The organism is Bacillus salipaludis, from assembly GCF_030938565.1.
GTDB classification, from domain to species: domain Bacteria; phylum Bacillota; class Bacilli; order Bacillales; family Cytobacillaceae; genus Neobacillus; species Neobacillus salipaludis_A.
The window spans coordinates 5532501-5647843 of the sequence record NZ_JAVGVR010000001.1 but is presented as its reverse complement, the minus strand read 5'-3'; the positions used below and the strand labels follow the sequence as shown (position 1 = coordinate 5647843).

The 115343-nt window shown below is 37.8% G+C and carries 98 protein-coding genes, 1 tRNA gene, 2 pseudogenes, 1 riboswitch and 1 other annotated feature (2 of these 103 cut by a window edge); of the genes and pseudogenes, 66 read left to right on the top strand and 35 right to left on the bottom strand.

Translation table 11 applies throughout. The features are described from left to right. On the bottom strand, positions 1–281 hold the start of the coding sequence (locus RCG21_RS28115) for a nuclease-related domain-containing protein (RefSeq protein ID WP_165976236.1). Its footprint begins 694 nt before the window's first position; only the first 281 of its 975 coding nucleotides appear in the window; its start codon is at positions 279–281; the stop codon falls past the left edge of the window. Between the two features lie 273 nt (positions 282–554). Here RCG21_RS28115 and RCG21_RS28110 point away from each other — a divergent pair, with 273 nt between their 5' ends. Then, positions 555–1385: a pirin family protein gene (locus RCG21_RS28110; RefSeq protein WP_308913987.1), complete on the top strand. Its 831-nt coding sequence runs from the start codon at positions 555–557 to the stop codon at positions 1383–1385. Between the two features lie 56 nt (positions 1386–1441). On the opposite strand, the gene RCG21_RS28105 is transcribed toward RCG21_RS28110, so the two are convergent. Together RCG21_RS28105 and RCG21_RS28100 are read right to left on the bottom strand one after the other, a co-directional pair. Further along, positions 1442–1684, bottom strand: a complete 243-nt coding sequence (locus tag RCG21_RS28105) for a hypothetical protein (RefSeq protein ID WP_133334114.1) — start codon at positions 1682–1684, stop codon at positions 1442–1444. A gap of 129 nt (positions 1685–1813) precedes the next feature. Then, a complete protein-coding gene (locus tag RCG21_RS28100) occupies positions 1814–3334 on the bottom strand; it encodes an MDR family MFS transporter (RefSeq protein WP_308913986.1) in 1521 nt (506 codons plus the stop codon). 142 nt (positions 3335–3476) lie between these two features. Here RCG21_RS28100 and RCG21_RS28095 point away from each other — a divergent pair. Further along, positions 3477–3964 (top strand): annotated as a pseudogene (locus RCG21_RS28095) (MarR family winged helix-turn-helix transcriptional regulator). A gap of 18 nt (positions 3965–3982) precedes the next feature. Here RCG21_RS28095 and RCG21_RS28090 read toward each other — a convergent pair. From RCG21_RS28090 to RCG21_RS28050, 9 genes are all read right to left on the bottom strand, one after another. Further along, entirely contained in the window at positions 3983–4366 is a 384-nt protein-coding gene (locus RCG21_RS28090) for a VOC family protein (RefSeq protein WP_133334116.1), read from the bottom strand. Positions 4367–4385: 19 nt separating this feature from the next. Further along, a complete protein-coding gene (locus RCG21_RS28085) occupies positions 4386–4949 on the bottom strand; it encodes an FAD-dependent oxidoreductase (RefSeq protein ID WP_133334117.1) in 564 nt (187 codons plus the stop codon). Positions 4950–5042: 93 nt separating this feature from the next. Continuing rightward, positions 5043–5264, bottom strand: a complete 222-nt coding sequence (gene brfA / locus RCG21_RS28080; RefSeq protein WP_133334118.1) for a ribosome rescue factor BrfA — start codon at positions 5262–5264, stop codon at positions 5043–5045. Positions 5265–5328: 64 nt separating this feature from the next. Then, the gene (locus tag RCG21_RS28075; protein WP_133334119.1) at positions 5329–6528 is read right to left on the bottom strand and encodes an MFS transporter; all 1200 of its coding nucleotides are present in this window, start codon (positions 6526–6528) and stop codon (positions 5329–5331) included. Positions 6529–6535: 7 nt separating this feature from the next. Beyond that, positions 6536–6955, bottom strand: a complete 420-nt coding sequence (locus RCG21_RS28070; RefSeq protein ID WP_133334120.1) for a MarR family winged helix-turn-helix transcriptional regulator — start codon at positions 6953–6955, stop codon at positions 6536–6538. Between the two features lie 160 nt (positions 6956–7115). Then, a complete protein-coding gene (gene metH, locus RCG21_RS28065; protein WP_133334121.1) occupies positions 7116–10568 on the bottom strand; it encodes a methionine synthase in 3453 nt (1150 codons plus the stop codon). Next, positions 10546–12411, bottom strand: coding sequence for a bifunctional homocysteine S-methyltransferase/methylenetetrahydrofolate reductase (locus tag RCG21_RS28060; RefSeq protein WP_133334122.1), 1866 nt, complete (start codon positions 12409–12411; stop codon positions 10546–10548). The genes metH and RCG21_RS28060 overlap by 23 nt, the downstream gene beginning before the upstream one ends. A gap of 2 nt (positions 12412–12413) precedes the next feature. Then, complete coding sequence (metC, locus tag RCG21_RS28055; protein WP_133334123.1) at positions 12414–13601, bottom strand: cystathionine beta-lyase; 1188 nt, start codon at positions 13599–13601, stop codon at positions 12414–12416. Then, a complete protein-coding gene (locus tag RCG21_RS28050) occupies positions 13591–14712 on the bottom strand; it encodes a methionine biosynthesis PLP-dependent protein (protein ID WP_308913985.1) in 1122 nt (373 codons plus the stop codon). The genes metC and RCG21_RS28050 overlap by 11 nt, the downstream gene beginning before the upstream one ends. Positions 14713–14940: 228 nt before the next feature. Then, positions 14941–15059: riboswitch (SAM riboswitch) on the bottom strand. 189 nt (positions 15060–15248) lie between these two features. Here RCG21_RS28050 and RCG21_RS28045 point away from each other — a divergent pair. The 19 genes from RCG21_RS28045 to RCG21_RS27955 all read left to right on the top strand — a co-directional run bounded on the left by RCG21_RS28045 (position 15249) and on the right by RCG21_RS27955 (position 34727). After that, complete coding sequence (locus tag RCG21_RS28045) at positions 15249–15407, top strand: YwzD family small protein (RefSeq protein ID WP_308913984.1); 159 nt, start codon at positions 15249–15251, stop codon at positions 15405–15407. Positions 15408–15552: 145 nt separating this feature from the next. Further along, positions 15553–15906 (top strand): helix-turn-helix domain-containing protein, encoded by a 354-nt coding sequence (locus RCG21_RS28040; RefSeq protein WP_133334125.1) that lies wholly within the window; start codon positions 15553–15555, stop codon positions 15904–15906. Positions 15907–16074: 168 nt separating this feature from the next. Next, positions 16075–17070 (top strand): pectate lyase family protein, encoded by a 996-nt coding sequence (locus RCG21_RS28035; RefSeq protein WP_133334126.1) that lies wholly within the window; start codon positions 16075–16077, stop codon positions 17068–17070. An 84-nt stretch (positions 17071–17154) separates the two neighbouring features. Then, positions 17155–17910 carry a YveK family protein gene (locus RCG21_RS28030; protein WP_308913983.1) on the top strand — a complete coding sequence of 252 codons (756 nt, stop codon included), beginning with the start codon at positions 17155–17157 and terminating at the stop codon, positions 17908–17910. Further along, positions 17897–18535 (top strand): CpsD/CapB family tyrosine-protein kinase, encoded by a 639-nt coding sequence (locus RCG21_RS28025; protein WP_235824783.1) that lies wholly within the window; start codon positions 17897–17899, stop codon positions 18533–18535. The genes RCG21_RS28030 and RCG21_RS28025 overlap by 14 nt, the downstream gene beginning before the upstream one ends. Before the next feature lie 45 nt (positions 18536–18580). After that, positions 18581–20038 (top strand): oligosaccharide flippase family protein, encoded by a 1458-nt coding sequence (locus tag RCG21_RS28020; RefSeq protein ID WP_133334129.1) that lies wholly within the window; start codon positions 18581–18583, stop codon positions 20036–20038. Between the two features lies 1 nt (position 20039). Then, positions 20040–21356: an O-antigen ligase family protein gene (locus RCG21_RS28015; protein WP_308913982.1), complete on the top strand. Its 1317-nt coding sequence runs from the start codon at positions 20040–20042 to the stop codon at positions 21354–21356. After that, positions 21331–22383, top strand: coding sequence for a glycosyltransferase family 4 protein (locus tag RCG21_RS28010; protein WP_133334130.1), 1053 nt, complete (start codon positions 21331–21333; stop codon positions 22381–22383). The genes RCG21_RS28015 and RCG21_RS28010 overlap by 26 nt, the downstream gene beginning before the upstream one ends. Before the next feature lie 143 nt (positions 22384–22526). Continuing rightward, positions 22527–23927, top strand: a complete 1401-nt coding sequence (locus RCG21_RS28005; RefSeq protein ID WP_133334131.1) for a sugar transferase — start codon at positions 22527–22529, stop codon at positions 23925–23927. A gap of 76 nt (positions 23928–24003) precedes the next feature. Continuing rightward, positions 24004–24774: a glycosyltransferase family 2 protein gene (locus RCG21_RS28000; protein ID WP_308913981.1), complete on the top strand. Its 771-nt coding sequence runs from the start codon at positions 24004–24006 to the stop codon at positions 24772–24774. A 15-nt stretch (positions 24775–24789) separates the two neighbouring features. After that, positions 24790–25875 carry an acyltransferase family protein gene (locus RCG21_RS27995; RefSeq protein WP_308913980.1) on the top strand — a complete coding sequence of 362 codons (1086 nt, stop codon included), beginning with the start codon at positions 24790–24792 and terminating at the stop codon, positions 25873–25875. Positions 25876–25946: 71 nt separating this feature from the next. Further along, positions 25947–26567: a sugar transferase gene (locus RCG21_RS27990; protein WP_133334134.1), complete on the top strand. Its 621-nt coding sequence runs from the start codon at positions 25947–25949 to the stop codon at positions 26565–26567. Between the two features lie 8 nt (positions 26568–26575). Then, positions 26576–27340, top strand: coding sequence for a GNAT family N-acetyltransferase (locus RCG21_RS27985; protein ID WP_133334135.1), 765 nt, complete (start codon positions 26576–26578; stop codon positions 27338–27340). A 78-nt stretch (positions 27341–27418) separates the two neighbouring features. Further along, positions 27419–28507, top strand: coding sequence for a GNAT family N-acetyltransferase (locus tag RCG21_RS27980; protein WP_133334136.1), 1089 nt, complete (start codon positions 27419–27421; stop codon positions 28505–28507). 49 nt (positions 28508–28556) lie between these two features. Beyond that, positions 28557–29738, top strand: a complete 1182-nt coding sequence (locus RCG21_RS27975; RefSeq protein WP_133334137.1) for an aminotransferase class I/II-fold pyridoxal phosphate-dependent enzyme — start codon at positions 28557–28559, stop codon at positions 29736–29738. 85 nt (positions 29739–29823) lie between these two features. Then, positions 29824–31641, top strand: coding sequence for a polysaccharide biosynthesis protein (locus tag RCG21_RS27970; protein WP_308913979.1), 1818 nt, complete (start codon positions 29824–29826; stop codon positions 31639–31641). 39 nt (positions 31642–31680) lie between these two features. Next, on the top strand, positions 31681–32910 hold the full coding sequence (locus tag RCG21_RS27965; RefSeq protein ID WP_308913978.1) for a glycosyltransferase family 4 protein: 1230 nt from the start codon (positions 31681–31683) through the stop codon (positions 32908–32910). Between the two features lie 15 nt (positions 32911–32925). Beyond that, positions 32926–33570: a YdcF family protein gene (locus tag RCG21_RS27960; RefSeq protein ID WP_308913977.1), complete on the top strand. Its 645-nt coding sequence runs from the start codon at positions 32926–32928 to the stop codon at positions 33568–33570. 35 nt (positions 33571–33605) lie between these two features. Continuing rightward, positions 33606–34727 (top strand): acyltransferase family protein, encoded by a 1122-nt coding sequence (locus RCG21_RS27955; protein ID WP_133334141.1) that lies wholly within the window; start codon positions 33606–33608, stop codon positions 34725–34727. A gap of 120 nt (positions 34728–34847) precedes the next feature. On the opposite strand, the gene RCG21_RS27950 is transcribed toward RCG21_RS27955, so the two are convergent. Both RCG21_RS27950 and RCG21_RS27945 read right to left on the bottom strand, forming a co-directional pair. After that, entirely contained in the window at positions 34848–35711 is an 864-nt protein-coding gene (locus RCG21_RS27950) for a hypothetical protein (protein ID WP_235824775.1), read from the bottom strand. 190 nt (positions 35712–35901) lie between these two features. Next, positions 35902–36606: a DUF421 domain-containing protein gene (locus RCG21_RS27945; RefSeq protein WP_208025347.1), complete on the bottom strand. Its 705-nt coding sequence runs from the start codon at positions 36604–36606 to the stop codon at positions 35902–35904. Positions 36607–36896: 290 nt separating this feature from the next. Here RCG21_RS27945 and RCG21_RS27940 point away from each other — a divergent pair, with 290 nt between their 5' ends. Continuing rightward, positions 36897–37016: an anti-repressor SinI family protein gene (locus RCG21_RS27940; RefSeq protein ID WP_133334142.1), complete on the top strand. Its 120-nt coding sequence runs from the start codon at positions 36897–36899 to the stop codon at positions 37014–37016. A 66-nt stretch (positions 37017–37082) separates the two neighbouring features. On the opposite strand, the gene RCG21_RS27935 is transcribed toward RCG21_RS27940, so the two are convergent. Next, positions 37083–38144, bottom strand: a complete 1062-nt coding sequence (locus tag RCG21_RS27935; RefSeq protein WP_133334143.1) for a lactonase family protein — start codon at positions 38142–38144, stop codon at positions 37083–37085. A gap of 101 nt (positions 38145–38245) precedes the next feature. Continuing rightward, positions 38246–38569, bottom strand: coding sequence for a winged helix-turn-helix transcriptional regulator (locus tag RCG21_RS27930; protein WP_133334144.1), 324 nt, complete (start codon positions 38567–38569; stop codon positions 38246–38248). A 124-nt stretch (positions 38570–38693) separates the two neighbouring features. Between RCG21_RS27930 and RCG21_RS27925 the strand changes: the two genes are divergently transcribed. The 7 genes from RCG21_RS27925 to RCG21_RS27895 all read left to right on the top strand — a co-directional run bounded on the left by RCG21_RS27925 (position 38694) and on the right by RCG21_RS27895 (position 46026). Then, on the top strand, positions 38694–39461 hold the full coding sequence (locus tag RCG21_RS27925; protein WP_133334145.1) for a DODA-type extradiol aromatic ring-opening family dioxygenase: 768 nt from the start codon (positions 38694–38696) through the stop codon (positions 39459–39461). A 369-nt stretch (positions 39462–39830) separates the two neighbouring features. Beyond that, positions 39831–40541 (top strand): DsbA family protein, encoded by a 711-nt coding sequence (locus RCG21_RS27920; protein WP_308913976.1) that lies wholly within the window; start codon positions 39831–39833, stop codon positions 40539–40541. Positions 40542–40545: 4 nt separating this feature from the next. Beyond that, entirely contained in the window at positions 40546–40962 is a 417-nt protein-coding gene (locus tag RCG21_RS27915) for a disulfide oxidoreductase (protein WP_133334147.1), read from the top strand. Positions 40963–41374: 412 nt separating this feature from the next. Then, on the top strand, positions 41375–42541 hold the full coding sequence (locus RCG21_RS27910) for an ankyrin repeat domain-containing protein (protein ID WP_133334149.1): 1167 nt from the start codon (positions 41375–41377) through the stop codon (positions 42539–42541). A gap of 246 nt (positions 42542–42787) precedes the next feature. After that, positions 42788–43753 (top strand): DUF4822 domain-containing protein, encoded by a 966-nt coding sequence (locus tag RCG21_RS27905; protein WP_308913975.1) that lies wholly within the window; start codon positions 42788–42790, stop codon positions 43751–43753. 112 nt (positions 43754–43865) lie between these two features. Next, the gene (locus tag RCG21_RS27900) at positions 43866–45323 is read left to right on the top strand and encodes a sensor histidine kinase (RefSeq protein ID WP_133334151.1); all 1458 of its coding nucleotides are present in this window, start codon (positions 43866–43868) and stop codon (positions 45321–45323) included. A gap of 4 nt (positions 45324–45327) precedes the next feature. After that, on the top strand, positions 45328–46026 hold the full coding sequence (locus RCG21_RS27895) for a response regulator transcription factor (protein ID WP_133334222.1): 699 nt from the start codon (positions 45328–45330) through the stop codon (positions 46024–46026). Positions 46027–46087: 61 nt separating this feature from the next. Here RCG21_RS27895 and RCG21_RS27890 read toward each other — a convergent pair whose 3' ends face one another. Next, a complete protein-coding gene (locus RCG21_RS27890; protein ID WP_133334152.1) occupies positions 46088–46807 on the bottom strand; it encodes a response regulator transcription factor in 720 nt (239 codons plus the stop codon). Positions 46808–47322: 515 nt separating this feature from the next. On the opposite strand from RCG21_RS27890, the gene RCG21_RS27885 reads away from it, so the two are divergent. The 5 genes from RCG21_RS27885 (at position 47323) to RCG21_RS27865 (ending at position 54288) form a co-directional block, all read left to right on the top strand. Next, positions 47323–48798, top strand: coding sequence for an amidohydrolase family protein (locus RCG21_RS27885; protein ID WP_308914307.1), 1476 nt, complete (start codon positions 47323–47325; stop codon positions 48796–48798). Then, positions 48795–50264 carry an amidohydrolase family protein gene (locus tag RCG21_RS27880; RefSeq protein WP_308913974.1) on the top strand — a complete coding sequence of 490 codons (1470 nt, stop codon included), beginning with the start codon at positions 48795–48797 and terminating at the stop codon, positions 50262–50264. Before RCG21_RS27885 ends, RCG21_RS27880 begins: the two co-directional genes overlap by 4 nt. Before the next feature lie 117 nt (positions 50265–50381). After that, positions 50382–51947, top strand: coding sequence for a glutathione ABC transporter substrate-binding protein (locus RCG21_RS27875; RefSeq protein ID WP_308913973.1), 1566 nt, complete (start codon positions 50382–50384; stop codon positions 51945–51947). A gap of 72 nt (positions 51948–52019) precedes the next feature. Continuing rightward, on the top strand, positions 52020–53243 hold the full coding sequence (locus RCG21_RS27870) for an amidohydrolase (RefSeq protein ID WP_308913972.1): 1224 nt from the start codon (positions 52020–52022) through the stop codon (positions 53241–53243). 97 nt (positions 53244–53340) lie between these two features. Beyond that, a complete protein-coding gene (locus tag RCG21_RS27865) occupies positions 53341–54288 on the top strand; it encodes a DMT family transporter (protein WP_235824776.1) in 948 nt (315 codons plus the stop codon). Positions 54289–54312: 24 nt separating this feature from the next. Here the strand turns inward: RCG21_RS27865 and RCG21_RS27860 are convergent, their stop codons facing one another. The 7 genes from RCG21_RS27860 to RCG21_RS27830 all read right to left on the bottom strand — a co-directional run bounded on the left by RCG21_RS27860 (position 54313) and on the right by RCG21_RS27830 (position 61080). Next, positions 54313–55626 (bottom strand): SLC5/6 family protein, encoded by a 1314-nt coding sequence (locus RCG21_RS27860; protein WP_133334157.1) that lies wholly within the window; start codon positions 55624–55626, stop codon positions 54313–54315. Positions 55627–55629: 3 nt separating this feature from the next. Continuing rightward, entirely contained in the window at positions 55630–56316 is a 687-nt protein-coding gene (locus RCG21_RS27855) for a response regulator transcription factor (protein WP_308913971.1), read from the bottom strand. Positions 56317–56334: 18 nt separating this feature from the next. Continuing rightward, complete coding sequence (locus RCG21_RS27850; protein ID WP_133334159.1) at positions 56335–57087, bottom strand: sensor histidine kinase; 753 nt, start codon at positions 57085–57087, stop codon at positions 56335–56337. Between the two features lie 108 nt (positions 57088–57195). Beyond that, positions 57196–58191 (bottom strand): ABC transporter ATP-binding protein, encoded by a 996-nt coding sequence (locus tag RCG21_RS27845; RefSeq protein ID WP_133334160.1) that lies wholly within the window; start codon positions 58189–58191, stop codon positions 57196–57198. Positions 58192–58193: 2 nt separating this feature from the next. Continuing rightward, a complete protein-coding gene (locus RCG21_RS27840; RefSeq protein ID WP_308913970.1) occupies positions 58194–59216 on the bottom strand; it encodes an ABC transporter ATP-binding protein in 1023 nt (340 codons plus the stop codon). 10 nt (positions 59217–59226) lie between these two features. Continuing rightward, positions 59227–60147 carry an ABC transporter permease gene (locus RCG21_RS27835; protein ID WP_133334162.1) on the bottom strand — a complete coding sequence of 307 codons (921 nt, stop codon included), beginning with the start codon at positions 60145–60147 and terminating at the stop codon, positions 59227–59229. 30 nt (positions 60148–60177) lie between these two features. Beyond that, complete coding sequence (locus RCG21_RS27830) at positions 60178–61080, bottom strand: ABC transporter permease (RefSeq protein WP_133334163.1); 903 nt, start codon at positions 61078–61080, stop codon at positions 60178–60180. Positions 61081–61451: 371 nt separating this feature from the next. On the opposite strand from RCG21_RS27830, the gene RCG21_RS27825 reads away from it, so the two are divergent. The 3 genes from RCG21_RS27825 (at position 61452) to RCG21_RS27815 (ending at position 65593) form a co-directional block, all read left to right on the top strand. Continuing rightward, positions 61452–63029 (top strand): glutathione ABC transporter substrate-binding protein, encoded by a 1578-nt coding sequence (locus tag RCG21_RS27825; protein WP_372512728.1) that lies wholly within the window; start codon positions 61452–61454, stop codon positions 63027–63029. An 82-nt stretch (positions 63030–63111) separates the two neighbouring features. Next, positions 63112–64350, top strand: a complete 1239-nt coding sequence (locus RCG21_RS27820) for an amidohydrolase family protein (protein WP_308913969.1) — start codon at positions 63112–63114, stop codon at positions 64348–64350. 22 nt (positions 64351–64372) lie between these two features. Further along, on the top strand, positions 64373–65593 hold the full coding sequence (locus tag RCG21_RS27815) for an amidohydrolase (RefSeq protein WP_133334166.1): 1221 nt from the start codon (positions 64373–64375) through the stop codon (positions 65591–65593). A 53-nt stretch (positions 65594–65646) separates the two neighbouring features. On the opposite strand, the pseudogene RCG21_RS27810 reads toward RCG21_RS27815, so the two are convergent. Next, a pseudogene (locus tag RCG21_RS27810) lies at positions 65647–66495 on the bottom strand (DUF2935 domain-containing protein). Positions 66496–66656: 161 nt separating this feature from the next. Between RCG21_RS27810 and RCG21_RS27805 the strand changes: the two are divergent. After that, positions 66657–68252 carry an acetolactate synthase large subunit gene (locus RCG21_RS27805; RefSeq protein WP_133334167.1) on the top strand — a complete coding sequence of 532 codons (1596 nt, stop codon included), beginning with the start codon at positions 66657–66659 and terminating at the stop codon, positions 68250–68252. A gap of 83 nt (positions 68253–68335) precedes the next feature. Here RCG21_RS27805 and RCG21_RS27800 read toward each other — a convergent pair whose 3' ends face one another. The 3 genes from RCG21_RS27800 to RCG21_RS27790 all read right to left on the bottom strand — a co-directional run bounded on the left by RCG21_RS27800 (position 68336) and on the right by RCG21_RS27790 (position 70477). Then, positions 68336–68425, bottom strand: a complete 90-nt coding sequence (locus tag RCG21_RS27800) for a YjcZ family sporulation protein (RefSeq protein ID WP_133334168.1) — start codon at positions 68423–68425, stop codon at positions 68336–68338. 181 nt (positions 68426–68606) lie between these two features. Beyond that, positions 68607–69884, bottom strand: a complete 1278-nt coding sequence (locus RCG21_RS27795) for an FAD-dependent oxidoreductase (protein WP_308913968.1) — start codon at positions 69882–69884, stop codon at positions 68607–68609. 146 nt (positions 69885–70030) lie between these two features. Further along, positions 70031–70477 carry a Dps family protein gene (locus tag RCG21_RS27790; protein WP_133334170.1) on the bottom strand — a complete coding sequence of 149 codons (447 nt, stop codon included), beginning with the start codon at positions 70475–70477 and terminating at the stop codon, positions 70031–70033. Positions 70478–70821: 344 nt separating this feature from the next. Between RCG21_RS27790 and RCG21_RS27785 the strand changes: the two genes are divergently transcribed. From RCG21_RS27785 to RCG21_RS27730, 12 genes are all read left to right on the top strand, one after another. Next, entirely contained in the window at positions 70822–71427 is a 606-nt protein-coding gene (locus tag RCG21_RS27785; RefSeq protein ID WP_208025348.1) for a cell wall hydrolase, read from the top strand. A 404-nt stretch (positions 71428–71831) separates the two neighbouring features. Beyond that, the gene (locus RCG21_RS27780) at positions 71832–73172 is read left to right on the top strand and encodes an APC family permease (protein ID WP_208025349.1); all 1341 of its coding nucleotides are present in this window, start codon (positions 71832–71834) and stop codon (positions 73170–73172) included. A 216-nt stretch (positions 73173–73388) separates the two neighbouring features. Then, positions 73389–74672: a Glu/Leu/Phe/Val family dehydrogenase gene (locus RCG21_RS27775; protein WP_133334171.1), complete on the top strand. Its 1284-nt coding sequence runs from the start codon at positions 73389–73391 to the stop codon at positions 74670–74672. Positions 74673–74939: 267 nt separating this feature from the next. Continuing rightward, positions 74940–75236, top strand: coding sequence for an SAV0927 family protein (locus RCG21_RS27770; protein WP_026576834.1), 297 nt, complete (start codon positions 74940–74942; stop codon positions 75234–75236). A gap of 13 nt (positions 75237–75249) precedes the next feature. Next, a complete protein-coding gene (locus RCG21_RS27765; protein ID WP_133334172.1) occupies positions 75250–75498 on the top strand; it encodes a biotin/lipoyl attachment domain-containing protein in 249 nt (82 codons plus the stop codon). Positions 75499–75615: 117 nt separating this feature from the next. Further along, the gene (locus tag RCG21_RS27760; protein ID WP_308913967.1) at positions 75616–77751 is read left to right on the top strand and encodes a sigma 54-interacting transcriptional regulator; all 2136 of its coding nucleotides are present in this window, start codon (positions 75616–75618) and stop codon (positions 77749–77751) included. A gap of 275 nt (positions 77752–78026) precedes the next feature. After that, on the top strand, positions 78027–79520 hold the full coding sequence (locus tag RCG21_RS27755; protein WP_308913966.1) for an aldehyde dehydrogenase family protein: 1494 nt from the start codon (positions 78027–78029) through the stop codon (positions 79518–79520). A 94-nt stretch (positions 79521–79614) separates the two neighbouring features. Next, on the top strand, positions 79615–80985 hold the full coding sequence (locus RCG21_RS27750) for a putrescine aminotransferase (RefSeq protein WP_133334175.1): 1371 nt from the start codon (positions 79615–79617) through the stop codon (positions 80983–80985). Between the two features lie 48 nt (positions 80986–81033). Then, a complete protein-coding gene (gene gabT, locus RCG21_RS27745; protein WP_133334176.1) occupies positions 81034–82389 on the top strand; it encodes a 4-aminobutyrate--2-oxoglutarate transaminase in 1356 nt (451 codons plus the stop codon). Between the two features lie 52 nt (positions 82390–82441). Continuing rightward, the gene (locus RCG21_RS27740) at positions 82442–83860 is read left to right on the top strand and encodes an NAD-dependent succinate-semialdehyde dehydrogenase (protein WP_133334227.1); all 1419 of its coding nucleotides are present in this window, start codon (positions 82442–82444) and stop codon (positions 83858–83860) included. A 202-nt stretch (positions 83861–84062) separates the two neighbouring features. Continuing rightward, complete coding sequence (locus RCG21_RS27735; RefSeq protein WP_308913965.1) at positions 84063–84392, top strand: DUF3870 domain-containing protein; 330 nt, start codon at positions 84063–84065, stop codon at positions 84390–84392. 111 nt (positions 84393–84503) lie between these two features. Continuing rightward, positions 84504–85631 (top strand): HAD family hydrolase, encoded by a 1128-nt coding sequence (locus RCG21_RS27730; protein ID WP_308913964.1) that lies wholly within the window; start codon positions 84504–84506, stop codon positions 85629–85631. A gap of 37 nt (positions 85632–85668) precedes the next feature. On the opposite strand, the gene serA is transcribed toward RCG21_RS27730, so the two are convergent. Continuing rightward, a complete protein-coding gene (gene serA, locus RCG21_RS27725) occupies positions 85669–87312 on the bottom strand; it encodes a phosphoglycerate dehydrogenase (RefSeq protein ID WP_308914305.1) in 1644 nt (547 codons plus the stop codon). Positions 87313–87374: 62 nt separating this feature from the next. Then, positions 87375–87586, bottom strand: a binding site (T-box leader). A gap of 266 nt (positions 87587–87852) precedes the next feature. Between serA and RCG21_RS27720 the strand changes: the two genes are divergently transcribed. Next, a complete protein-coding gene (locus tag RCG21_RS27720; protein WP_308913963.1) occupies positions 87853–89142 on the top strand; it encodes a homoserine dehydrogenase in 1290 nt (429 codons plus the stop codon). A 22-nt stretch (positions 89143–89164) separates the two neighbouring features. Continuing rightward, a complete protein-coding gene (thrB, locus tag RCG21_RS27715; RefSeq protein ID WP_308913962.1) occupies positions 89165–90079 on the top strand; it encodes a homoserine kinase in 915 nt (304 codons plus the stop codon). A gap of 24 nt (positions 90080–90103) precedes the next feature. Here the strand turns inward: thrB and RCG21_RS27710 are convergent, their stop codons facing one another. Together RCG21_RS27710 and RCG21_RS27705 are read right to left on the bottom strand one after the other, a co-directional pair. After that, positions 90104–92629: a bifunctional diguanylate cyclase/phosphodiesterase gene (locus RCG21_RS27710; protein ID WP_308913961.1), complete on the bottom strand. Its 2526-nt coding sequence runs from the start codon at positions 92627–92629 to the stop codon at positions 90104–90106. 202 nt (positions 92630–92831) lie between these two features. Then, positions 92832–92975, bottom strand: coding sequence for a hypothetical protein (locus tag RCG21_RS27705; RefSeq protein ID WP_165976240.1), 144 nt, complete (start codon positions 92973–92975; stop codon positions 92832–92834). A 172-nt stretch (positions 92976–93147) separates the two neighbouring features. Here RCG21_RS27705 and RCG21_RS27700 point away from each other — a divergent pair, with 172 nt between their 5' ends. From RCG21_RS27700 to RCG21_RS27635, 14 genes are all read left to right on the top strand, one after another. Continuing rightward, positions 93148–94863 carry a sensor histidine kinase gene (locus tag RCG21_RS27700; protein ID WP_235824778.1) on the top strand — a complete coding sequence of 572 codons (1716 nt, stop codon included), beginning with the start codon at positions 93148–93150 and terminating at the stop codon, positions 94861–94863. Further along, positions 94860–96005: a response regulator gene (locus tag RCG21_RS27695; RefSeq protein WP_308913960.1), complete on the top strand. Its 1146-nt coding sequence runs from the start codon at positions 94860–94862 to the stop codon at positions 96003–96005. The genes RCG21_RS27700 and RCG21_RS27695 overlap by 4 nt, the downstream gene beginning before the upstream one ends. 146 nt (positions 96006–96151) lie before the next feature. Next, positions 96152–97417, top strand: a complete 1266-nt coding sequence (locus RCG21_RS27690; RefSeq protein WP_308913959.1) for a sugar ABC transporter substrate-binding protein — start codon at positions 96152–96154, stop codon at positions 97415–97417. A gap of 54 nt (positions 97418–97471) precedes the next feature. Continuing rightward, entirely contained in the window at positions 97472–98380 is a 909-nt protein-coding gene (locus tag RCG21_RS27685) for a carbohydrate ABC transporter permease (RefSeq protein WP_308914304.1), read from the top strand. 29 nt (positions 98381–98409) lie between these two features. Continuing rightward, a complete protein-coding gene (locus RCG21_RS27680) occupies positions 98410–99240 on the top strand; it encodes a carbohydrate ABC transporter permease (RefSeq protein WP_133334185.1) in 831 nt (276 codons plus the stop codon). A gap of 36 nt (positions 99241–99276) precedes the next feature. After that, positions 99277–100962 (top strand): amylo-alpha-1,6-glucosidase, encoded by a 1686-nt coding sequence (locus RCG21_RS27675; protein ID WP_308913958.1) that lies wholly within the window; start codon positions 99277–99279, stop codon positions 100960–100962. A 26-nt stretch (positions 100963–100988) separates the two neighbouring features. After that, on the top strand, positions 100989–101768 hold the full coding sequence (locus RCG21_RS27670) for an SDR family NAD(P)-dependent oxidoreductase (RefSeq protein WP_133334187.1): 780 nt from the start codon (positions 100989–100991) through the stop codon (positions 101766–101768). A 53-nt stretch (positions 101769–101821) separates the two neighbouring features. Continuing rightward, on the top strand, positions 101822–103210 hold the full coding sequence (gcvPA, locus tag RCG21_RS27665; protein ID WP_308913957.1) for an aminomethyl-transferring glycine dehydrogenase subunit GcvPA: 1389 nt from the start codon (positions 101822–101824) through the stop codon (positions 103208–103210). Positions 103211–103229: 19 nt separating this feature from the next. Further along, positions 103230–104804, top strand: a complete 1575-nt coding sequence (gene gcvPB / locus RCG21_RS27660; RefSeq protein ID WP_308913956.1) for an aminomethyl-transferring glycine dehydrogenase subunit GcvPB — start codon at positions 103230–103232, stop codon at positions 104802–104804. 46 nt (positions 104805–104850) lie between these two features. Next, the gene (locus tag RCG21_RS27655) at positions 104851–106140 is read left to right on the top strand and encodes an ABC transporter substrate-binding protein (protein WP_235824779.1); all 1290 of its coding nucleotides are present in this window, start codon (positions 104851–104853) and stop codon (positions 106138–106140) included. Between the two features lie 73 nt (positions 106141–106213). Then, entirely contained in the window at positions 106214–107128 is a 915-nt protein-coding gene (locus tag RCG21_RS27650) for a carbohydrate ABC transporter permease (RefSeq protein WP_208025350.1), read from the top strand. A gap of 5 nt (positions 107129–107133) precedes the next feature. Continuing rightward, a complete protein-coding gene (locus tag RCG21_RS27645) occupies positions 107134–107964 on the top strand; it encodes a carbohydrate ABC transporter permease (protein WP_208025351.1) in 831 nt (276 codons plus the stop codon). 23 nt (positions 107965–107987) lie between these two features. Continuing rightward, a complete protein-coding gene (gene ebgA, locus RCG21_RS27640) occupies positions 107988–111044 on the top strand; it encodes a beta-galactosidase subunit alpha (RefSeq protein ID WP_308913955.1) in 3057 nt (1018 codons plus the stop codon). A 140-nt stretch (positions 111045–111184) separates the two neighbouring features. Next, entirely contained in the window at positions 111185–112492 is a 1308-nt protein-coding gene (locus tag RCG21_RS27635) for a DEAD/DEAH box helicase (protein ID WP_308913954.1), read from the top strand. Between the two features lie 52 nt (positions 112493–112544). Here RCG21_RS27635 and RCG21_RS27630 read toward each other — a convergent pair whose 3' ends face one another. The 4 genes from RCG21_RS27630 to RCG21_RS27615 form a co-directional block, all read right to left on the bottom strand. Then, a complete protein-coding gene (locus RCG21_RS27630) occupies positions 112545–114083 on the bottom strand; it encodes a solute symporter family protein (protein WP_133334193.1) in 1539 nt (512 codons plus the stop codon). Then, a complete protein-coding gene (locus RCG21_RS27625) occupies positions 114080–114409 on the bottom strand; it encodes a DUF485 domain-containing protein (RefSeq protein ID WP_133334194.1) in 330 nt (109 codons plus the stop codon). Before RCG21_RS27625 ends, RCG21_RS27630 begins: the two co-directional genes overlap by 4 nt. A gap of 268 nt (positions 114410–114677) precedes the next feature. Continuing rightward, positions 114678–114750, bottom strand: a tRNA-Ala gene (locus RCG21_RS27620). A gap of 85 nt (positions 114751–114835) precedes the next feature. Next, on the bottom strand, positions 114836–115343 hold the 3' portion of the coding sequence (locus tag RCG21_RS27615; RefSeq protein ID WP_133334195.1) for an MgtC/SapB family protein. The gene runs 188 nt beyond the window's last position; only the last 508 of its 696 coding nucleotides appear in the window; its start codon lies beyond the right edge, outside the window; the stop codon is at positions 114836–114838.

The following is a 115343-nucleotide window of genomic DNA, read 5'->3' as shown; positions in this document are numbered from 1 at the left end:
TTCACATCAATTATTAGGATAAATTCAGGTGTTAAGAGAAGAGTATCAATTTGGCAGTTGTAGTCACCATCTGGAAGGTTTAGATCGTGGAAAATCAGGTATTTCAGTTTGGGGAGTTCACGATAATAAAAATCTAGAGATTGTTCGCCCTCATATCCAGCTTGTCTTCTGCCTAATTCATCTGAAATTTGCTGGTATCTAGCATGACTCAAGGGAATACGCCGTAAAATAGCGGATAAAATGAGAATTTTTAATGGGATTGTTCTTTCTTTTACTAACAAAATGATCACTCCTTTTATTTTTTCTTCTTAAAATTAGCATATAAGTTCTCCAGAAAACTAAATGATTTGTAAAATCTTTATGAACAAATACCTTATCAGCGAATCACGAAGATTTATTAGCGAATCTGATACATTTACCAGCGGATTAAACCAATTTATCAGCGAATCCAAATCCCCAGAAGAATCCACCAGCATATTAATTGAAAAACCACCTATACAACGTTATAATTACCTCGAATTCAAAATAAATTCTCCACGAACGGAGGTAAGGAAATGTTACAAAGAGAAATACAACGAACCTGGACCGTGCAACATCATCAGCAAAGCCCAATCCATGCGGCAGGAATGGTGCTCGATCCGACTAACATGCATGAATTTGATCCATTTCTTTTCCTGGCCGAAGATTTTTTCAAAAAAGGTACCTTCGATTTTCATCCCCATCGCGGGATTGAGACTGTAACCTATGTCATCGAAGGAAAACTTGAACATAATGACAATAAAGCGGGCAAAGGAGAGCTAGGACCTGGCGATGTTCAATGGATGACGGCAGGAAGAGGCGTCATTCACATTGAAGACCCAGCAGAAGGCGACACCGTTCATTCCTTACAGCTATGGGTTAACCTTCCTCGTGAACACAAAATGACCGAGCCGTGCTATCAAAACCTTCGAGGTCAAGACATGCCAGTCCGCGAAGAACAGGGTGTGCTGGTTCGTATTTTTTCCGGGTCATCGGGCGGAATAAAGTCCTCGACGAAAAACTATGTTCCAGTGACATTTGTTGAAATCAATCTCGAAGCCGGAGCAACCATCTCCCAGGACTTACCTGGAGATTACAGCGGTTTTATGTATGTTCTTGATGGAAGCGGACTTTTCGGGAAAAATAAGGTAGAAGCCGAAAAAGGCCAGGCATTGCAATTAGGCAAGGGTGTAGAAGGGGACGCGAGCGAAGTGACCATTCAGGCGAAAGAAAAACTGCAAGTATTGCTCTATGCGGGAAAACCTCTAAACGAACCAATCGTTGCCCGGGGGCCATTCGTAATGAATACAGAGGAAGAAATTCGCCAAGCTTACAGCGATTATATGGACGGAAAGTTTGGAGAGTAACTAATATTAAGGATGGGAAAAAAGGTTTGGCAGATTACCAAACCTTTTACTAAATTTTAAAAACGATTCATCATTTCTTTAGAATTTGTCTCGCTCATCATACCACCGTTTCCATGACAGGTCTTGTACATGTTTTTCAACTCTTCTTTAGATGAATTAGGATGCATTTTTTCCATAAAAGGCAACATTTTTTCGAAGTTTAGACCATTACCAGAGTTGCCGTTTCCTGCTGCAAAAACTGCTGTACCTGCGCCAAGAATTAGTGCTGCACTAAAAATACTCATTGCAATTTTTTTCATTATAAACAACTCCTTTCATATCTTACCTTCATCATAAAGCAAGAATTTGCAGAAAAGATGGATAGGGAATGACGAATTCGTGAAGTTTTAAAAAAGCACTGGTTCTCTAAGAGACCAGTGCTAAGCCAGTTATCCTTTTTTCACCACGACAACCCTTGCTTTCCCCATGAAAAAGATGGTTACAGCTGCGATTGCAATTGGAATTAATGTAAGTAAAAACGTATGTGTAATGGAATCAGACATAGCGTGAACAATTTTATCCAAGATAAAACTAGGAATTTTCGCGCGTTCACTGGCTTCGAAGATTTGACGCGGGTCCATGTTAGACATAGAAGGAGCTCCGCCTTGGCCGCCTGCTCCCTGCATCCCCTTAAAAGCTTCTTTCAAGTTATCAGTAAATTCATTCGTTTGAATCGAGCCGAAAATCGTTACTCCAAGCGTCATTCCGAATGAGCGAAGGAAGGAGTTGGTGGAATTGGCCGTTCCCCGGTTTTGCGGCTCCAAGTTGTGAATCGATGCAGTTGGTAAAAGGGAAAAAGAAAACCCAACGCCAAATCCGACAAGAATCATATAAAGAGTTAACATCCAGCGTGCGGTATCCGTTGTCAGATTTCCAAGCAAAATCATCCCGGCTAAATAGGAAATGATGGAGATCACCATTAAATTACGATATGAAGTTTTGGTTAAGAAAATACCACCGACAGAACTTCCTGCAACTGACCCTAACATCATAGGAGTCAAAATTAACCCTGCATTCTTAGCTGAGCCGCCATAAACAGCCTGAACAAAAATCGGAATAAACACCGTTAATATTATAAATGTACCGCCATATAAAAACGCAAGAATTTGCGAGGTGGCAAATAATCGTCTTTTAAAGAGCCAAAGTGGCAATATCGGCTCTGCTGCTTTAAATTCAGCAATAAAAAAGGCCACGAAGAAGACGAAGAAGCTAGCAAACAAGCCAATAATTTGAGCTGAATCCCAGTCATATTCCTTGCCGCCAAGCTCAAGAGCAAACATTAAACTAACGACCGAAATAACAAGTGTGATGGCACCGACCCAGTCAATTTTTTGCTTAGAGTGCTGAAGGGATTCATGGTAGAAACGAACAATTAAGAAAAGCGAAACGATTCCAATTGGGACATTGACATAAAAAACCCAATGCCAGCTAATATAGTCGGTAATATAAGCCCCTAATAATGGACCCAATACACTCGAAGCGCCAAAAACGGCACCAAGTAATCCAGTCATTTTTCCACGGTTTTCCGGTGGGAAAATATCAAAAACGATGGTAAAAGCAATCGGCATTAATGCTCCACCGCCAATCCCCTGGATGGCACGGTAAATGCTTAACTGAATAATACTTTGGGCAATTCCGCAAAGGGCAGAACCAGCTAAAAAGATGACTAAACCAAAAATAAAGAAGCGTTTGCGCCCGTACATATCAGATAGTTTGCCGAAAATCGGCATTCCGGCCATAACCGCTACCATATAGGCAGAAGTCACCCAAATAAATTTGTCGAAGCCTCCAAGATCTGAAACAATGGTAGCCATCGCCGTTGCGACAATTGTATTATCCATGGCAGCCATTAAAATAGCTAATAAAATTCCAGCCACAACAAATTTAAGATTATTATCTTTTTTAATCATGAAATGTCTCCTTCTTTTGTATGGTCTTCCTAGATCTTCTTTCATAGGGTAAAAAAGTTTGATAAGATGAAATATACTAAGGAAACCTATTATCTTGATTATCAAGATAAAGTAATTTTAAAAGGAAGGATGAAACATGTCAATGGATTTATTTAATCATCCTGATACAATAAAGAATCTAATAAAAAATTTGCGGAAACTGAGCACAAGAATGGTTCTTTTTCAACAAACTGCAGCCCATTCAATCGGCTTGGTTCATACTGATTTTAAAACAGCGGACATTCTCAATGAAGCAGGCCCGCTTACGGCAGGGGAATTAAGTAAGGTAACCGGTCTGAGTACGGGGTCTGTTACTGCTCTTATTGATCGACTCGAGCATGCGGGGTATGCAGGAGGGAGAAAGATCCGAACGACCGCCGACGGGTCATTATTGTACCAGTAAAAGAAAATCAATGCTCCATTAAAGAGCATTTCTTACCTTTAAACAAATCGATGACTGAGCTCTGTTCTCATTATAATGAAGAGCAGCTGGCATTAATCAGCGGCTTTTTAGAAAAAACAATTGCCATCCATGAAAAAGAAATTCAGGCGGCAAGCCGATACGAAGTTAAAAAAGAGGAGCTCCAATAAAGAGCCCCTCTTAATAAATCATCTTTGAAAAAACTCAACCCATTCACCATCATGTCCGTGAAAAAAGAAATAGCGGTACCCGTTTGGAAGTGTTGTGATTTCTTCATCGATCAATTTCACATCTAATCCTTTTATAAGATTGAATTCTGCTTCAATATCATCGACCAACACAGCAAAATGATGCACTTTGCCTTCTTGAGGGAGATTATCATTATAGCCTTGAATTAACTCTAGTTCGGTTTCATCGGAGCCATTGAAACCGAGAAAGGCCAAGGTCATCGACTCATCAGAATGAATGAATTTATCCTTCAGCTCCATTCCCACAATTTCTTGATAGAATTTGATAGATGCATCGATGTCTTTTACCATAATCCCCACATGGTCAATTTTCTTTCCAGGCATTTTCGGTTTCTCCCTTAGATTATGATTTTAAGACATCATGGTCAACGTAGCGTTCGCCGTTTAATTCGCTAATTACATTGATGGCAACCTTTGCTCCGTCACCAGCAGTTATGATCGTATGTACACTCACACCAGCAACTGTTCCAGCTGCCCAAATTCCATCTAGATTTGTTTTTCCTTCAGCAGTTACATCTAGAACCGTTTTAATTCTTGGCTCTGTACCTGGCTTGGTTTTTAAGCCAACTGTTTCAGCAAGAGTAACTAACGCGCCAGTAGCAATGATAACATGCTTGGTTTCATAACTTTCACCATCAGTTTCCACTTTATAGCCATTATCTGTTTTAACGATATTGTTTACTGTACCCTGAACTAGTTCAGCGCCAAATTTACTTGCTTGCTTTTTACCAATTTCAATTAAATCTGGACCTGTGATTTCTGCTACACCATAATGATTTTCAATCCAAGCACGTTTTGTCATGCTTTTGTCATTGTCAACAACCAATGTTTTCTTTCCAGCTTTTGCGGTAAATAAAGCAGCACTTGCTCCAGCTGCACCTGCGCCAACGATCACTACATCAAACATACACATACCTCCAATTTTAATTATAATAATTCTTATTTAGATTAACTTAAATCCAAAATATTGTAAAATAAACTGCTCTATATTCGAAATCTTTCAATAGCAGTATGTCCATTTCCGAATAAAATAAAAAGAACCATCTTTTCCTTCTGTGGAATAATGGTTCTTGTACTTGTTTTTGTATAAACAATCTTTTTTCGTTTTGGTTGTTCGTGTTCTCATATCTGCGAAAACAAAGACGCTCCGTTTTAGATCAGGCTTCAGCTTTCCTTCGCGTTCCATTTTTTCGCGCAGCTTTTTGGCTTTTGATTTTGCCATTTTCATCACCTCATATATAAAGAGTAATACCATTATATAATACTCCTATATAGAGGTGAATAGATTATTGTTCCTGACTTTTTAATTTCGATGAAGTTTCGCGTTTCTTTGCATGATGAAAGAAGTAATAGAGTACAGCACCAATTAAAACATAGAATGCACATAAGAAATATAGAGAGCTATAAGACATTTTTGCAGCAACTAATCCGATGAAAAATGAACCAAGAGCAATACCGGTATCGTAGATTGATAGAAAGGTAGCCGTAGCCAATCCACGTTTATTCGGAGCAGCATCTTGAATCGCAATTGTTTGGAAGGTTGGAAATAATGTTCCCCATCCTAACCCGATTAAAGCGGCTGAAAGGAGAAAGGTAAACGCTCCATCAGCTTTACTTAATACCAAAAGCCCGATCGCAAAAAGGATAATACATGGATAGAAAAGAACGTTTGATCCATATTGATCCAACCATTTTCCGGTAAAAGGTCTTGAAAGCAAAAGGAAAGCAGCGTAGACCACAAAGAATAGACTTGCTACATTTGCCAAGTGTATTTCGCTCGCATAAACGGATACAAAGGAAAGAAGCGCCGAATAGACGATGGCTAAGAAGCCGCCAACAATCGAGATGGGTACCGCAGATGCTTCGAATAAATTCCGTACAGAAAAGGAAGATTGTACTGTCGGCTCAACTTTCTGTTCTTTTTTCGGAAGTTTAATACTAAGACCGGTAAGAAGGGCAGCAATTGCAACTACTAGTGTTAAAGTAAACAACCAACTAGAGCCCCATTGCTGAACGGCGAGCAATCCTAGAAACGGCCCTAATACCATCGCCATGTTGATTGACATCACAAAGTAGCCCATTCCTTCGCCCCTGCGCGAGGAAGGTATTAGATCAGCCACAATCGTCCCAGCTGCTGTTGTTGCTATGCCGAAGCCAACTCCATGTAATAACCGAATGATGAGAAAGCCGGTGATTGATTTTGGAAAAAAGTAAAAGAGGGAGGCACCTGCAAAAATGATTAAAGCAGTTAACAATACCTTTCTACTCCCTGCCCGTTCTAGCCATTGCCCTGCCAGCGGACGCGAAATGATGGCGGAGAGCAAAAATACAGTGGTCATTAAACCTGCTTGTGAAGCACTGCTGTGGAATTCCTTTAACGCAAATATAGGAAGAGTCACTAGCAAAATATAAAAAGTTAAAAACAGAAAAAAGTTACTTAGGGATATACTAATAAAATCCTTTGTCCACAATTTCGGTTTCGACATGTGGAAATCACTCCTTTAAAAGTTTATGTAGCCAGTCAATTTGAATCGTGCATAGTTCTTTCTGGGATGTTTCAGGAAGATGCTTTAATAACAATTTGTTTTGTTCCGTTACGGCCCGTTCCCAGTTTGGATATTCATTTAAAGCTGCATCCGTTAATTGGATATGTTTTTCGCGTTTGTCTTTACCCGGAACCTGTCTTACATACCCTTGCTTGACAAGCCTTTGGATCGTGCGAGTCATTGGAGGGGCTTCAACGAATAAATAATCACATAGTTCTTTCTGGGTTAAGGAGCCCTTCGTTTTTAAAGCAAATATAACGGCCCACTGTGATCCATATAAACCCATTGGTTTCAAGACTTCATTCAATTTATTAGTAAGATGTCTGGATAGCTGGTGAAGAGTATGGAAGAGTTCGTGGTTATACATTTAGATATGTCACTCCAGATCAAAATCGCAAATTAGTTACCTAGGTAACTATATGCCTGTTTAAAGGAAATGTCAAGGAATGTTCACAGATTGGCTACTATGAATGAATAACAAAAATCCCGTGGAATCATATTGAATTCCACGGGATTTTTAAAAAATTCTATTTCAACACATTAAAATACCTTGCTTCCGGATGGGCAAATACCATCGCCGATACTGAAGCCTCCGGTTCCATCATACAGCCATCCGTAAGCTGAATGCCGATATCCTCCGGCTGAATTAATCTAAATAATTTCTTTTGATCCTCTAAATCCGGACAGGCAGGGTAGCCAAAAGAAAAACGCTGTCCCGGATATTTGGCTGCAAAACGATCCTGCATTGTAAAATCAAGCGGGTCAGGGAATCCCCAGCGATCGCGCATTTGCCTGTGGATTAACTCCGCAAAGCCCTCAGCAGACTCTAAAGCAAGCGCCTGAAGAGCATGGCTTTCTAAAAAGCGTCCTTCGGCTTTAAATTGGTCTGCCTTCTCGCGAATACCTCTGCCAGCAGTTACAGTAAAGAAGCCTACATAATCCTTTTCTCCGCTTTCTACTGATTTCACAAAATCAGCTAAACATAGATGCGGCTCAGAATCCTGACGAGGAAAATCAAACGTTTCAATCACTTGCTCTGGATTTTCTGGATCATAAATATAAATTTTATTCCCCTCTGATTGAGCAGGGAAAAATTGATAAACTGCTGCAGGAGTAATCCAGCCTTCTGAACTTGCACCTTGAAGCAATTGATCGACAATCTCTTTGATCTTCAAAGCTTTCTCATCTTTTTCTGCAAGTAATTTTGAAAGCTTGCCTTTTAGACCAAGATGGTGTCCAATCAACATTTGCATATTGATATACGGTTCAATATGTGAAAGCGAATAAGAACGTAACAAATGGCGTTTTGTATCCTTAGGAACAAAAACAGGAACATTCGTTGAAATGGCTGGTCTCACCTTTACTGCTACAGCACTTGCTGTACGGAGATGGCTGAAATCATGAACAACCTCCGCAGCGGCCAATTTTTCCTGTCTTTCTTCCAATAACTTTTCGCGTTCCTCAGGAGTTTGTACTTGATTAGCAAGTGCTAAACCAGTCATTGCATCTTTTGCGTAAAGAACCAGACCATCGTATTCTTTGGAAATCTTTGTATCAGTAAATTTCCTAGAAAGAGCGGCACCGCCAACCAAAATCGGTAAAGAAATGCCCGCTTCTTTTAAATCCTGTGCGGTTAAGACCATTTGCTGGGCAGACTTAACTAATAAGCCGGATAATCCAACGATGTCCGGTTTTTCTTTACGAATAGCTTGAATCAAGTCTGCTGGGGTAACCTTGATTCCTAAATCCACGACTTGGTAGCCATTATTGCCGAGAATAATATCGACAAGGTTCTTCCCAATATCATGAACATCGCCTTTGACCGTTGCTAAAATTACTTTTCCTTTAGAGGCAGAGGTATCGCCTTTTTCCATATGCGGCTCTAAATGGGTCACGGCAGCCTTCATGACTTCAGCGCTCTGAAGAACCTCAGCAACAATCAATTGGTTGTCATTGAAAAGACGGCCAACCTCGCTCATTCCTTCCATTAAAGGACCATTAATAATATCAAGGGGAGCAGGATATTTAGCAAGCGCTAAATCTAAGTCCGGCAGCAAGCCTTCCTTTGTTCCTTCGACAACATAGTAGGCGAGTCGCTCTTCTAAGGTCATATCAGGAAGGGTAGATTTAGCTTCTTTCTTTTTCCCACGGTACATTTCAGTAAAGGTGGCTAATGATTCATCTGTAGTGTCAAATAACAGCTTTTCAGCTGCTTCGACTTCTTCCTTAGGAATGGAAGCAAACCGCTCAAGCTTCTCTGTATTGACAATTGCATAATCTAATCCTGCTTGTGTGCAATGATAAAGGAATACGGAGTTTAAAACTTCTCTTCCAACTGGAGGAAGTCCAAATGAAACATTACTGATTCCAAGAATGGTTTGAACTCCAGGAAGGTTTTCTTTAATTAACCGAATTCCTTCCACTGTCGCTTTTGCGGACCCAATATATTGTTCATCACCCGTTCCAACCGGGAATACAAGCGGATCAAAAATAATGTCCTCCGATTTTAAACCATATTTATGAACGAGTATGTCATGGGATCGTTTCGCAATTTCGAGCTTGCGTTCTGCAGTTACACCCATGCCTTTTTCATCAATGGTTCCCACAACAGCAGCAGCACCATATTTGTGAATCAATGGTACAACTGCTTCAAAGCGCTCTTCTCCATCTTCAAGGTTAATCGAATTGATGATTGCTTTTCCTTGTGAATATTTAAGCGCTCTTTCAATGACTTTTTCATCGGTTGAATCGATTACAAGTGGAACTTTTACTTTTTTAACGACTTCTTTAATGAACTTTTCCATGTCGATGATTTCGTCACGGTCAGGGTCGGCAAGACAAATATCGATAACATGTGCGCCGCCTTTTACTTGTGCGCGGGCAATCTCTGAAGCTTCTTCAAATTTGCCTTCGGTTATTAACCGTTTGAATTTGCGGGATCCGATTACATTCGTCCGTTCTCCTACCATGATCGGTCTTAAGGTCGGGTCATCATATATAAACGGATCAATCCCCGATACCATATGGACAGAGGAGGACTGCAGTTCACGCGGTTGATAATTCTTCATTGCTTCAGCAATTGCCTGAATATGCTCAGGTGTTGTTCCGCAGCAGCCGCCGACAATATTCAGCCAGCCATGTGCTGCAAAGTCAGAAAGTTTTTTTGCCAAGGTATCAGGTGTTTCATGGTAATGACCTTCTTCATCAGGAAGCCCTGCATTTGGGTAACAGCTGATCGCAGTAGTTGCTAGACCCGAAAGAGAACGAATATGGTCCTGCATAAATTCTGGACCGGTTGCACAGTTTAAGCCAACCGCAACTGGTTTCATATGTTCGACCGAAATATAGAACGATTCAATCGTTTGACCGGCAAGTGTGGTTCCCATTGGCTCAATGGTTCCTGAGAGCATTAATGGCAACGTTCTGCCTGTTTTTTCAAAAGCCCGGGAGATTCCGATGAAGCCTGCTTTCACATTCAGCATATCCTGACTTGTTTCAAGGAGCAAAAGGTCGACTCCACCATCAATTAAGCCGACTGCCTGCTCTTCGTAAGAGGCAGCAAGCTCATCGAAGGTGGTTCCGCCGGTCACACTTAATGTTTTCGTTGTTGGTCCCATTGAACCAGCAACATAGCGCGGCCAATCCGGAGTGGATATTTCATCAACCGCCTTTTTGGCAATTTGTGCGGCAACCTTATTCAATTCATAGGCTTTGTAGCCCAAATCGTATTCATCTAAAACAATGCTGGTTGCTCCGAACGTATTTGTTTCGATAATGTCTGCCCCGGCCTCAAGGTATTCGCGGTGGATACTTTCAATCACTGCGGGTGCAGTTAAATTCAGGTTTTCATTACAGCCCTCATATTCTTCCCCGCCAAAATCTTCAGCACTTAGGTCTGCGCGTTGAAGCATGGTTCCCATTGCGCCGTCCATGACAAGAATTCGTTTTTGTAATTGTTCACTGAATGGTGCTTTCGACATAGAAGTTCCCCCTAATTTCGTTCGCGCGCTGGTTCGTATAGGCTGCCAGCTCAGCTGTTATCTCATATCGTAAAAATGGTGTGATTAAATAAATCCCATTGAATAAATCTAATGCTGTATCAATTAATGATTTCGTTATCTCAATTCCTTCTCGAACTGCCTGCTGCGGTTGATCATTCAACCTTGCCATTCTGTCACGAATCGAATCGGCAATTTTGATTCCAGGGACTTCATTATGAAGGAACTCAGCATTTTTACTACTTGTAAGTGGCATTAAGCCGATATAGATTGGTGCACTTAGATGTTTCGTATTTTCATAGACTTCGATTAATTTTTCCTCTGAAAAAACAGGTTGGGTGATAAAGTAATCTGCTCCATATTCGACTTTTTTCTCCAAACGTTTTACCGCTTTTTCAAGGGTTCTGACATTTGGGTTAAAGGCGGCAGCAATACTGAAATCAGTTTTTTGTCCAAGGTCTTTTCCTGAAAAGGATAAGCCTTCATTTAGCTGCTTAATCATTTGAATCAATTCAAAAGAAGACACATCGTAAACAGAAGAAGCTCCAGGGAAATCGCCCACTCTAGCAGGATCTCCGGTTATCGCCAAAACATCATTCATCCCAAGAGTATGAAGTCCCATTAGATGTGATTGCAAGCCGATGATATTTCGGTCCCTGCATGCAAGATGAATCAGCGGCCGCATTCCTAATTCCGCTTTTACTCGATATCCTAATGCTTCATTAGCAATTCTTACTGTGGCAAGGGAATTGTCTGCAAGTGTAATCGCGTCAATCCCAGCTTTCTTTAATGCCTTTGCGCCTTCAAAGAACTTAGTAATCGAATCTAGTTTCCTGGGTGGATCTAATTCTACGATAACTGATGGCCGTTCCTTTACAACCTTTTCAAGAGGAGGATATTCTCTCTCTGGAGTTCGATCATCAATCGTTATTTTCTTTGGTTTTAATTTTACAACTTTTTCGACAATTGGAACAGCATTCTTTAATTCCGAAGCAAAAGCTCGAATATGTTCCGGCGTTGTTCCGCAGCATCCGCCAAGGAGGCGTACTCCTTCGTTCCGGAAGGCCTGGGCTGATTTTCGAAAATAATCGGCATCTCCTTCATAATGAAACTTTCCATCCGTATAAGCAGGAAGGCTTGCATTCGGATAAGCAGATAAAAAGGCATGTTCCGGGAGTTCAATCTGCTCCAAAGCGAGAAGCATATGGTGCGGGCCAAGCCGACAGTTCAGTCCAATTACATCCGCCCCGAGTCCTTCCAATCTTCTTAACGCATCATTGACAGGGGTTCGGTCCTGAAGAATCCCAGGCTCTTGCAGCGAAATTTGAGCAATGATGGGAAGTTTTGTTTCCTTCCTTGCAATGGTTAGGACCGTTTCTAGTTCTTCCAAATCGTAAAACGTTTCGAGCAGCAATCCATCTACCCCTTCGAGTAGAAGGCAATAAAGCTGTTCACGAAAGCTCCGTTTTAATTCTTCAATCGTTATCGAATCCGGTTTAATTCCACGATTTCCGCCAATTGTCCCCAGCACATAAGCATCCTGCCCGGCTGCCAACTTTGCGTTACGGACAGCGGCACTGTTAATTTCTTTTACCGAGTCTTCTAGTCCGTATCGCACAAGTTTTAAGTAGTTTGCTGCATAGGTATTTGTTTGAATGACGTCCGCCCCAGCCTCAATATACGCCTTATGAATTTTTTGAATTTGCTCGGAGTGGGAGAGATTCAGTTCCTCAAAACAAGAATCCTTTCCAAAGGAATAGAGCAGCGTTCCCATCGCACCGTCAGCGATCAAAATTTGATTTTTTAATTTGTCTAAAAAGCTCATTGTCATTCTCCTTGCTGCAGCACTAATTGTTCATGGCGAATTTGCGCAAAGCCTTGCGAAAAATCTTTAATTAAATCATCTGGGTTTTCGAGTCCTACTGAGAGACGGAGCAGGCTGTTCGTGATCCCGCGCTTTTCTCTTTCGTCCTGTGGCATTGCTGCATGTGACATTTTCGCTGGATAGGATAAAATCGATTCAACCGCTCCAAGACTGACGGCAAATACAGGTAATTTAACGTTTGAAACGAAAGTTCTTAGTTCTGCTTCATCATTTAACTCAAATGATAATACAGCTCCAGGCCCTTCTGCTTGAGACGCTTGAAGTTCATGCTCAGGATGTTCCTTAAGACCCGGATAATAGACTGATTTAACGAGCGGATGCGAATTTAAATATTCCGCTAGTTTAATAGCTGAATTTTGCGATTGCTGAAGCCGTACATGGAGTGTTTTAAGCCCTCTTAAAACAAGCCATGCATCTTGGACGCCAAGGATTGCTCCAAAGGAATTTTGTAAAAATCCTAGTTTTTGAGCAAGGTCTGCATCCTTAACTACGGCAAGACCTGCAACAACGTCACTGTGTCCTGATAAAAACTTAGTAGCACTGTGCAATACAACATCGGCACCAAGTTCCAATGGTTTTTGCAATGCTGGTGTTAAAAATGTATTATCAACAAATGTTAACGCTCCAATTTCCTTTGACAATTCACTAACTGCTTTAATATCTGTAACCTTTAATGTTGGATTCGAAGGAGTTTCCACATAAAAAGCTTTTGTATTCGGCTGGATTGCTGCCTTTACCTCATCTAGGTTCGTCATATCAACGAAGGTATGTTCAATTCTGTAACGTGTAAGGACTTGTGTCACCATCCGAAATGTTCCACCGTATACGTCCTCTGTGATGACAATATGGTCTCCGGCAGAAAGGAGAAGAAAGGCTGTGGAAATCGCAGCCATACCGGAGGAGAAAGCAAATCCTTTCACTCCGCCTTCTAATTCAGCAATAACATCTTCAAGTGCTTCACGAGTTGGATTTAAACTGCGGCTGTAGTCATACTTTCCAAATTGGTCAATATCATATTGGTGAAAGGTAGAAGCATGCTGAATAGGCACACTTACCGCACCAGTAGCAGGATCGAGTTTATGGCGGTTATGCAAAAGCAAAGTTTCGAAACAAATATCCTTATTTTGCATTGATAGTCACTCCTTCATGAATATTGGCAAAAGCTTTCTCTATATCAATAATCAAATCTTCCGCATCTTCCGTTCCTACAGAAAAGCGAAGTAAACAGTTATCAACACCTGCGGCAAAACGAACTTCCTCAGGAATATCTGCATGTGTTTGTGTTGCTGGATAAGTAATGAAGCTTTCCGTACCGCCAAGACTTTCTGCGAAGGTAATCAAAGATAGGCCTTGCAAAAATGGATTCACCCATGATTCTTCCTTTACTCGGAAAGAAAGCATTCCACCTTTTCCAGGGTAAAGGACATCCTTGACATCTTCGTGGTTGGAGAGATATTCCACAAGTTGCTTCGCATTTTTCTCGTGTTGCTTCATTCTGAGCGATAATGTTTTCATTCCGCGCATTAACAGCCAAGAATCGAATGGACTCAACACGGCACCTGCACCATTGTGATGGAAGGCAAGGGCTTCACATAATTCTTGTCCTTTTGCAACAACGAGACCTGCGAGCACATCGTTATGACCGCCAAGATATTTGGTCGCACTGTGAATCACAATATCTGCCCCAAGCAGGATTGGCTGCTGTAAGAGAGGGGTGTAAAATGTATTATCAACAATCAGCAAAATCTTGTGTTTCTTGGCAATTTCAGAAACAGCGGCGATATCTGATTGCTGCATAAGAGGGTTTGTCGGAGTTTCAAGGAAGATGGCCTTTGTTTTAGGGGTAATCTTACTTTCAATTTCACTCGGACAACAGGTATTTACATATTGAGCGGTTAAGCCCCATTTTTTATAACCTTGTTCCAATATGCGATAGGTCCCGCCATAAAGGTCTTCGCTGACTATCCATTCGTCACCGGATTGGAATAAGGAAAGAATTGTTAAGATGGCAGCCATTCCGGAGCTGCAGGCATAGCCTTGATCGCCGCCTTCTAAATCGGCAATTGTTTTTTCAAGCAGCTGGCGTGTTGGGTTTCCGGTACGGATATAGTCAAATCCGGTCGATTGGCCGATTCCTTCGTGACGGAAGGCAGTAGAGAAATAAACCGGTGGATTGACGGTTCCTGTTACGGTTTCACTGCGGTTTCCAATTTGAGCAAGTTTCGTTTCAATTTTGTACATGATGATCACTCCATTTTAAAAAGTATAAATTATCGACTTTGAGAATTATCCAGCTCCAGGCGCCATCGGCTCGAGGTTCACAAGCGGGTCCATCCAAAAGGTTAAAAAGCAACCTTTCGGCCGGCTCGTCTTGTGCTAGTCGCCGATAAGCAGGCGCCTTCCGCTCTCAAAACAAAAAAGGTCTTCTTTAAGAAGAAGACCTTTGTCAGACGCTCACATATGTCATTCTTCTTATCTCGCAAATTATTAATGGTAATTTGCAGGACTTAGCACCTTTTCAATGAACGAAGCCATTGAAGGTTGCTGAGGTGTCTTCGGGCCATTCCCTCTACCTCTCTTGATAAGAAATTAAATTATTTGGATTATTTATAAAATTTACTACAAATTATTGGTGATGTCAATTTGTTTTTAAAATCAACAAAAATAATCAATTAAATATAGTTGACTATCATAAATTATGGTAATAATCTATAACTATATTTCTTAATAAAGAACGATAAAGTAAAATTAAAGCAATATATCGAGAGGATAGCTAAATGATTATTTCACAAAAATTGACCCAACAAAAATTACTTGAAATTTTAGTTGCCGCATATGAAATGGGACAAGAAGTAGAGAGTGTGGATTTGAAAGAATTTGTTGAAGAAATCAAGGATAAAGTTTTAATGGTCATCTATCCCTCGAAGAATAAGTAGGAATTGAACATGAATTCCATGCAAAGCTAATCCAGTTATTGAAGTTAAAATTTAAGTAGATTCGACATTATATGTTCTTTACTAAGAACTTATTATTCATTATAATGGAACGAAAGGAGAGTGAATTTTATTATAGGGGGTAATTATGTTAGGTTCACAAATTCAAAAATTAAGGCAGGAAAAAAAACTTACTTTATCTCAACTAGCAGAGAAAACGGATATTTCAAAATCCTATTTAAGCCATATCGAAAGAAATATTCAGACCAATCCAACTATTGAAGTATTGGTGAAAATTGCTGCTGCTTTGGATGTCGATCTTCATACACTTTTATATCCTAATAAAGACATTTCTGAATCAACGAATACTAAAAAGGTACATGTAACAAATTGGAGTGAAATTATTAAAGCTGCTCTTGAAGCGGGATTGATTAATAAAGCTGATTTAAAGGAAATAAGTGAGGCCATCGAAAATGAGAAACAAGGCAGTAGAAAAAATTAATTTCACACGAGGTGAAGCATAAGAGTTCTAATAACAGGTGGTTATGGCCTCTTCCACTGCTGTTCACGGTCTAAATTATTTTCCATGGGCAAATTCCAATTTTAATGTTCTTAGTAAAGAATTTAAATGATTTACATCGGTAGTTATTAATTTTTGTAGGAGAAAATTATGATTCGAAGGAATAAAATTATATATTTTTCAGCAATTCTCTTAGTAATCTGTTTACTTCTATATAACAATCATGTAGAGAAAAATCAAGGGGTGAGCAAGGCAGGAAATGTTCAACCCGAATATGTTAATGTGGATGAATTTGGCGCAAATGGTGAGGATTCAAAGGATGATTCTGAATCCATACAGAGAGCAATTAACTATAGCCAAAAATCAAAGATAGGAAAAGTAAAGTTACTTGGGAATAGAAATTATATTTTAAGGAACGGATTAGTTCTAGCAGAGGGGGTTGAATTAGAATTTGGACAAAATACAAGACTAATAATTAAAGGAAACTTTCGGGTAATTACCGTGAAAAAAAATGCATCCATTTCAAATGGAATTCTAGAAGTTGTAGATGACCACTTTAATTCAGATGTTATTTATTTAGACGGAAGTCAAAAATTTTGGTCATGGGACCGGACACAAATAAAGAATGTAACAATATTAAACACGAGTGGTTCATATAAGGGTACAGGTCTTCATCTTTATGCTGGAGGCTCGGACCAGTATATTTGTTTTGTGAAATTTACGGATATGAACATAGCAGGCTTTCATACAGGGGTTAAATTGGAAGCTAAAAAGCCGCAAGATTCTAAATATAGTTTTATCAACGGTAATCGATTTAGTAATCTAACACTTGATGATTGTATAAACGGTATTGATATGAATAGTTCTGTAACCGTTCCAAATGAAAGTTCTGGTAATGAATTTAATGGGCTTCAAATCCAAGTAACTAAAAATACTAAAAAAGCTATAAAAGTTAGTGGGTCTGATAATAAATTCGAAGGTATTATATGGGACATTCATATATTGGGAGACCTTGAACCAATCATAGATTTTTCAAAGGATTCTACAAGGAGCAGCTTATTTATGAATGTGAGTTCAAACAATATTAGGGATTATGGTGAATATAATTATTATTCTTCACCCGAGGAAGAAGCAATGAAAAGATAAAGATAATTATTCATCACTATGACTCTTAATAAAAAGCATACTATAATCTTTTTGTTCGTTATATTGGATATTCAGGAGGTTATCATGAACGGAGAAATAAACTTAAAAAAGTTTTTAAGCATCATGCGAAAAAGGATATTCACGATTATTGTTACAGTGCTATGTGCTTTTTTATTAACAACCATATTATCTATTTATTTTATAAAACCAACCTATGAAGCAACTGAAAATATTCTAATTGGAAAATTAGTACGGGATAAAGGTGCGTATACTGATTCACAAGAGATTAGTATGTTACTTGCCTCGACAATGGATTTTATAAAAAGTCCCATTGTGTTAGATTCTGTTCGGGAAAAATTGAATATAAAGGACCAAGAATTAGAGAAGAAAATCGTTGTTCAAAATAATCGGAATTCCCAAATTGTGAATGTTGTCGTAAGGGATCACGATATAGAAACCGCGAAGGAACTGGCTAATACTGTGGCGATTACATCGGTTAATAAAATGAAGGAATTATTTGGTGTGCAAGACATTAAACTTTTAAGTGATGTAAATGGAAAGCCTGCGGCAAAGCAGGTAGGAAGTATGACTTTAAATATTGCTATTGGTGTTGTAGTAGGATTTTTCCTTGGAATAGGTCTGTCCATGCTTAGAGAGTATTGGGACGATTCGATTAAGGATGAGAGTGAAATTGAAGAATTGATTGGCCTACCTGTTCTTGGAGAAATTAATTTGAGAAATAAACTTAATAAATCTCGAAACAAAAGACAAATGAAGCAGCAGGCTCAAATTTTAAATGGAAAAAATGGGGGGCAAATAAGTGTATATGAAAAGGGATGAAACGAAAAAAATAATGCAAAGGCTAAAGTTGAATGAGGAGTCAGTTAGTACGGAACAAATTCGAATGATTCGAACGAAGATTGATCAAGCTTCAGATCGGAAATCGACTTTATTTATGCTGACATCCCCCCAATATGAAGCAGAAAAATCAATCATTTCCACTAAATTAGCAAAATCATATGCCGAACAAGGGAAAAAAGTGTTGTTAGTTGATGCTAATATTCGAAATCCTTCCCTACACCATTGGTTTCAGATTTCAAACGATAGTGGTTTATCAAATGTGATTTTGAATAATGAAGAGATTCACCTTTATTATAAAGAAACATTGGTACCAGGCTTAGTTGTTTTACCCGCAGGTCCAAGTCCATTAAATCTATCAGACGTGTGGGTAACGAGCAAAATAAAAGACATGGTTAGCAAATGTGAAGCAGAATTTGAGGTTGTTATTTTTGAGGCACCAGCTTTTTTAACAGCCTCGGATTCTCAAATTCTAGCAAACCATTGTGATGGCGTTATTTTAGTCGTAAAAGCTAATAAAACAAAAAAAGAAGATACGCTTAAGACGAAAGAGTACTTAGAAAGAACAAATAATCAAATAGTCGGGGTCATTTATCAAACAGGATGATGTGGATCGGGAAATCGTTAACATGTGTAATAAGGTGGCTAATTTATGGTGAATCCAAAGAAAAATTCAATTACGAAGAATATCATACATCTATTTTATAGTACAGCATTATCAAGTGTTTTAAATGCTGTGGCATTAATTATTTTAGCTTCCTATTTACACTCTTATTATTATGGAATGTTTAGCGTCGTTTTAGCATTTGCCATGATTATGGGCTATTTCACAGATGCCGGTCTTAGTACAATAGTTTTAAGAGAAGGGTCAAAAAAAGAGGTGGATACATCCATTCTAATCTCCTCCTATGTAAAAGTGAGATTGGTGCTGCTTGCTGCTACTTTTTTATGTGGTTTTCTAATTATTCACCTATCGCATTCTGGGAACCCAGAACTGATTCGAACAGCCTATTTTTTAATTATACCGATGGTTATTGGAATTGCTTTACAAAGCATTGGGACTACCTATTTTCAACTAATGGAGAAAATGCAATATTACGGATTAATTCGAATTGTCTCTGCGGTTGGTTTAGTTCTAACCCTCTCAGCAGGGATGATATTTCGTATTAATCCACTTATGATTTGCACATTATATGGTATTTCTTATTTTGTAGCAGGTATTTTTGGATTATACCTTGTTCATAAAAATGTGCAGATCTGTTTAAGTGGTCCATTTCATAAAGGATTATTACAAAATTTAGGCTCATTTACATTAGGGGGGCTGCTTTTTGTGCTGCTGCCTCAATTAGGACCGTTAGTGTTGGAAAAAACTATGAGTCTTAAAGATGTAGGGGTATTTGCCGTAGCCTACCGAATCCCGCAAGCGTTGCAGCAAATCTCATTTATTGTTGCTGGAGCATATTATCCAGTGATGTTTAGGTCCTTTAATAATAATTTTTTGGATGATCATTTAAGGCACAACTTAGCACTGATAAAAATCATTTCTTTAGTTGGAATGGCATTGACAATTCCATTTTATTATATGTCAGGTTATGTTATTCATTTGTTGTTTGGTGAAAAGTGGATTGACGCTGCATTTCCACTGAAAATTTTATCAGTAATTCTTACTTTCCAAGCGATAAATATTGCATTAGCCGATGGCTTAACAACAAGAGGATTACAATTAAACCGAACAATTGTTCAATTCATCTCTGCTTTTTCAGGTGTCTTTGTTTATATGTCAATGAGTCAATCTTTTGGTGTTTCTGGTGCGGCTTTTGCTGGAGTAATGATTGAAGTAATTGCCTTGCTGGGATATTGGATATGTATTCCTAATCGTTGGATCATGGCAAAAAAGGTAATTATCCCTTACCTATCTTTTTTTGCCATTTGTTTGGGCAGCATAGACTATTTTCTGGATTCCCTCCCACTTTTAGCAACAGGATTGAATTTTATTTTATTGGTTTTTGTAGTTCTTATCGATAAAGAAAGCATGGAAAAGATTAATAGGTATTTAAAAACAGCAGGTTTCAATCATTATTGGAAGTCGAAGAAAACTGAGGGGGGTTAAGGTGAATAACAAAATAACTTCAAAATCCGATAAATATAGCTTTACAATCTTCTCTCTTTTTTTGTTAGTGATGCTTACAAATTATTATATTTATGTAGGGTTTGCAATTAAACCATATATGATTTTTTTACTCTTGTATTTAATGATTCATATAGGTTCATTTAGCTTTCAAAGGCTTCATTTGTTTGAAATTGCAATGTTGTTCTTTTTCCTGATGTATAGCTTCTCCGGGGCCTTTTCATTATATCCTGCCTCGAGTATTAGAGCAATTTGTGGAATAATTCTGTTTCTATTTTGTTATTTTATTATGAAGTCAGTTATTCAAAAGGCAAATGATTCTATGACTGAAAGAGCTATTTCAGATGTTGGAATATTTTTCAATATGGTTAGTTTAATTCTATATTTTGTAGGCCTAAAAAGCTTTGGGTTTGTGTTCGATGGAGATAGGGTCTATCAATTTGGCGTGATGTTGGATAGAGATTACCCACGTTTAATCGGATTATTAGAAGATCCTAATTTCTTTGTTTTTTATAATACGATCTTTTTTTCTTATTATCTATGTAATGCTAATTCCATGAAAAATAAGCTGGGATTGTTTTTATGCATCATTACAAACATCTTAACCTTTTCAAGAGGCGGCTTATTAGTTATGGCATTCCTTTTGGTTATTTATATCCTTATAAAAAACCCAATTAAACAATTAAAATTACTGGTCGGTATTATCGCTTTATTATTTGTTTCAGTTTATATCGCAATTGTTTATATGAAATTTGATATTTACGGAATCATACAATCGAGAGTTGAGGACCTTTCTCAGGATGGTGGAAGTGGAAGGATAGAATTATGGGGTAGAGCGTGGGATTACTTTACTTCACATATGGTTATGGGGATAGGTGCTTTTAATTTTTCAGAGTACAACTTATTTCAATATGGAGATAGTTTGGAGGTACACAATACATTTATAGCCATTTTGTCAGAGTCTGGATTAGTTGGAATAACATGCTACGGTCTATTTATTATTTTAGTGTTTGTACAATTATTCAAAAGCAATGTGATTAAAAAGAAGCTTTACCTACTTTTAACTTTTGTTGGAATGATTCTTCAAATGGCGTTTCTTTCGTTAATTATTAATGACATGTTTTTTATGTATTTAGCGATTTTATCAACGTACTTTCATACTCCAGAGAACGCGTTTAAAAATGAAAAGAAAAAAATTGTTTTATTCTCGTCTTTATTTTCCCATAAACAAAAAATAAAATTGAATGTTCATTATAAAGGAAGTGATGTAATCCATGAATATTCTAATCATAACAGATAAGTTAATATTTGGTGGAGCAGAAATGTATTTTTGTAAATTAGAAAATCAATTGCAACATCCTGACATTACCTTTCACTATGCGGCAGGCTCAGGAGAGTTATATGAAAAACTAAAGCATAAATATAATTTTAGTGAAATGAGTAGAACGAAGCATTATCAAAATATAAAAAAGCTTAGAGATTTGATTACTTTTAAACAAATAGACGTTATCCATGCCAATAGTTTGAGGATGGTTCTTTACTGTATAATTACCCAGAAATTAACAAAAAGGAAATTCAAGATTGTCTACACAAAACATAATGTTACTGTTCTGGAAGAAAAGAGTCCATTTATTTTCGCACATTTATTAAATAAATATGTTGCGAGAATCATCACGGTTAGTGAATTCGAAAAGAGGAATCTTGTTAAAGCAGGGATAGATCCCACTAAAATCACGACCGTATATAACGGCGTAGATTTAAATCAGTTCGTTTTTCACCGTAAAGTACAGGGGGAGTCCTTTAATGTTGGAATATTAGCAAGATTATCAGAAGAAAAGAATCATGAGTTATTTATTAACATTGCTAAACAGCTTCGCAACAATCCTAATATCATGTTTTACATTGCAGGAGACGGACCAGAGAAAGAAAATATAAAGAATATGATTAAATCACATAGTCTTCATCACAAAATAAAAATGGTAGGAGCTGTTCACAAACCAGAGGAGTTTATAAAGGAAATGGATCTCTTAGTACTAACATCCTATCGGGAAGTCTTCCCTATGGTTGTCTTAGAAGCTATGGCAGTTGGGACACCAATTATTTCTATTGATAGAGGCGGGGTTGGTGAAGCGATAATCGGAAATAAGACCGGTTTTCTTATAAATGACCATTCAACAGAAGATTTTTGTAATAAAATCTTGGCTATTGAGTCAGATAGGGAGATTAGAGAGCATATTATTGAAAATGCCAGAAGAAAAGTCCAAACTGAATTTTCATTAGAGCAAATGGTAAGTAATACTTTAAAAGAGTACTTAAACTGCAGCTGATGGTACAGCATTTTAAACGATACATCCTATATTTTTTTGTTTTCCTATTCTTTATTGGGAATGGATTATTCGTCTAAAAGAACATTTTTTTCTGTATTACTCTAATTTGTAGACTTAAGAGTATTAAAGAAAGGAGAAATGAAATGAATGAAGATTTTGGGAGAAGAAGGTATGTAAAAATGTTCCTAGCAGTAGTAGATATCACAATAGTGTTTACAGGTTTCATTTTGGCAAATGGCATATTGCAACAATTTTCAATCATGAACATGGAACTTATTGTCGATTATTCTTGGTTAATAGTAGTTTCGGCTGCGTCGGTTGTACCTTTGTATCTATATGACCTTTATACAGATTGGCGAAGGAAAGGCATTCATCATTTGGTCTATTCAATTGTATTATCGATGATTATCTTCTCAGGTTTGGAATCAATAATTTCATTATTGACTCCTTATTTACCTTTCCAGCCAAGCTACATTTTAGCAGCATTTCTTATTCAAACGACTCTATTAACCTGTTTCCATGTATGTGTTTGGTATATAAATAAGAAATTATTCGGTAAGAAAAAAGTCTATATTATTGGTGAAGCATCCAATGCCGGCCTTTATTTGGCCGGAAAATTACTAAATCATCATAATGGGTGGTTTGAAATTGAGGGATTTATCCCTTTAGAAAAAAAAAGGAACCTTCATGAATACGTCAAAAAATGTGATCTATTTCTGCTTAGTCCTGCTATAAATAGAAAGGATTGTGAGGAAATAGCGAGAGTATGCATCAGATACGGAAAAGAAATATTGATGGTTCCACAATTATTTGAGTTGTCCTTTATTGGGGCAAATACACAACAAATAGATGATATGCTGGTTGTTTCGATAAAACCTCCCCTTTTAAATGTATCACAAAAGATTTCTAAACGGATCTTTGATGTGATGGTATCAGCAGTGTTATTAGTTATAGCCAGCCCATTCTTCATGATTTTATTCTTTTTAATCCCGCTAACCTCAAAGGGACCAGCTTTTTTTAAACAGGAGCGTATTGGACTAGATGGGAAACCTTATTGGATTTATAAGTTTAGGAGCATGATTCAAGATGCAGAAAAAAGAACAGGTCCAGTATTAGCAACAGATAAAGATCCAAGAATTACTTTAGTTGGAAGGATTATTCGAGCAGTTCGTTTAGATGAGCTACCGCAATTAATAAATGTCTTAAAGGGTGAAATGAGCTTAGTTGGACCAAGACCTGAGCGGGAATATTTCATCAATCAATTTAAACAAACTCTCCCTGATTATCCCTATCGGTTAACTGTAAAGCCGGGAATAACAGGATTAGCCCAGGTATTAGCAAACTATACCACCCCTGTCGAAGATAAATTGCGTTTCGACCTACTGTATGTTCGAAATTATTCTTTTACGCTAGATATAAAAATTCTATTTCAAACCATCAGGGTTGTTCTTCAACGTGAGCAGGCCCAGGGGGTGAAGGAAGGGAGTATTTATAATCAAAAATTACTAAAAAGGCTTGAAAAAAACAAGGTTATGAATCATTAAAATTAAATGCTTTATAAGTTAACAGCGTATATTCAACATACAAAAGTCTAATTGACATGGAGGGACTGTGAATTAAATGAGATTCGCTACACAAACAGTTGTTTCAATTATCACTCCAACCTATAACGCTGCAAGATTTATTACTGAAACCATTCAATCTGTTAAGGAACAAACTTTTTCAAGTTGGGAAATGATTATCGTGGATGATTGCTCTTTAGATAACACGGTGGATATTGTAAAGATAGAAATTGAGAAAGATTCAAGAATCAGGTTAATTGAACTAAAGAATAATAGTGGCCCGGCGAATGCGAGAAATAGGGCTATTACTTCTGCAAAGGGAAACTTTCTAGCCTTTTTGGATAGTGATGATCTCTGGCAACCTCAAAAGTTAGAGCGGCAGCTAATGTTTATGGAAAAAAATAATCTTGCTTTTTCATATACGGATTACAGAATTATGACCGAAGTTGGTGAAAAAACAGATATTGTGTTTCAAGTACCAGAGAAAATGGATTATAAGGACCTTTTAAAGAATACAATAATTGGAACATTAACCGTGATGCTTGATAAAAGAAAAATAGGAAAAGTACAGATGCCATTATATCGCGATTGCTCAGAAGATTACGGACTTTGGCTTTCAATATTATCGAAAGGGATCCAAGCGTATGGTCTGAATGAGGAGCTGGCAATCTATAGAAAATGTGAAAACTCCCTTTCTAGTAACAAACTAAAATCTGCACGAAAAACATGGAACACATATAGGAAGGTTGAAAAAATCAATATCCCATATTCTTTATGGTGCTTTGTAAATTATTCATTAAATGCTTTAAAAAAACATTCTAGGGCATAGCACGTGAGGAAGAGGATGATTTTAAGAAAAGGAGAGAAAAGTATAGAAAGCGGAAGAAGAAAATTATTATATATACAGGTATCAAGGGCAATAGCCATCTTATTTGTACTTTTAGGGCATGTAAATATTTTGTTTTATACAGAGTTTAAGTACAATTGGTTTCATTTAGGGGAATGGGAAAGAACTGGCGGTGTAGATTTCTTTTTTACTGTAACTGGTTTTATGATTTATTATATTTATCATGGTAAAGCGGGTAATTCAGGAAAGGCAACTGAATTTTTCTTGAAACGTGTGATTCGAATTTACCCGTTATATTGGTTGTTTACTTTATTAACGATTGCGGCATCTATTATTTTTCCTTTTATTGATGAACCATACTCTTTTGATCTTATCATTAAATCAATGCTTACCTTACCTACAGATCCTATTCTTGCATCAACTTGGTCACTTAGTTATGTAATGTTTTTTTATATCATATTTACTGCGTTTATATTCAAACCAAAAATTTTTAAACCAATTATTTTTTTATGGATTATAATTTCAATTTTACTAGAGCTTAAAGTCATTCCAAAACAAGGAAATTCATTTTTTACCAGCTTTAGTAATTTAGAAATTTTATTTGGATGCTTAGTAGCGCATCTAACCCTCAATTACAGATTTAGATATTCTTCCTTATTGATAATACTAGGCATGGCCGGTTTTCTGGCTGTTTGGATCAATAATATTTACCACCTAATTGAACTACAGACACCGATATTCTATTCGCTATCTTCAATGATTCTAATGCTTGGTATTTCGGAAAAAGACAAAAAGAATCGAAAGGTTCCAAAAGCGCTTTCTTTCCTAGGCGACGCCTCTTATTCAATATACATTGCACATGGGCCTTTTTTACAATTTTATATCTTGATTTTTAAGAAATTAAATTTAATGGGGTCAATTGGCTACTTCTTTTCCATGTCAATGGTAATTTTATTAGCGGTGGTTTCTTCCTGTTTAGTCTATATCTTACTTGAAAAGCCTATGTCTAATTATTTAAGGGGGGTTGTTTTCAATGGGAAAAAAATTACATCTTTAAAAACGGCTGTAAAAGTTGCAAAATAAACCATTTTTGACTATTTGTTCTTATTTAAGAACAATGAGTAATTTTATAATGAAAACATGTAGGAGGCACTATGAAAAGACTTTTTGATATTTTTGTGAGTTTACTACTGTTGTGCCTCTTTAGTCCCATCATTCTGGGGGTTGCAATCGTGGTCAGGTTGAAACTTGGTTCACCAATTCTATTTAAACAAAAACGAGTCGGGTATCAGGAGCGGATTTTTACACTATTTAAATTTAGAACAATGACAAATGAAAAGGATGAAGCGGGAAACGATTTACCGGATTCTATTCGCTTAACAAAAGTAGGGCTTTTAATCAGACGATTAAGTATGGATGAGTTGCCACAATTACTCAATGTGCTAAAAGGCGATATGAGCCTGGTTGGACCCCGGCCGCTATTAGTTCGATATTTGCCCTACTACTCTCAAGAAGAAAGAAAAAGGCATACTGTTCGGCCTGGAATTACCGGGTATGCACAAGTAGAGGGGAGGAACGAACTGGACTGGAACACGAGACTGGCATTAGATGTAAATTATATTGAAAACCATTCTTTCCTCTTAGATTTAAAAATTATTTTAAAAACAATTAGCAAAACATTAAAACGCGAAGGGATTGCCAATGTCCCTGATCAACAAATGTTGGATTTTGACGTAGAACGACAGATAAAAGCAAAGTCTTTAAAAGGTGGATAAAAAAACCAATGGAAATACGAATCGAAGCCTTAAAAAATAAAGATGTTCATCAAATACCCAAGCTAATTGAATCTGGAATGGATAAAGATATTTTTCCACTTACCATTTTTAGTTCAATTGGCTATGAGGCATACTTAAAAAAATTGCTTACCATACCTGAGGAATTTCGAAGAGTGAAGCTTTACGGAGCATTTATTGAAGACCAATTAGCAGGATATACGGAATGGCGTATTTTAAAGAATCATCTTTTTTTAAATAATATTTATGTATTGCCTGAATATCAGGGATTGGGCATTGGAAGATCCCTTCTGGTAAAACACGGGTATAAGTTGTTGGATGAAAATAGGAAATCGAACCTATCCCTCGATGTTTTTAATAATAATACTAAGGCAATGAATTGGTATGAGAAAATTGGCTTTGTTAAAAAGGATTCGACCTACTGGTATGTTGGTGAGCAGCCTTTTGTAACGGCGTCGAATTGTTTTAATGAATGTTATATAGAGAACTATCCGAATGCTGAGGTTGAGCAAAAGGCATTTGGTTTTTCAATGCTAACATGTACAACTAGAAATGGAGTTTATCAAATAGGTAGAATAAATCATCAATTATATCGGCTAACAAATGCTAAATCTTTTCATGATGATGATTTACTACATTTTCTTAATAAGTTGGACTCAAAACGAAAACTTCTTTTAATGGCAAGTGAAATTCTCTCAAGTCAATTCCCGGCCAGATTGGCTTGTCAAAGTAACAGGATGGATCTAAAGATTTAAAAAGAGTAATTTACTAGCTCGGTTATAAAAAAATAAATCGAATTTAAACATTCTATATAGGTTTTAGGGGGAAAAATAGTGGTTTATAAAGTATTTGATTTATCTCAAAAAGAGAGTTGGTATGAATTTTTAGGAAAAACTGTAAGTCAGGATATATACTTTACACCTGAATACTTTGAAATTTATGAGAGAAATGGGGAAGGGGAGGCAAGGCTTTATATTTATGATAATGGCCAGGATTTTGTCTATTACCCGTTCTTAATGAGAAGGCTTAAAACCTTGCCCAGTTCAAAGGATATTTCAAAAAAATATGGGGAATTGTATGATATTACAACTCCTTATGGTTATGGAGGTCCAATTACCAACACGAAAGACGAATCTAATAAAAAGCAGCTATTCAGAGAATTTGAGGATTCATTTCATTCTTATTGTTTTCAAAATAATATTATTACTGAGTTTGTTCGATTTCATCCATTAATTCGGAATGATCAAGATTATAAAGATATAGAATCTACCTTAAACCGTCATACTATTTACATTGATTTGTCATTGGATTTAGAAGAGATCTGGGCCAATTATGATAATAAAAATAGAAATAGGCTACGAAAAGCAAAAGCAAATGAATACTTTAGAATGGTCCATCGAAATCCAAGAGAATTGGATAACTTTATTAATCTATATTATAAAACGATGGATAAGAAAAATGCATATGAATATTACTATTTTCAGAGGTCCTTTTTTGAAAATAGTGTTGAACTTTTGAAGGATCACCTGGAATTAATAGAAGTCGTGATGGACGATAAAGTGATCATGTCATGTTTTTTTATGCACTATGGTGATTTCATTCATTACCATTTGTTAGGTTCAGACGAAGAATATTTAAATTTCTCACCTAATAATTCATTAATTCATTACGTAGTGGAATGGGCAAAGACTAAAGGGAAAAAAGCTTTACATTTAGGTGGAGGATACACCGGGGATAGTGATACCTTATATCGGTTTAAAAAGCGTTTTAATAAATATGGAGATGTACCTTTTTACATTGGGAAAAGAATCCGTAATGAGAAGATTTATTATGAGTTAGTTAAAGACCTGCCAGTTTCCGAAAATTATTTTCCCCTGTACAGGCACCCGGATTTGACCTTTCAAAAGCAGCTTAGTAAATAATAATTTTTTATGTTTATATTTCAGAATTTTTAGAGAATGGGGTGGGTTCATGGAAAGTAATAAGAAGAGAATTTATCTATCATCACCACATATGACCGGAAATGAACAGAAATACATTGATCTGTCTTTTAAAACAAATTGGATTGCTCCATTAGGTCCAAATGTTGATAGGTTTGAGGAGGATATTTGTCAATATGTTGGAGTAAACGATGCATTGGCAGTCAGTTCAGGAACAGCGGCTCTCCACCTGGCATTAAGATTGCTTGATGTAAAAGCTGGGGATAAAGTTTTTTGCTCCACACTTACATTTATTGCTAGTGTAAATCCAATTCTGTATCAACAAGCTGAACCAGTTTTCATTGATTCAGAGTTTGATACATGGAATATGTCGCCAGATGCTTTAAAAAGAGCATTCATGGATGCTGAAAAAGAAGGGAATTTACCTAAAGCGGTAATTGTAGTTCATCTTTATGGACAGAATGCCAAAATGGACGAAATAGTAGAAATCTGTAATTTTTACCAGGTACCTATAATTGAAGACGCAGCTGAATCACTTGGTTCCACCTATAAAGGGAGAAAAAGTGGCACGATAGGTAAATTTGGTGTGTTTTCCTTTAATGGAAACAAAATTATTACCACATCTGGTGGAGGAATGTTAGTTTCAGATGATAAAACAGCAATTGCTAGGGGGAGGTTTCTTGCTGCACAAGCAAGAGACAATAAGCCTTATTATCAACACAGTGAATTAGGTTACAATTATCGGATGAGTAACATCTTAGCAGGAATTGGGATTGCCCAACTATCTGTAATTGAAGAAAGAGTAAAACAAAAACAGGCTATTTATCAGCGGTATATTAGAGGATTAAGCGATATTAAAGAGATTGTTTTGATGCCTGAATACAAAGGAACACGACACAATCGTTGGTTAACTACTTTTTATATAGATTCAGAACAACCATTGTTTACGCCATTTGAGTTAATTCAAGAATTAGAAAGAGAAAATATCGAAGCAAGACAAGTATGGAAACCAATGCATTTACAACCCTTACTTAATGAATACAGATTTTATTCTCATTCAGAACATTTGAATGTCGCAGAAACTTTATTTGAAAGAGGGATCTGTTTGCCGTCGGGGACCAACATGACCGAAGATGAACAATCACGGGTAATACAAATTATTCAATCCTTTGTAAGTCGAAGAAGGGAACAACACTTTATTGCTAATTTTTAAAAATTAGTAAACCATTTTATGTCCGGGTGTTCTTTAAAAAGAACAAAATGGTTTCTTTAAATAGAAAAGAAAGGAGTGTCCACCCATGAGTTTTCAGAAACGGCTACTTTCTTTAGTAGTAGTTGATTCCTTAATCGTGTTTGCATCCGTATATATCTGCAGCTTTCTACTTTTCTCTGGCTGTGTTGTTCCTAAAGTACCGTTAACACTTGTATCAACAACCCTTCTTGTAAGTCATCATTTATTTGCCTCTAGATATAGGCTGTATAAGAGGGCTTGGGAGTATGCAAGTGCAGATGAAATGGTAACCGTTCTTAAAGCTGTAACCTTTTCCGTCATTACCGCAGCGATTATACAATGGATTATTGGACAGCAAATTTATTTTCGAATTTTAACCACAACGTGGATGATGCATTTATTTTTAATTGGGGGTTCCCGGTTTTCATGGCGCATCTATAAAGAAAAACACTTTTCCGGAAATAAAAAGGTTAAAAAGCGGACGCTTATTATTGGTGCGGGGTCTGCGGGTATGCTGGCAACAAGACAATTAAAGAATAGTAAGGATTGTGATCTAATTCCTGTTGCCTTTATTGATGACGATAAACAAAAGCAAAATCTTGAAATTTTAGGTCTTCCCGTAATTGGTGGTTTGAGCAGGCTTAAAGATATAGTTAGGGATCTAAAAATTGAAAATATTATCATTGCAATACCCTCTCTAACAAAAAAAGAACTACACAGTATTTATTTGGATTGCATCAAAACAAAGATTAATACACAGATGATGCCGATGTTCGAGGATTTAGTAACAGGTAAGGTCTCTGTTAATGAAATTCGCAATGTCGAACCGGGTGATCTATTGGGCAGGGAGCCTGTTGAATTGGACACAAACTCGATTTCAAAATACATTACTGACAGTGTTGTACTGGTAACAGGTGCGGGTGGATCCATTGGTTCAGAAATTTGCAGGCAAATTTCTCTGTTTTTACCGTCAAAACTTATACTCCTTGGTCATGGCGAAAATAGTATCTATACCATTGAGATGGAATTGAAGTCCTCCTTAAATCATCATTTTGAAATTGTTACTGAAATTGCTGATATTACAGACCGGGATAAAATTTTTACGATTATGAATCAATATAAACCAAGGGTTGTATTTCATGCTGCAGCTCATAAACATGTTCCATTAATGGAGAGAAATCCAGAGGAAGCTATTAAGAATAATGTAATCGGGACAAAAAATGTTGCAGAGGCGGCAGGAGAAAATGGTGTGGAAACATTTGTCATGATTTCAACGGATAAAGCAGTAAACCCAACGAGTGTTATGGGTGCTACGAAGAGAATAGCCGAGATGATTGTTCAGGAACTAAATCATAAAAGCAATACTAGGTTTGTAGCAGTCCGTTTTGGAAATGTATTAGGAAGCAGGGGGAGTGTCATTCCATTATTTAAGGAACAAATTTCAAAGGGCGGTCCCATAACAGTAACACATCCTGAAATGACAAGATATTTTATGACCATTCCTGAGGCGTCCAGGCTCGTTTTACAAGCTGGAGCAAATGCACAAGGTGGAGAAATATTTGTCCTAGATATGGGAGAACCAGTAAAAATTGTAGATCTTGCTAAAAATTTAATTCGATTATCAGGTTATTCTGAGAATGATATAGAGATAACCTTCTCCGGAATAAGAGCAGGAGAAAAACTATTTGAAGAAATTCTTAGTAAGACTGAAGTACAGGATTTTCAGATCCATCCTAAAATTTTCGTAGGTAAGTCGGTGAATGTAGAAGTAACAAAAATAACAAAATTACTTGAGGTTTATAACCATCTAGATAGAGATGAGCTAAAGGAAGTACTTTTATATATGACGAATCAACCGAAAGAAATTATGCAAGTGGTTATCTAGCAGTTTAAGAAAACCTGAAATTGGATGGAGAGTGTTCGGATGTTAACAAATAGTAGAGAGATTCTTTTAGTTGCTCCCTTTACAATTCTTCCAGGAGAAAAGGGGTTTAATAGATTCACGTATATTGCTGACAAATTAAGTTCTAAAGGGCATAGGGTTACCTTACTTACAAGTAATTTTAAGCACAGCGATAAAAAATTTAGGGATAATGCGAAAATTGAAATGATCAGTAAGAGCCTAAAATATAAAATCGTTATGTTAGAGGAACTGGGATACCAAAAAAATATTGGGATTGATCGTATTCAAAGCCATAGACAATTTTCTAAACAATTGGCGTTTTATTTAAAAAATATAAAACATAACCCGGATGTGATTTACTGCGCTTACCCTATGATGGACGCTGCTTTTATTGTTGGGAAATATGCCAAGAAATTTGAAATCCCATTTGTTATGGATATCCAGGATGTCTGGCCAGAGGCAGTCAAGAATGCCATTCCGCTTCCAGAGATATTAGTGGATGCCCTATTATACCCTCTTACCATCTATGCCAATAAAATTTATAGTTTAGCAGATTATGTTGTGGGCGTATCTAAAAGTTATGTGCAGCGTGTAAAAAAAGTTAATCTGGATGCCAGAAGTTACTTGCCTATTTTTATTGGAACAGACCTGGGTGTTTTTGATCGGTATAAAGATAATCCAGTTAACAAAGAGCCTAATGAATTTTGGATTACCTATATAGGAACTATTAGCTATAGTTATGACCTGGAAACAGTCATTCGCGCAGTTTCAATTCTAAAAGATAAAGGGTTCACTAATATCGTTTTTAAAGTATTTGGGTCAGGCCCATTACAAGCGAAATTTGAGAATTTGGCCAATCAATTAGGAGCCCCCGTGGATTTTATGGGTCACTTTACATATGAAGAGATGATTCCATATTTAGTGAAATCTGATATTGCAGCAAATGCAATTAGTAAAGGTGCTCAACAAAGTATTACCAACAAAATTGGAGATTTTCTATCCGCTGGATTACCTATATTAAATAGCAGCCTTAATAAGGAATTTATGGACATGGTAACAAGCGAAAATATTGGTCTTAACTATAATCCTGGTGATGCGGTTAAATTAGCCGCATTAATTGAACAGCTTTATACAAATAAAGGTTTGCGCGCAGCATATGGGGAAAACGCTAGGAGATTGGCAGAAGAAAAATTTGATCGAAGACATTCGTATAAAGAAATTTATAGTCTTATTGAACGTGCAACGGTTTAAAGAGGCCATTACACTATGTTTTCAATAATCAGACGACAAGGAACATTGTCCATTAAGAAACGAAAAAAAATAAGAAAAAGAATTTTTTTTATAATCGTTTTATTATTCACTTTTTTCCTATTGTTTGCAGGCAGATTTCTTGTGGTGGATGAAGCACCAAAAGCAGCGGACGTAATTGTCGTATTAAGTGGAGGAGAAGGACGTCTTGAAAAAGCATATGAACTTTATCAATCGGGATATGCAAGAAAAATGATTGTATCCAATGGACTGGCAGACAATCTATGGGAAAGCACTATAAGACTTTTGCCAAGGAAATCCGTAATATTGGAGAGAAAGGCAGATAGCACATATGAAAGTGCAGTCTATGTAAAAAAAATTATGAAAAAGCATAAATATCATTCTGCACTGATCGTCTCATCTGACTACCATATGAGAAGGGTGAAATATAATTTCAGTAGAGTCTATAAGGATAGTGATACGAAACTAATTTATGTTGCCAGTAATACAACCTATGACCCAAAGGCATGGTGGTTAAGTAAACACAATGTTGGCATCACTATTAGTGAATATATAAAAATAATTGGCAATACCTTTGGAATTTACGGAAATGATGCAAAAAGGAAATTATATCAATATATAGAAGTGTTTTTTTATGAATAAGGAAAAAATAATAATTATACAAAGGAGAGATAATTTTGCCTAAAAAATTAATAAATGAAATCTTCTTAATGAGAAGTATTTCATGTCTAAGTATATTACTTCTTCATTCATTGGCGAGGGCCTATGCTGACGAAAATAATACTGTCAATTTAGTCAGGGTTTTATTAACTTTCGGTACGCCAGCCTTTATTTTTATTTCTGAATTTATCTTATCACGTTCGTATCCGCAAGAACTTCCATCTAATTTTTGGTCGAAAAGGTTAAAGTTTATTATGGTGCCATATGTTTTGTTTGGCACATTTTATGCTTTCTTAAAAGCATTCGAACAATCGATAAGCTCTGGCAGTGATTTAATGGGGTCCTTTATAAATTTTTTATGGAGGCATCTTTTGTTAGGGGATTATCATGGTTATTTCATACTAGTTATCTTTCAATTTTACCTGCTTCATTATTTCTTTGATAAATTTTTAAAAAAGTGGAATCCAGCCTCGGTCATGGGAAGTGCACTTTTAATAAATTTAATTTATTTAGGATTTTTCAATTTTGTTAAACCATATCCATCTGAAATCGGTGCATACATTTGGGATAAATTCTATTGGATTCCCTTTTTTGGCTGGTTGTTTTATTTTACACTTGCCTATTACTGTGGTAGAAACTTTTCATCATTCATTAATTTTTTAAATAAATATTCCAAGTGGGTGATTGTAAGTCCACTACTATGCGGAGGAATGTGTTTATTTTTATATGATTCACATCTAATCTCTAGTATTTCATCCAAAAGGGTCGATATGGTGTTTTTTACTACTAGTATGATTTTGCTGATTTATTATATTGCTACGAAACTTCCTAAGGTTCCTAAAATTTTCGTTTGGATTAGCCAATATTCGTTTGGAATTTATTTAATCCATCCTGTTTTCTTAGCTTTAATGTACGTATTTTTCAACCGACTTTCTCTTGATATGAATCCATTATTCCAAACCATATTCTATTTCATCGGCAGTCTGCTCTTATCAATCGTAGTTACCTTCGTCTTGAATAAAATTCCATATGGATATTATTTTGTTGGGAAAATAGGGATAGGATTGAACAGCAAGAAAAGTAGAAATCTAAAAGATTCTGATCTAAAAACAGTGCATGGCAGATCTAAATATATATAAGTTCAAACAAAAAAGAACCATTAATGATCCTTGTAATAGTGGTTTTAGCGTCTAGAAGGGCATTCCGTGATAACAGTTTGTTAGTCATGGAATGCCCTGTGTTTCCTTAGAGAAATAGTTTTAAAAAGTTTCAAATCTATTTTTTGTTTTCCCGCTATTAAGAATACGATTCGCTGGTATTGATTTCATATCCAATTCATTATAGTTACTTTCTGGCTTAAATATAAAAATAGGATTCGAATTTTGAATGAGTTGCAAGTCCCAACACATACCATCTATCTTGTTATATTGGCCTTGAATAGACATGATGAGTTTCGTATTCGATGAAGGTTGGATTTGTAAATTTGTAAAAGAATTCCCGCTGCATTCATTGGGGATGGTTTCACTGCCTTCTAAAACAATATTTTCAATACAATCTTCCAATGAGATTTTATCAAAACGATTAGCATTAACATATGCAAATCCACTAGCGGGTTTAACCGCCTTTAAATAAATACCTTTTTCAAAAGATACAATTTTGATATCTGTGAAGTTTACATATGAAATCTCATGGCCGCTCCCACCTGAGTATAGCCGGATCCCAATACCTGAAACTGTCCCTGTCCAATTCACCAAGACAAGATTTTTGAGTGCAGTATTATTCCACGTATTGTAGTATTGGTATTTTCCATCCAAGTAAATAGCTTCTTTGCTATAACCTTTATAATCAATCATAATACTAGCATTACACAATGAAGAATCCTTTTGTAGTTCAAACCCCCGGACATTTGCGCCCATAATAAACCTTGTCGCGTAACTTCCTTGTAATTTTACCCCTTGTTTAATAATAATTGTACCGGTTAAATAATAATCTTTATCGGATGCAATGACTGTTTTTTTAGAGTTTTGCGAGGCGAAATCAATCGCTGCTTGAATTTTGGCTTGGGGTGTATTACCTGTAAAATCCTCAACATAAACATTTGGATTTTCAGCTATTCGAATCACTCCCTTAAAAATTGGTAGAATCTATTAGATTCTTACTCTATTCTATGATTAACGAAAGATAATGGAATAATAAAAAAGCACATTTATTTCCTAAAAACTCAGATGTACTTAAATCTCCATTAGGAAAAGTGATAAATATTTTAATTTAAATGGAAAAATCCATCTCTTTTTAATGATGGATCTTTTAATCTTATTTATATAGAAGAATATTTAATTGACTTTTTCTGTCAATTGTTGCTAGTAATACATTTGATACATCAGTTTGATGGAAATTTCTCAGGTGATTATATAACCATTTTTCATCTCTTTTGATTTGCTGAAGTACATGGAAATTTATTTTCCCCTCCGAAATAATGGTCTTTGGTAAATCAAAAGGTTCAGTTTTCATTTGGTAGTTCGATGGTGTAAGCGGCTCAAACTGAGGATCCAAAAAAATAGACATTTGACCGTCTGCTTCCCATAGTGCCAAAGCTACTTTTTTTACATCCTCCACTTTCTCTTTTCTTAATTCAGCCAATAAGTAATCTACTGAAATTCTTGCTTTTAATAATCCTTTATTTAGAATCTCTCCATCCTTAATGAGCGGGATAGGATCAGAATCCATAAACTTGCGAAAGCGAGGCCATTTTAAGGATATAGAAATACAAATCATATATAAGACAATGATAATCATCGTTGAGATAATCGAACCTTTCATCCCAATGCTATGGTCTGATAGTGGATGTGCAATGATATTCCCTAACATTAAAGCCATAATGAAATCCAACAATCTTAATTGAGAAATGGCACGGCTGCCCATAATCTTTGCAGAAAAAAGCATAAAGAAAAAAGTAATGATCGCTCTTAAACACCATTCCATTATTGTTAATGATTCTTGCCCATGGAAAAAATGCACTATTCACACCTCAAATAAATAAAACTATTTTTATTTAATATGGCTTTTATATAAAAAATAAAAACCGAATGAGTTGGATATTTCTTGAATTAAAATTTTGTCGGAATTTTTGGGACTGTTCTTGTTCGATATAGTGAATTTTCGTGGTAATATTTTCTTAACGAAATAAGGATTTATAAGATAAAGGGCACACGTTTTAAAAGAGTGGGAGTAAAGCTTGAGTGCAAAAGTAAAATATATTGACCACTGAGCTACCTAAAATACCTATATTTTAGGAGGGAAATTTAAACATGGGAATCCATCAAATTGGCGAAAAAGAACTAGATAAAGAATGGTTATACTTGATTATTCAGGCACGTAATTTAGGAATTACGATTGCAGAGATCAAAAAGTTTCTAAAAATCCCCTAGGGAAAGGACCTGCTTCAAAGCGAGCAGGTCATATTTGGAGGGGGAGTTTGGGTCATTCAATTTTTATCAATAATGCAAAAACTTCACACATACTGGAAAAGGAACCTCGATATTTCTTTCAATCAAAGTAAGTTTTCCTGTCTCAACATCTCGGCGATAAAGGACAAGATTGCCTGATTCCTGGTTAGATCCGACCATATATCTGCCGGTTGGGTCAATCGAAAAATCTCTTGGCCAATCTCCTTCAGAGGAAACTCGATAGACAAAGCTTAACTCACCAGTAGTCTCATCCACACTAAACACAGCAATGCTATTATGCCCGCGATTCCCGGCATAAACAAAGCGGCCGTCAGCAGAAATATGGATGGCACTGCCTTGATTGTTTTCCTTAAAATCGTCAGGAAGTGTAGAAATAAATTGGTTCGCTATAAAATGACCATCTTCAGCGTGATAAGTAAGGAAAATGACCTCTGAGCTAAACTCCGTCATCACATAAGCAAATTTTCCGTTTGGATGGAAAGTAATATGTCTTGGACCGTTTCCTGCAGGGGTGGATAAACGGCTAACCTCCGTTAATTCTCCATCAATGTTTACTTCATATGTAAGAAGTAAGTCGGTGCCTAATTCAACCACTACGATATATTTTTCATCAGGAGTGATTCCCGCAAAATGGGTATGGGCCTTTTCTTGTCTTGGATCTGGACCAGAACCTTCATGTTGTATAACGGAAGCAGGCTGCTGAATGAAACCTGTTTCAGAGTCAAGCAGATAAGATTCAACGGTTCCTTTATGATAGTTTGCACTAAATAAATATTGATTTTTGCTGTCCATGCTAACATGGCAAGGAGACGAACCGGGAGCTAACTGGGTATTCATTGGGGTAAGTTCACCGGATTCGCTATCAAGCGAAAAAGAAGCCACTCCGCCTTCTTCACCTTTTTTTATAACGGCATATAAATATCGATTATCCTGACTGATGTTAAGGTAAGTAGGGTTGTCCAATTCAGCAACTGCTTTAATATCGGTTATTTTTTCATTTTCAGTATCTAATTTAAATGTGTAAATTCCTTTGCTGTCACCTTTTGTATAAGTGCCGATGTATCCGGTGTATTCGCTTTTTGAAATCATTTTCGCCTCTCCTTGTGTATGATTTTCCGTTTTATTTTACCATAGTAGGGAAAGTTTATTTATTTTCACTTCTCAGAACACAAATAAAAAAGCATGGAAACTCATGCTTCTTCATCGGTCTTAACCCATTCCCCCGACCACTTCTCTATTTCCCTTATGATGGACTCCATCGCCATTCCTTTTTCCGTTAAAGAATACTCAATTCGTACCGGTGTTTCAGGAAAAACTTCTCTTTTTACAATCCCTTCATGCTCTAGGTCCTTTAATCGTTCTGATAAAAGACGTCCACTGATGGGAAGAGAGGATTCGATTGTACAAAACCTCTGTGGGCCAGATAAAAGTTGATAAATAATAAAACCAGTCCAACGCTGGCTGAGTAATTTCATAGCCTGCTCAAATTTAGGGCACAATGTTGATGGATTCATACTTATTCACCTCTATGATCTTTATTATACATATGGTGATTGTAAACAATCAATTTAATTACTTGACGTAAATATATTACGTTATTATAGTTAGTTACATAAAGTAAGTAAAGGAGTGAAAGATATGCTTCCATCTTTATTTTTAGCGCATGGTTCACCGATGTTAGCAATTGAAGATAACAATTATACAAGATTTTTAGAAAAACTTGGCCAGCAATATCATCCAAAAGCGATTGTCATTTTTACTGCTCACTGGGAAGCTGAAACATTAACCATTTCTTCTTTAGATGAATCGTATGAAACCATCTATGATTTCTACGGATTTCCACCGGAGCTTTATGAAATTAAGTATCCCGCAAAAGGTTCCACTAAACTCGCATCATATTTAAAAGACCGATTAGCACAAGCAGGAATTCCCTCTAATCTGGATACGAAGAGAGGGTTAGATCATGGTTCTTGGACGATGTTATCAAAAATGTATCCAAATGCCGATATTCCTGTTATTCAAGTTTCTGTTCATCCCTTCCTGCCTCCAGAAATGCAATACAAAATCGGTGAGGCATTAAAAGGCATTGGGCAAGAAGAGATTCTTGTTATTGGAAGTGGGGTAACGGTCCACAATTTGCGAATCGTTCATTGGGGACAGAAAGAACCGGAACCTTGGGCTGTCGCCTTCGATGGCTGGCTTTTAGAAAAAATTGAAAAGCAAGATTTAGCTAGCCTTTTCGAATATGAAAAACAAGCACCGAATGCCAAGACTGCTGTACCAAGGCCGGAACACTTTGTTCCATTTTTCATTGCGATGGGCAGCGGAAACGGTTTGGACCAGGTACAACCAATCTATCGCGATTATGAATTCGGAACACTGAGCTATCTGTGTATGAAATTCTAAGGCAGTTTTTCAAAGATTGTTGTTTTTAAATAGGTTATTTTGAGAAGTTGATTGGAGCGGAAGGTGCGAGACTCCAGCGGGAGCACCGGGACAGGTGAGACCCAACAGTCGCTAAAGCGCCGAGGAGGCTCAACGCCCGCCCCGCGGAAAGCGAGCATCCTGGAGCGGAAATCAACCACACTTTTTTTAGTAAAGAGCTACAAAGTTTACGAAAAAATGCAAATCTAAAATAGTGAAGTGCCATTTTTCGATGGCATTTTTTGGTGTAATATTAACATTTTGTGAAGGTGTTTCCTTTTGTTTCACATTAGAGGACAGGTTTAGTACAATTAAACCTATCTTAGAGAATAAATGAGGAGTTTAAATTTTATGGCAAATAACAAAAAAAATACGAAACAACAGGGGAGTTCATCTAAGTTCACCTTTTGGATGATCGGCTTAATAGCGGTATGTATTCTTGGCTTTATTTTTCTAGGAAATCACAATAAAAAAGTTGAAAAACCAGCGTCTAAGTCGGAAGTCGCAATTGATTATTCTGGCCAGCCATTCCTTGGAAAAAGTTCAGCACCAGTCTCCATTATTGAATTTGGCGATTATAAATGCCCAAATTGTAAAAACTTTGCTGAGGGTGTGATTCCAGTAATTCAAAAAGAGTTAGTTGATACTGGAAAAGCAAAACTATATTTTTTTAACGATTCTTTTATTAATGTAGACTCAGAGCGAGCTGCAAAATTTGCTGAAGCAGTATACCACGAGCTTGGAAACGATACTTTTTGGAAATTCCATGACCTGCTTTATAAAAAGCAGCCGGAAGATCCTAAATATGAAAAAATGGATGTTTATGACAAGAAATTTTTGACGAATACACTAAAAGAAGTAGCGAAAGAGGATGAGGTCAACAAAGTCGTTGCTTATTTTGATGCCAACAAGGCAAATGCTGCTTGGCAAACGGATATGGATTATGTTACAAAACTTGGTGTAACAGGAACTCCAACTATCTTTGTGGACGGAAAGATGTTCCAAGGGAAATCACTTGATGATTTGAAGGATATGGTTGATAAAGCAGCAAAGGGGAAATAGGTAAATGAATAAATCCTTATTACTTGCTTGGGTTGCTGCAATTATCGCCACACTTGGGAGCTTGTACTTTAGTGAAGTCCGTCATTTTATCCCATGCACACTTTGCTGGTATCAAAGAATTTTCATGTACCCATTAGTGATTATTCTTGGAATCGCTGGCTATCGAAATGATTTAGCCATCTATCGATATGTTTTACCATTATCCATCATTGGGATGCTTATTTCTGGATATCATATGGTGCTGCAAAAAATACCGTACCTGCAACAGTTTGAAATGTGCACTACAGGTGTTCCTTGTTCAAAGGATTATCTGAATTGGCTTGGTTTCATAACCATTCCGATGCTGGCGTTTGTTGCGTTTACCATTATTACGATAAGCCTCATTTTTCTTGCTAGAGAAAGCAAAAAAGAGACAATTTAGTCTCTTTTTTTATTGGCACTGTTAAACTGGGTTGTTGATTTCCGCTCCAGGCACTTCGCTTTCCGTGGGCGGTCTGGGGAGCCTCCTCGTCGCTTTGCTCCTGTGGGGTCTCCCCTACCCCGTACTCCCACAGGAGTCTTCGTGCCTTCCGCTCCAATCAACTTTGTTTAAAAATCAATTTTGTTCTTTAACATAGCCTTTTTATTAAAGATTTACGGTAAAAATTTTCAAAAACTCGAAATGTTGATTTGCGGTTCTAGTAAAGATAATTTAAATATAGGTAAATATTTTTAAATTAAATTATCGTAATATTTTGTATAATCCTGGATACAATGATTGCGCAAAGTGGAGTAGAAGAAACTATTTTTGAATAATGGGTAGTTTGGATTTAAGAATGTAAAGGAGAATATTAATGGAAAATCAATCCTTAAGCCAAAATCTTATTCATGCTAGTGAACGGGGAGAATATGATCTTGTCGAACAGCTTTTAAAAGACGGTGCAAGTGTAGATTATAAAGATGCGGATGGCAGAACTGCTTTAATGGCGGCAACACAAAAAAATCAGGAAGATGTTGCAAAGCTATTAATTGGGGCCGGAAGTGATGTTAACGCAAGAGATATTACCCAACTCTCTCCGTTTATATGCTCCGCAGCAAATGGTTTTCATAAAATTTTGCGTTGGATGATCGATGCAGGTGCTGATGTAAAAAGTGTGAATCGGTTTGGCGGAACAGCTTTATTGCCTTCGAGTGAAAAAGGATATTTGAAAACCGTACAAATTTGTTTGGATGCAGGAGTTCCGGTAAATCATGTCAATAATCTAGGATGGTCTGCACTACTTGAGGCAGTTATTTTGGGAAATGGAGGCAGATTATATTCTGATATCATTCAAACCCTTATAGATGCAGGTGCAGATGTTCATTTGGCTGATAGAGACGGTAAGTCGTCCCTTCAACATGCAAAAGAGCTTAATCAGCAAAAAGTTGTAAACATTCTTAACATGGAATATAAAGAAAGTAATGATTCTATAAAAAAAGCAAAAGCTTTAGCGTTAACGGATAAGTATGAAGATGCGATTTTGGAAATTGATAGAGGACTTGAATTCGATTGCAATAATCTTGATCTAATCTATTACAAAGGATATTTCCTGCTAGAATTAAAGAAACATGTTGCTGCTTTAACTGAATTCAATAAAGCACTAACGCTTGACCCAAAGGATCTAGACTTTTATTTTTACACCGCAAATTGTTTCAGATTAATGAAAAAACCGGAGCAAGCTCTGAATGAATATGATAAAGCATGTAATTTGGATCCGAAGGGAACATTTTACCGCTACCATAAATCAAATTATTTAAGAGAGCTTGGAAGGCATGCGGAAGCTGTAATTGAAATGGATAAGTTACTTGCTCTTCAGCCGAATAGATACGATTTTTCTTTTCATAAGGCAAATAGTCTAAGATCACTCGGCAAGCATGAAGAATCAATGGAAGCAATTGAGAATGCGATTGCAACAGATCCAACGAATCCATTGTATCATTTGCATAAAAAGCAATCTCTTGAATTGCTGGAACAGAAGTGAACTAGGTTAGGAAAAAAACTAATTAGAACACTTTCTCGTATTAAAAACCGCACAGCAACAACTGTGCGGTTTTTAAATTAGCTTAAGATATCAAACTTAAAAGTTAAGAATTTGATAATGTTTTTTATATGGGGAGTTAAGTTCTGTTAGGTACAATCAGTGTACGTCGACGAAATCATAAATCAGAATACAAAAGAAATACTATTTTATTGAGAAATGCCAAAAATGAATTAGGAGATGAAATAAATGATCAAGAAAGCAAAAATATTTACACCTTTACTTGGATTGTCAATAGCATTAGCTGCGTATAACACAATTGCACAAGCCAAAGTAAGTAAACAAAAGAACGACACAAAAATAGAACAAACGAATATTCAATCCGAAAATAAACTGACTAAAGGTCAGAAAATGGCTAACATCCTTAGCAGTACAAATTGGCAGGGTACAAGGGTATACGACAAAGACCATCATGACTTAACAAATGAGAATGCAAACTTCATTGGTCTTGCAAAATATGATGCGAAATCAGGAAGATATGAATTTTTTGATGCGAAAACTGGTAAAAGTCGTGGCGATAAAGGTACTTTCTTTATCACCAATGATGGGAAGAAGCGAATATTAATTTCAGAATCAATGAATTACCAAGCTGTTGTTGATATAACAAAACTAACTAAAGATGTTTTTACCTATAAAAGAATGGGAAAAGATGCTAATGGCAACGATGTAGAGGTATTCGTTGAACATGTTCCATATAAAGGAAAGGAACTGTCTTTTACGGATCCAGACAAGCAGTTGGACACTACTACAGGGGATATTGTTAAAAACATTGATGGGGATAAAATTTTAGGCAGCACTCTTTGGCACGGTACAAAGGTATTAGATGAAAACGGCAATGATGTTACAAAATATAATTCAAATTTTATAAGTCTGGCAAAATTTGATGACAAGACGAATAAATATGAGTTTTTCAATGCTCAAACGGGCGCAAGCCGTGGTGATTATGGTTACTTTGATGTTGCACATGAAAATAAAATAAGAGCCCATGTTTCAATTGGAGCTAATAAGTATGGTGCCGCTCTTGAACTTACTGAGCTTAATAAAAATAAATTTACTTATAAAAGAACTGGTAAAGACAGTAATGGCAGGGACATAACGGTATTCGTTGAACATGAGCCTTATAAAGGTGAATTTAAACCAAAATTTAGTTTTTAAAAACAACTATTGAAATAATTGAATTCAAAACAAGGTTGTCTACAAAAAGGTGGCAACCTTGTTTCCTTTACGGTAAATTTAAAAAAACTGTACCTCGGCAGGAGGCACGCTTATGTCCATTCGGTGGCGATTATTTATTTCACATACAACGATGCTAATCGTGACGCTAGTACTTTTTTTAATAAGCGCTTTGTTGATTCCGGTGGCAATTACAGGGGATATTCGAAGTATTAAAGATTTGTATACACGTCAATATGCGCTTAAGCCCTTAACAAAACCAGAGGAAAATGTATTCCTGGATGTTAAATATTTAGCGAAAAAACAGCCAAATCAATTGTTAAATCAAACCATGCTTAAACAATATGATCAAAAGTTAGATTCAGTTACCTCTGGATTAATCGTCCGTAAAGGAGATAAAATTGTCCATTCCTCAAAAATTTTAAACTCTATAAAGGATGAAAAAAAGCTTCCTCCATTTGAACCGGAAAATATTAAAGTAAGAGATACCATCAGTATCGATCATCAATTTTTTTTATATGTAAAGTTCGATTTTTATTTTCCGAATCAAGAAAAAGGCAGTGTTATCATTATGAGAGAAGTAAGTCCATTTGTTGAGCTTTCGAGAAGCTTATTTCCATTAATATTCGGGCTATTATTTCTTTCATTAATTCTTGTAAATGGTTTATTAAGTTATTTTGTATCCAAGAGTATTATTAAGCCGTTATTTTCTTTGAAAAACGCAACAGAACAAATGGGTGAAGGGAATCTGAATGTTAAGATTGAGTATGATAGACAGGATGAGATTGGTCAGCTTAATCATGCATTTGACAAAATGAGGACAAAGCTAAAAGAATCCATTAAACTTCAGCTTCAGTATGAGGAAAGCCGAAAGGAGTTAATTTCGAACATTTCACATGATTTAAAAACACCGATTACAGCGATCAAAGGGTATATTGAAGGAATCCAAGATGGTGTTGCAGAATCACAGGGGAAGACGGAGAGATATCTTTCAACCATCAAACGAAAAGCGACAGATATGGATCAATTAATTGACGATTTATTTCTATTTTCCAAACTTGATTTAAAAAAGATGCCCTTTTCCTTCGAGGACATTGAAATCATCCGTTATATCATCAATTTTGTTGAGGAAATAGGTTTTGATTTAGAGGAAAAGGATATAAAAATTTTTGTTAAAAATAGGACAGAAAACGAAGTAAGGGTCATTGCCGATCGTGATAAGTTAAGAAGAGTATTGTCAAATATAATTAATAATTCCATAAAACATATGAAAAAGGCAGAAAAACAAATAGAGATTTATATTCAAGGTAAAGGGGATTTTGTAGAAATTGAAGTCCGTGATAATGGTTCAGGAATTGAACAAGAGTCACTCCCTTATATTTTTGAACGTTTTTATCGCGTTGATACGTCAAGAAATAAATCAACCGGCGGGAGCGGTCTTGGCCTTGCAATAGCAAAACAGATTATTACAGAGCATGGCGGCGATATTTGGGTGGAAAGTAAATTAGGGATCGGTACAAGTATCTTTTTTACGCTGAAGAAGACAATTTAGAGTGGTGAATACATTGAAAAAAATTTTAATCATTGAAGATGATCTTGATATTGGGGAATTACAGCAAGATTACCTGGAGATTAATGGACATGATGTTGAATTACAAACCTCAGGTAAGGAAGGGCTAAAACGTGCATTAAATAAAGAGTATGATCTATTAATCATCGATATCATGCTTCCGGAGGTGGATGGCTTCGAAATTTGTAAACAAGTTAGAGCTGTAAAGAATATCCCGATTTTAATTGTCTCTGCCAAGAAGGAAGATATTGATAAAATAAGAGGCTTGGGTCTTGGGGCCGATGATTATATTATTAAGCCGTTCAGTCCAAGTGAGCTGGTTGCCAGGGTGAAGGCCCATCTGGCACGCTATGAGCGTTTAATAGGAAATATGGATACGGCCAAAAAGGAAATAAGAATCCGAGGGCTTGTCATTGACGAAATGGCTCGGAAGGTTTATGTGAATGATAAGAAGATATCTTTAACTGCGAAAGAATTTGACTTATTGCTTTTCTTAGCTCTGCACCCAAATCGGGTTTTTAGCAAAGAAGATCTATTTGAAAGCATATGGGGAATGGATTCATCGGGGGATATTACCACCATTACGGTGCATATTAGAAAAATCCGCAATAAAATTGAAAAAGACCCATCCAACCCTCAATTTATTGAGACAGTTTGGGGCGCTGGTTATATGATGTCGGTTTGAGCTAGTATTAACTTCAGACAGAAATGCTTTAATAGTAAATCACTTTCTTTTATCCCTGTTATTATTGGGAAGAAGAAAGTGATTTATTTTCTCTTTCACGGAATTCTGTAGGAGATATTCCTACAATTTTGCGAAATAACGTACTGAAATAGTGCTGGCTGCTGAATCCGGATTTTTCGGCAATATCCGATATCGTCCAATTTATGTTCGTAATCAAAAATTGTTTGGCTGTTTGAATCCGATATTGGATTAGATACTCAGAAAAGGATACCCCGACTTCTTCATGAAATTTCCGGCTCAAGTATGTCGGATTAACATGCACCTGATTCGCAACAGTTAACAAGGAGATCTTTTCATTGAATTTTTCATGGATCAACTTTAGTGAACTGTCTATAAGACTGGAATAACCCTTTTCTTGCTGTTTGTCCTTATATTTTGCTAGAACACTTAATAATTCACTTTCAATAATAGGCTTGGTTAAATAATCAACTACTCCGATTCGAATGGATTGTTGTGCATAGTTGAAATTCTGACAGGCTGTCACCATAATGATGTCCACTTCCTGATTGATTTTCCGCAATTCTTCTCCGAATTCCAATCCTGATTTTCCTGGAAGGTTTATATCTAAAAAAGCCAATTGGATAGAAAAATTCTGATTAATCTCATGTGCTTGGTTTGCATCGGCAGCTTTGTAAATCTTCCAATTGGGGCATTCTGATTGAAGCATATATTCCATTTGTTCCAATTCTAATGGCTCATCATCAACAATTAAAACATTCATTTCTTCATGCCCCCTCATTAAGAGAATAATAAAGTATAAATTTTGACTTCGAGAATTTGTCTAGCTCCAGCGCTTAGCCCCTCTAGGGAAAAAATGAACTGCTTTTTTCCTAGGTTGCAAATCTGCTCCTGCGGCAAAGCATATTCAAGGAAGTACCGTTTACTCCTCGCATGCCTGCAAAGATGAAAATTCAGTGATGTAGGCATGCCGATGAAGTCAAAGAACCACTTCACCGTCAGGCCCTCCAGCACTTGTTGGGGCTGTTCAAGACACTTCCGCTTTTCGTTTTTCACTAAATTTTAATCAAAATCAATATTTTAAGTAAATACAACAAGAGGATCTAGTAAAAAAAGTTTAAAAAATAGTATGAATTCTGAAAATATAAAAAAGACCTTTTTTTTATAATTTAAATAGGTGTTGTACTCGTTCAAGGGTATTTCTTGAACAAGTCTGAGAGGAAAAGGAGGCGGACCTATTTGATTGACTTACTGCTTATACATGGAACCGTGATCACCATGGATAAAAATAGACGAATTCTTCAAGATGGTGCAGTCGCCATAAATAAGGGAAGAATTTTAGCTGTAGATATAACAGAAAGGCTAATGGGAAAATTTGAAGCTAAAAAAGTGTTGGATTGCAGCCATCAGTGTATTTTACCAGGATTAATTGATGTTCATGGTCATGGCGGACATTCGATGTTTAAAACGATTGCAATGGAGAATATTGACTTTTGGATGCCAATTATGACAAATACGTATAACCATTTTGTAACAGATGATTTTTGGTATTACGAAGGAAAGCTTTCTGCTTTAGAACGATTAAAAGCTGGAATCACGACTGGAGTTTCCGTTTTAGGTTCGATGCCGCGGTCAGATGATCCGATTTTTGCAATCAATCATGCTAAGGCTTATGCCGAAGTTGGTGTTAGAGAGGTGGTTTGTACTGGTCCTTGCAATCCCCCTTGGCCGCATTTATTCAGCCGCTGGGTTGATGGGAAAAGAGTAACTAGAGAAGTAACTTACGAGGAAGTAATCAAGGGTGCTGAAGCAGTCATCGAAGTATTGAATCATGCGAATCAAGATAAAACAAGAGCCTTTATTACACCATTTGTAATCGTTACTTCCGTAGACCCTTCCAGTCCAACTTCACCGGCGAGGCTTTATGGTTTAACGGATCATGACCGCTTACAAGCGAAAAAGATTAGAGAGATTGCGAGAAAATATAATACAAGAATTCACTCGGATGCCTTTGGTGGAATGATTCATTTGGCCGTCAAGGATAAGGAAAATGCACTTTTAGGTCCCGATGTTCACCTTCAGCATTGCCGTGGAATTTCTTTTGATGAGGCAAAAATTTTAGCTGAAACAGGTACAAATGTGAGTGCGTCACCAGGATTTACACAGGTACATGCACGTACACCCATCATCGAATTACTTGAATTGGGAGCTACAGTTGCTATTTCTACTGATGGAACTTCTCCATCCACAAGCTTTGATCTCTTTCAAGCAATGAGGAAAACTCAGTTTATTCATCAAGCAGCAGTAAGAGACGAATATTATTTACCTCCTGGAAAACTATTGGAAATGATTACAATCGATGCCGCGAAATGCATTGGCTGGGATGACGAATTGGGATCGCTGGAAGTCGGGAAAAAGGCAGATGTTATTACCGTCAACCTAAATCAGCCCCACCTAACGCCTGAATTTATGCATGTACATCGACTTGTCTATCAAGCTGTAGCAAATGATGTAGAACATACAATTGTAGATGGAAATCTAATCATGGAAGGGCGAAGCGTTCTAACCGTTGATGAAGGTGCGATTTTAACTGAGGCCAATGAAGAGGCATGTTCCACCATCAAGCGTGCCGGTCTTGAAAAATACATGCAGCCAACAAAATATTTTTGGGGACATGCACGTGCCTATATAGATGAAAAGAGATATAACGAGGAAGATTATGATTTTACTATAAAGAAAGGAGCATTTGAATGAAAACTAAACTAAAAGGAAAATATGTTATCGGCTATGATGGATATGATCATGTCCTCCTTAAAAATGCGGAGGTTGTTTATGAAGATGATACCATCATCTATGTTGGGAAAAACTTTCCTGGAGAAGTAGATGCAATGATTGACACTGGTAACGCAGTGATAAGCCCTGGTTTTATCGATTTAAACGCACTTGGAGATATTGACCACGATATCTTACATTTAGAGGCAGGGGCGAACAGACAGAAAAATCTGCTATGGTCGGAGCGTTATATCGAAAAGGGTCATCATGAAGTAATGACAGAAGAAGAAGAGGCTTTTAAATCCTTATATGCCTATTCACAGCTGATCCTTCATGGAATTACGACCGCCATGCCGATTACGTCTGTTTTTTATAAGAGATGGGCCGAAACGTATGAAGAAATTGCGGCAGCTGCTCAGCATGCAGGTAACCTAGGACTTAGATTATATATCGGGCCAAGTTATCAATCCGGGATTAGAGTGGTTCAGCCTGATGGAACGATAAAGCTTTACTGGGATGAACAAGCAGGGAAAGAGGGTTTACAAAAGGCTGTAAAGTTTGTTGAGGAATTTGATGGTGCTTTTGATGGCTTGGTAAGAGGAATGCTTGCACCGGAACGAATTGAGTGCCAAACAGCAGAAAGCTTGAAACAGACCAAATATTATAGTGAAAAATTAGGGGTTCCCATAAAACTCCATGCTGCTCAAGGAAGTTTTGAATATCATACAATTGTAAAAGAACATGGAGCAACTCCTATTCAATATTTGTATGATCTTGGTTTCTTAGGTTCACAAACGGGAATTCCGCATGCACATTTTATATCTGGATATAGTGAAGCAATGGCTGGCCAAGGGGATGATTTGCGTTTATTAAAAGAGACGAATACAACGGTGATTCATTGTCCTTTAATCATCGGCAGGCATGGTTCAGCACTTGAAACTTATGCAAAATATAAACGGGCAGGAATCAATTTGGCACTTGGAACAGATACGTTTCCGCCTGATATGTTTCAAAATATCAGAACCGGCAGCATGCTGTCACGTATACAGGAAAGGGACGTGGATGACTGCTCCTATGCAGATTTCTTTCGTTCTGCCACTCTCGGTGCTGCTAAGTTTCTTGGAAGGGAAGATCTTGGTCGCATTGCTGTTGGAGCGAAAGCGGATATCATTGCCATTGACTTAGATGGATTTTATATGGGAGTTTTAGATGATCCGATTCGAACCATGTTTGCTAGTGGGACAGGAAGGGATGTTAAATTATCGATTATCAATGGCAGGGTCGTAATGAAGGACCAAAAGATTCCAGGCCTTAATTTAAATGAAATCAAAGACAAGGGACAGCTCTATTTTGACAAGATGAAAAAAGGATATTTAGAAAGAGATTATCAACAGCTGTCCGAAACTGAATTGTTCCCAGCTTCCCTTAAAATTGTAGAATCTATCTGATTAAAAAAGTAGTAAAGATATTGCAAATTTAAGTAAAGATATTTGAAATAAAATCGTCAGAATATTTTTTATAATTAGACAAACGCCAATAAAATAAAAAATAAGGGGCTATGTCTAATGAATGTAAAAAAAGTGTTAGGAAAGTTTTTTCTCGTTTTGTTGATGGCCATGATGATTGCTGGCTGTTCAACAAATAAAAATGTAAGCACAAAAGGAAATGAAACGAGTAAAGCTTCAACTGAAGGTAAAACATTAGTGATTGCGCGTCTATCAGATGCAGAAAATTTAGACCATCAGTTTATGTCAACAATTAATGCAGCAAGCGTAACACATGAAAAAATTTATGAGGGTCTGGTTGGAAGAGATAAAAATTCGGAAATTCAGCCATTACTAGCTGAAAAGTGGAAACAGTTGAATGATACTACATGGGAGTTTTATCTTAGAAAAGGTGTTAAATTCCATGATGGTTCACCATTTAATGCACAGGCTGTAAAAGCGACATTTGATCGATTGTTAGATCCAAAGGTCGCTTCGCCGAGAGCGGTTGTATTTAAAATGGTGAAAGAAGTAAAGGTCGTAGATGATTATACGGTTCAATTTATCTTAACAGAGCCATTTTCACCATTACTTTCTATTTTGGCTAACCATGAAGGAGACATTATCAGCCCAAAAGCGATTGAGAAATATGGAAAGAAAATTATTCAGGAACCAGATGGAACCGGTCCTTTTGCCTTCAAATCTTGGACACCAGGGCAGGAAATTGTTTTAGTTAAAAACGAGAATTACTGGGGAACAAAACCAAAGTTAGATAAAGTCGTATTTAAGGTAGTTCCAGAAGAAACTACAAGAGTCTCCATGCTTGAAACAGGTGAGGCTCAAATTGCTGAACCGCTTTCAGTTGAGATGATTGACACGGTAGAAGGTTCACAAGCATCCGAAGTATACCGCAGTGAAGGATATGGAACCGAATATATTGGTTTTAATGTTAAAAAGAAACCTTTCACAGATGTTCGGGTTCGAAAAGCAATCGCACATGCCATTGAAATGGATTCCATTATCAAGGGAGTTTATAACAATGTAGGTAAAAAAGCCAATTCCCTCATGGGGCCAAAGGTTTTGGGCTACAGCGCTGACCTAAAAAGATATGATTACAACCTTAATGAAGCGAAAAAATTACTTGCTGAAGCGGGTTATCCAAATGGATTTGAGACTACTTTACTAACAATGGACGACAAACAAAGAATAAATCTTGCTGAAGTTGTTCAATCTCAATTAAAAGGAATTGGGATTAAAGTGAAGGTTCAGGTTATGGAGTATGGTACCTTTGTTCAACAAGTAAATAAAGGGAATTCGGAAATGTTTATTCTAAGCTGGAGAAATGCAACCGGGGATGCAGACTATAATCAATACAATTTAATGCATTCCGCTTCTCAGGGACCTGCCGGGAACACTTTCTTTTATAGTAATAAACAAGTTGATAATTTGATTGACGCAGCCCGCAAAGAAAAGAATGAGCAAAAACGAATCGAGCTTTACAAAGAGGCTCAAGAATTGGAAATGAAGGATGCTCCATATATTCCGGTAAGGGTAATTGAAAATGTTGCCGCAGTTGCTAAGAATGTGTCAGGCTTTTCGATTAGTCCATCTGGTTATTTGGAAATAAATGATGTAACGATTAAATAAGCAGTGGATAAAAGGGATATTCCTAATAGGTATTCCCTTTTGTCTTGTCTTAACGCACAAAGGAGAATGAATATGAACAGCAGTTATTGGTTAATGAATGCGAGATTAGAAGTTGGCTTTAAAAACGAGAATGGAAAAGTAGTCGGTACAGAAACTGAAACGTTCAATTTATTCATTACGGATGGAAAAATCTCTGAAATTGTTAAGGCCGGGGAACCAATTTCAAATCATTTACCAACGAAGGATGCAAAGGGATTGTTGTTGCTCCCATCGTTTATTGAAAAGCATGTTCATTTAGATAAAACCTATATGGGTGAAAACTGGAGAGCATGCATTCCGGCAAAAGGTGTGATTGAACGCTGCGAAATCGAAAAAGAGATTCTTGCAACTATACCATCCAGTACAAGTGAACGCGCAGAAGCCTTACTAGAGATATTGCTCGCTTCAGGTTCTACACACGTAAGAACTCATGTAGATATTTATCCTGAAGTGGGGATACAAAACTTAGAAGGAGTTCAATTAGCATTAGAATCGTATTCTAATAAACTAAGTTCCGAAATTGTTGCCTTTGCTCAACATGGCTTGCTCCGTCCCGGTACAATTCAGCTTATTAGAGATGCAGTACGCAATGGAGCAGGGATTGTTGGTTCGGTAGATCCAGCGACAGTGGATAACAATATTGAAGAATCATTAGTTCAGTTAATGGACATCGCAGTGGAGGGAAATGCAGATATCGATCTTCACTTACATGATCCCGGTCACTTAGGAACTTTTACGATGAAACGGCTTGCCTATTTAACAAAGGAAGCTGGCTGGGAAGGTAGAGTAGCAATCAGTCATGCTTTTGGACTTGGGGATGTATCGACAGGAGAAGCGTTTGAAGTTGCGCAAATTTTGAAAGATGCCGGTATTTCGATTGTAACAAGTGTTCCAATCGGCAGGGCGATTCCACCAGTTAAATCCCTGACAGAGTGGGGAGTGGAAGTAGCAGTAGGAAATGACAATATTTATGATTCATGGTGGCCAACAGGAAATGGGGATGTTCTTGAAAGAGCTGGACGCCTATTAGAGTATTTCAGATGGACAGATGAGGTATCACTCTCTCAGGCGTTGAAATATATAACCGGCGGTATAACTCCACTAAACAAAGAAGGTAACCAAGTTTGGCCAAAGGCAGGAGATGCGGCCAATATGGTTCTAATCGATGCCAGCTGTTCGGCCGAAGCAATAGCAAGACGATCAAAAAGATCCGCAGTATTTTTTAATGGAAATCTTGTCTCCGGTTCATTAAAGTAACAAACTCACTCGCATTCAATTATAATTTAGTTTATGAAAAAGGATCTCTGGGAGCCCCAGATTTCCTTTTTCATTTATTAAAATTAAGGACTGGTAAATGATGATTCGAAATTATCTTCTTTTGTTATTCTGTGTTACTTGCTGGGGCAGTAATTTTATATTCGGAGCGATATTGGTAAAAGAATTCTCTCCAATGCTTCTTTCCGCTTTAAGGTTATTTTTTATTGCGATTTTTATCGTGATATACGCACTTAAATGTAAAAAATGGAAAAGGATTGATCGAAAAGACTGGTTGTTTTTTATTTTATTGGGGTTGGTCGGTGTATTTATAAACCATTGGACCTTTTATGCTGCGCTTGAAACAGCCGATCCGACAACATCCGCTATAATATTAGCCTTAGCCCCTATTACAACGGCTTTATTAGCTTCCGTTTTTCTTGGGGAAAAACTTACATTAAATTTATCAATCGGGATGATTATGGCTTTTATGGGAGTTTTCTTTGTGATTACAAATGGAGATCATCTTCATTTTTCAATTGGCATTGTATGGATTTTTATTACGATGCTCTCTTTTTCCATTTCAATGATTATGGTAAAAAAGCTAACGGAACGCTATCATTCTATTACCATCACTGTATATTCTACAATAATCGGTTTTAGCAGTTTAGCTCCAGTCGCCCTCACAACGGAATCTCCCCTTAAGATGAGCAGAGATTATGGTCCTTGGATTTTATTAATTATTACTGCCATCATCATGCATGGAGTTTGTACGTTAATTTGGAACAGCCAAATTGAAAAGGTAGGGGCTTCAAAGGCTTCATTGTTTATGAATTTGGAACCTTTTATTGCAATGATTGTCGGCCTGATTGTTTTAAAAATTAACATTACACGCTCGCAAATTTTAGGTTCTATCTTAATCATTATCGGGGTAATAATCGCAACACAGTTAAAGGATAAACTGGTTAACAAAGAAAACAGCTTGGTAAATTACCAAGAATACGTAGATGCTATTAAGAATCTGAAAAGACATAAAAGAGAGTACTGAAAATATCAGTACTCTCTTTTATGACTACGAAGACGGTTTCTTTTTATGGAAAAGTAATGTAGAGATAAAATGGATTAAACAAATACACAATGGGACAAAAAAACTAATCCATATCGTTTGAAAACTACCTGCAGAGGGCATGAATAGAAGGCCTGCAATGGTCCCAACCAATGCTGCGAAAGGAATGATGGCAGGAAGTATTTTTTTACTTAGAATAATATAAAGCATGGGTATGATGACGGATGCATAAATATTACCAAAGAAAAATAACAATTCAATTGGTTTTGGCGGCAAGATGCTTACGACTATTAACAAAATAAGACAAATTGAACCGGAAAAAACATAGGTCCATTTCCATTTTTCATTTTCGGTTTGCTCATGGAAATACCCAATCATGTTTCGAACCATCAATACTGTAACTGAGTGTAATCCTGAACTTAAGGCGGACAAAATGACACAAAAACAAAATAATATAAACAAAACAATTAATAGGTTTGATTGAATTTTATTAACTAACTCCAACAGGATTGTATAAATATTTTTGAAACCTCTTCCGAAAATGGCAATAAAAATTAGAGTGGATATTGAAAGAGGAATCGTTGCCCATAAAAATCCTGTAAGAGTGAAGGTTATTCGAATTTTTTCTTTTTGAATGATAAATAATCTCTGCCACGTAGCACAATCGAATAGAGCTTGACCGATCCCAATAATGATTGCTGCAAGAAAAAACCAAATGGCATCATAATTTTTAAAATATAACAAATAGGGATGATACAGCTTAACCCCATCGTAGACAGGGTAGACACCTTCTTGAATGAAAAAATAGACGGGAATAACAATGACAGCTCCGAAAACAAGGGTAATCGTCACACCGGAAAGCCGATGGAGCCATTGCATTCCGCCTACACCGCTAAATAAAAAACAAATGAATAAAAAGATAAGCAGTCCGATGGAAATAGGAAAGGGAAAGAGAAGATGCAAGAGGATCCCTGCCCCCAGTGCCTGGATAAAAATTGAATAGAGGCTTGTTATAAATAATAAGGCCATCATGATCCAAAAGCCGGTTGGAGAAAGTTTCGATTGTAATACATCGCCAATCGTTTGATGGTCTCTGTACTTGGCACAAATTTTTTGAGCAAGAAAACCGAAAAAAATAAGTGCAAAAGCACCCATTAACGAATAAACGATTACTCCGGAAAGCCCGTATTTCATTAATGATTCTGGTGAAGATAAAATCGTATTCCCTGTTACCCAACGAGCGAGCAGACTTACAATTCCATAGCCAACACCAAGTTTGACTGTACCTGCAATATATATATGATATTTTTCTTTATTCAATCCTTAAATCTCCTTTAAACGATAATCACGTGGTGATTTCCCCGTCATTTTACGAAACATTTGGCTAAAATAATGCTGACTATTAAATCCACATTTCTCTGATATTCCATTAATACTCATATCAGGACATTCAATTAACATTTTTTGTGCTGCTTTTAAACGAACTTCATTCAAATATTCTGAAAATCCCATTCCAACCTCTTCTTGAAACTTGCGGCTTAAATAGGCAGGATTTATATGGATTTTTGAAGCTAAATAATTTAAAGTTAGTTTCTCATTAAATTCGCTTTGAATAATTTGAACAGCTTGATAAATAGGGTCGGAATAGCTGCCAATTCGCTCGTATTTTATAAGGACTTTATAAAGATCATCTTCAATTACAGGTTTTGTAATATAATCAACGACACCAAGTCTAATCGATGTCCGGGCATATTCGAAATCTTGGAAAGCCGTTACGATTATGATATCGAGCGTATAAGTTTTGGATAATTCTTCTGCTAACTCCAACCCATTTTTCCCTGGCAGGTGAATATCCAGAAATGCAAGGGTTATATTATTGGAATGCATAATTTGGATGGCTTGAGATGCATCCTGTGCTTTGAATAGATTCCATGAGGGAAACCTATTACTAATTAAATAGTCTAATTGCTCTATTTCCAATGGTTCATCGTCTACAAGTAAAACATTCATGGGGTTTCCTCCGTTTTCTTACGTTTCCTCCAGCGTCTTAAATGGGAATATGGCAGTAACGGTTGTACCGTCACCAGTATTTGATAACTGAATTGCAGTATGTTCGTTAGGAAATAACAATTTTAACCTTTTTTCAATATTCCCTAATCCCAATCCACCTTCATTACTCTGAAATTGTTGAGCAAGGTTAGTGGAATTGTTCCATACTGATACTAGAACATTCTGATTCTTTTGAACAATATCGATTTTTAAAATAGCTTCTCCAGGAATTTTTTCGAAGGAGTGTTTAAATGCATTTTCCACAAAGGTCTGAATCATAAAAGGAATCATTACTGCATGTTTTACATTAGGTTCAATGGAAATATGAAATTTTAGTCTGTCTCTGAAACGAACTTTTTGAATTTCTAAATAATAACCTGAATAAATTAATTCTTCTTCAATGGTGATAATGGATTCGTTTTTTTGGTATTTGTATTTTAGCAATTTCGAAAGGGTTTCAATCGAGTTGATTAATTCAGTTTTTCGATCAAGCCTGGCTAAACTTAAAATAGAATTCAATGTATTAAAAAAGAAATGCGGCTGTATTTCTTGATTTAATTGATTATAGAGCGCAGTTTGCAGCTCTCGTTCAAGAGCAATTTCTCTTGTTTGTTTTTCTAGAAGATCAATTCGTTTTTCAAAAATAATTAAAAAGAGTAAGGTGAAGGCACCTAATAATGGTGCTAATATACACAACATAATATAGATGGAGAAAGCATCTAAGGTTAGCATTTACAACATTCTCCTTTAGAGAATACAAAAAGAGAGCGGGAACTCTCTTTTTTAATTTTACTATTATTTTATAAAATAAAAACCTTCTTGCAAATAAGGTGAGTCTGATTAATGTTGGAATTCCTCCGCGAAATGACAGCTGACGTAATGGTTTCTTTTCATTTCCCTAAGGGCTGGTTCCTCTGTTTTACATTTACTTGTAGCAAACGGGCAGCGTGTATGAAAACGGCACCCTGTTGGAGGGTTAATAGGTGACGGAACATCTCCCTTTAGTAAAATCCTTTCCTTTTTGATCTCGGGATTTGGGACAGGAATAGCTGATAATAATGCATTTGTGTAGGGGTGCAGCGGTGAATCGAATAAGTCTTTTTTCTCCGCAATTTCTACGACTTTTCCTAAATACATAACCATTACCCGGTCCGAAATATGTCTTACCACACTTAAATCGTGCGAAATAAACAAAAAGGTAAGATGGAATTCCTTTTGCAATTTTTTTAACAAATTTAGAATTTGCGCTTGGATGGAAACGTCAAGTGCTGAAACCGCTTCATCACATATGATTAATTTAGGGTTTACCGCAAGGGCCCTTGCTATGCCAATCCGCTGGCGCTGTCCGCCACTGAATTCATGTGGATAACGATCAAGTGCTTCAGGCGGCAGTCCGACATAATTAAGCAATTCAAGCATCCGTTCCATTCTTTTTTCTTTAGATACTACTTGTTGAATCGCCATTGCTTCATTCAGTATTTGCTTGATGGTTTGGCGAGGGTTAAGCGATGCGAACGGATCTTGGAAAATAACCTGCAGATCGCCACGTAATTTTCGCATTTGGCTTTTATTTAACTCAAGGACATTATGGTCTTCAAAGTAAACTTTTCCACCCGTTGGTTCATCCAACCGAAGGATCGCCCTGCCTGTAGTGGATTTGCCGCATCCAGACTCACCGACAATACTTAAAGTTTCCCCTTCATATATATGAAAGGAGACATCATCAACGGCCTTTACATAGGATTTTGGTTTAAACATGGAGTCTGTTTTAACCGGAAAATATTGCTTTAGATGCTCCACTTGTAAAAGAAGTTTTTTGTCTGCAGTTGCCGCCATTATTACACAACCTCCTCTTCTTGGGGATGTGCTGTCCATTGATCTGTAAATTTCCAGCAACGAACCTTCACATTGTCTTCGAGTTCAATCAAATCGGGAAGTTTTGTTTCACAAAGAGGCTGCCTGAATGGGCAACGTGATGCAAAACGGCAGCCTTCCGGCATATTGTATGGACTTGGTACCGTACCCTCAATGGTCTGTAATTCATCCCTGTCTTCATGAATCTTTGGCAAGGATTCCAATAATCCCTGTGTATATGGGTGTTGTGGATTGGAAAAAATCTTTTCCGTTGGCGCATGTTCGACAATATTCCCTGCATACATGACGGCAACTGTATCACATGTTTCCGCGACAACACCCAAATCGTGTGTAATCATTATAACGCCCATACCGAGTTTTGTTTGAAGATCCTTAATTAGTTCTAAAATTTGCGCCTGAATGGTTACATCCAATGCTGTTGTCGGCTCGTCGGCAATTAAAACTTCAGGTGTACAGGCAAGCGCCATCGCGATCATTACCCGCTGACGCATTCCTCCGCTTAGTTGAAACGGCTCTTGTTTAGCACGTTTTTCGGGAGATGGAATTCCAACCAATTTAAGCATCTCAACTGCCTTATTCCAGGCATCCTTTTTCCCCATTTTTTGATGTAGCCTAACTGCTTCAGCTATTTGTTCCCCAACACTAATAACCGGATTAAGGGATGTCATTGGTTCCTGGAAAATCATCGAAATTTCGTTGCCGCGAATCTTACGCATTTCTGATTCTGAAATGCTTACTAAATCCTTACCTTTAAAAAGGATAGAGCCGTCGGCGATTTTTCCTGGAGGAGAGGGAATAAGCCTTAATAGTGAAAGGGAAGTCATACTTTTTCCACATCCAGATTCACCGACTATTCCCAATGTCTCTCCTTTATGGAGGGTAAAATCAATTCCATTCACAGCTTTACTTATTCCTCGTTTTGTATGGAAATGAGTTTTGAGTCCTTTAACTTCTAAAATAACTTCCTTTTTTCCTTTCAAGTCCATTCACCACCTATTAATTTAGTTCAATCCGTTTATTAAAAAAGCGATAGAAAATATCGACGAATAAATTGACAATCACAAAGATAAGAGAGGCAACAAGGACTCCGCCCTGAACCATTGGTAAATCTCTCATTCTGATCGCATCAACGATCATTCTTCCCAGCCCGTTTATCGCAAAAATAGATTCTGTCAGGACTGTCCCTCCTAATAATGAACCAAATTCCAGACCTACAACGGTGATGACAGGAATGAGTGCATTTCTTAAGGCATGTTTATAAATAATGACTTGTTCCCGTAATCCTTTGGCGCGAGCAGTTCTGACATAATCTTGGCGAACGACTTCAAGCATACTGGATCTTGTCATCCTTGCTACAATCGCGGCACCGCCTGCTCCTAGAGTAATAGCTGGAAGGATAATATTTTGCCAGCTGTCCCACCCGGCAACAGGTAAGATTTGCAGTTTAACAGAAAAGAAATACATCATCATCAATGCTAACCAGAAGCTGGGAAGGGAGATGCCTAGTAACGCGACAATCATGACACTGATATCCGTCAGTGTATATTGTTTGATAGCAGAAATGATTCCGGCAATCATTCCTAAAATAATGGTAATGACGATACTGTAAAATGCGAGCTCCATTGTAATGGGCAGCCTAACCATAATTTCATCCAGCACAGGCCGGCTGTTTTTTAATGAAACACCAAAGTCTCCATGGAAAATATTAATCAAGTAATCAAAATATTGAATATATAAAGGCCTATTTAATCCTAGTGATTCACGAATCCCCGCAATGGTTGCTTTGGAGGCACCCTCTCCTGCGAGTAATACGGCAGGATCTCCTGGGACCATTTGCATGATTAAAAAGACAACTAGGGTTACTCCGATCATCACAGGTATGGTTTGAAATAATCGGCGGATTATAAACATTAGCATGGATTTTTCAGTCCCCTCTTAAAGGATTTTTTATTTTTTCATCCGTGGATCAAACGCGTCTCGTAATCCATCTCCAAAAATATTAAAGCCCATTACTAGAATTGAAATAGCGAGGCCCGGGAAAAGAGCCATAAATGGAGCTGAAAAAATGAAATCTCGACCATTACTAAGCATGGTTCCCCATTCAGGCGAAGGCGGCTGAGCGCCAAGTCCTAAGAAAGATAGACCTGCAGCTGAAAGAATAGCTGTTGCAAGCCTTAAAGTTCCTTGAACAATAATTGGCGACAAAATATTCGGGAAAATGTGTTTGGTGATAATGGTAAAATCATTTGCTCCTAAGGAACGAATCGCATCAATATACTCTAAGCGTTTGACTTCAAGTGTCGAACCACGAACAATTCTTGCAAAAAGGGGTACAGAGAAAACACCAACCGCGATTGTCACGTTGATTAAACTAGGTCCGAGGGCACTAATAATTGCAAGAGCGAGTAAGATACCAGGGAATGCAAGCATAACATCCATGATTCGCATGATGATGGTATCCGCCCACTTGCCAAAGTAGCCGGCAATAAGTCCAAAAATAATTCCAAAAAATGCACCGAAAAGAACAGCTGCAAAACCCACTCCCATCGATAAACGCGAGCCATAAATAATCCTGCTTAAAATATCTCTTCCTTTATCATCCGTTCCCATCCAGTGATGGATGGAAGGAGATTGAAGCTTATGTGTTAAATCAACATTGTATGGATCAAATGGTGCAAGTAATGGAGCAAATAATGCAACCAAAATATAAAAGAGAATAATAAATGCTCCGACCATAGCTGCTTTATTATCCATTAATATGGAAAGGGACTCCTTCCATTTGGATGATTTCTGATAGGCAACGGTTTGTTTCAAGTTAACGGTTTGTCCGGTTTTAACTTCAACTGACATAAAATTCCCCCCTGAAATTCATTGTTATATTCATAATGTGTTTACCACTGATTGCCTCCTCTCTTTACCTCCTTCTTTTTTGTAAGGCTGTGTTTAACTTGGTTGTTGATTTCCGCTCCAATCAACTTTGTTTAAAAATCAACATTGTTCTTTAACAAAGCCTTTTGTAAAAGAATTATTATCAAATTATCAAAATTTCAACCAATGTAAAATATTTTTTAAAACAGTTGTCAAAATATTTTAAAAACATGTAAAAATTCTGTAAATATTCAATTTATTATTCTTCTATAATTCAATTAAGCGCAAGAAGGATTGGTAGAAAAGGTAAATTGCATGTAACATTCAAATTCTTACAAAAAGGGGAGAAGAAAATGAAGAAGAAAAAATCAATCTTTAAAAACGGTATGCTAGTCGTTTTAATAGGATTAGTTCTATTGTTTACACAGGCATGTTCAACAAAATCAAACACAGAAAATAAGACCGGTAATAAGTCCGAAGCAGCAAAAGAAGGAGGGACGTTAACCATTGTTCGTCTTTCAGATGCGACAAAGCTGGATCCGCAGTTTATTACCGATATCCCATCAAATAATGTTATCTATCAAAAGGTTTATGAAACATTGGTTGTACCCGATAAGGACATGCACATTCAGCCATTACTAGCTGAATCTTGGAAAGTGATAAATGATAAGACTTGGGAGTTCAAACTGAGAAAAGGGATAAGTTTCCATGATGGTGCACCGTTTAATGCAGAAGCAGTAAAAGCAACTTTAGATCGATTGCTGGATCCAAAGGTTGGATCACCTTCTCGTGCAAAATTTGAAATGATTAAAGAAGTAAAGATTGTCGATGATTATACCGTGCAGTTATTGCTTAAGTATCCATATGCACCATTATTGTCCATTCTTGCAAGTAGTGAAGGAAGTATTATCAGTCCGAAAGCGATAAAAGAAAATTCGGAAAAGTTGTCTGAACACCCAGTAGGTACAGGTCCATTTGTTTTTGAAGATTGGAAATCCGGTCAGGAAATATCTCTAAAGAAAAATGATAAATACTGGGGTACAAAACCAAAGATTGATCGTGTAGTCTTTAAGGTTGTTCCTGAAGATTCAACACGTTTAGCGATGATTGAGACAGGTGAGGCACAAATTAATGACCAGGTTCCTGTTACGGAGATCGAACGAATCGAAGCGTCTAATACAATGGGCTTGTATCGTACAGATGGACTTGCAGTTGAATATCTTGGGTTTAATGTAAAGAAAAAACCGCTTGACAATGTCAAGGTTCGTAAGGCAATTAGTCATGCGATTGAGAGGGAAGCGATCATTAAAGGTGTTTACAACAATGTAGGGACGCTTGCCAATTCGGCAATGAGTCCAAAGGTATTTGGATATAGTGAGAATGTAAAGCCATATGATTATGACATTAACGAAGCAAAGAAATTATTGAAGGAAGCTGGATATCAAAAAGGTTTGAAATTAACCTTGCTAACGAGTGATCGAAAAGAGCGTATTAATATGGCTGAGGTTATTCAATCCCAGTTAAAAGGAATTGGGGTTGATGTGGAAATTCAGGTTATGGAATATGGTGCTTATATTGACGTAATAGAAAAAGGTACATTTGATATGGCAATCGGCGGCTGGGGAAATGCCACTGGAGATGGAGACTATAACCAATACAACTTATTCCATTCCTCATCACAAGGTCCTGCCGGAAATACTTTTTATTATAGTAATCCGGAAGCAGACAAACTTATCGTAGCAGCGCGCCAAGAAATGGATGAAACAAAACGAAAGGCTCTTTACGAGAAAGTTATGAAAATAGAATTAGCTGACGCAGTCTATGTACCAATCCGAAACTATGAGCACATTGCAGCTTATAGCAAAAATATTAATGGTTTCTGGATGAATCCTGCAAGCTATTTAATGATTAATGATGTGACTGTGAAGTAATCATCATCTGAGGCACTTACCTTATTGATAAGTGCCTCTATTAGTATTTTAAGAGAAAGATATAAAAATAGGAGGAATGGAAATGAAATCTTATTGGTTAAAGAATGTTCGTCTCGAAAAAGGATTTATTTTTGAAGAAGGACGAATTGCTGGGACAGAAACGGAAATTTGTCATTTGAAAATAGAAGACGGAAAAATAGCTGAAATCAGCTATACAGCGCCTCTCCCTGAGGAAAATCAGGTTGATGCTAAAGAAAACCTTCTATTACCCTCATTAAGGGATATGCATATTCACATCGATAAAACTTATTATGGCGGCCCTTGGAAGGCTTGTACCCCGTTAACCAAAGGAATTTTTACGAGATTAGAAGAAGAGAAGGAACTGCTGCCGAAATTATTGCCAACTGCCGGGGAGCGGGCGGAAAAAATGATAGAGCTGCTCCTCCAAAACGGTCATACACATATCCGAACACACTGTAATGTAGACCCAGTCATTGGGTTGAAAAACTTAGAGGCAACTGTCAATGCCCTTGGAAAATATAAAGATGTTTTAACCTATGAAATTGTTGCCTTTCCACAGCATGGATTGTTAAAGAGTAATTCTGTTCAATTAATTCGTGATGCTATGCGAAATGGTGCTACCCTAGTTGGCGGAGTTGATCCTGCAACAGTAGACAGAAATATTGAAAAATCACTTGAAACAATTTTTGATATTGCTGTAGAAGCAGATGCAGGGGTGGATATTCATTTACATGATCCTAATAGTTTAGGTGCGTTTACCTTTGAAAGAATGGCTCATTATACGAAGGAAGCAGGAATGAAAGGAAAAGCGACCATCAGCCACGGTATCGCCTTAGGTGATTTACAGGGAAATGCACTTGAAGAAATGTCTGCAATGTTGAACGAGCAGAATATTGATGTAACGACAACAGTTCCTGTGAATCGCCCGACGATTCCGATTCCAACTCTGGATAAATTAGGTATAAAGGTTTCTGTTGGACATGACAGCATCACAGATCACTGGTCGCCATTTGGAACAGGGAATACCATTCAAAAAATTAGTATCCTCGCAGAGAGATTCCGAATGATTGAAGAGTATTCATTATCAGCTTCTTTGAAATATGCAACTGGAGGAGTTACTCCATTAAACGAAAAAGGCGAACGGGTTTGGCCAAATGTTGGGGATGATGCAACGATGATGTTGGTAAAGGCCTCATGTTCAGCTGAGGCCGTTGCACGAAGGTCAGAAGTTGAATCTTTATTTTTTAAAGGGAAAAAGGTGGAAAGTAAACTAGAAAAACCAAGATCTGTATTAGCTTAATAGACTGGAGGAGGAATGAAAAATGGCATTACCATATTGGTTAACCAATGTTAGGCTCGAAACCGGCTTTGTTAAAGATGAAAAGGGAGCTGACGAAACAAAGACAGAGCTTTTTCATTTAAAAATAGAGAATGGAAAGATCGTAGAAAAGCAGAAGCATAGCTTTGAAATACCTGCCGAAGAAAAAGTAGTGGATGGAAAAGAGCTTCTAGCGATTCCAACATTTAAAGAAATGCATAACCATTTAGATAAAACCTATCTTTCTCTTGATTGGAAGGCATGTAAACCGTCAAAAAATTTAGCAGACCGCTTGCGTTTGGAAGCATTGGAGCTTGAAAAATTAGCACCAACAACAAAACAACGTGCAAGCAATATGATTGAATTACTTTTATCAAATGGGGCAACACATATCCGTACGCATGTGAATATTGATCCGTATATCGGTTTGAAAAACTTGGAGGGGGTCAAAGCCGCACTTGAGGAGTACTCGGATAAATTGACCTACGAAATTGTTGCTTTTCCACAGCACGGCTTGTTACGAGAAAATGTCATTCCGCTTATGAAAGAAGCTATGAGATCTGGGGCTCAGCTTGTCGGTGGACTTGACCCGGCTGGTATTGACCATAATATCGAAAAATCTCTATTTGAGGTAATGAATTTAGCGACCGAATTCGATGCCGATGTAGATATTCATTTACATGATGGGGGACATGTTGGATATTATACTGTTGACAAATTAACTGAGTTGGTATCGGAAGCAAATTGGCATAATCGTGTGGCAGTTAGCCATGCATTTAGCTTAGGGGATGTACCAATCCCTCAACAAGAGGAGATTGCTGATAAATTAAGTGCATTAGGAATGTCCATTATGTCAACCATCCCAATTACCAGAACATTGCCTCCAATTGATATTCTGGATCAAAAAGGAGTAAATGTGTTTTTAGGGTGTGATGGATTTTATGACTCTTGGGGGCCATTTGGAACAGGGGATGTATTAGAAAAGGTTACAAACTTCTGTGAACTTTATAGAAAAAGCGATGAAAAATCACTTTCTTCATCTTTAAAATGGGCCACAGGTGGAATGACATCACTATCAAAAGATGGTAAGGTTACTTGGCCGCTGGAAGGCGATGAGGCAAATCTCATTTTAGTAAATGCCTCTTGTTCAGCAGAAACAGTTGCCAGGAGACCAAAGCGTGAGGCTGTTATTTTTAAGGGAAAAGTAGTATACGGAGAAATTTAATCTTCCAAGAATCAAAAGAAGAGACAGCCCTTTCTTGTCTCTTCTTTGTTTTATTATTGTTGAAGTTCCTGTTGCTTCACCTTTAACCTTTCCTCTAATACACGTACCATATGAAGGAAATGGTCCGCCTCTCTCACGACATGGTCGGCCAATAACGGATCAATTACATTTCTGATTTGACAATTTTTAATAAAATCTAATCCTGCCTGCTTAAAATTGCGAATTTCTTGTGCAGCGTTTTCACTGTCTTTATTCAACTTTCCGATAATCGGGTAGGTTGGTTGTTTCTAATAGAGCATTGATTCAACATCTCTTGCCTGATTGAGAAGAACTTCAAAATCATCCCCAAATTTCAATGCCGCTCTTACTAAATTTCGTTCCGATTGATCTAATAGTGAAGCAATAAATCGGGAATGCTCCATCATAATCCGTAACCAAAACACATTTTCTTTAATAATCGCATCTTGAATGGGATCTAAAATTCCTTCATTGAATTTTTTTAACGTCCGCATAAAATATTCAGCTTCCCTGGCAATATGGTCGACCAGAAGCGGAAAGTTAAATCCCATTACCTTACAATTGATGATTAAGATTAGAAGATTTCTTTTGAAATTCCGTAAACCTAAAACTAGGTTAATCGAGTCTTCGTTTAATTTACGGACAGCGGTAACGTTATTGGGAGTATTGTAGGCTCTTTTTTCCTGTTCCTGAAAATAATGATAAAAGCGGTCTGTCTGTTGAATCAGATGTTTGTCATGGCGGCTAAAACCTTCGCCCAAAAAATAAGAATGCTCTTTCATAATACGCAGCCAAAATTTATTTTCTTCTAAGGAGCGTTCGATAAATAGTTGTTCCGTTAATGATTCTGGCTGTGCGGCAAATGTTTCCGGGGCAATTAACATTTGATTGTTAGAATCTATAAATCCTGATTTACCATCATTAGTCCCCCCTTCTAAAAACACGCATACATTCTATATGTATTAGCGTCCAATTCTAGTTATGTTTTATGGAAAAATAAATTTGGGTAAAGAATAGATGTAAGAAAGATAACTGGAGGAAAAAAATGAAAGCTTCGGATTTATTGGTATATTGCTTAGAAAACGAAGGTGTTGAATTTATTTTTGGAATTATTGGTAGCGAAGTCATTGATTTGGCCGATTCTTTATCAAAATCAGAAAAAATAAAATACATAACAGTCCGGCATGAGCAAGGAGCTGCCTTTATGGCTGATGTATACGGCCGTCTTAGTGGAAAGCCTGGTGTATGTCTGGCAACACTCGGACCAGGAGCGACAAATCTATTAACCGGTATTGCAAGTGCCAACCTAGATCACTCTCCTGTTGTAGCAATAACCGGTCAAAAAGGCCTTAATGTACAGCATAAAAATGCGCATCAGTACGTTGAAATAGTTAAGGTTTTTGAACCGGCAGCAAAGTGGTCGGTGCAATTAAAGGATGCCAATACAATCCCGGAAATCATCAGAAAATCTTTTCGGGTTGCTACTAGCGAAAAACCGGGGGCAGTCGCAATTGAGTTACCGGAGAATATCGCAAAAGCCAATACTACAACCAAACCTTTAACCCCTACACCATTGCCAATGAGTGTGCCTTCAGGAGAAGCTTTAAGGGAAGCCGCTCGATTGCTAAATCAATGTAAAAAGCCATTTATTATTTTGGGAAACGGGGTCATTAGGCAAAATGCTGTAAAGGAAGTGCAAACTTTTATTGAGCGGTTAGGCTGCCCGACTGCCAATAGTTTTATGGCAAAAGGGATTTTATCAAAAGAGCACCCACAAAATTATTATTCATTTGGTTTCAATGAAAAGGATTATGCCATCCGGGGGATGGAGGAATCCGATTTACTTGTGGTAATTGGTTTTGACATTAATGAAAAACTACCGTCGGAATGGAATAAGAAAAAAGTATCGGTTCTCCATATCGACCCTTTACCTGCCGAGGTGGAGGTGGGCTATCCGGTTGTGGGAGAATTAGTAGGCAATTTAAAGGAAACGCTTCGTTTGATCTTTGAGCAGGAGATTCTGTCTAAACCTTGGCAGCCAGCTGGAGATCTAAAGAAGCGAATAGAAGACGCCTACTCTATTAGTGAAAATGTGCCTAACCCTGCAAATTTAACACTTGAAAACATTCTACATGTAATCGAAAAATTATCTTCTGAACAAACAGTAGTTATTTCGGATGTAGGAGCTCATAAAGTCGCAGTAGCGAGAACCTTTCAACCGAAACATGCAAACCAACTCGTGATTTCCAACGGATTAGCTTCAATGGGAATATCGATACCAGGTGCGATTGGGGCGAAATTGGCGGCACCGGAAAAAACGGTGATTGTGTTAACAGGGGATGGGGGAGCATTAATGAATTTCGCCGAGCTTGAAACGGCCAAACGTTTAGGGCTGACTTTTATCATTATTTTATTAAATGATTCCATGTTAAAGCTTGAAGTAGAGGCCATGAATAAAGCGTTTGGTGAAAATTATGGGGTAACCTTCTCAAACCCTGATTTCGTACAATTGGTAGAAAGTTTCGGGGCAAAAGGCATGAGAGCAACTCAAATTACCGAGTTTGAAGAAATACTGGCAGCGGCAATGGGTAAATCGCAAGAGATTTGTTTAATAGATGCGATTTTGCAGGAAAAGGTTTAAGCGATAGACGACAAACTCCAAAAAAGAGGTGGCGGTGAACAAACGTTCACCGCCGCTTCTTTAACCCTATAATCCAATCATCATCAGTACATCATAAAGGATGCACCAACAATGATTAAGAGGATGAATAGAACAACAATTAGCGCAAAGTTGTTTCCGTGTCCATCAGACATTGTAGAATCACCTCCTACTTCTATTCATAATAATTTATGCTTGTTTTTTTCACGCGTAATGGACAAAGGTTGATTTTTTGAAAAATGTTGAAAAATACCTAACTATGAGGAAAAGGGACTGAAATGAGGAAAAATAAAAAAACGGACTCAGAACATCTGAATCCGTTAGTTTTATAAAAAATCAACTATATTGCGGACGTAGTTTAGTCCGTTTATTAACGTGCTGCTCTGCCCCTATTGCAGCAATCGCGCCATCCGCTGCAGAAATGACCGCTTGTTTGATTGGAGTTCTTCTCGCATCCCCGCCGGCAAAAACACCTTCGGCACTAGTCTGAAGAAGTTCATCAACACTCACATAGCCTTCCTCATCTCGCATTACTGCGCCTTTTAAGAAATCGGTTCCCGGTTTCATCCCGCCAAGATATAAGAAGACACCATCTACATCCCATACTTGTTCTTCTTTTTTATCATTTAAAATCACAATTTTCTCAACGCTATCCGTTCCAATAATTTCTCTTAAACGATGACGGCGATAGATTTCAACCTTTGGATTGTTTTCAAGCCCGGATAGGTCTGCATCCCCTTTTAAATTCTCAATTGGAATTAATAATTTGACCCTTTTACAATATTTTGAAAGTGTTTCAGCCTCATGAATGGCTTCTTCGTTATCTCCAACAACTGCGACAACCTGGTCCTGATAGAAAGCGGCATCGCAAGTTGAACAGTAGCTGACACCGCGTCCGGTAAATTCCTCTTCTCCCTTTATTTTATTTGATGGAGCCTTTGCACCAACCGCAATAAAGACACTTTTCGCTTGAACCGTTCCCTTTGCCAATTCAATCTTCTTAATTTCATTCGTGAAATCCACAGATAATACAGTAGAACGAACAAATTCCGCCCCAAAATCCTTTGCTTGAGCCTGCATTCTAGTTAAAAGCTCGAGACCAGTCAGTTCTTCACGTACTCCTGGATAGTTCGCGATTTTATGGGTAATAGCTAAGGTTCCCGCCTTAGGCGCCTTATCAATGACAAGAGTCTTTAATTTTCCGCGTGCTGCATAAACAGCTGCAGATGCTCCGGCAGGTCCTCCTCCGATTGTAACAAAATCATAAACTTCTTCGAGAACTTGAGGGGTTACAGGTTGAAAAATAGATGTTTCCTCAACCTTCACTTGTTCCATAGTTGGTTTTTCCTTGTTGGACGAACTATCAGCATCTTCAGGAATATCAAGAAGCTTCCTAAACTTTTTCTCTTGAAAACCTAATACAAGCTTGCCATTAATAAAGGTTGCAGGTGTACCAAAAATTTTCCGTTCCTTTAGCTGATCGAAATACTCTTTATGTATGGAAGCATTCCGTTCTTCGTATTCAATTCCCCAATCCTTTAAAGCAGATTTTACTTTTTCGCAATAAGGGCAGCCAGTACTGCTGTAAACAATTACTTCTAATTTTTCTGTCATAATTGCAGCCTCCTAAATAAATCCTTTTCTGTTACTATTATAATAATATTAATATTAGTTAAAAGTCAATACTTTTTAATAATTATTATAATTTAAATGAATGCAAAAAACAGAGTCCAATCATCATGCTGGACTCTATAACAGGTTTAAATTGTTTTACCAAGGAAGGCTTGGAGCATCCAAATATGTTTTTCTAAGCCAGAGTGGATGGCTAGAAGCATATCGCCGGTCGTTTCATCATTCAATTCCCCGGCTAAGTTCATTCCCTCTTTTAATTCCCCGGTGATAATTGAGAAATCGTTAATAATGGATTGAACCATGGCCTCAGCGGCTTCGTTGCCGTTTGCTTCTTGGATGGATGAAAGCTCCAAACATTCTTTCATGGTTGCGACAGGATTTCCACCAATGGATAAGAGTCGTTCGGCAAGTTCGTCCACGTGAACACCTGCTTCATTATAAAATTCCTCGAATTTAGTATGTAACGTAAAAAATTGGTTTCCTTTTACATACCAATGATAATTATGAAGCTTCATGTAGAGAACAGACCAATTGGCGATTTGCTTATTTAATACACTAACTAGTTGATTATTCATTAATAAAACCTCCTCATTTTCAATTTCTTCTATATTATTTCTAAAAAGATAGGAAAGATTCCTTTTTGATTTTTAGTTGAATGATGTCAATTTGGTGAAGATTTCCGGTTTGTGTTACATGAGCGAAACATCTTGTAAAAAAGCATCCTAAAACATCCAATTTAGTTGAGGTCTGGAAAAAAATGATTTTTGGTTGGTAATTCCATTTGCTGAATAAATGCATTTATAGCAGTGGCTAAATGAGTTTATTTATACCTTCCACTTTTTGGGTACTGAATAAGAATGTTACAACTGATAGCCTTATAGATAGACAAACGAGCGAAATGATTAGGAGGTTTTAAGATATGAAATTTAATAAACTTAAGAAACTAGTAATTGCTGCGGGTATGATGGTATCTTTATCAGCATTTACTTTAACAACAAAATCAGAAGCGGCAACAGGAACAGCACATAAAGTACAATATGGTGAATCATACTGGAAAATTGCAAAAGGATTCGGAATACCTGTAAATAGCTTAATGGCAGCAAACCATAATGCACCTCTTTATGCAGGTCAAACTATAACATTACCATACTCTACAGTCTCAGCAGCAGATAAAGAGCTAATGGCTCGACTTGTACATGCAGAGGCAGTTGGTGAACCTTATGCAGGAAAAGTGGCAGTTGCTACGGTTATTTTAAACAGAGTTTCAAGCCCTGATTTTCCAAATACCATAAGAAAAGTGATTTATCAAATCTCTAATGGACACTATGCATTCACTCCTGTACAAGACGGTCGAATCAATCAACCAGCCGACGCAGCATCCAAACGTGCTGTAAATGAAGCATTAGCCTTTAGAGGTCAAGGAAACGGCTCACTATTTTTCTACAATCCAAGAACAGCTCAAAGTAAATGGATTTTCTCACGACCGGTTACGGTTACAATCGGAAATCATCGATTTGCAAAATAAGTGCCTGGCACCACCCGAATTTTTCTTGTTTCACATGATTGTTTCACACCCCTAAAAAGCAGTGGATTCCGTATTATGGAATGCCACTGCTTTTTATTATCTTTAATTATGAAGAAAGTACTCAAAGAATGTCGAAATTTCTGGTGACAAATTTTATTTACTATGGAATAATGTATGCATGAATGCATAATTCTGAAAATTGTTAATTAACTGCACTAATGAAACTAACTACCGATAGTAAGTGTTTTTTCTACTATTATTAGAGTAGAAATATTGGCATAAAAATTGCATTTTAGTATATTGAACTTTTTAAAAGTAAGGGGGAGTGAAAAATTAGTGAAAATCAAAAGGGTTATTTACCCGTTGAAAGCGGTTTAATTATTTAATTTTTGGGGGAATGATATGTGGAAAATACTGTACATTTAAAAAGGTCGCTCAAGTTATGGCAGATTGTCGTTATGGGGCTCTCTTATATGGCTCCCATGGCTGTTTTTGACACCTTTGGAATTGTATCTGGGGAAACAAATGGGCATGTTCCAACAGCTTATATCATTGCATTACTTGGAATGCTATTTACAGCTATAAGTTACGGAAAACTCGTTCGGGTTTTTCCAGAAGCTGGATCGGCGTATACGTACACACAAAAAGCAATTAACAGTCACTTGGGATTTCTTGTAGGCTGGTCATCTTTGCTGGACTACTTATTCTTGCCCATGGTCAATGCACTATTAACAAAACTATATTTAAATTCTTTATTCCCTTCCGTTCCTGATTTCATTTGGGTATTGATTTTTGTTGGAATCGTTACATTTTTAAACTTGCGAAGTGTTAATATTCTTGCAAATTTCAATGCATTTTTTGTATTTGTTCAAATAGCGATTATTATTGTATTTATCGTCCTTGTAATAAATGGATTGAATCATGGTGAGGGGCAGGGGACTGTATTCAATTTACAGCCTTTTTTTAAAGAAGGAATGAATGCCTCCCTTCTAGTTACCGGCGCAACAATTCTTTGCTTTTCTTTTTTGGGATTTGATGCGGTTACCACTCTTTCGGAGGAAACACCGGACCCGAAAAAAACAATTCCTAAAGCCATTTTGCTTACTGCATTATTCGGCGGCATTATCTTTGTTGTTACTTCCTTTTTTATTCAATTATTTTTCCCAGACATTTCAAGATTCAAAAATCCGGATGCAGCACTTCCGGAAATTGCACTTTTTGTTGGTGGGAAACTGTTCCAATCGATTTTCTTGTGCACCACTCTTGTAAATACTCTCGCTTCCGGCCTTGCATCTCAAGCCAGTATTTCACGGTTATTATACGTAATGGGGCGTGACAATGTATTTCCTGAAAAGTGGTTTGGATATATTCATCCAAAATATAGGACACCGGTCTTTAACGTGATCCTGGTAGGAGTGATTTCTCTTTCGGCTTGGTTCTTTGATTTAGTAACAGCTACTTCTTTAATTAACTTTGGTGCGTTAATGGCCTTTACATTTGTTAACCTTTCTGTCATAAGTCATTATGCATTCCGGAAAAAAATGCATCGAACGCCAAAAGGATTTTTCAATTATGTAATTATGCCATTAATTGGGGCCGGGACGGTTGGGGTTCTCTGGTTCAACCTTGAAGCCAGTTCTTTGATTATGGGATTAGCGTGGTTTACCATTGGGTTTACATATCTACTCTATTTAACGAAAGCTTTCCGTAATGCTCCGCCACAATTTAAGGCTGAAGAGGCCTAATATATGGTAGTTGAAAACGCATTCTAGCCAATCAGAATGCGTTTTTTGATTTTTCTGAAAAAATTATGCAAAATTGCATAACCTCAATCATTTTTTCATAATTTTCAAAAGCGCATAGCTGCTATGTATTAAAAAAACTCAGTAAAATAGCGGCTTTTTCAAGTTGGCACGGAACTTGCTAATACCTTTTATAAGAATAAAAAATGAGGTGTTAAAATGACAGTCAGTACACAGAAAAATGATACTAATTTAAAGGAACAGGATAATTCGCTTAATGAATTTCAAGAAACATTAAAGGAAGCGGCAAGCGTCCTAAATTATCCATCTCAAGTATTTGAATTTTTAAGTAAACCAATGAGATTTTTAGAGGTTAGTATTCCGATAACCATGGATAATGGGCAAACAAAGATTTTCCAAGGATACCGTGCTCAGCATAATGATGCACCTGGTCCAACTAAAGGCGGGATTCGTTTTCATCCAGATGTTACCCCTGAGGAGGTAAAGGCATTGGCCGGATGGATGAGTTTAAAATGCGGAATTACCGATCTTCCATATGGAGGGGCAAAAGGTGGAATTATTTGCGATCCGCGTGAGATGAGTTTAAATGAATTGGAAAAATTGAGCCGAGGCTATGTAAGAGCAGTAAGTCAAATTGTCGGACCAACAAAAGATATTCCGGCACCTGATATGTATACAAACTCTCAAATTATGGCCTGGATGCTGGACGAATATGACCATATCCGTGAATTTGACTCACCAGGATTTATTACCGGTAAGCCTATTGCCTTGGGCGGGTCCAAAGGCCGCGAAACAGCTACCTCTAAAGGTGTTTTATATACTTTACAAATGGTAAGTGAATTAAAAAATATGCCATTAAAAGATATGCGCGTAATTATTCAAGGTTTTGGTAATGTCGGAAGCTATTTAGCTAACTATTTATATGAATTGGGAGCAAAGGTAATCGGGATTGGAGACCTGCTTGGTGGGGTATATGATGAGAATGGTTTAGATATCCCTAACTTAATTGACAGTCGGGATTCATTTGGAATCGTCAGCAACCGTTTTAATCAAGCGATTACAAACCAAGAATTATTAGAAAAAGAGTGCGATGTTTTAATTCCTGCAGCGATTTCTGGTGTAATTAATAAACAAAATGCTCACAAGATTAATTGTAGTATTGTCATTGAAGCAGCGAACGGACCGACTACAAAAGAAGCGTTGAACATTCTTGATGAGCGGGATATTCTGGTTGTCCCTGATATCCTTGCAAATTCCGGCGGAGTTATTGTTTCCTATTTTGAATGGTGTCAAAACAATCAAGGCTACTACTGGAAAGAGGAAGAGGTTGACAGCCGCCTTAAGGAGAAAATCACCGATAGTTTTAAAAATGTATATAACACCTCAAAAAGATACAACGTCAATATGAAAATTGCTGCCTATATCGAAGGAATCCAGCGCTTGGCAGAGGCTTCAAGATTAAGAGGCTGGCTTAAATATTAAGCTTTGTTAAAGGACCATGTTGTTTTTGAACAACGTTGATTGGAGCGGAAGGCACGAAGACTCCTCGAAAATGCTACCGCATTTCCTTCGTGCGTGGGCGGATTCAAGGATGCAATTCAATGTCCTGTGGGAGTACGGGACAGGGGAGACCCGCAGGAGCGAAGCGACGAGGAGGCTCCCCGGACCGCCCGCGAACCGCTTGTGCCTGGAGCGGAAATCAACAACTAAGTTTAAAAGGCCAAATATAAAAGAAGGGGGATTTTTTTAATGAAATTAGAATTCTTATCTGAACAAAAGGAACAGCAGCTTCTCCACTATTTTTGTATTATTTCCAATAACCACCGCTATGATTTAACGATTGGTTACTCCGAGCATTTCTTTGGAAAAGCAATGGTCACCTCTTTGCAGACAGGAAACATGGTATTACTTTGTCAGGAAGATACCCCTAATGATGAATTTTGGGCATACAAATTAGGAATTGAACAAGAAGACATTCCTGAATTCTATGAATTTTTTGATCTTGTCTTACACACGCAATCTTTTCAGGAGCAATATGAACATTAGGAGGTTAGAAGGCATGGATTTTGATGTGGTTCTTAGCCCTGTATACGGAAAGATTGAAAAAGTTTCCATAAAGGGAGAATCCAGAATTTATGAGTGGGAACCATTATTTACAATCAAAACTGCAGAAGGTATCGTCGAAACGATTCAAACGGGAATAAGCGGAGAAATTCATTCATTGGAGGTTCAAGAAGGGGATCAAGTCATTCCCGGAATGGTCCTGGCATATGTTAAAGAAGATTTGTTCTTTACAGGAAGCGACTAACTTTTTAAAAAAAGGAAGATGGAAATTACATCTTCCTTTTAAGCATTTTTTTCTATTTGAAATTTTCTGTATTACGTGTAGTATAAGATTGACAAGGCTTTAAGGGGGATGTAATAGATGTTTTCCGTGGCAAAGGAAAAAATTAAGCCAATAATAGCAGTTGAAATCAGCGAGAATCAAGAAATAGTTGGATCTTCCATTAAAAACATCAAGGAACCCTTTTTATTCCTGAAAAAACAGGACAAATTATTTGCCTATGCGATAATGAATACACCATTACTTGAAAAGCTGGAAAGGCAAAATTTCGAGTTAGCGATTTTACTTGAGCATACAAAGTCAATTGAAAATGTCTGTTATTTAGGGGAACATATTTCATTACCCGTCCTATTTCAAATTGTCGGGGAACCATTTGCAATCATAAGAGGAGAGGATGGAATTCCGAGCGGCTACATTCTCAGGGAAGACATCCTGGCAGAGCTTTTTAAACAAGAAAATAAAAGTGTGGATTTATTAAAAATCATGCTTACCTCGATACCAATGGGGATGTTTGTTTTAGATAAAGAAAAACGAATCATCAATTGTAATGATGCTGGCTTAAAAATGATTAAATCAACCTCCGATCAGGTTTTAAATCTTCCGGCAGAAAATATTTTTAGCCGAGAGCACATTCAGAATGTTTTTGAAACCGGAAAAACGCTTCTAAATCATCTCGAAATTACCAACGGAACAGGGGTCCTCGTTGATTATAGTCCTATATTAAACTATGACCATGAAGTAGATGGAATCATCATCGTGGTACAAGATTTACCAATGGTTGAAGAAATGGCGATGGAAATTGAGCATATCAAGGATTTAAATAAAGACTTAAATGCCATTCTTTCGAGCATTTATGATGAGATACTAGTAGTAAATGCGAAAGGTGAATTAATCAGGTACAGCGAAAACATCATCCAGGACTTTTGGAAGGTAGATTTAAAAGAGTTGATTGGGAAAAATATGTTCCAGCTTGAGGACCAAGGGTTGTTCACTCCTTCTGTGACAAGGTTAGTTATGGAACGAAAGAAAAAGGTTTCTGTTGTTCAGGAAACGAAAAATGGAAGACGGATTCTTGCGGTTGGAAATCCTATTTTTAATGATGAAAATGAATTGGATCGTATCATAATTGCTTCTAGGGATATCACAGAAACTACTAAGCTGAAAAGCGAATTAAAAGAAATGAAAAAGATCTCAGAGCAGTATAAGAAGGAATTGGATACGTTTAAAAGTAAGGACCGCTTTTTAAAAAAGTTAATTTATTGCAGCCCGAAAATGGAAAAGATTATGGGGCAAGTAAAGAAAATTGCTGATTTTTCTTCCACTGTCCTGCTCAATGGGGAGTCCGGTGTCGGAAAGGAAGTTATTGCTCAAGCAATTCATCAGCTAGGAAAACGAGCGGAGTATCCATTTCTAAAATTGAATTGTGGTGCCATCCCGGAAAATTTATTGGAAAGCGAATTATTTGGATACGTAAAGGGTGCTTTTACAGGTGCCGATAAGAACGGAAAAGACGGATATTTCAAACAAGCGGATGGGGGAATCCTGTTTCTGGATGAAATTGGTGAAATGCCGATGCATCTGCAGGTAAAGCTGCTGCGAGTTCTTCAGGAGCAGGAGGTTATTCCTGTCGGCAGTACCACTCCGTTTAAGATCAATGTCCAAATCATTGCTGCTACAAATAAGAAATTAGAGAAAATGGTGGAGGAAGGTACCTTCCGAGAGGATTTATTTTACCGCCTGAATGTCATTCCAATTCATATTCCACCATTAAGAGAACGGGTTGAGGACATTTCGTTGCTTGCATTTCATTTTCTTCAGCAGTTAAATGAAAAATATGAGCGGAATTATCATTTAACACCGGATGCGATTAATGTGATGGAGTTTTATCCATGGCCAGGGAATGTAAGGGAATTGCAAAATATTATTGAAAGATTAGTTGTTTCTGCGGATGAGCAGGCTATTGATGCAGAATTTGTCAGCCAGTTTTTATCATTAGGCTATGAATATAAAAAAATGAAGCCTGTGATTACGAGAGTCATCCCTCTGCAGGAGGCAATCGATCAGGTGGAGGAACAGTTAATTGTCCTCGCTATGAAGCAATATAAAACAACAACCAAAGCAGCAAAGGCATTAGGAATCAGCCAGTCCTCCGTCAGCAGGAAATATCAAAAAATTGTAAGTGAGAAAAATCTAAATACCGAAAAATTATCCACATAATCACCAAAAGCTGCATCAGACCTAAAATCTGATGCAGCTTTTTTTATATATAGTATGGGTAAAAATTTTTGAACCAAAGTTGATTGGAGCGAAGCGCCTGAAGCGTAAATCAACCACCATGTTCAATAGGGCCTATGCAAAAAATAATAGGTTTATGCAAAAATGAATAGCTTTCTGTAAGGTAACTTGTTAAATCCTTTAATTAATAGGTTTTTAGAGTTGGCACGCTTCTTGCATTAATAGATAGTGAGGATTAATTAAGGAGGAAATTTCACATGGTCGAAATAAAAAACCGAGTTGCAAATCTAAAAATGTTTATTGATGGCGAATGGAAAGATTCTGAAAATCAAGAAACACGCCCAGTCATTAATCCAGCCAATGGTGAAGTGATTACCCATGCACCTGAGGGTACGGTCGCAGATGCACGCACGGCAATCTTTGCTGCCCGCAGAGCCTTTGAAGAGGGAGTATGGTCTGGATTATCAGCACAGGAAAGAGCCTCCTATTTATTTAAAATTGCTGACAAAATTGATGAGTATGCAGAAGAATTAACTCAGCTTGAAACAATGGACAATGGTAAAACCTTAAGAGAAGCTGGGGGCGATATTGGTGATGCAGCTGCTTGTTTCCGTTACTATGCAGGGTTGATTACTAAACCGGATGGCTTTACCTACCATGTAGCAGATCCAATGCAGGCAATGGTAGTCCGTGAACCTGTCGGCGTTTGCGGCTTAATAGTTCCGTGGAATTATCCATTACTAATGAGTGTTTGGAAAATTGCTCCAGCATTAGCTGCAGGAAATACAATTGTCTTTAAACCATCTGAAGTAACTCCGGTAACTCCGAAAAAATTATTTGAAATTTTTGAAGAAATCGGTTTGCCAAAAGGTGTTGCCAATATGGTCATGGGAGCGGGGGCAGTTGTTGGAAATGAAATTGCTTCTCATCCTGAAGTAGACATGGTTTCGTTTACCGGCGGCACGAAAACAGGAAAACATATCATGAAAACTGCGGCAGATACCATGAAAAAGGTTTCTTTGGAGCTAGGTGGTAAATCACCAAATATTATTTTTGCAGATGCTGACTTTGAAACCGCTGTAGATTGGGCATTATTTGGAATTTATTGTGGTACAGGTCAGGTGTGTTCGTCTGGATCAAGAATTCTTGTCGAAGAAAGCATTTATGATAAGTTTGTTGACCGTTTTGTCGAAAGAGCGAAGCAAATTAAAGTTGGTCCAGGGAATAATCCTGATTCAGAAATGGGACCACTTGTCAGCCAGCAACACATGGAAAAAGTTCTTCATTATATTGACCTTGGAAAACAAGAAGGTGCAAAGATTGCATGTGGTGGTAACAGAATTGTTGATAATGGTCTAGAAAATGGCTATTTTGTTGAACCAACTGTTTTTGTTGATGTAAACAATGATATGAAAATTGTTCAAGAGGAAATCTTTGGTCCCGTTGTTTGTATTCAAAAATTCAAGGATGAAGCTGAAGCGATCCAACTTGCTAATAGCACTGTTTACGGCCTTGCTGGTGCTGTATTCTCAACCGATGGAGCAAAGGCTTTACGAGTGATTAAAAAGGTTCGTTCCGGAATTACCTGGATTAACGCTTACCACCCAACTTACAACGAAGCACCGTGGGGCGGTTATAAACAAAGCGGTATCGGAAGAAGTCTTGGAACATTCGGTCTTGAAGAATTCCAAGAGATTAAACAAATTAATATTAACCTGCAGGTTGAACCAATCGGCTGGTTTTCAAACTAATTTTGAAAAGTGAAAGCGCCCGTTTTAGGGCACCGGAACTTGAAAAATATATATACAAAATTCAAATATTTATAACTAACAAGGAGAGATAAACATGAGTATCGATTTTAAAAGTGAAGTAAAAAGTGAAAAGAATCAAAATGTAACCGAATATATTAACAAGGTTTTAAATTTAATAGAAAAAGAAGATATTACGCAAGAAGATGCAGCTTGGATTACAAAAGAAACCCTTGATGGTTTCCGTGAAAATGTCAACCCTGGATTCCTTGAATACCGTAAAACCGTTACTGAAGGAGGTCAATTCGCTGCAGTAGAATGGTCTGATAGCGGTGCTGGCTTTAAAGATGTTAATGGTAAAGAATATATTGACTGTCTTGGCGGCTTTGGAATTTACAATGTTGGACACCGTAATCCAAAGGTTGTAAAGGCGGTTACTGATCAATTAAAACGCCAAGCCCTTCACAGCCAGGATCTTCTTGATCCACTTCGTGCAATGCTGGCAAAAATTTTAGGTGAAATTACCCCTGGTGATTTGAAATATGCTTTCTTTACAAATAGTGGTACAGAAAGTGTCGAGGCAGCTTTAAAACTTGCAAAAATGTACAGTGAGAGAACGACTTTTATCTCTACTACTCGCGCGTTCCATGGAAAGAGCCTTGGTTCATTATCCGGAACAGCGAAAGGAATGTTCCGTAAGCCATTCCTTCCATTAATTCCTGGTTTCCGTCACGTTCCATTTGGCGATATCGACATGATGAGAAAAACGTTTGAAGTTTGTGCATCAGTCGGGGAAGATGTGGCAGCTGTTATTCTTGAGCCTATCCAAGGTGAAGGCGGAATTATCCTACCTCCAGAAGGCTATTTAAAACAAGTAAGAGAGCTTTGTGACCAATATGGCGCATTACTCATTTTCGACGAAGTACAAACAGGTATGGGCCGTACAGGTAAAATGTTTGCGGCTGAATTATATGATGTAGTACCAGATATCATCTGTCTTGCAAAAGCGTTTGGCGGCGGTGTAATGCCAGCTGGTGCGATCGTGGCAAAAGAGGAAGTGTTCAAAAGCTGGTTCGCTAATCCATTTATGCATACAACAACATTTGGAGGAAACCCGCTTGCTTGTGCTGCAGCCATTGCTACAATCGGTGTGTTAATTGAAGAGAATTTACCACAGCGTGCAGCTGAGGCTGGAGAATACTTCCTTGCTGAGTTGAAAAAAGCAACGGTTGGCCATGAAGATAAAGTACAAGAAATCCGTGGTCAAGGCCTAATGATTGGCATCGAATTCCATAAGGATGAGATCGGTTATGAGGTGTCAAAAGGAATGTTTGATAACGGTATCCTTGTTGCAGGAACATTGATTAACTCAAAAACCATTCGTATTGAACCTGCTTTAACAATCAGCTATGAAGAAATCGATAAAGTTGTCAGCACCTTTAAGCAAGTGCTAGCTCAAGTGAAATAACATCGTTTAGACTAAGGGATATGTTTTTTTAAGGGGGAGCAAAAAGACGTGGAAAAGAAATATGTTAAGCTCCAAACATCCATTCCAGGACCAAAATCACAGGAACTATTAGAGCGTCGAAACCAATATGTTCCTAAGGCGATTAGCAATAATATTCAATCCTTTGTGAAAAAAGCACAGGGTGCAATCGTGGAGGATGTTGATGGAAATATTTATATTGATTTTGCAGGGGCGATTGGAACATTAAATGTCGGTCATTCCCATCCGAGGGTGGTAAGAGCCCTTCAGGAACAAGCAAGTCAATTTATTCATACAGGGTTTAATGTCATGATGTACGAATCCTATATCAAGCTTGCGGAGAGACTCTGCAAGCTTGCCCCTGGCAATTTTGCAAAGCAGGCAGCCTTTTTTAACAGCGGTGCGGAAGCCGTTGAAAATGCAGTTAAAATTGCAAGGAAATATACGAAACGACAAGGAATCATCTCTTTCACAAGGGGTTTTCATGGCAGAACGTTAATGACGATGACTATGACAAGCAAGGTTAAGCCGTATAAATTTGGTTTTGGCCCATTTGCACCGGAAGTTTACAAAGCGCCATACCCTTATGTTTATCGCCGTCCTGATGGGATGAGCGAGGAACAATACAGTAAGATGATTATTGAGCAATTTGAACAGTTTTTAGTTTCTGAAGTTGCCCCTGAAACAATTGCAGCAGTTGTTATGGAGCCGGTCCAAGGTGAAGGCGGATTTATTGTTCCTGATATTGCCTTTGTAGGGCGTGTCCGAGAAATTTGCGATCAATATGGCATTTTATTTGTAGCTGACGAAATTCAAACTGGATTTGCCCGAACAGGTAAATATTTTGCCATTGAACACTTTGGGGTTGAACCGGACTTAATCACTATTTCTAAATCGATGGGGGCAGGGGTGCCAATCAGTGGTGTGATCGGTCGTGCCGAAATTATGGATGCCGCTGAAGTCGGTGAAATTGGCGGCACATATTCAGGCAGTCCGCTTGGATGCCGTGCTGCACTAACCGTTTTGGATATTATTGAAAGTGAAAATCTTAATGAGCGTGCCGAGAAGTTAGGAAATAGAGTTGTAGAGAGAATGCAAATCCTTGCTGAGCGCTTTGACTGTATTGGCGATGTCCGTGGTCTTGGTGCCATGTGTGCAATGGAAATTGTGAAGGATAAGCAGCTAAAAACTCCTGATAAGGAAACGGTTGGAAAAATCGTCAAAGCTGCAGGAGAAAGAGGGCTTTTATTATTAAGCGCGGGAATTTTTTCTAACGTTATTCGTATCCTAATGCCGTTAACCATCACGGATGAACAGCTTGAAGAGGGTCTCAAAATTCTTGAGGAATCCATGGAATCGGTATTTGCCATTGATCCGGCCCTGTAAAATCGGAGGTAAATGAATGGAAAGAGTAGAAAAAAAGTATCAAATTTATCCGATGTATATAGATGGAAATTGGATTGGAAATGATTCTGAGATTTTTACTGAAATCGTGAATCCGGCAACAAAGGAAGTTGTCGGTGCTGTCCCAACTGGTGGAGCCTATGAAGCAATTAAAGCAGTTGATGCAGCTCATACCGCATTTCAAACCTGGTCAAAAAAGACAGCCGATGAGCGTTATCAAATATTAATGAAATGGCATTATTTAATTGAAGAAAATAAACATGAGATTGCTAGAATCATGACAATTGAGCAAGGAAAACCTCTTAAAGAAGCATTGGGAGAAGTGGTTTACGCCAATGGATTTATTTCTTGGTATGCTGAAGAGGGAAAAAGAATTTACGGGGAAACGATTCCTGCATCACATCCAAATAAGCGGATCCTTGTTCGAAAAGAACCTGTCGGGGTTATTGCGGCCATTACGCCTTGGAATTTCCCGGCTGCGATGATTACGAGAAAAGTCGGTCCTGCGCTAGCTGCAGGCTGTACAGCCGTTGTAAAACCGGCCAATCAAACACCGCTTACAGCATTAAAATTGGCTGAGCTTGCCCATGAGGCAGGGGTACCTAAGGGAGTTATAAATGTCGTAACCGGAAGATCTTCAGAAATTGGTGATGTTTGGTTAAAGGATTCTCGTGTAACGAAAATTACCTTTACCGGTTCGACAGAAGTTGGGAAAACATTGATGCGTGGAGCTGCTGACACAGTTAAAAAGGTATCACTTGAACTTGGTGGAAATGCTCCATTTATCGTTATGGATGATGCCGACTTAAGAAAAGCGGCTGCGGGTCTAGTGCAATCCAAATTCCGTAATGCCGGACAGACCTGTATATGTACGAACCGTGTCTATGTTCAGGAAACAGTCGCAAATCAATTTGTTGATTTGTTCCAAAATGAATTAGAAAAATTAAAGGTCGGTAATGGTTTAGATGAAGGAATCGATGTTGGTCCATTAATTGATCAAGCCGCTTTATCAAAGGTTGAAACACTTGTTGAGGACGCAGTAAATAAGGGTGGAAAAATTGCTTTTAGCGGTGTAAAACCAGCTGAAGAAAACGGATATTTCTACGCTCCAACCATCATAACAAATATTAATGATGAGATGGAATGTATGCGGGATGAAATTTTTGGGCCGCTTGCCCCTATTGCAACCTTCAAAACGGAAGAGGAAGTTATTGATCGTGCAAATGACTCTATTTATGGACTAGCAGCCTATGTATATACACAAAATTTAAGCCGTTCCTTTAGAATAACCGAACAGCTTGAATATGGAATTATAGGTTTGAATGATGCCTTACCATCGACAGTCCAAGCGCCATTTGGTGGATTTAAGGAAAGCGGCCTTGGCAGAGAAGGCGGTCATTACGGGATTGATGAGTATTTAGAGGTTAAATATATTTCAATTGGTATAGATTAAGTCTTTTATAAGTAAATATTTTATAGGAACTGCCTAATTTATTTATCCCTCCTTTTCAAAGGACTTCAAATAAAAGCCAGTAAAACCTTCAGTGATGATTTTGTCATTGATAGTTTTATTGGCTTTTTTATCGAATTTAGGAGGAAAATGACGAAGCTGTGTTTAATATAATATGAAAAGATATATAGAGATGGGTGAAATTATGGCGGGCTTAAATACTTATTTTTTGGCAGGGCACTCCCGTTTGCCTCAAGGAATGGCGGCACAAAATGTATTTGAATCTTTAACGATTACTGTGGAAATCGATAAAAAATACGGTGTGATTATTGAAGCCTCCTGTACGCTTGCTACAGAACATGGCAGGCATTATGTCCAGCAAATTCTGAAAGGGCATTGTCTTCAGGATGGAATTGAGGATATAGTTGAAATTTTTAAGAATGATTATCGCGGAAAAGCCGCAAATGCATTAATTGCTGCTATAAAAGATTTGTATAATCAATATATTAGTCATGAAAACTCATTGCCTATTTAATGGGAAAAGGTCATGCTGCTTAATTTAGCACATGGCTTTTATTTTCTTTAAAAAATATGGGCTGCTGTGGTACGATAAAGGATAAAAGCGCAGGAAGAAGAGGGACTGTAAATGGTAAAAACAATTCTTTTTGATGTCGATGGAGTTCTATTAAGTGAGGAGCACTATTTTGATGCCTCAGCACTGACGGTTTGGGAACTGTTAATCAGCAAAAATTATTTAGCTTTATCACCTGAGTTGTTTAAAATAAGCTATACAGAATCTGAGATTCAACAGATTCGTACACAGGTGTTTGAGAATGACCAAGTATTAAAGCTTCAAAAATCACGCGGTCTAAATGCAAACTGGGATATGATTTATTTAACCTTTTGCTGCCAGCTCATTCATCTATTTGAACAAATTATCGATAGTGAACATGAAAAAATCAATCAGTGGCTCAAAGCCCCAATTTCAAGGGATACTTTAGTAGAAATGGGACAGGTTTTAAGCCAATATCAGGTTCAAATGAATTTCGCTTTATTTACTGAAGAGTTTGAACGGTCACATGCCGTTAAACAAGAGCTTTTAGGGTACCTAAATGTACTAGCAAAAGAAAAGCTAGGAGTCGAAACGTCTATTTTTGATAAGGACCGGACGCTTTGGTCCGTTTGTGAACATGTATCCCAGGAATGGTATGTTGGAGATGAAAATGTATTAGAATCTACGGGGAGACCCTCCGTTCAGCTAGGTAAAGAAGGATTTCTAGCAAATGAAACAACGTTAGCACCAAAAAAGGATATTGCCGAGTTTTTCAGTTTCCTAAAAAATTCCGGATATAAGATTGGAATTGGAACTGGTAGGCCTGCCCTAGAAACGATATTGCCTTTTCAGCATTTAGATTGGTTAAAATCCTTTGATGAAAAGCATATTGTTACAGCTGATGACGTGTTAATTGCGGAGAAGGAGTTCCCTCAAGAAGGGTCCTTGTCTAAGCCGCATCCATACACCTATATATTGGCTGAACAGGGGAAAGGGGCTTCTCTAATCGATTATTTGAATACCCCGCTGCCACTTGAAAACAGGGAAGAGATCTTAGTTGTTGGAGATTCGTTAGCAGACCTTTTAGCGGCAAGAACCATCGGATGCAAATTCGCTGCCGTTTTAACCGGATTATCTGGAAAAGATGCAAGAAGTGAATTTGAAAAGCATGAGGCGGATTATATTTTGGATTCGGTGCTAGATGTAAAGAGTATATTGTGATAAAAGGGATGGCAGCTTTGCCATCCCCATTTTAATATTACAATAAGCTTTCTACTTTCTGCGGGTCTATCTGCCCTGGTTCAGATGGAATGAAATTCTCTAACTCTAGCAATTGCACCTCTTCGATGCCGACGGTTAGGTTCAAGGCTTGCAGAACATTTGTATTCAGGGTTTTATCGAGGGTTAGGACCATGATGGCCTCGCCTCCGACTGCAGCTCTACCTACCTGCATCGTGCCGATATTGATTTCATAGTCGCCAAGAAGAGAACCTACTTTGCCAATCATACCAGGAACGTCCTTATGTTTAATATATAATAGATGTTCCTCCGGCTTTACATCAATCCGATATTGGTTAATCTTCACAATCCTTGCACCGTAGCCATTTAGGACCGTTGCACCAATTTTAGCCTTTTCATCACCTTGGGAAATTGTCAGCTCCATATAATTCGCGAACCCTTTATTAGTAGCATTTTTTTGCACATTATAGGAAACACCTTGTTCCTTTAGAAGGTGCAGTGCATTAATTAGATTGACAGAATCGCTTAAATGATAGGAAAGAATTCCTTTTATCATGATACGATTTAATAATTCTGTGTCTTCTTCAATTAGGTCCCCGTAATAATTGATTTCAATTTTAGCAGGGGCTTTTTTAAATAATTGAACGACAAGCTGGCCAATTTGATCCCCAAGCGCTAAATATGGCTGCATTTTTGCCTGAGTTTCCCCTGACATTTGCGGCATGTTTACGGCATGATGGACCGACTGCGATTCAAAAATTTCAATGATTTCAGCGCTGACCTCTTGTGCAACCTTTTCCTGTGCTTCTACTGTAGAAGCTCCTAAATGCGGTGTCACGATAATATTTGGATTTTGCAATAATTCAGGGTCTGACACTGGTTCCTTTTCAAAAACATCCAGTGCCGCTCCCGCCACATGACCGGATTGAACTGCACGAACCAACGCCTTTTCATCAATAATTCCACCGCGAGCGCAATTGATTAAGCGGACGCCTTTTTTGGTTTTTTGTAAATATTCCTCATTAATAAGTCCTTTTGTATCGTTTGTCAAAGGGGTATGGATGGTAATAAAGTCTGATTCCCCGGCAACTAGGTCAAGGCTGGCTTTCGTAATCCCTAATTTTTTCGCTCGATCATCAGTTAAATAGGGGTCAAAACCTAAAATGTTCATTCCAAAGCTTTTAGCCCGTTTTGCCACTTCTGCTCCGATTTTACCCATTCCGATTACACCAAGGGTTTTCTTATACAATTCAACCCCTTTAAATGAGTTGCGATCCCATTCGCCGGAAGAGGTTTTTTGGTGTGCCTGTGGAATTTTTCTTGCTAAAGAAAGCATCATCGCTAAGGTATGTTCTGTAGCTGCAATGGTATTTGCGCCTGGTGCGTTAATAACAATAATCCCTTTGCGAGTGGCGGCATTCACATCGATATTATCTACACCTACACCTGCCCTTGCTATAACCCGAAGCCCGCTAGCTTCTTGAAGCAATTCTTCGGTAACTTTTGTTTGACTGCGGACAATCAAGGCATCATACATACCAATAATCTTTTTTAATTCTTCCGTTGGCAGTGTTGGCTGTCTGTCCACAATAAAATGGGGATGATCAAATAATGCCTTTAAGCCTGTATCGCTAATTCCATCGGTAACCAGTACTTTATACATATCCATTCATTCCTCCCAGTTTAAAATAAAAAATCCCTCATAACAGACAGTTGTGTCGTGTTATGAGGGACGTGATCAACCGTGGTGCCACCCTCTTTTGCTGCATAGATTTCATACAGCCTCAACATGTTAACGGTTTTTACCGGGCAGGCCTACATACTATTTCGGCGTGCCAGTTCAGAAGTGCTGGGTATGTTAAGAAAGGACACCGGTTCACAGCAGCCACCGGCTCTCTGAAGTCCCTTATTAATACCGTCTTCATCATCACTATTTTAAATTGAATACAATTTTTTTGTGTGAATTTATTGAATATTCTACATCCATATGTTTAGAATTGTAAAGAGCTAATGGAAATATTTTCTGAATAATCTTATTAAAATTTTTTCCCAAAAGTTATATGCCTTGTGTGATAAGGCGGAGAGCGATTAAAATTATATTTTAACAGAACACATCTATTGTAAAAAGATTTAGAGAATTATATAATGTCTACTATACAAATACATTTGTGCATTTAGGGTGGACTTTTAGGAGGGGAAAGTAATGAAAGCTATCTCAATTGGATTATTAGGTTTAGGAACAGTGGGATCTGGTGTGGTACAAATCATCAAAAATCATCAAGACAAATTAATGCATCAGGTTGGATGTCCTGTTGAAATAAAAAAAATACTTGTAAACGACTTACATAAAACGAGGTCTGCTGAGATCAATACGCAAGTTTTAACAAATAACCCTGATGATATTCTTCAAGACCCGGAAATCGATGTGGTAATTGAGGTAATGGGTGGAGTAGAAGAAACGAAAAAATATTTGCAAAGTGCACTTCAGAGTGGCAAGCATGTAGTCACTGCAAATAAAGATTTGATGGCTCTTCACGGTTCCGAATTATTAAAGCTAGCCTCGGAAAATGGCTGCGATTTGTTTTACGAAGCCAGTGTTGCAGGGGGAATCCCAATTTTAAGAGGCTTAGTTGACGGGCTTGCATCCGATCGAATTACTCAATTAATGGGGATTGTAAACGGTACAACGAATTTTATTTTAACAAAAATGAGCTCTGAAGGACTTGCCTACGAGGATGTCTTAAAAGAAGCCCAAGAGCTTGGATTTGCTGAGGCGGATCCAACTTCAGATGTTGAAGGATTAGATGCTGCACGTAAAATGACTATCCTTGCTACATTAGGTTTCTCCATGCATATTGACCTTGAGGATGTAAAAGTCAGTGGAATTACTCAAATAACTGAAGAAGATCTGCGGTATGGTAAGCAGATGGGGTATACAATGAAACTGATTGGGAATGCTCATCGCGAGGGTGAAAAAGTAGAAGTGAGCGTTCAGCCAACCTTTTTATCTAATAATCATCCGCTTGCATCTGTGCAAAATGAGTACAATGCGGTATATGTTTACGGCGAGGCTGTAGGTGAGACGATGTTCTATGGACCTGGGGCAGGGAGCCTGCCAACAGCAACAGCGGTTGTTTCCGATTTAGTGGGTGTGATTAAAAACTTAAGACTTGGTGTTAACGGAAGAAGTGCGGTGGCACCACAATATCCGAAACGACTGAAGGATGACTCGGAAAAGTATTCGAAATACTTCCTACGTATTCATGTGCAGGACGAAGTTGGCGTATTTGCTGAGATTACCTCGATTTTTGCTAAATATGGTGTCAGTTTTGAAAAAATCCTTCAGATGCCGGTAACAAAAAATGAAACCGCAGAAATTGTTTTAGTGACGCATCAGGCTTCTTTAACCGACATTGAGGATATTTTAGTAGAGTTAAAGGATTTATCTGCAGTTAAGGAAGTTAAGAGTTCGTACAAAGTGGTTAGAAAATAGAGAATAAAGGAGCTGTCTGTTGATGACCCTCGATAACAGAGTACAAATCAAAGTTCCAGCAAGTTCTGCAAACTTGGGTCCAGGATTTGATTCCATTGGAATTGCTGTCGATTTATATTTAACGTTAGAAGTAGAACAAAGTAATCATTGGGAATTTATTGCGGAAACTGAGGAATTAAGTCAATTCCCCAACAATGAGGAGAATTTCATGTGTCAAGTGGCCCTTAAGGTTGCTTCGAAATATGGAAAGACCCTGACGCCATGTAAAGTGAAAATTAATAGTGAAATTCCATTAGCCCGTGGACTTGGTTCAAGTGCTTCGGCGATTGTTGCAGCGATTGAATTAGCTGACTTTGTTGGAAATCTTGGGCTGGATACCCGTGAGAAGTTATTGCTTGCAACTGAGATGGAGGGGCATCCAGATAATGTTGGAGCATCGCTATATGGGGGATTGGTTGTGGGATGTTATCACCATAATGAAGTGGACCTTGTGTCATTTCCCAATCTGGCGTTTGAAATGATCGCTGTTATTCCGAATGAAGAATTATTAACAAAGGATTCGCGTGGAGTTTTACCGGAAGTGCTTCCTTATTCGGAGGCAATTCAAGCCTCTGCAACCGCAAATGTATTAGTTGGTGCCCTTCTTAGTCAAAATTGGGAGCTAGCGGGAAAAATGATGGAGTCCGATTTATTCCATCAGCCATACCGAAAACAGCTGATTCCTTTTTATTCTGAAATTGAGGTAGCAGCTAAAGAAAATGGTGCCTTTGGAGTGGCTTTAAGCGGGGCAGGCCCAACAATGCTTTGTTTTGCAGAAAAAGGGAAAGGCAGAAAAGTTGCTGAATCACTTCAACAAACCTTTTCAGCCATGTCCGTGAAACTTTTAAACATTGATGATACTGGGAGCAATGTTTATAATTTAGAATGTGCAAAATAAAAAGGGCAGCCTAGCTGCCCTTTTCTAGTTTTTTAGAAAATCCTCAAATGCTTCTTTACTTAGTGGTTTACTAAACAAATACCCTTGCATCTGAATACAATCTTTTGATCGTAAGAATTCCTTTTGGTAATCCGTTTCTACACCTTCGGCAATTACATCTAAATGAAGCCCTCGGGCCATATTAATAATCGCCTCCGGAATCTCTGTATTGACAAGATTCTTGGTAATATTTTGAATAAAAGATTTATCAATTTTTAACGTGTTAATCGGCAAGTTTTTTAAATAACTTAGGGATGAGTACCCTGTACCAAAATCATCAATGGAAATGGCTATACCCATGTTTTGGAGTGATTGCAGCGATTGAACAAGTTCCTTTGAATTTGTAAGAAGAATACTTTCCGTAATTTCGATTTCGAAATTCTTTGGATCTAATTTACTTTCCTGCAAGATTTCCTTAACGTGTTTTACCATATTAAGAGGCTCCTGAAATTGCCTTGCTGAGAAATTTACTGAAATGTTTAATGACTGATGATATTTCGTATTCCATTCACTTACTTGGTGACATGCTTTCTTCATGACGATTTCCCATAGAGATTGAATTAATCCGGTATCCTCTGCAATCGGTATGAAAACCTCGGGAGAGACAAAGCCTAATTCTTCATCCGTCCATCTTAATAATGCTTCTGCTCCGTAAATAGTTTCCGTTTGAACATTCATTTTTGGCTGATAGTGGACCTCTATTTTTTGACTTTCGATTGCTTTTCTTAGCCGTGATTCCAATCTTGGCCGTTCTTGATTCATATTGCTAATTTGTTCATTAAAAATAACGACTCGGTTACCGCCCAATTTTTTAGCTGAGTACATCGCCATATCAGCATAAATGATCAAGGTATCTAGATTATTTGTGTGCTCAGGATACATACTGATACCACAGCTGGCACTTAGATACACTTCAATTCCAGCAATTGAGTATGGCTTTTTTAGAGTATTAATGATTTCTTCTGCAACTGCTTTTGATGCTTTCACATCCAGATTATTCATCAGAATGATAAATTCATCGCCGCCTTGTCTTGTAATGATGTGATTATCCTCAGGCAGGCATTTTTGGATTCGATTTGCTACGATTTTCAGTAACTCATCCCCTTTGTTATGTCCAAAGGAGTCATTAACATGTTTGAAACGATCCAAATCAATAAATAAAACCGATACAGTTTCGCCTTTTTCATTTGCTTGATTAATAATAGGTTGTAGCTTTTCTTGAAAGTATCTTCGATTGGTCAAACCGGTTAGCGGGTCGTGATACGCTTGGTATTCAATTAGTTTTTTACTCTGGTTTAAATCATTTACATAGTGTTGTAAATGATTTGATAAAGCGTTCACGTTTTCTGTCAGAAATCCAAGCTCATCTTTACGATTTAAATGTAACTTTTTACCAAAGTTACCTTGGGCAATTTCATTCACTTGTTCAACAATGTAACCAATTGGTTTAGTAATGGAACGTGAAAAAATAAAACTAATAATCAGAACAACAATCATAATCACAATAGAAAGCATAATGTGAACTTTTAACTCGTGTAACAATTCACTCTGGATAAGGCCATAATCATAAACAAGGCAAATCACATAGGGTTGATCAAGTTTCGTTTTTACCGGAACAAATGTCTTCATGACAGATTTGTCTTTTAGATTGTCTTTATAGGACTGTACTTTATTTGTTTGTATAGCTTTTCTAACAAATTTGGTATCTACATTAATATTTGGGTACTTCTCGTAAGAACCATACCATTTTGGCTCGGCAGAAATCCGGGTATAATCATTTCCATTTAAATGAACCTCTTCTTTCTTTTTGCCAAAATTCTTTGGATTCAAAACAGACATTTCCAGGATACCTGGTTCTTTTGTAAAGTTCTCAATAATTTTCCCTGGACCAAAACGCTCTTCGTATTCAAGAACTTTATGGTCTCGGAAATAGGGTTCAATTATATAATTGGTTGTACCATCATAGTAATAGCCCCATTTATCAATATGATCGGGATTAGATGAGGCTTTCTCCATTGGGCCTGACCAATAATAGGGTAAGGAGAGCCCTTTTTTTACAGTTACAGGCTTTAAGGAAAAAAGCTGCAGGTAGGCATCATACCAATAGCCCCACCCTTTTGTTCCCATATTAATTTCTTTTGGGTCAGAGGATCTGACACCAACAACATCATCCTTTGTCTTGGCTAAAAGTGTAATGTGGGAAACTCTTAATTCCTTTGCAAGTTCTTTTAGCTGTTCATTTGTTACATCTTGGTATCGTGGTGGAAGAGCCTTTCTTATCGCGATGGAGGCAATTCTCAGCTCTCTTGCAAGGATGTCTTCCACATATTCTGATCCCTGTTTAGTATTTTCAACTTGAACAGAAACTTCTTTGGTGATCATGGCGATTTCCTTTTCATTATAGTCAAGTAGTTGATTTTTTGACCGAATATAATGAAAGGCATTATTAGCAACTAAGATGATAAATACAATAAGACAAAAAATTAATGGAAGTTTCTTTTTAATCGACAATGAAGCAACACTCCAATTACATAAACATTTTGAAGAATTTTGGAATTTAGTATTTTCCTTGTGTAAAAATATGTTTATTTTGCTTACAGAATATCATAATCACATTATAAAAGTAATGAGTAAAAACAGGAGAATGAGCCTGGGGAACATTATGAGGAGGCAACTTACAAAAAGAGAATTCAGCAGCGAGGCTGCTGAATTATTACCCATTTAATCCATGTAACCACTCTTGGTAGCATTCATGACAAAGTGTTTCATCTCGTTCAACATTGGAAGTCACGAAGGTTACGTTGTGATGCTGATCTTGTTCAATATCATTTGTACAATAAAAACATTTTTCACTCATTTTTTCCACCTCGTTAATTTTGAATGAGTTTAGTTTTTACATTTTTTGTGTTTTCTTACGTTGAAAATTTCACCAGGTTTTTCCTTTGAGTTTCGTTTGAAAGATTCCCTCAATTCTTACTATTTTTGATATGATTGATTTGAGCATAAATCTATTATGACTGGTGAGCCAAATGAAATTTACTTTTAAGAATAAAGCAGCAGGAATTAAATTTCTTTTTTATCGCAGCATCCGCACGAAAATGGTTGTATTTTTTCTAATGGTAGCACTCATTCCATTGGCCATTTTCGGTCTGCTGTCCTATCAAAAGTCCTCGACGATTGTGAATAAACAATACAATGATTATGAACGATTTGCTGTCTCTCAATTGGATAAACAAATTGAAAATACGATTCAGCAGATGTTTGTGGTTTCAAAGGATATTAATCACTATCTATCGGATCCAACTTTAATTATTTTAAAAGAAGAAATACCACGGACCTATTCGGCATTTATTGAAAATAAAAACTTTGAACGCTATTTAGAAGCACATAAAACCTATAATACAAAGGGAATCTACCTCATTACGAATACAGGCTACTACTATGGAAATAATCAAGTGAATATCCACCAGCTTTTTCAAAAGCCTTTTTGGAAGGAAATTAATAATTTAAAGGAAGGGCAGCTTTGGATTGGCTTCTATAATGCTGACCATTACTATACAGGCAATAAAAAGGAAAAATTAATTGGGATGGTTCTTCCAATTGAAAGCCAGTTTGGGGTATTAAAAGGCAGTAAGCTTTTGATCGAAACAAACGCTGATGAATTGCTCTCCCATATTAAGTTTTTAGAGAAATCGTTGCATTCTTCGATTACACTAAGAAATGGAAACCATCAGATTGTATATAAAACAAATCATGCACCTAAAAATTTACCATCAGATATTGTCTTTAATAATCATATCGATACCTATGGATGGGATATTATTGTTCGGATCCCGCAAAAGTATTTTTATAAATCATCCAATGTAATTTTTCATTATACTGTTTTGGCAATTTTATTTTCCATCATCCTTGCCTGCATTTTAGCCGTTGTATTTTCGGTTCCGCTCTCAAAACGAATTAAAAGCCTTAAAGCCTCCATGGAAAGTGTAAGTAAAGGGGATTTAAATACCCAGATAGCGGTTACTTCGGAAGATGAATTAGCAATCTTGGGGCGAAGCTTTAATGATATGGTCCATCAAATTAAGGAATTAATTGAAAAAATTAGTCAAACAGAACGTTTAAAAAGGCAGGCAGAGTTAAAGGCATTTCACTATCAAATTAACCCACACTTATTATTTAACACTTTAAACTCAATCCAATGGAAGGCAAGACTGTTAGGGGCAAAAGAAGTTCAAGAAATGATCTATCATCTAACAGAAGTTCTTCATGAAAACTTAAATTTTGCCGATGAATTAATTCCTTTGAAAAAAGAACTACAAACCATCCAGCATTATTTAAAGGTTCAGGAGGTACGTTTTGGCCATACATTTGAATATGTTGAAACCTTACAAGAAAATTGTTTAGAATGTTTAATCCCAAGGATGACACTCCAGCCTTTATTCGAAAATATCTTTTTTCATGCATTTGAAGATGGGCAAGGGAGAATTGAGCTCAAGGTGGAAGAAAAAGATGATTATATTGAGCTTACGTTAGAGGATAACGGAAAAGGAATGAATGAAGAGACCATTAGGAAACTGCTTGACCCGAGGCAACATGATGAAGGAGGAAAAGGGATTGGCGTATATAATGTTGACCAACGCGTTAAACTCCATTTTGGAACGGAGTATGGCTTATCAATCGAATCAGTCGTAGGTTTAAAGACAATTTTTAGAATGAGATGGCCGAGAAGGAGAAAACTCAAATGATAAAGGTACTGATTGCTGACGATGAACTAATTGTACGAAAAGGATTAATGGCAACCGTCGAATGGGAAAAATATAATATGACAGTGATTGCTGATGCCCCTAACGGACAAAAGGCCTGGGAGTTGTTCGAGGAGCACCGTCCTGAAATTGTGATAACGGATATTGTTATGCCGGAAGTGAACGGAATTGAATTAGCCAGAAAAATTAAACAATTATATCCTGATACGAAAATATTACTATTAAGCTGTCATCGGGATTTTACATATGCGCAGGAAGGCATGAATATTGGAGCCTCAGGTTATATATTGAAAACAGCTTTTCAGGATCAGCAATTTGAAGAATATCTAAAGCGTTTTGAAGGGGAAATTAATTCGGTTCATCATGACCAAAAAACGTTTGATTCGTCATCATTGGCAAAGGAGTTTTATGCGTGGTTATGTGACTTTGAAAATTCATTTCCAATGATATTAGAAGAGTTATTCTTAAAAGAGTGGAAATGGATGCAGCAGCCCTATTATATTTATTTATTAAATCGATTAAAAGACAGTGATTTTCTGCTTACAAAGTTACAATCCGAGGAAAAACTAGTTGCAAAAATTTCTTGCGGTCAAGATCAAGCATTTATTTTTATTCCCGAAAAGTCACAGCGGCAATTTGAGCGATTGCTTGTCGAGGCTAGAGGGGGTGAGCCAGCCGTTCGTTGGAATATAAATGGTCCAAATCAAGGAATCAAGGAATGGATGGACGGGGTTTCCACCCTATATAGGCAGCTGCAATTTGAAAAACAATTTAAATATTCGATGGAAAATTGGCCATTACCAATTCAAAAGGCGGTACAAAAGATTATTTTACATTTGGACGAACCTCTTTCTTCTACAGATATTGCAAGTGAGGTTGGGTTAAGCCGCAGCCATTTTAGTACAATGTTTAAAAAGGCAGTTGGTGAAAGCTTTATTGCCTTTACGGAAAGAATAAGAGTACAAGTTGCTTGTGATCTTCTTGAAAAAACATCCTTAACATCACAGGAAATTAGTGAAAAAGTAGGGATTCAGGATGGTAAATACTTCAGCAAATGGTTTAAAAAATGCATCGGGGTCACACCTTCAGACTACCGGCAAAACAAAAAGAAGAATATCATCTAACAAAATTCCTAATCATTCTGTATCTTGCGAAATTTCAAACAATATTACAAAAAGAATAAGATGAATTTAAGTTTAAGACCGCTTTCATTAAGGTTACAATGAAAGCGGTTTCTGTTATGTATAAGGAAAAAAAGGGGGAATTAAAAATGAAGAAAATTACAGTTGCTTTTTTAGTATTCCTTTTGCTTTTTGCAATGGCCGCATGTTCAAACAGTAAATCAAGCGGTACAGAAGACGCAAAAGGTAATGACAGCAGCGGAAAAACCACGATTCGATTTGCAACATGGGATTCTGGGGAAACATTAAAAATTCAACAATTGATTGCGAAAAAGTTTGAAGAAAAAAACCAAAATGTAAAGGTTCAAGTAGAAGCTTACGGAGATGGATTTGACCAAAAACTGGCTGCGGCGTTTGGTGCAAAAAACCCGCCAGATGTTATGTATATGTGGAATTTCCCAGCTTACTTTCAATCGTTAGAGCCGCTGGATAATTTGATTAAAAATGATTCTGAAATGGATATGAATGATTTTTATCAGGGGTTATTTAATTACTCCAGCATATACGGGAAAGTATACGGGATGCCAGCCGGGTTCACCACAAGGGTTGTTTATTTTAACAAGGATTTATTTGATGCAGCAAAGATTCCTTATCCAAAGGATGGCTGGACATGGGATGACTTTAAAAATATCGCCAAGAAATTATCAGCCCCATCCAAAAAACAGTATGGATTTGGGGTAAGGCCTGAACCCGATACTTATGATCTACAAGGCTTTGTTTGGAGCAACGGCTCAAGCTTCATTAGTGAAGACGGAAAGAAAATCAAAGGATATATGAACAGTCCGGAAACCGTTCAAGCACTGCAAATGTTTGCAGATATGGTTAAGGATAAAAGTGCTGTTCTTGTCGGTGGAAAAAATCAACAGAGCGGTGATGATATTTTCAAGGCAGGCAAGCTTGCCATGTGGGAAAGTGGTATCTGGCCATTGGAGGGCTTTAAGGAAGCTAAGGTGAACTTTGGAACAGTGGAAATGCCTTCATTTGGCAGCAAGCCAGTAAAAGGAGTGATCGCATCGTCTGCGGTCTCGATTGCAAAAGATTCAAAACATAAAGATCTTGCATGGAAGTTTGTAAAATTTTACTCTTCAGCGGAAGCAATCAAAATGAGAACAGCTGATTTACCTGTACGTATTAGCGTTGTAAAGGAAATGAAAACGGATCAAGATCCGATGATTAAACCATTTTACAAAATGCTTGAAAGATCAAATGATACGCCTGCTTTCTTATTAAATAAAAATTGGGATGAAATTAATCGCAACTTATCAGCAGCTGTCAATGCGATTATGCTCGGACAAGATGGAGAACAGTTATTGAATAAGGCTGTGAAGGATTCCGAGAAGTATGTAGGACAGTAAAAACTAAAAAGAGGTGTTTTTTTGTTGAAACCCGTGTATACCTCACCTGCACCTATTGTAAAAATCAAAAAACAAACTAGGTGGGACAAAATTGTCCCCCTCCTTTTTATCGCACCATGGTTGATTGGATTTTTAGCTTTTACATTAGGTCCATTGCTCTATTCACTGTTTATTAGTTTCTTTGATTGGCCGATTGTAGGTGAACATAAATTTATTGGTCTTGATAATTATAAGACGATGTTTACCGACGACCCGTTATTTTGGGAATCATTATGGGTGACCGTAAAATTTGCTGGTTTATTTGTCCCTCTTAATCTCATAACCGCTCTCTTTCTAGCGATTTTATTGAACCAAAAGATAAAAGGACACTCTATATTTCGAACCCTTTTCTATTTACCGTCGGTTATCTCCGGAGTCGCGCTTGCGATGATTTGGGCTTGGGTTTATAACGGCGAATATGGAATCCTGAACTACTTTTTGTCACTAGTAGGAGTAAAAGGACCGGATTGGTTAAACGATCCACATTCAGCATTGATTGCAATGGTTATTGCCAGTCTTTGGGGACAAGGGACAATGATGCTGATTTTCCTGGCAGGCTTGAAGGCTATTCCCCATGATTTATATGAAGCAGCTTCAATTGATGGAGCAAATAAAATCCAACAGTTTTTCAAAATCACGATTCCGATGTTAACACCGACGATTTTATTTAATTTAATCACAACGATTATCAGCGCATTTCAACAATTAACCCTTGCTCTTATTCTGACTGGGGGTGGCCCGCTGAGATCCACATATTTCTATGCAATGTATGTTTACGAAAACGCCTTTAAGTATTTTAAAATGGGTTATTCCTCTGCTAATGCCTGGTTTATGTTTGTCATTGTCTTAATTTTAACTCTATTAGTCTTTAAATCATCATCAGCCTGGGTTTATTACGAAGGGGAAGTTAAAAATAAATCGTAATATAGAATACCGGGGTAGGGGAGTGCTTCATGAAAACAAAAAGAAGAATTGAGAAAACAACCGTTTATATACTACTTATCTTTTTTTCCTTGCTATTCTTGGCACCCTTTTTCTGGATGCTGACGACTTCATTGAAATCACAGCATGAGCTTTACCTTTTTCCGCCTAAATGGATCCCATCAAAATTCGAATGGGGAAATTTTAAAGAGGCATGGATGTCCCAGCCGTTTAATCAATTTTTTGTTAATACCGTCACAGTAACCGTCATGTCGACAATTGGTCAGTTGATTTCATCTTCTCTGGTCGCCTATGGTTTTGCACGATTTAGGTTTAAAGGAAGAGACTTTTTGTTTATTGTTCTGCTTGCTTCGATGATGATTCCTTGGGAGGTAACGATGATTCCACAGTATATGGAATTTAACTTCCTTGGCTGGATTAATACGTTAAAGCCGCTGTTTGTACCTTCTTGGTTTGGGGCACCATTTTATATTTTCTTAATGCGGCAATTTATTATGTCTATACCCAAGGAACTTGATGAGGCGGCACGTATGGATGGTGCGAATCCATTTCAAATCTACTATAAAATTTATCTTCCTTTAATGAAGCCATCATTGATTCTAGTTGCCGTATTTAATATTTTAACCTGCTGGAATGATTACTTAGGCCCGCTTGTTTTCTTAAATGACCAAAGTAAGTACACATTAACACTGGGCTTAGCACAATTTAAGGGAATGTTTGGGGTTGATATGGAGAGCATTATGGCTGTAACCTTCTTAATCAGTCTGCCGCCGCTCGTCTTATTCTTTTTTGCCCAGCGCTATATTGTGGAGGATTCCTCCAGGTCAGGAGTTAAAGGCTAAAAGAATTGTGATGAGGATAAAGAAGAGGTGGATAGAATGTTTGATATTAAAAAGGTTCCTTTCAGCCGCAATGGTTCATATATGGTCATTTCACCCTTGCATGGAAAGGATGAACAACATCTTTATCTGAGAAATATCCGAAACGGGGACAATGATTTAGGTGAGGTTTTTCGAATCGAGGTTCTAGCTGATGGTCAGGTGGTACAGTATGCCCCGGTACTAAGCCCAAATTTTCTTCGGCTTGAGACAGACAGGGGATTTGCTGACTTCGTTATCAGTGAAGCAAAGGTATTGCAAATTCGAAGTGTTGGAGTAGGGGTCCGCCTAACTGGTATAACAGGGGCATATGATTATGCGGTTCCGGTTAATAATGACCGTTTTGAGGTCAATCATTCAAAACAGGAAATCCGTTATATGATGACTCCTATAAAAGGCCAGCTTTTGATGGATGCACCCTTTCAAGAACAAAGATGCCTTAAGATCGTGGCTGATTTTTTGCCTGAAACACAGTCGTCGGAAATGGAATGTGCAATTGAAGAGTTTTTTACCGTGTGGAACGAGCGGGAATATTTACAATTTTCAAACGTTCTGGAATCTGTTCGAAATGAATTTCAAACTTGGCTGGATCACTCTCTGGAGTGCGATGTCAAATTGACTAATGGGCGGGAACTTGCAGCATATATCACGTGGTCTTGTATCGTTCAGCCTGAAGGGAAATTAACAAGACCGGCTATGTACATGTCAAAGAATTGGATGACGAATATTTGGAGCTGGGATCACTGCTTTAATGCATTGGCATTAGCAAAAAAACAACCCGAATTAGCATGGGATCAATTTATGATCTTTTTTGAACATCAGGATGAGTCGGGAATGCTCCCAGATTTTCTTAACAATCGCTTTGCTTTATGGAATTTTACAAAACCGCCGATCCATGGATGGACATTAAAACAGCTAATGGAGAACCGTGACATAGTGACAAAGGGAAAATTGCAGGAAGTGTACGAACCATTATGTAAATGGACAGAATGGTGGTTTAAATACAGGGATGATGATCATGACGGAATACCCCAATATAATCACGGAAATGACAGCGGCTGGGATAATAGCACCATTTTTCATCAAGGAACACCGATTGAAAGCCCTGATTTATCTTCCTTCTTGATTTTACAAATGGAGACACTCTCTGAAATAGCAGAGGAATTAGGGGAAAAAGAAGAGTCTCGGGAGTGGGCTAAGAAATCGAACGATTTACTTGACCGAATGATCCGTCACTTTTGGATTAATGAACGGTTTGCGGCAGTGAAGTCCGGGGACCATTCAATCATTGAATCAGAAAGTCTTGTACTTTATATACCTATTATTCTAGGAAAACGACTTCCTGATTCGATTCGGAAAAAATTAGTGGAGGGAATCATATCCAACGATTTTTTAACGCCATTCGGGCTTGCTACTGAAAAGCCAACTAGTGCTTATTTCCGAGAGGATGGATATTGGCGAGGGCCTATCTGGGCTCCGACTACTTTATTAGTTTATAAGGGATTGGCCGATTCTGGGGAAACAGAATTAGCGCAGGTAGTGGCACATAGGTTTTGCAATATGGCAAACCAATCAGGAATGGCTGAAAACTTTCATGCACTAACGGGAGAAAGCTTACGTGATCCAGCTTTTACATGGACTTCAAGTGTGTTCCTAATTTTGGCAAATACTTTAAATAGTTATTAAAATTTAGTGTCGTAGGAGGTTTTACAATGTTAACTCAAGATTATTTTGGTTTGGAAAATAAGGTGTGTGTTGTAACGGGGGGCGCTTCAGGAATTGGCCTTGCAACTGCCACACTTTTGGCGGAAGTAGGAGCTAAGGTGATTCTTTTAGACATTAATGCGGAAAACGGTGAGAGAGCAGCATCTGATCTTAAAAATAAAGAAAATCAGGCAGAGTTTGTCCAATGTGATGTAACGAAATCAAGTGAATGTGAAAAGGTACGTAATTATATTGAAGCAAGTTACGGCAGAATTGATGTTCTTTTTAACAATGCCGGGGTGATTCGAAGAAAGACAGTGGTTGATTTGGAAGAGTCCGATTGGGATTTAGTATTAGATGTTTCCTTAAAAGGAATTTATCTTCTCTCAAAATATTTAATTCCGCTTATGGCGTCCGGCGGTGGAGGCAGCATTATTAATACTGGTTCGGGATGGGGAATAAAGGGTGGAGATCAAGCGGCTGCCTATTGCGCAGCGAAGGCTGGAGTAGTGAATTTAACAAAAGCAATGGCAATCGACCATGGCCCACAAAATATTCGTGTGAATTGCATTTGCCCTGGTGATACCGATACACCGTTATTAAGGGACGAAGCCAAGCAGCTAAATCTAAAAGAAGATGCCTTCCTCGTATCATCTGCTAAAGGACGGCCATTAGAAAGACTGGGTACACCAAGAGATATAGCAAAGGGAGTACTTTTCCTTGCAAGCGACCTATCATCTTGGGTGACGGGTACAGACTTAATTGTAGATGGCGGAGGATTGGCTTAACTTTTTTTAAAAATAAAAAAATAATAGATTTAAGATTACAGGGAGGTAAGATTATGGCGCAAAAAGTACATCCTTATATACCGAATATGGTGCCAGAAGTACAAGCGGAGATGTTAAAGATAATTGGAGCCGATTCCATCATGGAATTGTACTCCTGTATCCCGGAAGAACTTCAGCTCAAAGGGGAATTAAAGCTGCCGCCTGCATTAACAGAATATGAGCTGCGGCGGCATATTGAAGGAATTCTTAATAAGAATACCAGTACAAAAGAATATTTAAATTTCTTAGGGGCCGGCTGCTGGCAGCATTTTGTTCCTGCTGTATGTGATGAAATCAATCAGCGCTCTGAATTTTTAACCGCATATGCGGGGGAACCCTATGAAGATCATGGACGATTCCAGGCCCTTTTTGAATATCAGAGTCTAGTAGCAGAACTAGTAGATATGGACGTTGTCAATGTACCGACATTTGATTGGGGACAGGCGGCAGCAACATCGATTCGAATGGCTGCGCGCATTACCGGAAGGAAAAAAGTATTATTGGCAAAGACCGTTGCTCCGGAACGAAGCAAAATTATCGTCAATTATGGTACACCGGAATTGGAATTTGAGTTTGTTCAATTTGATACCAAATCGGGAGCATTGGATTTATCGGATTTAAACGCAAAATTAACGGATGAGGTGGCTGCCCTTTATTTTGAAAATCCTTCCTACCTTGGATTTATTGAGGCACAAGGGTCGGAGATTTCTACTTTATTAAAAGAAAATCAAACCTTGATGGTTGTTGGGGTGGACCCAATTTCTCTAGGAGTTCTTGCACCACCAAGTCATTATGGTGCGGATATTGTTTGTGGAGACCTTCAGCCACTCGGCATGCATATGAATTTCAGCGGCGGTCAGGCAGGCTTTATTGCAACTCATAATGATGTGAAATTTGTAAATGAATATCCATCCCGTTTATTTGGAATTGTTCCAACCGTAAAGGAGGGCGAATATGGTTTTGGCGATGTAGCATATGACAGAACCTCTTTTGCCTTAAGGGAAAAAGGGAAGGAATCCGTTGGTACCCAGACAGCCTTATGGGGAATAACCGCAGGTGTCTACCTTGCGTTACTTGGGCCTTATGGAATACAGGAAGTAGGCCAAACGATTATGCAGAACAGTCAATATGCTGTACAGCAGTTAAATCAAATTCCTAGTTTATCAGGATCGCGATTAGATTCACCATTTTTTAAAGAATTTATCGTTGATTTTAATCAGACTGGCGTCACTGTTGAAGAGATTAATCAAAGATTAGTAGATCGGAAAATTTTTGGAGGGAAGGACCTCTCAAAAGAATTTCCGGTGTTTGGTCAATCAGCCTTATTTTGTGTAACGGAGGTCCATACGAAAGAGGATATTGATTTTCTAGTTCAATCCCTAAATGAAATCTTAACGAAATAACAGAGAGGAGCTTTTATTCATGCGAAGGATAGAGCGTATAAGCAAAACTCGTGATTTTCATCAGGCTAAATGGAATGAGCCCATTATTTTTGAACTTCATCAGCCAGGAGAAAAAGGAGTCGAATTGCCTCCGGTTAATGAAAAAATTGCTGCAGCAGTTGGGGATGGAATATCGGCAATACCTAAGACCATGCAGAGAAATCAAAAAACTAGTCTTCCTGAAATTGCGCAAGCACGTGTATTGAGACATTATTTAAGATTATCGCAAGAAACCCTAGGATCTGATTTTAATGTGGAAATTGGCCAGGGAACTTGTACGATGAAATATATTCCGAAAATTAACGAATTGTTAATTCGTGACCCGAAAATCATGGAGCTTCATCCGTTACAGAATGTTGATACGGTTCAAGGAATGCTGGAGATTTTTTATAAATTGGATCTTTGTATGAGAGAAATTTCCGGGATGGACTGTTTTTCATTCCAGCCAAGCAGTGGAACACAGGCGCTTTTTACAATGGCATCGATAGTTCAAAAATATCATGAAAAAAGGGGCGAGGGGGATCAACGTGATGAAATTATCACCACCATTTTTTCCCATCCATCCCAAGCTGCAACGGCAGCCGTAAAGGGCTATAAAATTATTACCCTTCATCCAGATGAAAATGGTTTCCCGGATATTGAAAAATTAAAAGCAGCGGTTTCTGAAAGAACTGCCGGTTTTGTTGTTGCAAACCCGGAGGATACCGGCATTTTTAACCCATGGATTAAAGAATTTACCGACATCGTTCATCGAGTGGGCGGGATTTGCTTTTACGATCAGGCGAATGCAAACGGGCTTTTAGGAATTACCAGAGCGAAAGAAGCCGGTTTTGATATGTGTTTCTTTAATCTTCATAAAACTTTTGCTGCACCGCATATGTGCGGCGGGCCAGCTACGGGTGCATTGGGAGTAAAAGCTGAATTAAAAGAATTCTTGCCGGCACCAATTGTGGAAATGGTAGGTGGAAAATACCTGCTTAATGAAGATTTGAAGCATTCAATTGGAAAGGTACGCTCCTTCCACGGTGTAGCGCAAACGGTTTTACGTGCCTATGCATGGATTCGGGCACTTGGTGCTGAAGGTCTTAAGGAAGTCGCAAAAATTGCCGTTTTAAACAATAACTATATGTATCATAGGGTATTGGCAATCCGCGGTGCAGGTGCACCGTATGTTAAGGGACACCGTCTTGAACAGGTTCGTTACAGCTGGGAACAGCTTACAAAGGAAACGGGTGTAACTACAGAAGATGTAACGTTAAGAATGACTGATTTTGGCCTCCATTACTGGACTAGTCACCATCCCTATATTGTCAAACAGCCATTCACCCTTGAGCCGACAGAGTCTTATTCAAAAGAGGATTTAGATGAATATATTCATTCCTTAGAGCAAATTTCAAAAGAAGCATATGAAAATCCGGAAATTGTCAAATCTGCCCCGCATAATAGCACTATACACAAAATTGACGAACAAGACTATTTGGATAACCCGGAAAAATGGTGTATTACTTGGCGCACGTATTTAAAAAAGACAAAAGAATTTGACTCTGTTAGATAGGCGGTTTTAAAAGGTTCAGTAATGAATGACAAATGGGGGGCTAAGAATGAGAAGGTACCTTTCTATTATGTTAGCAATTGCACTGATTTTACTCGCTGCGTGTTCAAATTCAGCCAGTAATGAGGGAACAACCGGTGATGCGAAACACCCATCAGGGACAATAACGATATGGGGATGGGACGTTGCAGCAGCAACGATGAAAGCCTCAGTAGAAAAGTTTCAAAAGAAATACCCTGATGTAAAAGTGAAGGTAGAGGATTTCAACAGCTCAGATCTTTATGACAAATTAACGGTGGGTCTAGCAGCGAGAGGTTCTGGCCTTCCCGATGTTGTTTTAATGGAAGATGAACGAATTCCAGGCTATGTCCATCAATTCCCTCAAGGTTTTTTAAACTTAAGTAAGCTCGGATATGGAAAGTATAGAGATTCTTTCAACCCTGCAAAGGTTGCTGCAGATCAAGATAAGGAAGGAAACTTTATTGCCGCACCATGGGATATCGGTCCTGCAGGAGTTTTCTACCGTGTCGACTATTTTAAAAAGGCGAATGTCAATCCAAATTCGATCAAGACATGGGATGACTATATTGCAGCTGGCAAGAAAATTAAAGCAGCAACTGGTGCGAAAATGCTTCCAATCGATATTCCAAATTATGATGGCGTCTTCCAATTGATGATGCAGGAGCAAGGACTTTCTTATTTTGATAAGGATGGAAAAACCACCCTTCAATCTAAGGAAGCCATCCGGGCAATGGATGTTATTAAAAAGCTTCATGATGAGGAATTAATTCTTAACAACAAAGGCTGGGATGGAATTGTAACGGCCACTGTAAACGGCAGTGTTGCGACCGTTCCTTATGGAGTTTGGTATGCAGGGTCGATTATGGATCAGGCGCCTAAATTAAAGGGAAAATGGGATGTATTTTATTTACCAAGCTTTGAGGAGGGCGGAAACAGGTATGCAAACGTTGGCGGATCTTCCTTATTGATTCCGGCGACAAGCAAAAATCAATCCGCTGCCTATTCCTTTGTTGACTTCTTTACAACAGATAAAGAATCTCAATTATTAGGCTTTGAAAAATATGGACTTTTCCCTTCGTTAAAGGAAACCTATAGTGCGCCGCAATTTACCGAAAACAACGAGTACTTTAATAATAGCCCGATTTTCAAAAAATTTGCCGATATTGTCGATCAAGTTCCACGAATTAATGTAAATGAATACTTATCAAAAGCAAGTACCCTAACTAGCAACGCGCAAGCAGCGATACTACTGGAAAATAAATCTGTCAAATCCGCATTGAAAGATGCCGAGATTCAATTAAAAAATGAAGTAAAATAGAAACACTTTTGGGATGAGAGGGGAGTTCACTCCTCTCATTTCTATCATATTTGGGTGTCAGGGGGGAGATACAATGGCTCAGACAGAAAAGGTGCAAAAAACAGTAGCGGCCTTTCGTGTCAATGCGAAAAAAAATATCGTCACACCTAAAACTGCTCCATACTTTTTTATTGGTCCCGCATTGCTATTGTTAGTCGTTTTCACGGTTTATCCGGTAATCTCTTCGTTAATTTTAAGCTTCCAAGAGGTTCGCGGTGTAGAGAAGACGTTTGTGGGTTTTGCAAATTATTCGCGATTATTTCATGATCCGATTTTTTACAAATCATTATTAAATACATTTGAAATTTTGATCGTTCAAGTTCCAATCATGCTGTTCCTATCCTTATTGATTGCTGTAGGACTGCACTCTTCAATGGTAAAGGCAAAGGCATTTTTTCGAATTTCTTTTTTTATGCCAGCAATCACAGCATTAGTCGCGGCATCGATTGTATTTATGATTCTATTGGATGAACATTTTGGACTTGTAAACTATTTTTTATCCTTTTTTGGAGTAAAGCCTGTTCATTGGTTAACCAGTCCTTTTTGGGCAAAAGCTTCTGTGATTCTAGTCATGACATGGAGATGGACGGGATACAATATGGTTATTTTTTTAGCTGGTTTACAAAATATCCCTTCCGAATTATATGAAGCTGCCAGTATAGATGGAGCCGGAAAGGTAAAGCAATTCTTTATGATTACCATTCCACAGTTAAAACCAGTGTTTATATTTACAGTGGTGATGTCCACGATTGGGACGCTTCAGCTCTTTGATGAACCATTTATTTTAACCCAAGGGGGACCAAATAGTGCAACAATGACCATTACTCTTTATTTATATGAAACTGGCTTTAAATTTTTTGATTTTGGCTATGCATCAGCCATTGCCTATGTCCTAGTGGTGATCACGGCCGTCATTTCTTGGATTCAAATGAAATTGGTAGGTGAGTAGAATACATGAATACTTCAAATGAGATGTCTTCAAAAATCGGTATATATGGATTGTTGTTCATTGGGGTCATTTTTTCGATTGCTCCCTTTTATTGGATGCTTGTCAGTTCTACTCATCCATCTGGAGAAATTTTTAGCCTGCCGCCAAAGCTTTTGCCAGGAGATTACTTAGCCAAAAATTTTCACTCCCTTGGTGAATCATTAGGGATTGCAAAAATTTTTTGGAATTCATTGTTTATTGCTCTTGTCTATACCTTTTTCAGTACCCTTATTTCTGCAATGGCCGGTTATGCATTCGCTAAATATCGTTTCAAAGGAAAAAAATTGTTTTTTTTCATGATTTTATGTTCGTTAATGATCCCCTCTCAAGTTACCCTGATTCCATTGTTTGAAATGATGGTTTCGTTTAACTGGCTAAATACGTATCAAGCGATTATATTACCCGGCCTTGCTTCCCCTTTTGCCATTTATTTAATGAGGCAGAATATGCAGGCCGTTCCGGACTCGATTATTGAGGCTTCAAGGGTAGATGGGGCAGGGGAAATGAAAATTTTCTTTTCGGTCATTTTACCTGTGGTTCGACCGGCTTTGGCGGCAGTAGCGATTTTTCTATTTATGTCACAATGGAATAGCTTAATCTGGCCGCTTATTACACTAAATTCAAAAGAGATGTTTACTTTGCCTGTTGCCTTATCAAGCTTAATCGGAATGGCACGGATTGATTATGGCCAGCTGATGATAGGCACCACTTTATCAACCATCCCGATTATGATTTTCTTCTTGTTGCTGCAAAAGCATTTTATATCAGGGATTTTAGGTGGATCGGTAAAAGAATAGAGTTAAATTTCGAGGTGACAGATATGAAAAACATAAAAAGATGGGAAGACGTTTATACTGATGGGATTAATCGGCTTGCTGCACGTGCTCACTTTATTAGTTTTCCATCTCGTGAAGCAGCGAAAACAGGGGAAGTCGTCAACTCTCATTATTATCAGAATCTTAATGGGATGTGGAAGTTTACTTTTCTCGAAGCCCCTGAATATTGGCCAGATGGTTTTTACGAAGAAGATTTGGATACAACAGAGTGGGACAATATCGTTGTCCCGGGAAATTGGCAGATGCAGGGTTATGGTAAAATGCATTATTCAGACTTGTGGTATAACTTTCCGATCATTCCACCACGAGTACCTACAGATAATCCAACGGGCATTTATCGCCGAGAATTTGGTATTGACCGTGATTTTGACGATGAACAATTAATCCTACGTTTCAATGGGGTGGATTCGGCATTTGAATTGTATATCAACGGTCAATTTGCTGGATATAGTAAAGGTGCACGGATTCAATCGGAATTTGATATTACAGGGCTTTACCGGCAGGGTATTAATACGATGACTGTTCGGGTTTTTCAGTGGTCAGATGGCACGTATTTAGAAGATCAGGATATGTGGTGGCTAAGTGGAATTTTCCGTGATGTTGAATTGTATTCCAAGCCACAGTTAGGCCTTTATGATTACTCAGTAAATACGACGTTTGATGATGATTGGAATGACGCAGTATTTACGGTTCATGTGAAGCTGTCCGAAAAGCGGCAACAAACAATTGTTTATGAATTGATCGACCCGAATGGAAACCAGGTTTTTATCGAGGAACAAGAGGCAGATGAGTTTTTTTCTCAAAAGATTTCATCCCCATTAAAATGGAGTGCAGAACAGCCGAATTTATATCACCTTTATATGACTGTTTTAGAAGAGGGTAGAGTCATCGAGGTAATTCACCAGTCTGTTGGATTCCGTTCCATTGTTCTGGCAGGTAATCAGTTCCTTGTAAATGGTGTCGCGATTAAACTTAAAGGTGTTAATCGTCATGATTACAATCCAAAGACAGGTCGAGTGGTTACAAGAGAAGAAATGGAGCAGGACATTAAAACAATGAAGCAAAACAATATTAATGCGATACGGACTGCCCATTACCCTAATGCCCATTCTCTTTATGACCTTTGTGATTATTACGGGATGTATGTCATTGATGAAACGGATTTAGAATGTCACGGCTTTGAACTGACAGCGAAATATGATTGGATTAGCAATGATCCTGAGTGGGAAACGGCCTATGTTTCTCGGCTGGAACGAATGATTGAACGAGACAAGAATCATCCTTGTATTATCATGTGGTCGCTTGGAAACGAGTCATCCTTTGGTGATAACTTCCGTGCAATGGCAAAACGGGCCAAACAACTGGACCCGACTCGTCTTGTTCATTATGAAGGTGATTTTAAAGCAGAAGTGACCGATGTTTACAGTACGATGTATACATGGCTGGAACATAATGAAAAATTGACAATGCAAAAAGTAATTGAAAAAACACAAAAGCCGCATATTCTTTGTGAATATGCACATGCCATGGGAAATGGACCGGGTAATTTAAAGGAGTATCAGGATTTATTTTATAAATATGATCAACTTCAAGGCGGATTTATCTGGGAATGGTTTGATCACGGGATTGAAACCACTTCGGAAAGCGGTGAGGTTTATTACCGTTATGGCGGTGACTTTGGTGATGACCCGACGAATGGAAACTTTTGTATTGATGGATTAATCATGCCTGACGGGACACCTTCCCCAAGTCTATTTGAATATAAAAAGGTCATTGAACCAGTTCAAACGGAATGTTTGGATATTGAAAATGGGAGTTTTCGTTTGACCAACCGATATGATTTTCTATCGTTGGATCAATTAGAATTAACCTGCTCACTCTATGAGGATCATAAATTACTAGAATCAAATAATGTGGAAATCCCGAACGTAAGGGCGCGGGAAAAAGCGGAAATCCAGCTTCCCGTAGCAGATGAGATTGAGCAGGTTAACGGTGCGAATTATTATTTCGTCTTTTCATATAAACTAAAACAGGATACACCTTGGGCAGCAAAAGGTCATGAATTAGCAAATGCTTCCTTTGTATTGCCTGGAAAGACTAAGATATCTAAAAAACATGCTGCCGGGGAACTTGGATTATCCAAGAATGGTGCGTTCGTATTCGTTAGTGGATCTGATTTCATTGCCACTTTCGATAGTGTAAAAGGAACGTTAAAACAGATCAGTCGGAAAGGGGAAATTTATCTTCAAAATGGACCGCAATTTCATTTTTGGCGTGCGCCGATCGATAATGATATGTACTTGCTGAAGGATTATCGCACGAAATACTTTATGCACTTAGGTCATGAAATTGTGGAAGAGGTCCGCTATGAACTAAAAGATGGTGTGTTCGAGTGGTATGTGGATGCCCTTTACGGTACAACAAACAGTTCATGGTATTATCAACTTCAGTATTTTTATAAAATTTATCCTGACGGAGATATTGTATTTACGATTAATGGTATTGCATTTGGTACAAAAGAAAATGCTCCTGTCATGATTCCGCGTTTAGGTGTTCATCTTCAGCTCAATAAAGATTTTTCACAAACTATATGGCGTGGAAGGGGACCAGGAGAAAGCTATCCCGATTCAAATCAAGCCAATCATTTAGGGGTATACACTCAAACGGTAGAAGGGTTATTTACTAATTATGTTAAACCCCAAGAGAATGGCAATCGTTCAGATTGCGATTGGGTCAGCTTTACGGATAAAAGTAAAAACAGTCTAATTTTTATTGCTGACGAAACATTTAATTTTAGTGCTTCACACTATGAGGTAGAAGACCTGGAGAAGGCTAAGCATACGATTGACTTAAGACCACGTGACTATATTGTTTTGAATATTGATTACATGCAAAATGGTCTCGGCAGTAATTCCTGCGGGCAAGACCAGTTGGAGAAATATCGTTGCAAGTTTGAAGACTTCTCGTTGAAATTCCGAATTTCCTTATTTAACGGTAATCTAGAAACTGCAGTAGAGCTTGGACGCGAAAATTGCGAATAACCAGAGGATTCCCAACATCAACTCTCGATGTTGGGTTTTTCATTTAATCGAACTAATTGGAATAAAAAGATTAATTGCTTTATTTTTGATAAACAATCATTATGAATAGATAATCATTTGAATTGAAAGTAGGGATTTTTTTGCCTGATTTTATATCATTAGGTATTTCAAAAGAATTAACGGAAACATTGCGCAGCTTCGGTATTGCCACACCGACCCCCATTCAGAAACAATCCATACCGGTTGTCATGAAGGGGAAAGATGTGATAGCGCAAGCTCAGACCGGAACAGGTAAGACATTTGCATTTATTTTGCCAATCCTTGAAAAACTTGACGCGAATGCTCTTCACGTTCAAGCACTTATTGTAACGCCAACAAGAGAATTAGCGTTACAAATTACCGATGAAATTAATAAGATGATTCAGGATATAGAGAATGTGAATGTTTTAGCCGTTTATGGAGGACAGGATGTTGAAAAACAGTTAAAAAAGTTAGAAAAAAATGTCCAAATTGTCGTTGGAACTCCGGGCAGGCTTTTAGATCATATTCGAAGAGGAACACTTGATTTATCGAGAGTTCATTTCCTGGTTTTAGATGAAGCGGACCAAATGCTCCATATTGGGTTTCTGGGAGAAGTAGAGGATATAATTAAAGAAACGCCAAAGAGCAGACAAACGATGCTCTTCTCAGCAACGATTCCGGATGAGGTTCGGAACCTGGCGAAAAAGCATATGAGGGAGCCGGAATATATACAGGTGGAAAAAAGGCAAGGGCCTGCTGCGAATGTAAAACAAATTGCTATCCACACAATTGATCGGGCAAAACAAGCAACGCTTATTCAATTAGTGGAAACCCACCGACCATTTCTAGCGGTTATTTTTTGCAGAACGAAACGTAGAGTCAGCAAATTGTTCGGAATTCTTAAAGCACATGGATTTTCTTGTGATGAATTGCATGGGGATTTGTCGCAAGCCAAAAGAGAGCAAGTCATGAAAAGATTTAGGGACGCTGAAATTCAATTGTTAATCGCGACGGATGTGGCTGCAAGGGGACTGGATGTTGAGGGAGTGACCCATGTATTTAACTACGATATTCCGCAGGATGCAGAAAGCTATGTTCACCGAATTGGCAGAACGGGTAGAGCGGGCATGAAGGGGTTAGCCATCACGTTTTATTCCTCAGCCGATCGCCCGACTCTTGATATGATTGAAAAAGAATTAAATATTCGGATTCAAAAACAAGTGCCAGACGGTGCAACGGAGCAGATTAAAAAGTCAGATAGGGATTCTAAGCATGACAAGCCGAAGCAAATCAAGGGGAATCAACAGAAACGTAAACCTTTGAACTCAAAGGCAGGTCCGTTAAAAGGGAAACGGAAAAACAGTGAAAAGACAAGCTGGGGAAGTTCTGCAAAGAGTTCTAGGAAAAATAGAAGTGGAAAGAAATAAAGAAAGGGACTGAAAAAAAATCAGTCCCTTTTTTGAAGCAATGAAAGAAATCTTACTGCCCCATCCCAATTCCTGTATTAGATTTAACCAGCACTTCCTCAAACTTCTTAACATCCGCCTTTTGGCTCGAGAAGATGGTGCCAAAGTAACCTGCTAGAAATCCGAGTGGAATTGATACAATTCCCGGTGTTGTATATGGGAAGATAGGGTTGCCGACAAAAATGGCTTTTCCTACCTCAGGACTTATTACACTTGGGCTAATTAGAACTAACCCAATTGCTGAAATTAGTCCAACCACCATTGCCCATATTGCACCGGAAGTGTTAAAACGTTTCCAGTAAATGGTGTAAATAATAACCGGCAGGTTGGCACTTGCTGCTACTGCGAAAGCAAGTGATACTAAGAAGGCAACGTTTAAGGTTTGTGCGCCAAGTGCAAGAATGATTGAAATAATGGATACCCCAATTGCTGCATAACGCGCCATCGTCACTTGCTGCTTTTCAGTTGCCTTTCCTTTACGAAGGATTTCATTGTAGAAATCATGAGCAAAGGCAGAAGCTGCTGTTAAAACAAGACCCGCAACAACGGCAAGGATCGTTGCAAACGCCACTGCAGAAATAAACGCGAACAACATGTTACCGCCAATCGCTTTAGCTAATAGGGGTGCCGCCATATTTCCGGCAGGATTTGCTGTCACAATTGCTTCATTGCCAACAAATGCAGCTGCACCAAAGCCAAGGAAAATTGTCATAACATAGAAGATTCCAATGATCCATGTAGCATAGACAACGGAGGAACGAGCTGTTTTTGCATCTTTAACTGTGAAGAAACGGACAAGAATATGTGGAAGTCCAGCAGTCCCTAAAACTAGACATAAATTTAGCGAGATTGTATCCAAGCCAATTTTATATTTCACTCCTGGATTTAAGAAGGCTTCTTTTAAAGGAGTTGCAGTTTTCATTTGCGCAAACATATCAGTAAGGCTGAAATTGAATTTAGCCAGTACAATAATTGAGATTACGAAAGTGCCGCCCATTAAAAGAATTGCCTTAATAATTTGTACCCAGCTTGTTGCATGCATTCCTCCAAAAATAACGTACACGGTCATTAAGACTCCAACAATTAATACGGATGTCGTATAATCCAAACCTAATAATAATTTAATTAGTGCACCTGCTCCAACGAGTTGCGCGATCATATAAAAAATAGAAATCGTAACAGTGTTCATCGCAGCAAAGCCACGAATCTTTTTGGTATCAAACCGTGCTGCAATCATATCTGCAAAAGTATATTTCCCTAGGTTTCGTAAAGGCTCTGCAACTAAGTAAAGAACAACAAGATACGCAACTAGGAAACCAATACTATAGAAGAAGCCATCGAATCCGGTTAAGGCTACAGCTCCTGCAATTCCAAGGAAGGATGCAGCCGACATGTAATCACCAGCAATGGCCAGACCATTTTGCCAGCCTGTCAGTCCCCCTCCGGCAGTGTAAAATTCGCTTGCATTTTTCGTCCGCTTAGAAGCTAAATATGTAACGATCAGCGTGACGAAAACAATGGCGAGGAACATAATAAATGCAGCTTTATTCATTTGCTATTGCCTCCTTCTTGGATCACTTGATTTGCCATATCATCGAATTTAGCAGCCTTTTTCGAGTAAAGGATGCATAATCCCCATGTCATAACAAATTGAAGGAAAGCAAATACCCATGCCCAAGTAATATTGCCTATAAATTTATGATTTAACACTGTGGAATAAGAAGTTAGGATTGGTAAAGCAAAATAAAAACAAAAGAAGAAGATGGTTACTGGGATGATAAATTTTTTCTTTTCGGAGAGTAATGTCTGAAATGATGAAGATTGTGCAATTTTACTGTAATCGTTTTCAATATTGTTTGCCGTCTTTTTAGCCTCCAATTTAAAGCTCCCCCTCTCAAATTAAAACCTTGATTTTTTTATGAGGAAAAAACTAAAAGACAAAGGTGACTTAAGTGTAAGAAATATAAATATCGATTCTCCTTTTTCACCTCCTTGAGGTGATTTTTAAAAATTTAGAAAATTCTAATCTAAATCTAATTATAGTTTTTATCTACCAAATTTTGCAAGAGGAAATTTCAAAAAGGAAAAATGGACTATCTACGGCATAAAAAAGAAAGCCTTTGTTTAACAAAGGCTTTCTTTTTTATGGAGAATAGGGGGCTCGAACCCCTGACCTCTTGCATGCCATGCAAGCGCTCTCCCAGCTGAGCTAATCCCCCGAATGAGTTGCACAAGAAAATTATATATGCTTTTGGTTATTCATGCAAGAGGAAATTATAAAAAAAGAGCCAAAGGATATGGCTCTTAACTAATACTTTCAACTTCTACCTTTTTAACTCCTTCAAATTGTGAAATAGAGTAGTAAACATCGGTTGTTTTTTCGCGATAATCTACAGCCACCAAAATTTGTACCGAGTGATCGCCATTGTCTAAATCCTTAATTCGTATTCTACGAATAATATATTGTTTTTCCATAATAAATGTTATAACTTTTTCAATCTGATCTTTATCTCGCATGAATAACTGGAGGCTAATTTCTTTTTCCCTTAATTGTTTTGGACCAATAAGCTTCAATAGAAATGGAATTAATTCTACGCTAATAATTAGGAGAGCAACTCCAGCAAATGCTTCCCAATAAAAGCCCGCTCCAACAGCAATTCCGATTCCGGCGGCTCCCCAAATCATTGCCGCGGTAGTCAGGCCGGAAATAGTGTCATTCCCCCTCCTTAAAATAACACCGGCTCCTAAGAAACCAATTCCAGAGACAATCTGTGCAGCAAGACGGAGCGGGTCCATTGTAATTCTCACGTGG

Bases quoted from the DNA above. Each gene is read 5' to 3' on its own strand.
- RCG21_RS28050 (WP_308913985.1), bottom strand. From the start codon at position 14,712: ATGTACAAAATTGAAACGAAACTTGCTCAAATTGGAAACCGCAGTGAA.
- RCG21_RS27645 (WP_208025351.1), top strand. From the start codon at position 107,134: ATGAATACTTCAAATGAGATGTCTTCAAAAATCGGTATATATGGATTG.
- RCG21_RS27970 (WP_308913979.1), top strand. From the start codon at position 29,824: ATGAGTTTTCAGAAACGGCTACTTTCTTTAGTAGTAGTTGATTCCTTA.
- RCG21_RS27785 (WP_208025348.1), top strand. From the start codon at position 70,822: ATGAAATTTAATAAACTTAAGAAACTAGTAATTGCTGCGGGTATGATG.
- RCG21_RS27805 (WP_133334167.1), top strand. From the start codon at position 66,657: ATGAAAGCTTCGGATTTATTGGTATATTGCTTAGAAAACGAAGGTGTT.
- RCG21_RS27870 (WP_308913972.1), top strand. From the start codon at position 52,020: ATGAACAGCAGTTATTGGTTAATGAATGCGAGATTAGAAGTTGGCTTT.
- RCG21_RS27825 (WP_372512728.1), top strand. From the start codon at position 61,452: ATGAAGAAGAAAAAATCAATCTTTAAAAACGGTATGCTAGTCGTTTTA.
- metC (WP_133334123.1), bottom strand. From the start codon at position 13,601: ATGCAAAATAAGGATATTTGTTTCGAAACTTTGCTTTTGCATAACCGC.
- RCG21_RS27925 (WP_133334145.1), top strand. From the start codon at position 38,694: ATGCTTCCATCTTTATTTTTAGCGCATGGTTCACCGATGTTAGCAATT.
- RCG21_RS28110 (WP_308913987.1), top strand. From the start codon at position 555: ATGTTACAAAGAGAAATACAACGAACCTGGACCGTGCAACATCATCAG.
- gcvPB (WP_308913956.1), top strand. From the start codon at position 103,230: ATGCGAAGGATAGAGCGTATAAGCAAAACTCGTGATTTTCATCAGGCT.
- RCG21_RS27965 (WP_308913978.1), top strand. From the start codon at position 31,681: ATGTTAACAAATAGTAGAGAGATTCTTTTAGTTGCTCCCTTTACAATT.
- RCG21_RS27675 (WP_308913958.1), top strand. From the start codon at position 99,277: ATGTTTGATATTAAAAAGGTTCCTTTCAGCCGCAATGGTTCATATATG.
- RCG21_RS28100 (WP_308913986.1), bottom strand. From the start codon at position 3,334: ATGATTAAAAAAGATAATAATCTTAAATTTGTTGTGGCTGGAATTTTA.
- RCG21_RS27910 (WP_133334149.1), top strand. From the start codon at position 41,375: ATGGAAAATCAATCCTTAAGCCAAAATCTTATTCATGCTAGTGAACGG.
- RCG21_RS27750 (WP_133334175.1), top strand. From the start codon at position 79,615: ATGAGTATCGATTTTAAAAGTGAAGTAAAAAGTGAAAAGAATCAAAAT.
- RCG21_RS28020 (WP_133334129.1), top strand. From the start codon at position 18,581: ATGGTGAATCCAAAGAAAAATTCAATTACGAAGAATATCATACATCTA.
- brfA (WP_133334118.1), bottom strand. From the start codon at position 5,264: ATGGCAAAATCAAAAGCCAAAAAGCTGCGCGAAAAAATGGAACGCGAA.
- RCG21_RS27815 (WP_133334166.1), top strand. From the start codon at position 64,373: ATGGCATTACCATATTGGTTAACCAATGTTAGGCTCGAAACCGGCTTT.
- RCG21_RS28010 (WP_133334130.1), top strand. From the start codon at position 21,331: ATGAATATTCTAATCATAACAGATAAGTTAATATTTGGTGGAGCAGAA.
- RCG21_RS27865 (WP_235824776.1), top strand. From the start codon at position 53,341: ATGATGATTCGAAATTATCTTCTTTTGTTATTCTGTGTTACTTGCTGG.
- RCG21_RS27775 (WP_133334171.1), top strand. From the start codon at position 73,389: ATGACAGTCAGTACACAGAAAAATGATACTAATTTAAAGGAACAGGAT.
- RCG21_RS27985 (WP_133334135.1), top strand. From the start codon at position 26,576: ATGGAAATACGAATCGAAGCCTTAAAAAATAAAGATGTTCATCAAATA.
- RCG21_RS27905 (WP_308913975.1), top strand. From the start codon at position 42,788: ATGATCAAGAAAGCAAAAATATTTACACCTTTACTTGGATTGTCAATA.
- RCG21_RS27680 (WP_133334185.1), top strand. From the start codon at position 98,410: ATGAAAACAAAAAGAAGAATTGAGAAAACAACCGTTTATATACTACTT.
- metH (WP_133334121.1), bottom strand. From the start codon at position 10,568: ATGTCGAAAGCACCATTCAGTGAACAATTACAAAAACGAATTCTTGTC.
- RCG21_RS27940 (WP_133334142.1), top strand. From the start codon at position 36,897: ATGGGAATCCATCAAATTGGCGAAAAAGAACTAGATAAAGAATGGTTA.
- RCG21_RS28030 (WP_308913983.1), top strand. From the start codon at position 17,155: ATGAACGGAGAAATAAACTTAAAAAAGTTTTTAAGCATCATGCGAAAA.
- RCG21_RS27855 (WP_308913971.1), bottom strand. From the start codon at position 56,316: ATGAATGTTTTACTTGTAGACGATGAACCATTGGAAATAGAGCAATTA.
- RCG21_RS27695 (WP_308913960.1), top strand. From the start codon at position 94,860: ATGATAAAGGTACTGATTGCTGACGATGAACTAATTGTACGAAAAGGA.
- RCG21_RS27790 (WP_133334170.1), bottom strand. From the start codon at position 70,477: ATGAATAATCAACTAGTTAGTGTATTAAATAAGCAAATCGCCAATTGG.
- RCG21_RS28045 (WP_308913984.1), top strand. From the start codon at position 15,249: ATGATTATTTCACAAAAATTGACCCAACAAAAATTACTTGAAATTTTA.
- gcvPA (WP_308913957.1), top strand. From the start codon at position 101,822: ATGGCGCAAAAAGTACATCCTTATATACCGAATATGGTGCCAGAAGTA.
- RCG21_RS27930 (WP_133334144.1), bottom strand. From the start codon at position 38,569: ATGAATCCATCAACATTGTGCCCTAAATTTGAGCAGGCTATGAAATTA.
- RCG21_RS27770 (WP_026576834.1), top strand. From the start codon at position 74,940: ATGAAATTAGAATTCTTATCTGAACAAAAGGAACAGCAGCTTCTCCAC.
- RCG21_RS28005 (WP_133334131.1), top strand. From the start codon at position 22,527: ATGAATGAAGATTTTGGGAGAAGAAGGTATGTAAAAATGTTCCTAGCA.
- RCG21_RS27845 (WP_133334160.1), bottom strand. From the start codon at position 58,191: ATGGCGGCAACTGCAGACAAAAAACTTCTTTTACAAGTGGAGCATCTA.
- RCG21_RS28000 (WP_308913981.1), top strand. From the start codon at position 24,004: ATGAGATTCGCTACACAAACAGTTGTTTCAATTATCACTCCAACCTAT.
- RCG21_RS27760 (WP_308913967.1), top strand. From the start codon at position 75,616: ATGTTTTCCGTGGCAAAGGAAAAAATTAAGCCAATAATAGCAGTTGAA.
- RCG21_RS27630 (WP_133334193.1), bottom strand. From the start codon at position 114,083: ATGAATAAAGCTGCATTTATTATGTTCCTCGCCATTGTTTTCGTCACG.
- RCG21_RS28075 (WP_133334119.1), bottom strand. From the start codon at position 6,528: ATGTCGAAACCGAAATTGTGGACAAAGGATTTTATTAGTATATCCCTA.
- serA (WP_308914305.1), bottom strand. From the start codon at position 87,312: ATGTATAAAGTACTGGTTACCGATGGAATTAGCGATACAGGCTTAAAG.
- RCG21_RS27755 (WP_308913966.1), top strand. From the start codon at position 78,027: ATGGTCGAAATAAAAAACCGAGTTGCAAATCTAAAAATGTTTATTGAT.
- RCG21_RS27935 (WP_133334143.1), bottom strand. From the start codon at position 38,144: ATGATTTCAAAAAGCGAATACACCGGATACATCGGCACTTATACAAAA.
- RCG21_RS27840 (WP_308913970.1), bottom strand. From the start codon at position 59,216: ATGGACTTGAAAGGAAAAAAGGAAGTTATTTTAGAAGTTAAAGGACTC.
- RCG21_RS27820 (WP_308913969.1), top strand. From the start codon at position 63,112: ATGAAATCTTATTGGTTAAAGAATGTTCGTCTCGAAAAAGGATTTATT.
- RCG21_RS28085 (WP_133334117.1), bottom strand. From the start codon at position 4,949: ATGTTTGATGTAGTGATCGTTGGCGCAGGTGCAGCTGGAGCAAGTGCT.
- RCG21_RS28090 (WP_133334116.1), bottom strand. From the start codon at position 4,366: ATGCCTGGAAAGAAAATTGACCATGTGGGGATTATGGTAAAAGACATC.
- RCG21_RS27690 (WP_308913959.1), top strand. From the start codon at position 96,152: ATGAAGAAAATTACAGTTGCTTTTTTAGTATTCCTTTTGCTTTTTGCA.
- RCG21_RS27730 (WP_308913964.1), top strand. From the start codon at position 84,504: ATGGTAAAAACAATTCTTTTTGATGTCGATGGAGTTCTATTAAGTGAG.
- RCG21_RS27705 (WP_165976240.1), bottom strand. From the start codon at position 92,975: ATGAGTGAAAAATGTTTTTATTGTACAAATGATATTGAACAAGATCAG.
- RCG21_RS27800 (WP_133334168.1), bottom strand. From the start codon at position 68,425: ATGTCTGATGGACACGGAAACAACTTTGCGCTAATTGTTGTTCTATTC.
- RCG21_RS27830 (WP_133334163.1), bottom strand. From the start codon at position 61,080: ATGTCAGTTGAAGTTAAAACCGGACAAACCGTTAACTTGAAACAAACC.
- RCG21_RS27795 (WP_308913968.1), bottom strand. From the start codon at position 69,884: ATGACAGAAAAATTAGAAGTAATTGTTTACAGCAGTACTGGCTGCCCT.
- RCG21_RS27700 (WP_235824778.1), top strand. From the start codon at position 93,148: ATGAAATTTACTTTTAAGAATAAAGCAGCAGGAATTAAATTTCTTTTT.
- RCG21_RS27890 (WP_133334152.1), bottom strand. From the start codon at position 46,807: ATGAATGTTTTAATTGTTGATGATGAGCCATTAGAATTGGAACAAATG.
- RCG21_RS27650 (WP_208025350.1), top strand. From the start codon at position 106,214: ATGGCTCAGACAGAAAAGGTGCAAAAAACAGTAGCGGCCTTTCGTGTC.
- RCG21_RS27995 (WP_308913980.1), top strand. From the start codon at position 24,790: ATGATTTTAAGAAAAGGAGAGAAAAGTATAGAAAGCGGAAGAAGAAAA.
- RCG21_RS28040 (WP_133334125.1), top strand. From the start codon at position 15,553: ATGTTAGGTTCACAAATTCAAAAATTAAGGCAGGAAAAAAAACTTACT.
- RCG21_RS27990 (WP_133334134.1), top strand. From the start codon at position 25,947: ATGAAAAGACTTTTTGATATTTTTGTGAGTTTACTACTGTTGTGCCTC.
- RCG21_RS27740 (WP_133334227.1), top strand. From the start codon at position 82,442: ATGTATATAGATGGAAATTGGATTGGAAATGATTCTGAGATTTTTACT.
- RCG21_RS28025 (WP_235824783.1), top strand. From the start codon at position 17,897: ATGAAAAGGGATGAAACGAAAAAAATAATGCAAAGGCTAAAGTTGAAT.
- RCG21_RS28105 (WP_133334114.1), bottom strand. From the start codon at position 1,684: ATGAAAAAAATTGCAATGAGTATTTTTAGTGCAGCACTAATTCTTGGC.
- RCG21_RS28060 (WP_133334122.1), bottom strand. From the start codon at position 12,411: ATGAGCTTTTTAGACAAATTAAAAAATCAAATTTTGATCGCTGACGGT.
- RCG21_RS27960 (WP_308913977.1), top strand. From the start codon at position 32,926: ATGTTTTCAATAATCAGACGACAAGGAACATTGTCCATTAAGAAACGA.
- RCG21_RS27875 (WP_308913973.1), top strand. From the start codon at position 50,382: ATGAATGTAAAAAAAGTGTTAGGAAAGTTTTTTCTCGTTTTGTTGATG.
- RCG21_RS27655 (WP_235824779.1), top strand. From the start codon at position 104,851: ATGAGAAGGTACCTTTCTATTATGTTAGCAATTGCACTGATTTTACTC.
- RCG21_RS27835 (WP_133334162.1), bottom strand. From the start codon at position 60,147: ATGCTAATGTTTATAATCCGCCGATTATTTCAAACCATACCTGTGATG.
- RCG21_RS27915 (WP_133334147.1), top strand. From the start codon at position 40,546: ATGAATAAATCCTTATTACTTGCTTGGGTTGCTGCAATTATCGCCACA.
- RCG21_RS27735 (WP_308913965.1), top strand. From the start codon at position 84,063: ATGGCGGGCTTAAATACTTATTTTTTGGCAGGGCACTCCCGTTTGCCT.
- RCG21_RS28035 (WP_133334126.1), top strand. From the start codon at position 16,075: ATGATTCGAAGGAATAAAATTATATATTTTTCAGCAATTCTCTTAGTA.
- RCG21_RS27720 (WP_308913963.1), top strand. From the start codon at position 87,853: ATGAAAGCTATCTCAATTGGATTATTAGGTTTAGGAACAGTGGGATCT.
- RCG21_RS28070 (WP_133334120.1), bottom strand. From the start codon at position 6,955: ATGTATAACCACGAACTCTTCCATACTCTTCACCAGCTATCCAGACAT.
- RCG21_RS27900 (WP_133334151.1), top strand. From the start codon at position 43,866: ATGTCCATTCGGTGGCGATTATTTATTTCACATACAACGATGCTAATC.
- RCG21_RS27765 (WP_133334172.1), top strand. From the start codon at position 75,250: ATGGATTTTGATGTGGTTCTTAGCCCTGTATACGGAAAGATTGAAAAA.
- RCG21_RS27880 (WP_308913974.1), top strand. From the start codon at position 48,795: ATGAAAACTAAACTAAAAGGAAAATATGTTATCGGCTATGATGGATAT.
- RCG21_RS27850 (WP_133334159.1), bottom strand. From the start codon at position 57,087: ATGCTAACCTTAGATGCTTTCTCCATCTATATTATGTTGTGTATATTA.
- RCG21_RS27920 (WP_308913976.1), top strand. From the start codon at position 39,831: ATGGCAAATAACAAAAAAAATACGAAACAACAGGGGAGTTCATCTAAG.
- ebgA (WP_308913955.1), top strand. From the start codon at position 107,988: ATGAAAAACATAAAAAGATGGGAAGACGTTTATACTGATGGGATTAAT.
- RCG21_RS27975 (WP_133334137.1), top strand. From the start codon at position 28,557: ATGGAAAGTAATAAGAAGAGAATTTATCTATCATCACCACATATGACC.
- RCG21_RS27670 (WP_133334187.1), top strand. From the start codon at position 100,989: ATGTTAACTCAAGATTATTTTGGTTTGGAAAATAAGGTGTGTGTTGTA.
- RCG21_RS27885 (WP_308914307.1), top strand. From the start codon at position 47,323: ATGGATAAAAATAGACGAATTCTTCAAGATGGTGCAGTCGCCATAAAT.
- thrB (WP_308913962.1), top strand. From the start codon at position 89,165: ATGACCCTCGATAACAGAGTACAAATCAAAGTTCCAGCAAGTTCTGCA.